Source organism: Roseateles sp. P5_E8 (assembly GCF_054177665.1).
Map to the genome: position 1 here is coordinate 1 of NZ_JBGCUM010000015.1, position 109,873 is coordinate 109,873.

Sequence of the window (109,873 nt, forward strand, 5' to 3'; positions counted from 1 at the left end):
CAGCAGCACGGCGTCTGCCGGCGCGTCGGCGCGCGCCCACCACGGCGCCAGCGCGGCCTGGGCGGCGCCCAGCTCGCGGGGGTCGCCCAGCACGCGGGCGCGGTCCAGTGCGGCGCGGGCAGCGGCCAGGGCCAGCGGCAGCTGGGCTGGGTCACGCGCCAACGCCGTGCGGCGGGCGCGCTCGGCGGCGTCCACGCGATAGGGCAGGCGCTGCACGGTCTCGGCGTCGCTCTTCGGCGTGAAGGGCTCGGCCGGGGCCGCGAGCGGCGCCGCCAGCAGCATGGCAAGCAGCGCCCATTTGCTCATGAGATCGCAGACGGCTCGTCGGTCTCGCTGGTCACCGGGTCGCCAGCGGGCAACGTCAGCGGCTCACTGGTCTCGTCGCTGAAGCTCTGACCGGCCAGGTAGCTGACCAGCGCAGGCGCCGAGACGATGGCGTTGTCTGGTACGGCCGTCGGCGCTGCGGGCAGCGGGACGGAGTGGCTGTCGTAGTCCGACCCGCCGCCGCAGGCAGCGAGGGCAAGGCTGGCGGCTGCGGCCGCCGCGACGTTGAACAGGGTGCGCATGGCGGCCTCCTTCACTTGGTGCCCGGGATGGGCGTGTTGAGGTAGGGGAAGCTACTCAGCAGCGGCACGACGGCCTGGTCGACGGCGTCGTGCAGCTTGAAGGCGGTGGCGCCCAGAGGCACGGCGGAGGGCTTGCAGGCGGCGCCGAAGCCCAGCTTGTCGGTGTCGCCGTTGGCCACGCACAGGCCGCCCATCACGGCCACCAGCGAGATGTCGACGACGTCGTCCTTGGGGCGGCGGCCGTTCGGATAGCCGGCGTTGTCGGTGCCCGCGGCGAGGATGTTGCCGACGATGCCCAGACGGTTCTGTTGAGCAAAGGCGACGGGCGCGATGGCCGTGTTCAGGCGCAGCATTTCAGACGGCGTGACGGTAGCCAGCTGGTTGACGCCCTTGATGCCGGTCAGGAAGGTCGTGACCAGGTCGTTGCGCGGGAAGTTGGTGGGCGCCGTGTTGGGCAGGGCCAGCGCAATCTCCAGCAGCGCGGGCAGCGTCGGGTTGGTCACGTAGTCGGCGAACTGGCCGTCGTCCTTGGGCTTGGACGAGTTGAACTTGTCCTTGTCCTTCAGACCGATGACGACCTCGTTGACCAGGGGCATGCCCAGGCGCGAGACCTGCACCCAGGCGCCGCCGGCCTTCTCGGCCGTCTGGTGGCCGGAGGCGGGCTTGGGATCGAGCAGGCGGCCCTGGCGCAGGCTGGCCGTCGTCCAGCCGCCGATGACGTCGCTGCCGGCGGACTTCAGGCAGTCCTTGTGCACTTCGAGCGCCAGCGTGGTGACGTTCTTGTCGCCGATGGTGTTGGGCGCGGCATTGATGAGGGACGGATCGGTGATGACCGAGACTGGCGCGTTGACCAGGTCGAAGATGGTGCCGAGGTTGACGGCAAACGGGTCCTGGCGCTGGCCGACGAAGACCTTGGCCGGCGTGGCGCAACCCGGGATGGTGACGGGGTAGATGTGCTTGGCCGCGTAGGCCGGGTAGTCGGCAATCGTCTTCTTGCCGATGTTGTCGACCGGCTTGTCAAAGGTGGTGGCGCCGCTGGTCGCGTGGGCCACGGCCTGGGCGGTGCCGCTGCGGCGGTCGCCGCGCACCACGGTCACCGTGTAGCTCTCGTTGAGTTGCAGGTTGGCGTCCTTGACGTTGGACACGGCACCGGCCTGGATCAGCGGGATGCCGACCATCTTGCCGCCGACGCTCAGGGAGACGCCCGCGCCGCTGTTGGCCAGCCGGTTCTTGAAGCGGAACTGGAAGCTGATGTCTTCCTTGGCGTCGCCGCTGTTGTCGATGTGGATCTCGTAGAGCGCGTTCGGGTCCAGCGAGAAGTAGTTGGGGCCGCCGTAGCCGTCCTGAAGGGGCAGGTAGTTGGCGATCAGCGTGACCATGCCGTCGCGGCCGGTCTCGTAGCTGCGGAACATGTAGAAGTCCGTCGCGTCGACCTTGGGCACGGTGGTCAGGAAGGGCGCTTCGCGGTGGCTGGAGGCCTGGGCGCCAGCGGCCAGGCAGACGAGCGCCGTGGCCATGGCGCTGCGGGTGAGTCGGGCATTCATGGGGGGCATCCTGTGGGGCGATACCGGCTTGGCATCTGTGGGGCTCTACGCCGCCACATCCACTCCGGATTCACCCGGTGTGACGAATCGCCGGCCCTCCCCCTAGCAACACAATGCCGGCTCTTCGAGGAGAACCCATGCCCCGTTTCCGTTTCGCCGCCATCGCGGCCGCCTTGCTGTGCCTCACCAGCGCCACGAGCGCCTGGGCAGGCACCAGCGGCTTCTACCGCCAGCCCGCCCTGCAGGGCGACAACGTCTATCTCGTCGCCGAGGGCGACCTCTGGCGAGTCAGTTCACAGGGTGGCGAGGCCCAGCGCCTGACGACACACAACGGCCAGGAAACCCAGCCCGCCGTGTCGCCCGACGGCCAGTGGCTGGCCTTCACCGGCCAGTACGACGGCGGCACCGAGATCTACCTGATGCCCGTGGCCGGCGGCCCACCCCGGCGGCTGACCTGGGAAGGCGGCGGCATGCGCGTCTGGGGCTTCAGCGCCGCCGGCGAAGTCCTCTACACCAGCCTGGACGCCCGCCCCGGCGCACAGCTGTTCGCGCTGGACGTGAAGACCGGCCAGCGCCGCCAGCTGCCCGTGGGCCAGGGCAGCGACGGCGCACTCAGCGCCGACGGCAAGACCCTCTACTTCACGCGCAGCGGCCTGCGCAGCGACAACGCGCGCCAGTACCGCGGCGGCGCCATCGCGCGGCTGTGGTCGCTGGACCTGAGCGGCGGTGCGGAAGCCAAACCGCTGATCGCCGAAGGCAGCAACGACCGCCGCCCCCTGCCCTACCGCGTCGGCAATGAGGCGCGCATCGCCTTCCTGTCGGACCGCGACGGCACGGTCAACCTGTGGTCCGTCAACGCCCAGGGCGCGGACCTGCGCCAGCACAGCACACACAAGGGCTGGGACATCCGCCACGCAAGCATCGACGGCAGCCGGGTCGTCTACGCGCTGGGCGCCGACCTCTACACGGTCGACCTGGCGCAAGGTGCCGCACCGAAGAAGCTCGACATCAGCCTGGGCGGCGACTTCGACCAGCAGCGCGAGCGCTGGATCAAGAAGCCGCAGGACTTCCTGACCGACACCTCCTTTGCGCCCAATGGCGAGCGCGTGCTGCTGGCCGCGCGCGGCCATCTCGCCACGCAGGGCGTGCAGGCACTGCGCCGCGCCGAGCTGCCGCAGCCGGCCGATGGCCGCTGCCTGAAGGGCGAATTCAGCAGTGACAGCAAGAGCGTGTTCGCCGTCTGCGACTTCAGCGGCGAGCAGGAGATCTGGCGCTTGGCGGCCAACGGTACCGGCCAGCCCGAGCGCATCACCGGCGGATCACCTAACGCCACGGTCACGCAGCGCCGTGACCTCCTGCCCTCGCCCGACGGCCGCTGGCTGGCCCACACGGACAAGGAGGCCCGCATCTGGCTGACTGACGTGAAGGCCAAGACGACCCGCGAGATCGGCCGCGGCACCTTCAACGGTTCTCCCCAGCTGCAGGCCTGGAGCCCCGACAGCCAGGCCCTGGCCTGGACCATGCCGCTGCGTCATGGCGACCGCAGCCAGCTACAGCTGCACAGCCTGGCCGACGGCCGCACCCACACGCTGACCAGCGACCGCTACGACAGCGACGCTGCCACCTTCAGCCCCGATGGCCAATGGCTGTATTTCGCGTCGGAGCGCAACTTCGCGACCACCGGCAACCCCGGCCCCTGGGGCGACCGCAACACCGGCCCCTTCCTGGCGTTTCGCAGCAAGCTCTACGCGCTGGCCCTGCAACCCGGCCTGCGCTCGCCCTTCGCGGCCAAGGACGAACTGGAATCGCCCACCGAGAAGAAGGCCGAGGAGCAACGCGCCGAGGATCGCAAGGCCACCGACAAGGAGCCGACCGAGCGCAAGCCCGATGCAAAGGACAGCAAGGACGAGAAGGACAAGAAGCCGGCCGTCGCCGAGAAGAAGGGCAAGCCGGCCATCGTCTTCGACGGCCTGGCCGGGCGCCTGCACGAACTGCCCGTGCCCGCCGGCAACTACCGCAGCCTGCGTGCGGACGGCAAGCGCCTGTGGTTCCTGGACCAGGACCTGGAGCGCAAGACCCAGCTCAAATCCATCGCCATCGACAACCAGGGCGGCCCCGCCGAGACCCTGGCCAGCGACGTGCGCAACTACGACATCAGTGCCGACGGCAAGAAGCTGATGCTGGTGCGCAACCAGGGTCAAGCCCAGGGCGCTGCGCCCGAGGTGCTCATCGTCGACGCCGCGCCCAAGCTGCCCACCGAGCTGGCCAAGCTGACCGTGCGCTGGAGCGACTGGCAGATCGCCACCCAGCCGCGCGCCGAGTGGAAGCAGATGTTTGCCGACGCCTGGCGCATGCAGCGCGACTTCTTCTACGACAAGGACATGCACGGCGTCGACTGGGCCGCCACACGCGCCAGGTACGAGCCGCTGGTGGACCGCGTGACCGACCGCTACGAACTGGCCGAGCTGATGGCGCAGATGGTGTCCGAGCTGGGCGCGCTGCACAGCCAGGTCGCCGCTGGCGACACGCGCCCGGCGCCGGACGAGCCGGGTCTTGCCGGCCTGGGCGGCCGCTTCTCGCGCGCACCGAACGGCTGGCGCATCGACGCCATCTACGGCTTTGAAGCGGAGCTGCCCGCCGAGGCACCACCGCTGGCCACGCCTGGCGTCAACCTGAAGGTCGGCGACGTCATCACGCATGTCAACGGCCGGCCCACCGCCGACGCACCGCACATCCTCGAACTGCTGCGCGGCCAGGCCGGCCGCCAGGTGCTGCTGGACGTGAAGCAGGCCGACGGCAAGGCCGTGCAGCGCATCGTCACGCCGGTGGCGCAGATGCGCGAGAACCAGCTGCGCTACAACGACTGGCGCGTCAGCCGCGCCCGCGCGGTGGAGCAGGCCGGCCAGGGCCGCATCGGCTACGTGCACCTGCGTGCGATGGGGGCGGCCGACATCGCCGACTTCGTGCGCGAGTTCTACGCTGCCAGCGACCGCGACGGCCTCGTCATCGACGTGCGCTACAACAACGGCGGCAACATCGACAGCTGGATCCTGGAGAAGCTGCTGCGCCGCGCCTGGGCCTTCTGGCAGCCGCGCTCACCGGCCGGCACGGGCGTGCGCGCGAACATGCAGAACGTCTGGCGCGGCCACACCGTCGTGCTGATGAACGAGGACACCTACAGCGATGGCGAGACCTTCGCCGAAGGCTTCAAGCGCCTCAAGATCGGTCCGGTCATCGGCAAGCGCAGCTCGGGTGCGGGCGTGTGGCTGTCCGACCAGAACCGCCTGATCGACAACGGCATCATGCGTGCGGCCGAGAACGGCCAGATGGACGCCGAAGGCCGCTTCCTCATCGAGGGGGTGGGCGTGACGCCGGACATCGAGGTCGACAACCTGCCGCGCGCGACGGCTATGGGGCAGGATGCGCAGCTGGATGCGGCGATTGCCGAGCTGAAGCGGCGCATTGCCGAACAGCCGGTGCCGGTCGTGAAGCCGGGGCCCTACCTGAGACCCGTGAAACCCTGAGAGAAAACATGGCCAAGACTTTGAAAGCTCCGCAGACCGCCGCCGAATGTGCGGCGCAGGAAGCCACCCTCGTGCTCGACCGCCTGACGGCGGCAGACGCCATGGGCATCGGCCAGTCCATCCTCGCGCTGGCACTGGAATGGTTCCCGGGCCGGCCGGTGGCCATCCACCTGGAGACCGACGACCACCCGCTGTTCGTCTACTTCATGGACGGCACCAATGCCGGCAACGCGGACTGGATCATCAAGAAGAAAAACGTTGTTCGCCGCTTCGGCTACAGCTCGTTCAGAGTGCGGCTGGAGTTCCTCGAACGCAAGGCCAACTTCCATGCCGAGACCGGGCTGGACCCGGTGCTCTTCCAGGCCGAAGGCGGCGCGGTGCCCCTGGCCGTGCGCGGCAATGGGCGGGTGGGCACCATGATCGTTTCAGGCCTGGACGGCTGGGAAGACCATGCGCTCGCGGTCGGCGGGCTGGAGCTGTGGAACAGCCACAAGGTCGCGTCTGGCCGGGCGGGCTGATCGCACCGGGAAATCAGGCGGCGTGGCCGGCGCGAACGAAGCGATGCACCGCCGTGGCCCTGGCCGTGAAGGCACCGCTGAACAGCCCGAGCACCGCACTCACGGCGGCGATGAACCAGGCCTCATGGACGACAGGCGCGCCCACGCCCGTGGCAAAGCCCAGGGCGAACTTGGCAGAGAAGATGCCGACCATCAGGAACAGCGGCAGCCAGCTCCCCGGCACCCGCACGGCGCTGCCTTCACGCGCCAGGCCACGCGGCGCAAGTACCGGGCCGCCTAGAAAGACCGCCGCCGCAAAGCCGAGCGCCCAGGCCAGCACCGGAACGACGCCGGGGCCGAATGCCGCAACGACGCCGTAGAGCGACAAGGCCAGCATCGCGAGTGCCACCCTGGCCAGCGTGCCCGGCTGGACGACACGATCACGCGATTGGCGATAGCCCAGGGCCACCAGGACCGCGAGGATGACGAAGGGCCAGACGGGGATGGAAGCATTCATGGCGGGGAATCGATTGGGTTGCGATGTCCCCACTGTGCTCACGCCTGCACCGCCCGGCGAGCGGCTTGCGACGGATCGACAGCGCAAGGCGGGAAACGCAAACGGCGGCCGCGAACGGCATGCCGTCGAGTGCCCGCCTCACCCGCTCACCAGCGGTAGCCCACCTTCGCAAAATACTGCCGGCCGTTGAAGCCGAAGGGCGAGAAGCTGCTGTAGGTCAGGATGCCGCCGACCGCGTTGGCCGCGATGACGCGGTCCGGGTAGCGGTTGTTGACGTTGTCCACGCCTGCGTCCACGCTCCAGGCCCCTTGCGCCCAGCCCACCGACACGTCGGCCAGCCAGGCGGGTGCGAAGCCCTGGTCGTTCAGCGCGCTCGCCTGCCTGACCTCGTAGTTGCCGTAACGCGTGGCGGCCACGCGCCCGCTCCACAAGCCCCAGCGGTGCTCGGCGCTGAGCAGCAGCTTGTCGTCCGGCGCGCTGACGGTGGCGCGGGCCAACGTCACGCGGTCGATCAAGGTCAGGCTGTTCGCGGTCAGCACGGCGGGATCGGCGGCCAGGCGGCGCACGGTGTTGTGCGTGTAGCCGTAGGCCAGCGTGAAGTCGCTGCGGCCGGCGGCGCCCCAGTCCTGGCGCAGCGTGCTGACGAGATCGGCACCGCGCGTGCGGGTGTCCAGCGCGTTGGTGAAGTAGCGGCCCGTGCTGACGAGCAGCCCCTGCGCGGCCAGTTGGTTGCGCAGCGCCGTGGGCAGCGCGAGGTTGGCGGACAGCAGGATGCGGTGGTCGATGTCGACCTGGTAGACGTCCAGCGTCGTCTGCCATTTGCGGGTCGGCGTCAGCTGCAAGCCCAGGCTGACGCTGCGTGACTTCTCCGCCCGCAGCGGCGTGGCGCCCAGCGCCTGCGCCGCCGCTGACGGCACCGTGAAAGTACCGGCCTCGACCAGCGTGCCGTTGATGAGGTTGGTGGAGGTGGTCGCGAAATACTGCTGCGCGAGCGACGGCGCACGGAAGCCCGTCGACAGCGTGCCGCGCAGGGCAAGCGCCTGGCTCACCACGTAGCGGCCGGACAGCTTGGCCGCCGTCGCTTTGCCGAAGTCGCTGTAGTCCTCGGCGCGCAGCGCGGCGGTGGCGCTGAAGTTCTTGGTCAGCTGGCCTTCCAGGTTAGCGTAGACCGCGACGTTGTGGCGGCTGTGGCTGCCCGCGTCGCCGGGGCGGAAGCCGGGGAAGCCCGACGACCCGCCGCCGCTGTAGGAAGCGGGCTCGCCTGCGACGACCTCGTAGCGCTCCTGGCGCAGCTCGGCGCCGGCCGTCAATGCGACGGGGTTGGCCAGGCCCCAGTCCAGATCGCGCGAGGCGTCCACGTTCAGCAGCGTCTGCCGGTTGCGCAGGCCACCGGCCTCGAAGCGCGTCGGGCTGGCCGTGCCGAGCGAGTAGTTCGCCGTGTTGGCCACGGCGATGTCGAAGCGGTTCTCGCCGTGGTTGAGGCTCACATCCCACTGCCAGCCGGCCGCCTGGCCGCGCAGGCCCAGCACGAGGCCGAGGTCGCGGGTGCGGCTGTCTTCCAGCGGCAGGAAGCCTTCCGGATAGATGGCCCCCACACCATTGCTCGCCGCCGTGGCCTGCGTGCGCCAGAACGCGGCACTGGTGGTGTCGCGCTGGTTGATGCTGGCATTGCCGTAGAGCTGCGCGCCGCCCAGTTCGACCTGGCCATTGAGCAGCAGCGACTTCTTCGTGCTGTCCGGGTCGCCCAGACGGTTGTTGACCTGGCCCTTGCGCGGCTCGGTCGCCGCGTCGCGCGTGTCGACACCGGCGCGGTTGCTGCGCTGCTGGTGCCCCGCCTCTGCCGCCAGGCGCAGCCAGCCGCCGTCGCTCAGCGCAAGGCCGAGGCTCGCGCCGACCTGGCCGCGCTGGCCGTCGCCGCGGTCGGTGCTGCCGATCTCGCCGGAGAGGACGCCGCCCTTGGCGCCCGTCTTCAGCACGATGTTGACGACGCCGGCAATCGCGTCCGAGCCGTACTGCGCCGCGGCGCCGTCACGCAGCACTTCCACGCGGGCAATGGCCGAGATGGGAATGGCGTTCAGGTCCACCGGCGCCGAGCCTCGCCCCTGCGTGCCGTTGATGTTGACCACCGCACCGGTGTGGCGGCGCTTGCCGTCGACGAGCACCAGCGTCTGGTCCGGCGACAGGCCACGCAGTTGCGCGGGGCGGACCGCGTCCGACGCGTCGGTCAGCGACGGCCGGGGGAAGTTCAGCGAGGGCAGCAGTTGCGCGAGGGCCGCAGCTAGCTCGGTCGTGCCGGTGCGCTGCAGATCGGCCGCGCTGATGACGTCGACCGGCGATTCGGACTGCGCCAGCGTGCGGTCGACGCGGCGCGTGCCGGTGACGACGACCTGCTGCAGGGCGATGGGTTCGGTGGATTGCGCAGCGGCCGGCAGGGCGGCGGCTGCAGCGGCGAGGGCCAGCAGGTGCGGCATGAAGGGGAAGGAAGCAAGCGCGATGCGGGTCATGAACAGCAAGCGAGACATGAATAGGACGTGTCAGCTTGCGTTCGGTGGCTCAGTTAGCCAAGGAATCAAATCGCCCCTGATCATCTGGATTTCAGATTTGACGATCAAGGCTGCACGAGTCGCACAAGCTGCGCTCGCCGGCTGCGGCACCTGCTTGCGGGCCTCGCTTCGGGTCAGAACTCGTCGAGGGTGTCGCGGTGGATGGGCAACGGTTCAGGCCGTTCGAACACCCACTCGTGGCCCTCGCTGCAGCCGTGCAGGACGCGAGCATGAGCGCCGCCGAATGTGCGGTCATCGCAGGCATGGAACGAGGTCCAGGCGACCGTGTAATGCACGGCAATCCCGGCGTCCGACGCGTCGACCCTTGTCACGGTGACGCCCGTGCGCTGTGCCAGTTCGTCGAACTCGACGACGCTGAGATCCAGCGCGGCCTCAAGGCCGCCGCCCGCCACCCTCTCGTCGAAATAGCGGCGCAAATCCTCGCCCGGCGGGGGCGCCAGCAATCGAATGTGATCAGGCATGCAGCGGCACCAGCGCAACGCGCGTCAGGGAGTGCACAGGAAAATCCCGGCCGGCTTGGCCACGACCTGTGGCGCGGGCTGCAGCGGCGCGGCCAAGCCTGGCCGGCTGGCGGCAATGGCCTGTCGCGTCGCGTCATTCAACTCGCGCTCCAGCGTCACGGTCGCCTGATCGCCCAGCACGAAGTTGCCGATATGGACCGCGCGGCCCGCTCGAGCCTCGAAGGCCAGGTTCCGACCGGCAAACGTCGACCCGCTGAAGCCGCTGAAGATGTAGTGGCCGGGCGGTGCGTCGAACGCGAAGTACCGCGTCGGGGCCGGGGTGGCGGGCACGACGGCTTCCAGCCGGTCGAACGAGAAGCAGTTGCCCGTGATGGCCTGCTTGCCGATGTCGTAGTGGTCCAGCGTCACACTGAAGCGCGGATAGTTCCACGCGCCTGCGACCGTCACGCCGTACACCACGACGGCTCGGTTCGACGGGGCCTCGCCGCCGTCGTAGGGCCGCACGCCATTGATCACGCAGCCGGACAAGGCGACCGTCAGCGCGAGCAGGACGAACCGCACGTTCGCCGGCTCTCAGCTCAGCACGACCCGCGCGAACTTGCGCTTGCCCACCTGCAGCACGTGCTCGCCGACGTCGAGCTTGAGGCCCTTGTCGGCGATGACCTCGCCCGCGCGGCGCACGCCGCCCTGCTCGACCATGCGCAGGCCCTCGCCCGTCGACGCGACCAGGCCGGCTGCCTTCAACACCTGGGCCAGCCCCATCGGCGCGCCGCTCAGCTGCACTTCGGGGATCTCATCCGGAATGCCGCCGCGCGCACGGTTGTTGAAGTCGGCCTCGGCCCCGTCCGCCGCGGCTGCGCTGTGGAAGCGCGCCGTGATCTCCTTGGCCAGCGCGACCTTGGCGTCCTTCGGGTTGCGCCCGCCCTCGACCTCGGCCTTCAGCGCGGCGATCTCGACTATGGACTTGAACGACAGCAGCTCGTACCACTTCCACATCTGCACGTCGCTGATCGACAGGATCTTGGCGAACATCGTGTTCGGCGCTTCCGTGATGCCGATGTAGTTGTTCTTGGACTTGGACATCTTCTCGACGCCATCCAGCCCCTCCAGCAGCGGCATGGTCAGGATGCACTGCGGTTCCTGGCCGTACTCCTGCTGCAGGTGTCGGCCCATCAGCAGGTTGAACTTCTGGTCGGTGCCGCCCAGCTCCAGGTCGCTCTTCAGCGCCACCGAGTCGTAGCCCTGCATCAGCGGGTACAGGAACTCGTGCACCGAGATCGGCGTCTGCGCCGCGAAGCGCTTGGTGAAGTCGTCGCGCTCCATCATGCGCGCCACCGTGTACTTGGCCGCGAGCTGGATGAGCCCGGCCGCGCCCAGCGGCTCGCTCCACTCGGAGTTGTAGCGAATCTCGGTGCGCGCCGGGTCCAGCACCAGCTTGGCCTGGGCGTAATAGGTTTCCGCGTTGGCCTGGATCTGTTCCTTGGTCAGCGGCGGGCGCGTCGCGTTGCGGCCCGACGGGTCGCCGATCAGCGAGGTGAAGTCGCCGATCAGGAAGATGACCTGGTGGCCCAGGTCCTGCAATTGGCGCATCTTGTTCAAGACCACCGTGTGACCGACGTGGATGTCCGGCGCCGTCGGGTCCAGGCCCAGCTTGATGCGCAGCGGCACGCCAGTGGCGGCCGAGCGGGCCAGCTTCTTCGTCCACTCCGTCTCGGGCAGCAACTCCTCCACGCCCCGGCGCGTGACAGCCAGCGCCTCCAGGACGGCATCGGTGACGGGAAATTTGGGGGCGTCGGACATGGGCAGCTCGCCAACTTGTTAGAAGCTGGGCGAAATTGTTAAGTTGTTGATCTATCGGGGTTAACCGGCATGTCAAGTAGGACGACGCCGTTAGAATTCACCCTCGAGTCGGGGGTGTTGTTTTTCAACACACCCGGAATGGATTTTAGGGCCGCCACGGGTGCGGCCCTTCGCGTGGAACCGGCCCAGCCGGGATTGCCCCAGCGACAACCCCGGGATGCCGAGAGTGACCGTAGTCCAGAGACACCTTCAGCAGTTCAAGAACGCCCTCAGCAGCGCCGAATCCTTCGCCGCTCGCCATCCTCGCACACTGACCGCCTCGGTCGTCAGCCTGTTGAGCTGCTTCGCGGTGACCGCCTTCGGCATCGCCCCCCTGGCGCCCGATGCTGCCGCCCTGCCCAAACGTACCCTGGTCGAGATGCTGGACACGCCCAGCATCGAGGCCCAGCTCGACGAACTCGCCGCCCACCGCATCGGCCTGAGCCGCGCCGAGGCCACCCGCTCCAGCGACACACCCGACAGCCTGCTCAAGCGCGCCGGCGCCTTCGATCCCGCCGCCGCCGCCTTCCTGCGCGCCGACCCGCTCGCCCGCCGCGTGCTGCAAGGCCGCGCCGGCAAGATGGTCCATCTGACGGCCGACGCTTCCGGCCAGGTGCAGAAGATCGTCGTGCGCTTCCCGGCCGAGAAGGTCGAGCAGCAAGCGAGTCACTTCACCCGCCTGACGATTGTGCGCGACGGCGCCCGCTTCACCGCCCGCACGGAGACCGCGCCGCTGCAGGCCCAGGTCGCACTGGGCAGCGGCGGCATCCGCACCTCGCTGTTCGCCGCGACGGACGACGCCAACATCCCCGACGCCATCGCCTCGCAGATGGCCGACATGTTCTCCGGCGACATCGACTTCCACCGCGAACTGCGCAAGGGCGACCGCTTCAGCATCGTCTACGAAACCCTGACCGCCGACGGCGAGCCCATCACCTGGGACGGCGGCGTCGGTCGCCTGCTGGCCGGCGAGTTCACGAACAACGGCCGCACCTACTCGGCCGTCTGGTTCAAGGACAACGCCTCGGGCAAGGGCAGCTTCTACGGCTTCGACGGCCAGAGCAAGCGCCGCGCCTTCCTGGCCAGCCCGATGGAGTTCTCGCGCATCACCAGCGGCTTCGCGATGCGCTTCCATCCCATCCTCAACACCTGGCGCCAGCACAACGGCACCGACTACGGTGCCCCCACCGGCACGGCCGTGCGCTCCGTGGGCGATGGCAGCGTCGAGATGGCCGGCTGGCAGAATGGCTTCGGCAACGTCGTGCATGTGCGCCACAGCGGCGACCGCACCACTGTCTACGCCCACCTGAGCAAGATCGACGTGAAGAAGGGCCAGCGCATCGAGCAAGGCCAGCGCCTGGGCGCAGTCGGCTCCACCGGCTGGGCGACCGGCCCGCACCTGCACTTTGAGTTCCGCGTCGGCGGCCGCCACATGGACCCGCGTGCCATCGCCCGCGCCTCCGAAGCCATCACCCTGCCCAACTACGCCAAGGCGCAGTTCCAGCAGACCGTCGCCAGCGTGAAGACCCAGCTCTCCGTGGCTGAAACGATGGATGGCGTCTCTGCCGCTGACTGAGTCCCAGCTCTACATCGGGCTGATGTCGGGCACCTCGCTCGACGGCATCGACGGGGTTCTCTTCGACGCGCAGGCCCTGACCGTCACCGGCCACGTCCACGCGCCCTTCGCCCCGGCGCTGCGCGATGAACTGCTCGCGCTGAACACGCCCGGTGACAACGAATTGCACCGTGCCGCGCTGGCGGCCAACGGCGTCGCGCGCGGCTATGCCGATGTTGTCGCCCAGTTGCTGGAAGCTACCGCCACGAAGCGCGAGCAGGTCGCCGCCATCGGCGCCCATGGCCAGACCGTGCGGCATCGCCCCGACGGCATAGCGGGCTACACGACGCAGTTGTTGAACGGCGCCTTGCTGGCCGAACAGGCCGGCATCGACGTTGTCTGCGACCTGCGCAGCCGCGATGTCGCCGCCGGCGGCCAGGGCGCGCCGCTGGTGCCGGCCTTCCACCGCGCCGTCTTCGGGGCCCATGGCCAGGACACGACGGTGCTGAACCTCGGCGGCATCAGCAACCTGAGCCTGCTGTTCGCCGACGGCCGCACCGGCGGCTTCGACTGCGGACCGGCCAACTGCCTGATGGACGGCTGGATCGCGCGCCATCAAGGCCAAGCCTATGACGCCAACGGCGCCTGGGCCGCCACCGGCCGCGTGTCACCGGCGCTGCTGGCGACGCTGCTGGCCGAGCCCTTCTTCGCGCTGCCGCCGCCCAAAAGCACCGGCCGCGACCTCTTCCACCTCGGCTGGCTGCAAGCCCGGCTCATCCCCGGCCTGGCGCCGGAAGACGTGCAGGCCACGCTGCTGGAACTCAGCGCGCGCTGCGTGGCCGATGCGCTTCGGGTGCAGATGCCTGCGGCGGGATCGCTGACCGTCTGCGGTGGCGGCGCGTTGAATGGCCGGCTGATGCAGCGCCTGTCCGACCTGCTGCCTGGCGTCGCGGTCGAGTCCAGCGCCACGCGCGGCCTGCCGGTCGATCAGGTCGAAGCGGCGGCATTCGCCTGGCTGGCCATGCGCTTCAAAACAAAACGGCCGGGCAATCTGCCGGCCGTTACGGGAGCCGCTGGGCTCCGGGTGCTCGGGGCGTTGTACCCCGCTTAGCCTCTATCAGGCTGAGAAGCTCGAGCCGCAACCGCAGGTCGACGTGGCGTTCGGGTTCTTGATGACGAACTGGGCGCCCTGCAGGTCTTCCTTGTAGTCGATCTCGGCGCCCATCAGGTACTGCAGGCTCATGGCGTCGATCAGCAGCGTCACGCCGTTCTTGCTCATCTGCGTATCGTCGTCGTTGACGGCCTCGTCGAAGGTGAAGCCGTACTGGAAGCCCGAGCAGCCGCCGCCTTGCACGAACACGCGCAGCTTCAGCTCCGGGTTGCCTTCTTCGGCCACCAGGTCGCGCACCTTGTCGGCGGCGCTGTCGGTGAACACGAGAGGCACGGGAATGTCGGTGACGGGGGTATCAAGCACGGCGCTCATGGCGAGGCTCCTGTGAATCTGTCCAGAGACGAATATGGGGATTGTCCGCGCAAATACAAAAGGCCGCATGGAGCGGCCTTTTGCTGGTGCAGCGCAGAAATTAACGCTTGCTGAACTGCTTCCTGCGACGGGCGCCGTGCAGGCCGACCTTCTTACGCTCGACTTCACGCGCGTCACGCGTGACGAAGCCGGCGCGGCTCAGTTCGGGCTTCAGGGTTGCGTCGTAGTCGATCAGCGCGCGGGTGATGCCCAGGCGAAGCGCGCCGGCTTGACCCGACTCGCCGCCGCCATGCACGTTCACCTTGATGTCGAAGGCTTCGCCATTGTTCGTCAGCAGCAGGGGCTGCTTGGCGATCATGATCGAGGTCTGACGACCAAAGTAAGTGTCGATGGCTTTGCCGTTGACGATGATCTGGCCCGTGCCCTTCTTCATGAAGACGCGAGCGACCGACGACTTGCGACGGCCCGTACCGTAATTCCAGTTTCCGATCATGGCCGTTCCTTAGATCTCGAGAGCCTTGGGCTGCTGGGCGGTATGCGGGTGCGTCGGGCCTGCGTAGACCTTCAGCTTCTTGACCATGGCGTAACCAAGCGGGCCCTTGGGCAGCATGCCCTTGACGGCCTTTTCCAGCGCGCGGCCGGGATGCTTGGCTTGCATGTCCTTGAACTTCGTGGCGTAGATGCCACCGGGGTAGCCGCTGTGACGGTAGTACACCTTGTCGGTGGCCTTGTTGCCGGTCACACGGAGCTTTTCCGCGTTGACGATGACGATGAAATCACCGGTGTCCACGTGAGGCGTGTAAATGGCCTTGTGCTTGCCGCGCAAACGGAGTGCCACTTCGCTGGCAACACGTCCGAGCACCTTGTCGGTGGCGTCAATCACAAACCACTCGTGCGTCACCTCGGCCGGCTTGGCGCTGAAGGTCTTCATGAGTTGCTTTCGCTGTGCCGGCCTCAACATAAGAGAGCCGGCAATGGATGGCTGAATTCGACCGGTCTCGGTGCTTGTGTCTGATGCACAGCCTCTCAACCGGTTCTTTCCCGCAGCCTGTTGACGGAAAAGCCCACGAGTGTAGCAGCGTCAGCCATGGTTTGAAAGTGCTGGGCACGTTAACCTCGCCAAGCCGACCGGCCACACCATGCCCCGCAAACCGCCCGCGCCCTCTGCCACCCCGTCTGAAGCACCCGTGACCGACTGGGATCAGGTGCTGTCGGCCTTCGGCCCGGACCCACATCCGGCGCCGCCACCGGCCTCGCCGACGGGCGGTCCACTGGTCAGCGCGCGGGCGGCGCTGGAGCGGCTATCGACCTGGGTGCCCATCCGCTCGCTGGCACGCCGCCACCGCCGTCGCATCATCGACCACCTGCTGGCCATGGAGCCGCGCGACCGCTACCTTCGCTTCGGCTACTCGGCGTCGGACGAGCAGATTCAGAAATACGCGCTGGGCATCGACTTCAACCGCGACGAGGTGCTGGGCATCTTCAACCGCCGCCTGCAACTGGTGGCCCTGGCCCACCTGGCCTATGGCCAGCCCGCGCCGGGCGACCCGACCCGCACGATGGCCGAGTTCGGCGTCTCGGTGCTGCCCGAGTCGCGCGGCCGGGGCCTGGGGCGGCGGCTGTTCGAGACCGCCGCGCTGCACGCCCGCAACCGCGGCATCGACACCCTGTTCATCCACGCGCTGAGCGAAAACCGCCCCATGCTGCGCATCGCGACCGCCGCCGGCGCCATCGTCGAGCGCGACGGCGGCGAGTCGGCGGCCTACCTGCGCCTGCCGCCAGACTCCTTCGGCTCCCAGGTCGAACAGGCCCTGGAGCGGCATCTCGGCGAACTGGACTTCCAGTTCAAGCGCCAGGCCCAGGTGCTGAATGACTTCGTCGACAGCGTGGCCGAGGTCAAGGCGCATTTCGATAGCTCCGGGCGCGCGGCCAAGGAATGAATCAACAAACGCCCCCCGAGTCACGCCCCCCTCAGCCCGGGGGAATCAGGAATAGCGAGTAATTACCTGTCACTTGATTGCGCTACATTGAACTCCTAATGCGCCGCAAATCCGTCGGCGACGACGCCCTAACTCCCAAGGGACATGCCGTACGCCATCTATTGGATCGCCGCGCTGGCTGTTTGCGTGCTTGGCCTGGCCATCAGCCTGGTCTGGGCGCTGCGCCGGCCTGCCTACGCCAATAGAGGCTTGCCGGCGGAGTGGTCACTCACAGCACGGCCGGTGTTCACGAGCGATGAGCGCCGCGTCTTCCGGCTGCTGCGCGAGGCCCTGCCCCACCACATCGTGCTGTCCAAGCTGCCGCTGGTGCGCTTTTGCCAGCCGACCGAAGCCAAGGAAGTGCGCTACTGGTTCGACCTCCTGGGCGCCTCGCACGTGACCTTTGCCATATGCAGCCCCAACGGCCGCGTGCTGGCCGCCATCGACCTGGAAGGCGAGCGCGGTGTCACGCCGCGCAGCTCGCAGATCAAGCATGCCGTGCTGTCCGCCTGCCGCGTGCGCTATCTGCGCTGCGCGATGGACCAGCTGCCCAGCATCGCCGAGCTGCAGCTGCTCGTGCCCCAGGGCAGCAACCCGCGCGGCCCGCTACCGGCGCCGGCAGCCACCGCCAGCCTGCCCCGGCGCCGCAGCAGCGGCATGGGCGCGAGCATGGGTGAGGACGAATTCGGCAGCGACTGGGGCCAGTTCTCGCAGCCCCTGCCGCTGTGGCAGGACGCCGGTGTCTTCGGTGGTGGCAGCGGCGGGGGCGGCGAGCGCGAGCCCTACGGCGAACGCCAGCCGCGCATGCCGGCCCAACGTCATGGCCACCCGGTTGAACGCCGTACCACCCCCCAGCGCAGCCTCGACACGGCGCGCTACAACCCGCGCAGCCTGCCCGTGCTGGACGATGCCGATGACGAGGCCATGATGGACGACATCGTCGGCGTCGTCGTCGATGCGCCGCGCTACGCCACTCAGCGCCCCCGTCGAGGCTGAGCCGATCCGGCGACACTCGCCGGATGCATCAAGCGACCCCTGATCTCAGCTTCGGCGACCTGACGCCGGAGTTCATGCTCGACGCCCTCGAAGCCGCCGGCCTGCGCGCCGACGGCCGCATGCTGCAGCTCAATTCCTTCGAGAACCGCGTGCTGATGCTGCACCTGGAGGATGGCGGCGCGGCGGTCGCCAAGTTCTACCGGCCAGCGCGCTGGAGCGATGCACAGATCCTGGAAGAGCACGCCTTCGCTGCCGAGCTGGCCGCCGCCGAGGTGCCCGTCGCCGCGCCCTGGACACTGGGCAACGGTGCAACGCTTTTCCACTACCAGGGCCAGCGTGTGGCCGTCACGCCGCGCCAGGGCGGGCGCGGGCCGGAGCTGGAAGACCCCGAGGTGCTGCGCTGGATAGGCCGGCTGCTGGCCAGGCTGCATGGTGTCGGTCGCGCCCAGCCTTTTGCCGAGCGCCTGACCTGGGCCAGCGCCGCGCCCGCCCAGGCTGCGCGCGACTGGCTCATTGGCAATGAAGCCATCCAGCCCGAGCTCGCCGCCGCCTGGGACGACGCCGCACGCCGCTGCATCGAGTCAATCCAGGCCGCCTTCAACAGCCTGCCCGACCTGCAGCTGACGCGCCTGCACGGCGACTGCCACCCCGGCAACATCCTCTGGACGCCCGACCGCGGGCCGCACTTCGTCGACCTGGACGACGCCGTCATGGGACCGGCCGTGCAGGACCTGTGGATGCTGTTGCCCGGTGAGCGGGATGCCGCCCGCCGCCAGCTCTCCGCCGTGCTCGACGGCTATGAGCAGATCGCCGAGTTCGATGACCGCGAGCTGCGCCTCATCGAGCCGCTGCGCACCCTGCGCATGATCCATCACAGCGCCTGGCTGGCCCGCCGCTGGGGCGACCCGGCCTTCCCGGCCGCCTTCCCGTGGTTCGGCACGCCCAACTACTGGATGGACCAGGTCGCCCTGCTGCGCGAGCAGTTGGAGGCGATGAAGCCCAAGGACGCGCCGCCGATGGTGGCGCGAAACGAGGACGTCGTGGACTTCGACGGCGACGGCTTTGCCTGAACGCCGCTGATCGACATCAAGGCAGCGGGCTGGTCAGCACCAGCTGATAGCCATCCGGGTCGCGCAGCCAGAACTCCCAGTTGCCGTTCTCACTCCACTGCCGGGGCCTGACGACGTCCACGCCCAAGCCTTCGGCGCGCTCGACGGCGGCATCGAAGTCGGCCAGCTCGAACCACAGCAGCACGCCGTTGCCATGAGGCAGCGCGGGGTCGCCGAGCGGACCGTGATGGTGCTCGACTTCCCAGCGATGCAGCTGCAGCACCAGTCGCCCGCTGGCGTCGTTGATCCGCTCGTACTCATCGCCACCATGACCGCTCTGGGCGCCCAGCAGGCGCTGATACCACTGGCTGCTGGCGGGCACATCGTGGACGCAGATCAACGGGGCGAGTTGCATGGCGGCTCTTTCGGGGAAGGGCGTGAAATGCTAGCGGCAAGCTGGGGTCGATAGGCAAAAATACTGGATATACATACAGTCTTGTGGTCTGATTCAAGCTCCGGTTTCTTCCCCGCTCCGCTGCTTCGGCCATGTTGTTCCCCGCTGCCAATACCCCTGCCAACCCGCCGCCCTTGGGACCACTGCCGCCGGCCAGCGCGCGTGGCCGACTGGCGCTGGAGGCGCATCTGGAAGGCCGGCTGTGGCGCGGCAGCAGCCTGAGCACGGCCACCGACCCGACGCTACCGAGCGGCTTCGCGGCGCTTGACGCCGAGCTGCCCGGCGGCGGCTGGCCACTGCGAGCCGTCACCGAGCTGCTGACGCCGCAAGCCGGCGTGCTGGAGTGGCGGCTGCTGGCGCCCGCCCTGCACGGCTGGTGGGCCGGGCAGGCGCTGCCGGCGGCCGCTCCCGGGCGCCGGGCTCGCGCTGCCACGCCGGTGCTGCGCTCGCTGCTGCTCATCAACCCGCCGCACACGCCGCATCTGCCGGGCCTGCAGGCGCTGGGCCTGCCGCATGCAGCGCTGGTCTGGGTGTCGGCCACCACACCCGCTCAAGCGCTCTGGGCGGCGGAGCAAGCCATCAAGTCGCGCGTGGCCGTGCTGGCCTGGCTGCCCGAGGCGCGGCCGGAGCAGATCCGGCGGCTGCAGGTCGGCATGCTGAGTTCGGACGCGCCGGCCTTTCTGGTGCGGCCCGAGCGCGTACAGCAACAGTCTTCGGCCGCGCCGCTACGCCTTGTCGTGCAGCCAGGCGATGGCTGGGGGTTGAACGTGCATCTACTCAAACGTCGCGGGCCGGCGCATGAGGGCTGGCTGGAACTACCGGCCGTGCCGGGCGAGGTGGAGCCACTGCTGACGGCCGCCAAGCGCAAGCCTGCGCCCGCACCGGCCCCGGTGCCTTCACCCACGCCGGCCAGCCCCCCGATGGATCGCCCCCATGCGCTGGCTCGCGCTGTGCTGCCGGCCTGATGCGCCCGCCGGCGACGTCGACGCCCTGGCCTGGCTGGCGTTGAGCTTCACGCCGCGCGTGGCGCGGCTGGAGGAGGCGGTCGTCGCCGAGGTGTCGGCCAGCCTGCGGCTGTTCGGCGGCGCGCGGGCGCTGCGCGGCAAGCTACAGGCACAGGCCGAGCTGGTTGGGTTGAGCGTGGGCGCCATGGCCTGGGCACCCACCGCACTGGCCGCGCTGGCGCTGGCGCGCAGCCCCGACACGCCGCACACCGGCCGCCTGAGCGAACGCCTTGATGCGCTGCCGCTCGCGGCCCTCAGCGCCGCCCAGGCCCACCACGCGATGCTGGCCCGCCTGGGCTGCCGGCATCTCGGCGAACTGCGCCGGCTGCCGCGCCCCGCCCTGGCCAAGCGCTTCGGCCCCGCGCTGCTGAAGGCACTGGATCAGGCCTATGGCGACCTGCCCGAGGTGCACACGTGGCTGACGCTGCCCGAGCGTTTCGCCGCGCGGCTGGAGCTGCCCTGGCGCGTCGAGCACGCCCCCGTGCTGCTGCATTTTGCCGAGGTGCTGCTGCGCCAGCTCTGTGCCTTCCTCGCCGCGCGCCATGCGGGCGTGCGCGCGCTGCGCCTGGGTTGGCAGCACGACGCGATGCGTGCCCGCGACGTGGCCGACAGCGGCGAGCTGACCGTGGCCACGGCCGAAACCACGCGCGACCTGCGCCGCCTGACGCGCCTGCTGGCCGAGCACCTGGCCCGCACGACGCTGGCCGCGCCGGCCGGGGAGATCAGCCTCGGCGCCGACACCCTGCTGCCGCTGGAGGAAGGCAGCGCCAGCCTGCTGCCCGGCCCGAGCGACCCGCAGGAGCGCACGACGACGAATGCGTTGCTGGAGCGGCTGTCGGTGCGGCTGGGCGCGGGCCATGTGCGCGAAGGCCGGCTGCACGAGGATCACCGCTTGGCTGAGATGCAGCGCTGGCAGGCCTGGCCGGCGCCGCCATCACCGCCAGTGCGCCGCCCACCGGGCCCGCAACCCACCTGGCTCGTTGAGCCGCCTCAGCCGCTGCGTTGCGATGCGCAGGAGCAGCCGCTGTACGCGGGGCCATTGGCGCGCATCAGCGGGCCGCATCGGGTGGAAGCTGGCTGGTGGGACGGCGGCATGCAGTCGCGGGACTACTTCGTCTTCCGCAGCAGCGCACGAGGCCTGCTGTGGGTGTACCGCGAGCGGCTGCCGGCAGCGGCCACTCCCGCAGGTTGGTTCCTGCATGGCGTGTTTGCATGAGCCCGCCGATCTCGGACCGCGACGAGCGCCTGATCGACATGCGCGCACAGGGCTTCACGTCAGACGCCGAGCTTCGTCGCGATGCCAACGCTCCGAAACGCCAGGCCGCCCGCCACCCGGCGCCACGGCAGGCGGGCCACGTGCCGCGATACGCCGAGCTGCATTGCCTCACGGCCTTCAGCTTCCTGCGTGGCGCGTCGGAACCTGCCGAGCTGGTGGAACGCGCCGTCACGCTCGGCTACGAGGCGCTGGCCATCACCGACGAATGCTCCCTGGCCGGCGTCGTGCGCGCACACAAGCAGCTTCGCGAGATGCGCGAGGCGGCGCACCACGTCTTGAAGGAGGCCGCGAAAGAAGCTGGCCTGGCGGATGAATACATCGAAGAGATCGAGCAACCCCAGTTGATGAAGCTGCTGATCGGCAGCGAGTTCCTCGTTCGCGATGACGCCGGCACGCCGCGCTTCAAGCTCGTGCTGTTGGCACAGAACCTCAACGGCTACGGCAACCTCAGCCAGTTCATCACCCGGCTGCGGCGCGCCAGCCCGGTCAAGGGAGAGTACACGCTGCCCTGGCGTCAGATCGCGCCTGAGTTGCTGACTGACTGCCTTGCGCTCATCGTGCTGCCGCGCGAGGCCAGCAATGCCGAGCTGCTGGCCCCGGCACAGTGGGCGCTGCAGCACTTCACCGGCCGCGCATGGATTGCCGTCGAACTGCTGCGCGAAGCCAGGGACGCGCTGTGGCTGCAGCGGCTGCAACAGCTGTCGGAAGACACCGCGCTGCCGCTGGTGGCCTCGGGCGACGTGCATTTCCACGTGCGCTCGCGCAAGGCGCTGCAGGACGTGATGACCGCGACCCGATTGAACCGCCCGGTGGCCGACTGCGGCTTCGACCTGCAGCCCAACGCGGAGCGGCATCTGCGCACGCGGCAGCGCAATGCGCAAATCTGCCCACCCGATTTGCTGGCCGAGACGTTGCGAGTGGCCGAACGCTGCACATTCACGCTCGACGAGATCCGCTACCAGTACCCCAGTGAGGTCGTGCCGCCTGGGCGCACCGCCATGCAGCACCTGCGCGAACTGACCTATGCCGGCGCCTACAAGCGTTGGCCTCAGCCCGGCGGCGTGCCCGACGCCTTCAAGCGCCGCATCGAGCATGAACTCGACCTGATCGAAGACGTGCGCTACGAGCACTACTTCCTGACCGTGGCCGAGGTGGTCGACCACGCCCGCAGCCTGGGCATCCTCTGCCAAGGACGAGGCTCAGCCGCCAACAGCGTCGTCTGCTACTGCCTGCACATCACGTCGGTGGACCCGGCCGAAAGCACGCTGCTGTTCGAACGTTTCATCAGCAAGGAACGCAACGAACCGCCCGACATCGACGTGGACTTCGAGCACGACCGCCGCGAACTCGTCATCCAGCACCTCTACGAAAAGTACGGCCGCGACCGCGCCGCGCTGACCGCCGTCGTCATCTGCTACCGCCCGCGCAGCGCCATCCGCGACGTCGGCAAGGCGCTGGGCTTCAGCGAAGAGCAGTTGGAGATCATGCGCAAGGACCACAGCGGCTGGGTGTTCGACGTCTTCCCCGACAACCACCGTGACGCTTTGCTGCAACGGCTGGGTATCCCCGACGACGACCCACGCCTGCTGCAGCTCATCACGCTGGCCCGCCAACTTAACGGCCTGCCGCGCCACCTCTCCCAGCACGTCGGCGGCTTTGTGCTGACCGATGGCCCGCTCGAACGCCTGGTGCCCATCGAGAACGCGACGATGGCGAACCGCAGCGTCATCGAATGGGACAAGGACGACATCGACGAACTGAAGATGATGAAGGTCGACGTGCTGGCACTGGGCATGCTCAGCGCGCTGCGCCGCTGCTTCGAACTGGTCAATCCGATGCGCGGCACGACCTACGACCTCGCCACCACGCCGCAGAAATGCGAAGACACCTACGACATGATCTGCGCGGCCGACACCGTCGGCGTGTTCCAGATCGAAAGCCGCGCGCAGATGTCCATGCTGCCGCGCCTGCGGCCGCGCTGCTACTACGACCTCGTCATCGAAGTCGCCATCGTTCGGCCCGGTCCCATCGAAGGCGGCATGGTGCATCCGTACCTCAAGAAGCGGGCGCTGCCGGAAGACCAGGTCGACTACCCCAGCGAAGAGCTCAAGGTCGCGCTCAAGCGCACGCGCGGTGTGCCCATCTTCCAGGAGCAGGTCATGCAGGTCGCCATGATCGCCGCCGGCTTCACGGCCGGCGAGGCCGATGAACTGCGCCGCGCGATGGCCGCCTGGAAGCGTCCGGGCGTGCTCGACAAGTATTACGACAAGGTCGTCACCGGCATGCGCAAGAACGGCTATGACGATGCCTTCGCCAAGCAGATCTTTGCCCAGATCAAGGGCTTCTCCAGTTACGGCTTCCCGGAGTCCCACGCGGCCAGCTTCGCGCTGCTCACCTACGTCAGCTGCTGGCTCAAGCACCACGAGCCGGCAGCCTTCCTGTGCGCACTGCTGAACTCGCAACCGCTGGGTTTCTACAGCCCCAGCCAGTTGGTGCAGGACGCACGGCGGCATGACGTCGAGGTGCGCGCCATCGACGTCAACCACAGCGATGCCGACAGCACCCTCGAACCCCGTGCCAACGAGCACCAGCCGGCGGTGCGATTAGGCCTGCGCCTCGTCAGCGGCTTAGGCGCGGCGGCCGCCCAGCGCATCGAAGCCGTCCGAGCGCTCAACGGCGAGTTCCTTCACCCGCAAGACCTGGCCCACCGCGCCCACCTCACGCAGGCCGACATGCAACACCTGGCAGCCGCCGACGCGCTCACCAGCCTCGCCGGCCATCGTCGCCAACAGGTCTGGCAGGCCTCGGCACTGCACGCCATGCCGCCAATGCTGCAGGGCAGCCTGCTGCCCGAAGACGACCTGGCGCTGCCCGCCGCCGCCGAAGGCGAAGAGGTGCTGTGGGACTACGCCGCCACCGGCCTGACACTGCGCTGCCACCCGCTGGCGCTGCTGCGCCCGCGACTGGCCAAGGAAGGCTGGCTCAACGCCGCGCAGTTGCAAGACCACAAGAGCGGCCGCCGCGCCCGCGCCTGCGGCATCGTCACCGGCCGCCAGAAGCCGCAGACCGCCAAGGGCACCCTCTTCATCACGCTGGAAGACGAAACCGGCAACGTCGCCGTCATCGTCTGGCCCGACCTCTACGCCGAGCACCGCGAGGTCATCCTCGGTGCTCGACTGCTGGCGGTGGAAGGCACATGGCAAAAGGGCGATGGCGGCGTGCGCCACCTGCTGGGGCGAAAGTTCACCAACCTCAACCCGCTGCTCGGCCGCCTGCCAACCGAGAGCCGGGATTTCCGTTAGGGCTTGAAGGCCGCCGCCTCCAGCGTGCAGCCCGCCGGCAACTGCGGTGCCGTCAAGGGGGCCTGGCCCGAGCAGTCCCAGACGATGCCGCGCTTCTCGTCGCGCTGCGGTGTGAACACCAGCGTGCCGACGGACGACTCCACGCTCAGCAACATGCCTTCGGCATCAAATGCCAGCCGGCTGCCGTCCGACGCCACCTCGGCCAAGCCGATGCTGGCCAGCGACTCGGGGACGTCGCCATCGGCCATGTACTTCTGAGCCAGCCCGGCGCGGGTGGCCTCGGAGGCCTGCACCGCCTGCGTCAGCTTGGCCTTGGTCGTGTAGGTCTTGTACTGAGGGATCGCCACTGCGGCCAGGATGCCGATCACGTAGACCAGCATCAGCGCGCCAAAGGCACCGCCCAGACGCCCGGCATAGGGCACGAAAAGCGCCAGCACATAGGCCAGCGGGTTGCGCCCCGGCAGGGCCTCGCCCGTCACGCGCGCCACGCGCTTGGTCAGCCAGGGGTAGCCGGAGGTCAGCTCGTGGAAGGACATCCAGAAGCCCGTGCCGAGGCGGGCCTGGCGCGCATAGGCGGCCATGTCCATCTGCTGCCAACGCTGCGGCCCAGCCGCCAAGGCCGCCAGCGCGCGTGCCGCCGCCTCGCCTGTACTGCTGCAGGCCAGGCCATGCAGGTCGCAGGTGGTCTCCTTGGCGCGGGCATAGGCGCCGCCGATGAGCGGCAGCCAAGCCACCGGCATGCGCAGCAGGCCGGCGAAGGCATGGTCGCGCTTGATATGACCCAGCTCATGGCCAACGTAGAAGCGCACGCCGTCTGGATGAGACTGCATCGCATCGACCACGCCCGACAGCAGCACGACGAAACGCTGCCCCAGGAACTGCGCGGCGAACGCATTCAGCATGCCGCCGCCCTGCAGGACATAGGCCTCGGGCGGCTTGCTCATGCCGAGCTTGTCGCAGCAGTCGGTGAACTGCGCGTGCAGAACGGGGAACTGCTCGGCACTCAGCTCCACGCCATTGCCCCGCACGTGTGCCACCAGCGCCGACTGCGCAAACACATAGAGCACGAAGCCCAGCAGCAGCACGCCCAGAACGACGCCAAAGGTGCCGACGATCAACCCCAGCCAGGCCAGCGCGCCCAATCCCAGCAGCACGGCGCCCAGAGTGCGCTCACGCGGATGTACCCAATCCTTCACCTTTGATCTCCCTGTTTGTAAAACTCTATGAAGAGGCCGCGCAGTCTGCCGGCCCAGTCACCCCGCCGACAGCGTAAAAACCCATGCGTGGCGCGCACTTGCCGTCCCGCCGGCACGTCGGGGATCTGCCGGGGCGCCAAGCGCGTAGAACGCGGGCGGTGTAAGTTGCGCCCATTCTGGGCCGACCGACAGTTCAGCCCCAAGCCCAGAGAACCCGAGAGCCTTACTCATGCTGATCCGAATCCCCGCCGCCCACGAGCCCCTGCCCAGCGAGATCACGCCGCGCTCGGTTTACCTGAACCGCCGCAGCGCCCTGGCTGGACTGGGCCTCGCTGCCGCATCGCCGCTGGCGCTGGCCCAGTCAGCCCCCGGCGGCGGCAAGCTGGCCAAGCTGCCGGGCGCGCGTTCGGCCGTCGCCGGCGGCATGGTGCTGGACAAGCCCACCGCCTATGCCGATGCGACCTCGTACAACAACTACTACGAGTTCGGCACCGACAAGTCAGAGCCCGCGCAGCGCGCCCACACGCTGAAGACGCGGCCGTGGACGGTGGCCGTCGAAGGCGAATGCGCCAAACCGGGCAACTACGACATCGACGCGCTGCTCAAGCTCAGCGCCCAGGAGGAGCGCATCTACCGCCTGCGCTGCGTGGAGGGCTGGAGCATGGTCGTGCCCTGGGTGGGCTATTCGCTGTCCGAACTGATCAAGCGAGCGGAGCCCACCGGCAAGGCCAAGTTCGTCGAGTTCACGACGCTGGCCGACCGTTCCCAGATGCCCGGCCTGCGCTCCGGTGTGCTGGACTGGCCCTACGTGGAGGCCCTGCGCCTGGACGAAGCCATGCACCCGCTGGCGCTGCTGACCTTCGGCATGTACGGCGAGGTGCTGCCCAACCAGAACGGCGCGCCGGTGCGCGTGGTGCTGCCCTGGAAATACGGCTTCAAGTCGGCCAAGAGCATCGTCAAGATCCGCTTCACCGAGAAGCAGCCGCGCAGCAGCTGGGAGCAGAGCGCGCCGCAGGAGTACGGCTTCTATTCCAACGTGAACCCCAACGTGCCCCACCCACGCTGGAGCCAGGCGGCCGAGCGGCGCATCGGCGAGGACGGCCTGTTGGCCAAGAAGCGGCCGACGCTGATGTTCAACGGCTACGAGGCTCAGGTAGGCCAGCTCTACGCGGGCATGGACCTGAAAAAGTTCTATTGAGCCAATGAAGCGTGCCCTGTCGACTGCGCTGCTGAGCCGGGCCGCCAAGCCGCTGCTGTTCATCGCCTGCCTGGCGCCGCTGGCCTGGCTGGTCTACGCGGCGGCCACCAACCATCTCGGCGCCAACCCGGCCGAGGCGCTGATCCGATCCCTGGGCGACTGGACGCTGCGCGGCCTGTGGCTGACGCTCACCATCACGCCGCTGCGCGAGCTGACGGGCCTGGCCGCGCTGGCCAGATTCCGCCGCATGCTGGGCGTGTTCACGTTCAGCTACGCCAGCCTGCATCTGCTGGCCTACGGCTGGCTGGACATGGGCCTGGCGCTGGACGACATCGCCGCCGACATCGTCAAGCGGCCCTTCATCCTGATGGGCTTCACGGCCTGGGCGCTGATGGTTCCGCTGGCAGCCACCAGCTTCAACAAGGCCATCAAGGCGCTGGGCGCCGGGCGCTGGAAGACGCTGCACAAAGTGGTCTACGCCGTTGCCGTCATCGCGCTGCTGCACTTCATCTGGATGCGCGCCGGCAAGCAGAACTTTGCCGAGCCGGCCGTCTACGGCGCGATCCTGGCGGTGTTGCTTGGCTGGCGCGTCTGGAAGCGGTTGCCCGTCAAACGGAGCTGACTGGGATAATTCGCGGCTTTGCCCCTGCCGCGCCCATGCCCAGCCCCACTTCCATCGACGTAGCCATCCTCGGCGGCGGCCCCGCCGGCTGCAGCGCCGCGTCCTGGCTGGGCCAGATGGGCATGACGTCGCTGCTCGTCGAGCGCGAACCGCGGCTGTGCGCCGCACTGGCCGGTCTCCACTTCGCCCAGGACTGGGTGCTGGGCGAGCCGGCCGCCCACCTGGCCGCCTTGGGTGAGCACTACGCCGCGCAAGCCCGGGCCACGCCGGGCCTCACGCTGCGCCTGGGCACGCGGGCCGAATCCGCCCGCCACGCGGCCGGCAACTGGACGCTGCAGCTGGCCACCGGCGAGCATGTGCAGGCCCGCGCCCTGCTCGTCGCCACCGGCCTGCGCCTGCTGCGCCCGGCGCGCTACTTCGCCGTGCCGCACGAGCGCGTGCTGGACGCGGCCCAGTTGACCACGCGCCGCGAAACCCTGCCCACAGGCCGCGTGCTGCTGCTGGGCGCCGGCGACAACGCGGCCGAGAACGCCCTCTTCCTGGCCGACCGCGGCCATGACGTGACGCTGTGGGCGCGTGGCAGCTGGCGCGCGCAGATCCACCTGGCCGAACGCGCCGCCGCCCACCCACGCATCACGCTGCGCCTGGCCACGGTGCTGCCCGAGGCGTTGCTGCACGACGCGGCCGGTGTCACGGTCGGCGCCGAGCGCTTTGACTTTGTCGCCGCGCTGCTGGGCTTCGAGCCCGAGCCGTCGGTCTTCACCTTGCTGGACGAGGCTTCGCGCCAGCGCGCCTTCGTCGCCGGTGACGCCAGCCGCCGCTGGCACCCCTGCGTGCAGACGGCGCTGGCCGATGGCGTGCAGGCGGCCAAGCAGATCGAGCTGGCGCTGCGCCCGCAGGTCGCCGCCGCGCCGCAGCGCTACAACAACCGCCAGGTCATCCACCTGCAGGGCCTGCGTTTCCGCGCCAACCTGGGCGTGCTCGACTTCGAGCGCACCGGGCCGCAGCCCATCCAGGTCGATGCCGAAGTGAACCTCGGCGCGATGCCGGTCGTCGCGCGCGACGCCGACATCGGCCATGTGCTCGACTACCGCCGCGTGCGCACCGCCATCATTGACGAGTGCACGGCCGAGCACACCGACCTCGTCGAAGCCCTGCTGGGCAAGCTCTGCAACCGCCTGATGGGCCTGCCCGGCGTCGTCGGCGTGCGCCTGAAGCTGACCAAGCTAGAAATCTTTCCCGACTGCGAAGTCGCAATCAGCACCGAACTGGGTGCATGGTGAACAACATGTCTGAAGTCCTCGATTTCGCCGATCAAGCCGCCGCCGACAAGAAGGCGGCGTACGAGATCAACAAGTTGTCCAAGCGCCTGCACCGCCAGGTGGGCCAGGCCGTCACCGACTTCAACATGATTGAAGACGGCGACAAGGTCATGGTCTGCCTGTCCGGCGGCAAGGACAGCTACGCCATGCTGGACATCCTGATCAACATGCAGCAGCGTGCGCCGATCAAGTTCAGCCTGGTGGCCGTCAACCTCGACCAGAAGCAGCCCGGCTTCCCCGAGGAGGTGTTGCCCAACTACCTGCGCTCGCGCGGCGTGGATTTCCACATCGAGACGCAGGACACCTATTCCATCGTCAAGCGCCTCATCCCCGAGGGCAAGACGACGTGCTCGCTGTGCTCGCGCCTGCGCCGCGGCATCCTCTACCGCGTGGCGGGTGAGTTAGGCGCCACCAAGATCGCGCTGGGCCACCACCGTGACGACATGGTCACGACGCTGTTCCTGAACATGTTCTTCGGCAGCCGCATGAAGGGCATGCCGGCCAAGCTGGTCAGCGACGACGGCAAGAACGTCGTCATCCGCCCACTGGCCTATGTGAAGGAGCCCGACCTCGTGCGCTGGGCCGAGCACCGCGAGTTCCCCATCATTCCGTGCAACCTCTGCGGCAGCCAGGAGAACCTGCAACGCGTGCAGGTCAAGGCCATGATCAACGAATGGGAGAAGCGCTACCCGGGCCGCATCGACAACATCTTCACGGCCATGAGCAAGGTCGTGCCGTCGCACCTGATGGACAAGAAGCTGTTCCCGTTCGAGACCATGAAGGCGACCGGCGTGGCCGAGCCGGATGGCGACATCGCCTTCGACGATGACGAGAGCTGTGCGCCGCCGGCCACGGCCAATGTCGTACGCCTGACGCGCGATTGAGCCTTCCGGGATCGCGGCGCAGCCAAAAGGCTGATTGCTGACATTTGGATGCACCCACACACACTGCGGCAAACTCGCCGCCTCAAGATCAGCGGCACAAGCCGCAAATCCAGGAGGCTCGCATGTTCACCCCCACTCGTCGGCTGGTTCTGACCAGCCTGGCCGCCGCCGCCACGCTGGCCATCACCGGCTGCACCGGCCCGTACACCGTCGGTGCCGACGTTTCCAGCTATGGCAGCTGGCCGGCCGACCGCAAGCCGGGCACCTTTGCCTTTGACCGCCTGCCCTCGCAGCAGCAGAACGAAGAAGCTACCAAGCGCCAGACGGCGCTTGAAGACGCCGCCAAGGCCGCGCTGGAGAAGGCCGGCTTCAAACCGGCGGCTGATGCAAAGAGCGCCGATATCCTCGTCACGCTGGGCGCCCGCGTTACTGCTTACGACCCCGTGCCCTGGGACGACCCGCTGTGGTGGCGCTGGCGCGGCCGCCTGCTGTCGCCGCGCTACGGCTATGTCGGCAACGGCCCCTGGGGCTGGCGCCAGGACCCCTTCTTCGACCGCCGCTACGACCGCGCCGTGGCCGTGCTGCTGCGTGACCGCGCCAGTGGCGAGGCGCTGTACGAGACGCATGCCAGCAACGAGGGCATCTCTTCGGGCGACGCCGTGCTGACGCCGCTGTTCGACGCCGCGCTGGCCGAGTTCCCCGCCGTCAACCCGAAATCGCATCGCGTCGCGGTGCAAGCCATCCGCTGAAGCACGGCCGCGCCATGCGGCCTGACCATAATCGCGACTTCGTTCAAACGTAGTCGCAAGGCAGGCATGGCGCTCAATATCGTGATCATGGCGGCGGGCAAGGGCACGCGCATGAAGTCCGCAACGCCCAAGGTGTTGCACAAGCTCGCGGGCCGATCTTTGCTGGCCCATGTGCTCAAGAGCGGCGAGCCACTGGCCGCCGAGGCACGCATCGTCATCACCGGCCATGGCGCCGAGCAGGTGGAGGCTGCGGTGGCCGAAGACATCGGAACCGCGGCGCAAGCCGCGGGGGGCATCTCCTTCGTGCGCCAGATGCCCCAGCTCGGCACCGGCCACGCCATCCAGCAGGTTGTGCCCGTGCTGGCCGGCGAAGGCACGACGCTGATCCTCAACGGCGACGTGCCCCTGATCGCCACGGCTACCGCCAAGGCCCTCATCGAGGCCTGCGCCGGCCACGCGCTGGTGCTGCTGACGGTGGACCTGGCCGACCCGACCGGCTACGGCCGCATCGTGCGCGACCAGGACGATGGCGGCGTGCTCGCCATCGTCGAGCACAAGGACGCCACGCCCGCGCAGCGCCTCATCCGCGAGGGCTACAGCGGCATGATGGCCGCGCCCACCGGCGCGCTCAAGCGCTGGGTCGGCCAGCTGACCAACAACAACGCCCAGGGCGAGTACTACCTGACCGACATCGTCGCCATGGCCGTGGCCGAGGGCCTGCCGGTGCTGGGCATCAAGGCCGGCAGCGAGACCGAGGTGCTGGGCGTCAACGACCCCGTGCAGCTCGCGCAACTGGAGCGCGCCTTCCAGGCCCAGCAGGCCGAAGGCCTGATGCGCGCCGGCGTGCGCCTGGCCGACCCGACCCGCTTCGACCTGCGCGGCACGCTGACGCATGGCCAGGATGTCGAGATCGACGTGAACTGCGTGTTCGAGGGCAAGGTCTCGCTGGGCGACGGCGTGCGCGTCGGCGCCAACTGCGTGATCCGCAACGTGACCATCGCCGCCGGCGCGCGCATCCACGAGTTCACGCACATCGACGGCGAGGCGCTGGGCGCCAGCGTCGGCGAGGGCTCGCTGATCGGCCCCTTCGCCCGCCTGCGCCCCGGCGCGCAACTGGGCTCGGACGTCCACATCGGCAACTTCGTCGAAGTGAAGAACTCGACGCTGGCCAACGGCGCCAAGGCCAACCACCTGGCCTATCTGGGCGACGCGACGGTGGGCGAGCGCGTCAACTTCGGCGCCGGCTCCATCACGGCCAACTACGACGGCGCCAACAAGCACCGCACCACCATCGGCAACGACGTGCATGTGGGCTCCAACTGCGTGCTTGTCGCGCCAGTCACGCTGGGCAATGGCGCCACGATCGGCGGTGGCTCGACCATCACCAAGGACGTCGAACCCGGCAGCCTGGCCGTGGCGCGCGGCAAACAGGTGGCGCTGAGCGGCTGGACCCGTCCCACGAAGAAGCGTTGAATAGTGAACTAGTTCCGGCGATTGCTTCACGCTGCCCGAGGTGAGGGGGCCCTCGCCGGACCGGCCCGCCGTTAGGATGGCCCTGCCTCACGAACACCGCAGCACCCATGGCCCACGAACTCGACTTTGCCGCGCTCTCGCTTGACGATGCCGTCCCGGTTGACCTGGGCGCGTTCGAAGCGGTGCAGGCCCTTGAGGAAGCGGATGCCCGCAACCGCGCGCTGGAACTGAAGGCCCAGGCCTGCGACAACGCGGCCGAAGCCTGCTGGTACCTGGCCCGCAGCCTGGGCGCTGCGCGCGACCTGCCGCAGGACGGCGAAGCCAGCCTGGAACTGCTGTTCCAGCTTATCGGCGCACTGGCCGACCTGCCCACAGATGTCGCCGCCACACCCCTGCCCGAAGTGGTGGGCGGCCGTGACGACGGCATCACCGAACTCTGCCTGCAGCTCGAAGCCGCACGCGACGTGACGGAAGAAGCGCTGATCGACGCTGAGCTGGCACCGGCGCGCAGCCAGTTCTGCCACTGACCACTCTTCTCCAATGACAAAGGCGCCTCGCAAGGCGCCTTTGTCGTTTCAGGCCGGACCGATCAGAGGCCGCTGGGTGCCTGGCTGACCACCGTTGCCGGCGGCAGCGTCAACCGGTTGTCGACCGCCTTGACGCCCGCTGCGGACGACGCGACGACCGTCGCGCGCTCCCGGGTCGGTGCGTCGGGCGCCTGGCCTTCCAGCTTCACGACACCATGGTCCGTGCTGACAGCGATGGGCACTGCAGCCAGCGTGGAGTCGGATGCCAGCGCGCTCCGCACCTGCACCGTGATGCCGGCGTCCTCGGCGGCAGGCACCGGTGCCTGGGCCAGCGGCGGCGTGCCGGGCGAGGTCGAACTTGCAGCACCAGGCGTGACCGGCACCGCCGAGGCTAGCGGCGGCGTCACCGACGTGGGGCCGGCAGCCGTGGGCGGCAGCGTCAGGGGCGCCGTGCCCGGCTGGATGACCGGCGCAGGCTCGACTGGCGCGGTGGCGACCGTCGTCGGCGCCTGCTGACTCGGCAGCGGCTCAAGCGCCGCGCTGCGCGGGTTGGCACGCAGCACCAGGTCCGGGCGCGGCGCGGGCACATTGGCCTGGGCGATGGCGCGGGTCTCGGCGGCCGGTTTCACCGTCGTCAGCGAGGGGGCCGGGCGGGCCGGGGCGGGCGCGGCAGCTTCGGGCGTCGTCGCAGGCGCGGCGGCCGGGGTGTCGTCGCGGTCGGCCGCTGGCGGCGGTTCGGGCGTGACGGCGGCGACCTGGGTCGGCGGCTCGGCGCTGCTGATGACAGCCGGCGAGATCGGCGCTTCGGACGGCCGGTTCAGCGACCACACAGCCATCGCAGCGATGACGGCGGCGCCAGCACCGGCAGCGATCATCCAGCTCAGTTGGTTCTGGCGCTGCGGCGGCAGCGCGGCGGCGCGTTGCTGCGGCCGTGCGTCGATCGAGGCCATGCGGGGCGTCACCAGCGGCGTGGTCGACAGCGACGGCGACACCTGCGGCTCATTCATGCGAATGGCGCTCGCCGGCAGCTTGGCGCCACGCATGGGCAAGCCAGCATGGGAAGCTGCGGGCTTGTGCGTGTCGGACAGGGTGCCCGGGGTGGTGTCGATGTGATCGGCCCAACCTTCGGCGTGAATTGATTTCGGGAATTTCATGTTGGCCTCCTGTCGTCGTGTTATCGACGTTTGCGGTGAAGCCAACTTTGCTCGTGCCGGGCCTTGCGACCTGCCGGTGCAAGGGCCCTCTCCTTGTAGGACAGAGGGCTGGACGCGTATGCAGTTGTGAGCGCTGTGAGGAAGAGGCCTAAAACCCGCGCACCGGCAACGCCTCGTCACGCTGCAGCCAGTTGCGCGGCGAGTAGCGGCTGCTCGCGTCGGTCACGTGCAGCGTGTAGGCATGGCGCGATTTCCCGGAGCGGTTGGCGGCCGAGTAATGCGGCAGCAAGCCATGGAAGACGACCAGCGAGCCGGCTTCGACCTCGAGCGGGATGGCCTCGCGCGAATCGGCTGCGGGCCAGGGCGTCGCGTCAACCGCCTCCATCCATGCCTGGCGGCCGTCTCGCACGAAGCGCTCGCGCAGCACGCCGCGCGTGCCCCGGTGGCCACCGGGCTCGGTCCACAGGCAGCCGTTCTGCAGCGTCGCGTCTTCCAGCGCGAACCAGAAGGTCGTCACGGTGAGCGGATCGCTCTCGAAGAAGCTGGCGTCCTGGTGCCAGCGCACCTCGCCGCCGATGCCGGGCTGCTTGAAGATGAACATGCTCTGCCAGACCTGCGGCCGGGCCAGGCCCAGCTCAGCCGCCACGCCGCGCAGCGCATCGCCCTTGGAGAAGGCGCTGAACACCGGGTCCAGGTCATGCATGGCATGGCCGATCTTGTTGATGGCCAGCGCCTTGTCGACGCGCAGCCGGCCGTCGCTGTCGAAGGCCTCCTCCTCGAAGAAGCAGCGCACCTGGTTGCCGCTGTCGAGGAAGTAGTCGTCGACATGGCGCTGCTGCTCCTCGGTGGTGAAGACGGGGCGCTGCTCGCCGGGGTCGAAGGCGTCGACGATCTCCAGCGCGCGGGCGCGCAGCGCGGCGATGTCGGCGGCGGCCTTGAAGCCCGGGATGACGAGAAAGCCTTGTTCGGCGTAGCGGGCTGCGTCAACAGTCATGAGGATGCTCGAGGAGTTGTGCGGATTGTGTGGCCGCCAAGGCGCGCCCACAGTCCTGCGCAAATCACTTCCGGAGAGCCCTGATGAAAGCGCTGAAGATCCTGCTGATCGCCGTCGTCGTGCTGCTAGCCCTGCTCATCGGCGGCGGGCTGCTGCTGTCGCCCAAGTTCAGCGTGTCGCGCACGGTCGTCGTCAACGCCCCACCCGAGAAGATCTACGCGCTCATCGCCGACCCGCGCGGCTGGAAGCAGTGGAGCGCCTGGAACCAGCGCGACCCGGCCATGGCCATCGAATACAGCGGCCCGGCCTCCGGCGCCGGCGCCGTCTGGGCCTGGAAGAGCAAGAGCCAGGGCGATGGCCGCATGACCTTCACCACCGCCGATGCGCCCAGCCGCGTGGGCTATGAGCTCTTCTTCCCCGACTTCGGCACCACGTCCACCGGCACGTTCCGACTGGACGCGAACGGTGGCGGCACCCAGGTCACCTGGACGATGGATGGCGACATGGGCGCCAACCCGGTCTACCGCTGGATGGGCCTGTTCATGGACAAGATGGTGGGGCCTGACTTCGCCGCCGGCCTGGCCAACCTGAAGGCCCTGGCCGAGAAGGGCTGATCCTCAAACGCTGGCGCGCGCCCCCCTCGGGATGGGGGGCAGTCGCGCGCTGGCGTGGATTGACCCGGCCGCGCCATCGGAGCAACGTTGCGCAGTCTCACTGCACTGACGCAAAGGAAGCGCCCATGACCTCACTGCTCCAACGCGCGCGGCTCTGGCTGGCTGCGCTGCTGCTCACGCCGTCCCTGCTGCTGGCCGCGCCCTACGAGGTGATCGGCGGCATCGGCTCGAATCAGACCGGCGGCCCCTTCATCACCGACCTCGGCAACGGCACGTCGCGCTGGGTCACCCAGCTGGACTGGACCAACACCAACGCATTCACGACCGGCACACTGTTCTTCGTCGTGACCCGGCAATGGGTCGGCAGCCCGACGGCGGCGAACGCCATGCAGTGGGACGACGCGGCCGGCGTGTTCCGCCAGGGCAACCTGGTGGGCGAGGCCGACAACGAGGACCGCTTCATCAAGCTGTCCGACACCGACATCAACCTCGCCGCGCTGAACCCCATCTTCGGCGTTGATGGCAGCGACAGCGTCGCGGCCTTCCGCATCGGTGCGCTGAATCCCGGCCAGACCGTGGGCACCGAGACCAACTTCCTGATGTCTTCGTCCGCCGGCGAGATGTATTTCAACGGCTTCTTCGTCGAGCAGAAGCTGCCTCTGCCCGGCAGCCTGCCCTTGGTGCTGGCCGCCTGCTTTGCCTGGGCGGCCGTGCCGGCGCGCAGGCTCCTAATTACCCGGCTCCCAGGCCAGCGCCAGCGCCAGCGCCGCCTCGGTGACGGCGCGGCCCAGTGGCGTGGCCGGGTCGGGGCGGCGCAGGCGCGGCACGGCGCCGCTGAGGTCCAGGCTGCCGACCACGGTGCCCTGGTGCAGCATCTCGTAGCCTACGGCGGCAGTCTGCGGCTGCGGGCTGCCGTCGAGCAGATGCGCCGACCGCAGGCCCAACGTCAGCTCGCCACGCCGATAGGCGCCTTCGCGGCTGAGTTTGCTGCGGCGCATCTGGCCCTCGCCGATCTGCAGCATGGCGGCGGGCGCGCTGCCCCACTTGCAGCTCAGCACCCAGGGCTTGCTGTCGGTGAGCCGCCCGTTGGCCGTGGTCTCGGGCGTCCAGCCCTCGCAGATGGCCGCGCTGTCGCCCGCCGGGCCGGCCCAGCTGAAGCGCAGTGGCGCACGCACGTTGGCGGGTAGGGGTTCGAACAGTGCGAGCTTGTCGGCACCGCGCTCAAAGTGCACGCGCTGGCCGCTGAGCTTGAACTCGCCCTGGCGACCCCAGGCCGGTTTGCCAAAACTCTCTTCCGCCACGCCGGCCACCGACGGCGCCTGGGCCATGCGCGCCTGCCCTCCCCGCCCCTCCGGCACCTGACGCACCGAGGCACAACCGGAGAGCAGCAGGAGAACGATGGCAAGGGCGGACAGTGAACGGGGCATGGCGAATGGCGGTGCAATGAGGACGAACTACTCTAGGGCCGCGCTCCAGCCCCAAAGAACTGTTACCCGCGTTTGCGTCCTGTCGCGAACGCGCCAACCGCCATCACGATGCCTGCCCTCCCCCATTCCGTCAGCGCCCGCGAGCTGCGCCTTGCCGGCCTGTGCTACCTCGGCATCATTGCACTGGGCCTGTTCAGCGAAGCGGTCGTGCGCGGCAGCCTCGTCGTCGCCGGCGATGCGGCGGCCACGGCGCGCAACATCGCCGCCCAGCCGCAGTTGTGGCGCCTGGGTCTCGTGGCCGACCTGCTGACGCAGGTCCTGGACCTGCCCGTCATCGTCATGATGTGGCGGCTGCTGCGGCCCGTGAACGAGCCGCTGGCGCTGACCGCCGCCGGCCTCAACCTCGTGCAGACGGCCATGCTGGTGGCCAACCGCGTGCAGTTGCTCGCCGCGCTGGACCTGCTGAGCGCGCCCGCCATGGGCGCGGCCTTCCTGCCGGGCCAGCGGGAAGCACTGGCCATGCTGGCCGTCAGCCTGCACAGCCAGGGCTTCGGCATCGGCCTCGTGTTCTTTGGCTTCTCCTGCCTCATCTGCGGAGGGCTGATCGCCGTGAGCGGCGTGCTGCCACGCGTGCTGGGCTGGGGGCTGGGCCTCGCCGGAGTGGCCTATCTCGTCAACAGCTTCGCACTGCTGCTGGCCCCGGGCTTCGCGCAACTGCTGTTCCCGGCCGTGCTGTTACCGGCCCTGGTCGGCGAGCTGGCGTTCGCGCTGTGGCTGACCGCGGGCAAACACCGACCGAACCCCGCCCTTGCCGTTCCGGCTGCCGGCACCATCTCCGCCCCGTCACCACTAGCGCCCAAGCCATGACCGAAGCCGCCGTCCCCACGCTCTACGACTGGCTCGGCGGCCTGCCCGCGCTGCAGCGGCTGACCGAGCGCTTCTACGAGCGCGTCAAGGACGACGCGCTGCTCGCGCCCGTCTTCGCCCACATGAGCGGCGAGCACCCGGCCCACGTGGCCGCCTTCCTCGCCGAGGTGCTGGGCGGCCCGGCCACCTACTCCGCCGAGCACGGCGGCCATCCGCACATGATCCGCCAGCACCTGAACCGGCACCTGGGCCAGGAACAACGTCGCGCCTGGGTCGCCCTGCTGCTGGACACCGCCGACGAGCTCGCCATGCCCGACGACCCGGAGTTCCGCTCCGCGCTGGTGGGCTACCTGGAATGGGGCTCGCGGCTGGCCGTCATCAACTCGCAGGCCGGCGCCGAGGTGAACGCCGATGCGCCCATGCCCAGGTGGGGCTGGGGCGAGGTCAAGGGGCCGTACACCGGCTGACGTCAGCTCAAGGCGACTGAGGCTCCGAAGCCGCATCCTCGACCGCTGCCGCCGCTGGCGGCAGGCCGATGCGGGCGATGGCCATGTCGCCCGCGTACTCGCTGTAGAACCAGTTGCCGTCCTGCTGCACCAGGCCGTCGGTGGGTGGCGTCAGCTGGGTGTTGGGCTGGCCTTTGAGCGCCACGGCCATGGTGGCGGCCCAGACGGGCAGGGCCAGGCCGCCGCCGGTCTCGCGCTCGCCCAGCGACTTGGGCTTGGGATAGCCGATCCACACCGCGCCGGCGCGTGAGGCCTGGAAGCCGCAGAACCAGGCGTCGATGGCGTCGTTGGTGGTGCCCGTCTTGCCGTACAGGTCCCAGCGGCCCAGGATGGAACTGGCCCGCGCGCCGGTGCCCTCACGCGTGACGGCGGCGAGCAGTTGCGAGGTCATGAACGCGTTGCGCGCGCTGATGGCCTGCTTGGGCTTGGGTGGGTCGGCCTGCCAGAGGGTGGCGCCCTGGGCGTCCTGCACGCGCTGGATCAGCCAACCCGTGGGCATCTGGCCCGCGTTGGCAAAGGTGGCATAGGCCTGCGCCATCTGCAGCGGCGTGACCTCGCCGGTGCCCAAAGCGATGGTCAGGTTCAGCGGCTGGCGTTCCTCGTCCAGGCCGAACTTGCCGGCCCAGCCGCGCACGCGCTGCGGGCCCAGTGCCTGTGCCAGGCGGATGGTGACCATGTTCTTGGAGCGGGCGAGGCCCTGGCGCAGCGTCAGCGCCTCCTCGTACTGGCCGTCGTAGTTGCGCGGCGACCAGTCGCCCACCGTGATGGGCTGGTCGCTGACCAGCGTGCCGGCCCAGCCGCCCTGCTCGATGAGGGCCGAGTAGACGAAGGGTTTGAAGGCCGAGCCCGGCTGGCGGAAGGCCTGGGTGGCGGAGTTGAACTGGTTGCGCGTGAAGTCGAAACCACCCACCAGCGCGCGGATGGCGCCGGTGGCCGGGTCCAGCGTGACGACGGCACCCTCGGCCTGCGGCGTCTGGCTGAGCAGCCATTGCTTGCCCGACTCCAGCACGCGCACGACGGCACCGCGCTTGAGGCCCTGCAGCGACCGCAGCGCCGCGCCCTTGAGGCTGATGCTCTCGCCATCGGCCAGCACCAACTTGGCGGCGTTCTTGTCCTGCTCCAGCAGCACGGCGGTGCGCAACTCGCCGAGGTCGGGGTGAGCGTCGAAGGCAGCGTCCAGCGCGTCGTCCAGGCCCTCGCCTTCGGGCAAGTCGACGGTGGCCTCCGGCCCGCGGAAGGGCTGGCGGCGCTCCAGCTCGAACAGCGCGTGGCGCAGCGCCTCCTGGGCCGCCGCCTGCTCGGCGTAGAACAGCGTCGTCGTCACCGTGAGGCCGCGCGTGTAGGCCTCTTCGCCAAAGCGGACCAGCATCTCCTGGCGCACCTGCTCGGCGGCGTGGTCGGCCACACCGGCCTGGCGGCGCGGGCGCTGGATGTTGAGCGACTGCTCGCGCGCCGCCTTGGCCTGCTCCGACGTCACCAGGCCCACCGCCGCCAGCCGCTCCAGCACGACCGCCTGGCGGCGCTTGGCGCGCTCGGGATAGACGGCGGGGTTGAGGCGGTTCGGGTCCTTCGGCAGGCCGATCAGCAGGGCGATCTCGCCGGTGTCGAGCTTGTCCAGCGTCTTGCCGAAGTAGCGCTCGGCGGCCGCCGCAAAGCCGTAGGCGCGGTTGCCGAGGTAGATCTGGTTCATGTAGATCTCGAGGATCTGCTCCTTGCCCAGCGCGTGCTCGATCTTGATGGCCAGCAGCGCCTCGACGATCTTGCGCGTCCAGCGCTGCTCCTTGGTGAGGTAGGTGTCGCGTGCCAGCTGCTGGGTGATGGTGGACGCGCCATGCCGCGGGCCGGAATGCGTGAGGTTGCGCCACGCGGCGCGTGCGATGCCGCTGTAGTCGATGCCCGAGTGGTGCCAGAAGTCGCTGTCCTCCACGGCCAGCAGCGCGTCCTGCATGGGCTTGGGGATGTCCTTGAGCGGCACGAAGCGGCGCCGCTCGGCGCCGAACTCGCCGATGAGCTGGCCATCGGCGCTCAGCACGCGCAGCGGCTGGTGGGGCTGGTAGTCGGTCAGCGTGTCGAGCGCCGGCAGCTGCACCCAGACGATGGCCGCGACGATGGCACCCAGCAGCATGATCGCCAGCGGCAAGCCGACAAGCGCACCCAGCCACGGGCGTTGGACGAAGAACTTGAGCATGGCGCGCATCGTAGGGGCGCCTCGGCCCGGTGGAAGTCGCAAGCCGTTACTTGCCGGCTGCGGCGATGGCGCGCTGCAAGTCCTCGCGCTCCTCGCAGCCGGCCGGGCAGAGCTTGTCCAGCACCGCCAGCCGCTCGCGTGCCTTGGGCAGGTCGCCCTTCATCACGTACAGCTCGCCGAGGTATTCGTTGGCACCGCGGTGTGCAGGGGCTATGCGCAACGCGTGCAGATATTCGGCCTCGGCCTCGGCCAGCTGCGGCGGCTTGTGCTTGCGCAGCGTGTAGCCCAGCAGGTTGTGCCAGTCGGCATTGCCGGCCTGTGGCTGGGCGCGCAGCGCGGTCAGCGCGCCGGGCCAGTCCTTGGCCGCGATGAGGCGGCGCGGCGTGGCCAGCGCGTCGTCGGCGGCGGTCTTGCTGTCGGCGGGCGGGCTCATGTCGGCGGCATTGGCTGTGGCAGCCACGAGCAGAGCGGTCAAGGCGGCAAGCAGGCGCATGGGGTCTCCTTCCAGGTCTGGGTCGGGAGCTTAGGCCCCGTGAGGAAAGTCAGCGCGCGTTTTTGCCGTCGCCCACCGCGCACGCTTCGTCGGACGAATCACGCGCTTCGTCCGGTAGCGGCTGACTCGGCGGCCCGCGATCTCTAACTTTGCGCCATTCCAGCCACACGGAGATCCTCATGAAAGCCTTCCTGCCCCTGCTGCTGCTCGCCACCGCACCCGCATTCGCCAACCCCGCCACGCCCGCCGCCTGCCTGGAGGTCAACGAGCATCTCGCCGAATACCTGGCCAGCGCCAAGCAGCGTGTCGGCGCCGAGGGCGAGGTGCGCGTGGAGTTCGAGGTCGGTGCCGACGGCCGCACCCAGGTCGTCGGCCTGCTGGGTTCGCGCGCCTACATGACGCCCGTGCGCATTGCCATGAGCACCTTGGAATGCCGCGCCGGCACACCGCAGCGCTACGTCCTTAACATCCGCTTCGCCGACCCCGCGCCGCGCGCCGTCGCGGCGGCGGCCTCCGCCACCCTCGCCCAGGCGAACACGCCGCGCTGAGCTGCCCTCTTCGATGCCACCCGCCCCCGCCGACCGTGTCGCTTTGCCGCGCTGGCGCACCCAGTTGGCCGCGGCCGCGTTGAGCGCCCTGCTGGCGCTGGCGCTGCTGCTGCCAGGCGCCGTGCGCTGCGGGCTGTGGCCGGAGCAGGACGGGGACGAAGGCAGCTGCCATGCCGACGTGGGCCTGGGCGGCGGCCTGGGTCTGGCCTTCCTGCTGTGGGGGCTGTGGCTGGGCGCGACGCTGACGCAGCGCTGGCTGCCCAGCGCGGGGCCGGCGCGCAGCTGGGGGCTGGCGGTGCAGATCGCCGGGTTGACGCTGCTGTTCGCGCTGTTGAACGGTGTCGTCCATGCCGTCGGGGCACCCGACGGCCGGCTCACCGCCTACACGCTGCAGGTGCTGGTGACCTTTGCCAGTTGCGTCTGCCTGGGCCTGGAGTACCGCCGCCGCGGCCACCACGGCGAGGCCGCCGCCGAGACGCTGAAGCGCGCCGAGCAGGCCCAGGCCCGCCAGCTCGACGCCGCCCGCGCCGCACTGCTGCAGGCCCAGGTGGAGCCGCATTTCCTGTTCAACACGCTGGCCCACCTGCGCCGCCTGGCCCGCACCGACGCGACCGCCGCGCAGGCGATGCTGAGCGACCTGCGCCGCTACCTCGCCGCCGCCCTGCCCGAGCTGCGCCAGGCCGAGGCGCCGCTGGCGCGCGAGCTGGAACTCGTCCACGCCTTCCTGGCCCTGCACCAGCGCCGCATCGGGCCGGAGCGACTGAGACTGCGCTTCGAGGTCGCAGCGGGGCTGGACGAAGTCATCGTGCCGTCCACCTGCTTGCTGACGCTGGCCGAAAACGCGATCAAGCACGGCATCGCCCCGCAGGTCGACGGCGGCGAGATCTGCGTGCGCGCCGGGCCCGACCCTGACGAGCCCGGCCTGCTGCGCCTGGAGGTGGCCGACACCGGCGCCGGCATGGGCAGCGGCAGCGGCAGCGGCACCGGCCTGGCCACGCTGCGCGCGCGCCTCGCAGCGGCCCATGGTGCAGCGGCGAAGTTAAGCCTGCATCTGAACCAACCACGCGGCCTCATCGCCCGCGTGCAGCTGCCGTGGCCTTGACCGTCAGGGCCGGTGACGCCGGCTGGATGCTGCTCGTCGGCGCCGCGACGCTGGTGGCCAATGGCACGCCGCTGAGCAATGCCATGACCGCCCGCGAAGTCCTGAACGCGCTGGTCTACAACATCATCCAGTTCGGGGTTCCCGCCGTGCTGCTGCTGCGCTCGGCGGACGCCCTCGTCGACGCCGGTCGGCTGCCGGCCTGGCCGGCCTACGTCGGTGTCGTCGCGCTCACCGTTGTCGGCGGCATCTGGGTCATCGCGCCGCACCTGTATCCGCTGCTCGGCAAGGCCGACTGGTGGACCTGGGAGAACGACTTCGCGCTGGCCAGCACGACGCTGATCTGGCATGGCCTGGGTGTGGCCGTCTACGTGCAGCTGCGCTTCTCGGAGCGCGCCCAGGCGCGGCTGGCGACGCTGCAGGGCGCCGCCGCGCTGCGCGAACGCCAGCTCGCGGCGACGCAGCTGCTGGCACTGCAGGCGCGCGTGGACCCGGCACTGCTGTCGGACCGCCTTGCCGCCATCGACGAAGAGCTGCTGAGCGAACCGCTGCGCGCCCAGGCGCGGCTGGCCGCGCTGATAGCACTGCTGCGCGCGCTGCAGCCCCACGTCGAGGCCGAGCTGTCCACACTGGCCCGCGAGATCGCCGCGCTGCGCGCCTACGCCCAGCTGGTCAGCGCCGACGCGCAGCACACCGAGCGCCTGCACCTCGCCGGCCTCGCCGAGCCTCCCGACTGGCCGCTGGCGCCCATGGTGCTGCTGCCGCTGCTGCGCCCGCTGCTGGACGAGGGCACGACGCTGTGGAGTCTGTCCCTGCACGCCGGCGCCGGCGTGGCCGAGCTGCGCCTGCAGGCACTGGGCCCCGACGCCGAGCGCACGCGGCGGGCGGCCGAACGAGTACCGGTCGTCGAGCTGGCCCAGCGGCTGCGCGCGGTGCATGGCGACGGCGCGCGGCTGGAATTGATTGCCGAAGATTTGCCTCTATTCAAGTTGACCTGGCCGACATGACCCGCATCCTGATTGCCGAAGACGAAGCCCTGCTCGCCGCCGAGATCCGCGAGGAGTTGCTGCGCCAGTGGCCCGAGGCCCAGGTCGTCGGCATGGCGCGCGACGGCCACGAGGCGCTGCGCCTGGTGGAGCAGTTGGCACCGGCCGTCTGCTTCCTGGACGTGCAGATGCCCGGCCTGTCGGGCCTGGAAGTCGCCCAGCTGATCGGTCGGCGCGCCCATGTCGTCTTCATCACGGCTCACGAGCGCTACGCGGTGCAGGCCTTCGACGAAGGCGCCGTCGGCTATCTGCTGAAGCCGCTGGACCCGGTGCGCATGGCCAAGACGCTGCTGCGCCTGAAGGAGCGCCTGACCCAGCCGCCCGCCGACTTGGGGCGCATGACGGCGCGCACCTCGCCCGCCGGCGTGGAGCCGCTGCGCTGGATCACCGTGCAGCGCGGGCATGAGCTGCAACTGATCACCGTCGAGGACGTGGCCTACTTCCGTGCCGACCACAAATACGTCGCCGTCGTCACGGCCGACAGCGAGGCGTTGATCTCGGTGCCGCTGAAGGAACTCGTCACGCGGCTGGACGGCGAGCACTTCTGGCAGGTGCACCGCTCAACGATAGTCAACGCGCACGCGATCAAGTCGGTGGCGCGATCACTGAGCGGCAAGCTCAGCATCGCGCTGAAGAACCGGCCGGAGACGCTGGAGGTCAGCCCGGCCTACGCGCACCGGTTCAAGCAGCTTTGAGTTTGAAAAGCTCTGAGGCGTTGCCCCAGGCAATGCGCTGCGCGACTTCGTCAGGCAGTTGGCCCAGCCAGCTGCGGTAGTCGGCGAACAGGCCTTCGTAGTGCTGCCAGCGCTGCGTGACCCAGGTGTCCGAGCCGATCAGGAAGCGGCTGGCATGGCTGGCGAACAGCGCACGCCATTCGGGCGTGATGCGGCCGTCGAAGGTCAGCCCGGGCCGGTAGGACAGCTCGCCGCGCAGCCCCGCATGTTTGGCGAACAGCTCGCGCACCCGCGCCACCGGCTCGCCGGAGATGCCGGTGTGCGCCCAGATCAGCGACGCGCCGGGCGCGTGGCCCAGCAGCTTGTCGACGGCCACGTCGTCCACATGGGCCAGCACCGTCAGGCCGCGCTCGCGGGCCAGCTTCATCAGCGCGATGGCCGTCGGCCCATCGGCATTGGCGCTGTCGTAGAGGTGGAACTCACCCAGGCCACGGAAAGGCCCGGCCGGGCTGCCCTTGGCCAGCAGCTCCAACACCATGAGGCGGATGCTGTCGTCGGCGAACCAGCCGCTGTAGTCGGCCCGGTTGCGGTACAGCCGCACAAACGGCACCCACTGCGCACCGCCTTCAGCGACCAGCCGCAGCGTGCCGTCGTTAGGCCGGCTGTTGACCAGCGCCCCGCGCACGCCGGCCCGGCCCATGCGCGCCAGCACGTCGGCCGGCGGGTGCGGCGATTGCGCGTCGTCGTTGTAGTGCAGGTGGGCGTCGAAGATGGGGCCGGCGTAATCGGCGGCTCGTGCCGTGACCGGCAGGCCGGACAGCAGCAACGCACGGCGTTTCAAACGGCCTTCTCCGCTGCGGAAATGAGGCGGCTGATGCGCGAAACCGAAAGGCCAAGCTGCCCGGCCAGGTCGGTCATCGCCACGCCGCCATCGGTGTGGGCCAGCCACAAGGCCTGCTCGCGGATGCCGCCGGCGCGCTTGAGCCACTCGGCCCAGCTCGTGCGCGCCACGCGCTTGGGTGCCACGGCCACCGCGCGCATGCGGCGGGCGAACTCGGCGTCGCCTAAAAAGATCTGCTCGCGCAGCCGCCCCGGCCACAGCTGCAGCCCGGGCTCGGAAGCGACCAGCCGGGCATAGCGGTCGCCTGCCAGGCGGTGCTGGGCCGGCGTGACGGCCGGGCGCTTGAGCAGGTGGCTGTGCAGGCCGTCGACGTCCAGCCACTCCGGCGCGGCCTCCAGGCCGGCCAGCGCGCGAAAGCTGGAGCCCGACCAACCGGCCGCGCCACGCGCCAGGCCTTCGCGCACGGGGCCGAGGTCGACCCAGCGGCAGGCGTCCAGCAAATGGCGCTCGCGGTCCACCAGCACGGCATGGAAGCGGCCCTGGAACAGCGGCCCGCTGAAGCCGTCGCGGCGCTGGCGGTGCTGGGTGTAGACGCCGTTGATGTGGCGCATCAGCGCCGACAGATTGGCGCGGCGCGTGAACAGCAGCAGGTCGTAGTGATCGGGCAACAGCGCGTAGGCCAGGGCCTGGGCGTCGAAGCGGTGCAGGGCCTGGGCCAGCAGCGCGCGCATCTCGGCGCGGTCCAGTTCGTCGGCAAAAGCAGGCCGGCCGCTCTCGAACGGGCAGTGGGCGCCGATCAGGTAGACCGCGCCGGCAATCTCGAGTCGAGCGGGCCGAGCCATGCGCGGACCTTAAGGCGGACCGACTGGAATGGCAAGATGGCGGTCTGCCGGCAATCGCCTCGCCATATGAAAACCCATCAAATCGAAATCCAGAAGTTCAAGGCCGCGTCCACCAACCAGTACGGCCAGCTCATGTTCAAGGTGGACGCGCTGGTCACGGCCAAGACGCCGGTTGACGGCATCGAGCCCAGCAGCTTCATCGTCATGACCGAACCCAACGCGCGCGTGCTGATGGCGCTGCTGAAGGCGCAGTTCGCCGACATCGACAGCAAGAAACCCAAGAGCCGCCACGGCCGCCCCGGCTGAACTCGAGACGACACCCATGCAATACCCCAACTACAACCCCGCTTCCGACAACCTCCCGCTGTCCGACGATGAGCTGAACGACCTGGACGAGCTGCTGTCCATCCTGCCCACGGAGGGTGCGCTGAACATCGAGGCGCTGGATGGCTACCTGGCCGGCCTGCTGCTGACGCCCGGCCGTCAACTGGCCGATGTGCCCGGCGAAACCTGGCTGCCGGTCGTCTGGGGCGGTGACGGCGACGTGGACCCGGCGCCCTTCGTCAGCGGCAAGCAGCGTAAGAAGGTCACCCTGCTGGTGCTGCGCCATCTGCAATCCATCGCCCATGCCTGGACGAACCACCCCAAGGCCTGGGAGCCGATCTTCAGCTTTGCCGACGGCGAGAGCGAGAGCGACGATGAGGACGAGGCACCCGAGTACGCCGACGCCGAGGACTGGGCCGCCGGCTTCCTGATCGCCGTCAACCTGGCACCCGAGCCCTGGGAGCCGCTGTTCGACGGCGCCGAGACCGGCCCGCTGCTGGCACCCCTGGCCGCCCTGGGCGCCGAGGACGGCCCGCTGGCCGAGGCAAGTGCCGAAGCGCGCGACGAAGCCAGCCGGACGATTCCTGACGCCATGCTGGCGCTGTGGGCGATGCGACAGAAAACGTAAGAGCCGGTCTTTATCCCCTCAACACGGGTGGTTGCCAGCCCGGCTTTGGTTCAAACTCGCCCCATGCTTCACACCGTGCTCGCAGCCCTCGGCCTCGCCACCTGCATCGCGCTGGCCGTGCACATGGCCCTGCCCTACCGGGCGCGCAGCCGGGTGGATGCGTCCATTGCCCGCCTGGGCGCCTGGCTGCAGGCACAGTTCGACAACGCCGTGGGCTGGCGCCGCCGCCAGCGCCAGACGCGTGCGGCCGCGCTGGAGGCCCAGCGCGTCATCCGCCGCGCGCGGGAGTCGTCACAGCACGGTGATGGGCGCCTGGACGGCGAATGGGACGGCAACGTCTACCGGCCCAAGAGCTTCGACAAGCCCAAGAAGCCTCACTAGTCAGCCGACTGCTGCAAACGCCACATCTCGGCGTAGCGCCCGCCCCGGGCCAGCAGCGTGTCGTGCCGGCCGCGCTCGATGATGCGGCCCTGCTCCAGCACCAGGATCTCATGCGCGTCCACCACCGTCGACAGCCGGTGGGCGATGACGAGCACGGTCTTGTCCTGGCCCACAGCCTCCAGCTCGGCCTGGATGGCGCGCTCGTTGGTCGAGTCCAGCGCCGACGTGGCTTCATCAAAGATGAGGATGGGCGGGTTCTTCAGCAGCGTGCGGGCGATGGCCACGCGCTGCTTCTCGCCGCCCGACAGCTTCAAGCCGCGCTCGCCGACCATGGTGTCGTAGCCCAGCGGCGTGGCGCTGATGAAGCCGTGGATGTGGGCCGCGCGCGCCGCACCCTCGACCTCTTCCTTGCCCGCACCCGGGCGGCCATAGGCGATGTTGTAGGCGACCGTGTCGTTGAAGAGCACCGTGTCCTGCGGCACGATGCCGATGGACTTGCGCAGGCTGGACTGCGTCACCGCGCGGATGTCCTGGCCGTCGATGCGGATCTGGCCACCGTCGATGTCGTAGAAACGGTAGAGCAGCCGCGCCAGCGTGCTCTTGCCCGAGCCGCTGGGGCCGACCACTGCCACCTTCTTGCCGGCCGGGATCTCGAAGCTGACGCCGTGCAGGATGGGCCGCGCCGGGTCGTAGGCAAAGCGCACGTCATCGAACACGACGCTGGCGCCGCGCACCTGCAGCTCGGCCGCATCGGGCACGTCGGCCACCTCGCGGTCGCGGTCCAGCAACCCGAACAGCTTCTCGATGTCGGTGGTCGCCTGCTTGATCTCGCGGTAGATGACGCCAAGGAAGTTCAGCGGGATGTAGAGCTGGATCATGAAGGCGTTGACCATGACCAGGTCGCCCAGGCTCATGCGCCCATCCACCACACCCTGCGTGGCCCGCCATAGCATCAGCACCAGCGCCGTGGCGATGATGAGCTGCTGGCCCGTGTTCAGCATGGAGAGCGTCCGCTGCGACTTGAGCTGGGCGCGGCGCAGCTTCTCCAGGCTCTCGTCGTAGCGCGCCGCCTCAAAGCCCTCGTTGTTGAAGTACTTGACCGTCTCGTAGTTCAGCAGCGAATCGATGGCGCGGCTGTGGGCCACCGAGTCCAGCTCGTTGAGGGTCTTGCGGAACTTGGTGCGCCACTCGGTGACGATGACGGTGAAGGCGATGTAGACCGCCAGTGCGGCGACGGTGATGCCGGCGAACCAGACGTCGAACTTGACGCCCAGCAGCGTCAGCACCAGCACCACCTCGATCAGCGTCGGCACGATGCTGTAGAGGGAATAACTGATCAATGAGTGGACGGCGCGCGTGCCGCGTTCGATGTCGCGCGTCATGCCGCCGGTCTGTCGCTCCAGGTGGAAGCGCAAGGACAGGTCGTGCAGATGCCGGAACACCTGCAGCGAGATGCTGCGCGCCGTGCCCTCGGTGGCCTTGGCGAAGATCAGCTCGCGCAGTTCGGTGAACAGCGATGTGGACAGCCGCAGCGCGCCGTAGGCCAGCAGCAGGCCCAACGGCACGACGAGCAGGGCTTCGGGCTGGCCCGGCTTGAGGTCCAGGCTGTCGATGAGGTTCTTCAGCAGCAGCGGCACGCCGACGTTGCAGAGCTTGGCGCCCACCATGAAGGCCAGCGCCAGGCCGACGCGCCATCGGTAGCGCCACAGGTAGGGCAGCAGCCGGGCGATGGTGCCCCAGTCCCCGCGCACGGCGGGCACAGGGGTCGAGGAAGGCAGGTCGATGGCGCGCGGCGTGGATCGCATGGAGTCAGTCAGGGCCGAGAATGGCCCCCTGATTGTCCAAGTGAACGCCATGACCCAGGAATCAAGTGCCATTCAACCGCTGACTGGCCAGCGCGAGCTGGTGTTGCGCGTGATGCCGATGCCCGCCGACTCGAACGCCAACGGGGACATCTTCGGCGGCTGGATCATGGCCCAGGTGGACATCGCCGGCTCCATCATGCCGGCACGCCTGTCCCGCGGCCGCGTGGCGACGGTGGCCGTCAACGAGTTCGTCTTCAAGCAGCCGGTCTCCATCGGCGACCTGCTGAGCTTCTACGCCACCGTGACCCGCGTCGGCCGCACGTCCATCACCGTGCACGTGGAGGTGATGGCCGAGCGCGACCCCGAGAACCTGCACGTCGTGAAGGTGACCGAGGCCAACCTGACCTATGTGGCCATCGACCGGGAAGGCAAGCCAAGGCAGATCGCGAGCCAGTGAACTTTCGGGCCGAGCGCCGGGCCGCTCCCAAGCCGGCCCGCCATGGCGATGTGCTTGCGGCTCAATGCCGCAAGCATCGCCGTCCCCCCGGGGGACCGGCCGGGCTCGACCGCGTTCAGCGGAGGCTAGACCGGACGAGGGGCTTCAAGGAGTGACGATCAGGTCGACCGCGTCGTAGGAGAACCCGGGGCTGAGATAGGCCGTGCCCGTGGTGCCGCTGACGACGTTGATCGTCACCGTGTTGGTACCAGCCACCAGCGCCGTCGCCGGGATGGCATAGCTGTAGAGCCGGTTGACGCCGCGGTAGGTGCCCACCGTCATGTTGCGCGAGCCCTTGGACGGTGCGGTCGGGATGGCCGAGGTCCAGCTGTTGACGGTGATCTGCGGGCGTGCGCCGTTGAAGTCTTCGGTGGTGCCGAGGCGCAGCGTCAGGTTCTGCACCTGGGCGCTGGTCAGCGAGAACTGGATGACACGCGCGTTGTTGACGTCCTTCCACTGGTAGGCAGGGAAGCCGGTGGCGGCGCTGGATGAGCCCGCCACGAAGGTCGCCGGCACCCAGCTGCTCATGCGCACGTCCGACGGATGCATGGTGGTGAGCCGGGCGCCGTTCAGGAACTCGGTCGGCAAACCGTCCCAGCTGCCGATGCGCCACAGCGCAGTCGTGCTGGACGGGTCGGCGTTGATGGTCAGTGTGTTCAACGTCGTCGTGCCGCCTGCCGTGACCGTCACGCTGCCGGTGTAGACCGCCAGTTCGTTCTTGTAGACCGTCAGCGTGTAGGTCCCGGGCCGCATGCCGGTGCTCTTGAAGAAGCCGTTGCTGGCCAGGTTGGCGCCGGTCCAGTACTGCGCCGTGGCGTTGGAGAAGCCCACGGTGTAGGCGAAGTTGGCATCGGTGCCCGACAGGCCCACGCCAGCCACGGTGCCGCGGCCGGATGCGCCGACGTAGCCGTCCAGCGCCATCAGCGAGAACCAGCTCGTGTCCGGCGCCGCCGGCGCGCCGCCGCTGGTGAACATCAGCGTGTAGCTGTTCAGCACGCCCATGCGGAAGGCCTCGGTCTGGCCCTCGCCATAGTTGACGATGTAGGTCAGCTCGTTGTTGGTGGACGTGATCTGGTTGAGCAGGCTGCGGTAGAACGGCCCGCCGGAGTTGCCCTCGTTGTTGTCGCGGTAGAACCAGAGGCCCACGCTGCCGGCGCTGTTCACGCCGCCGAAGTACTGCCAGTCCTTCAGCCGCATGTTGGAGTAGTGCTTGGAGCGGGTCTGCCCGGCGCTGGCGGTGCTGCTGGAGAAGCCGAACACGTCGCTGGCCTCGACCGTCGTGTCGGTGCCGCGCAGGTCCTGCGGCCAGCTGCCGTTGCTGGCCAGGCCGCCCGGCGTGCCCGCCGGCCCGCCCTTGGACAGCGCCGCGATGGGCACGCGCAGGATGAAGCGCACGAGGTTCAGCGTGTCGGGCTCCTCGGTGAAGTAGGTGCCCATGTAGACGCGCGGCTCACCGCTCCTGGCCATGTAGTAGTGCTTGAGCACACCGCCGTTGGCGCTGTAGACGGTCACCGTGATCTTGACGTAAGCACCACCACTGACGACGCCGCCATTGGCGGTGGAGGCCGGCGTGGCCACGCCGGTGCTGCTGACCATCTGCGCCTGCACGTCGACGGCGGAGACGTTGCTGTAGAGGTAGTCGAAGCCCGAGTTCAGTTGCGAGCCGCGGCTGGCGTCGGCGTACTGCACGCCGTTGTAGAGGATGCTGGAGAGGTCACCCTTGGACTGCGTGCTGACGCCGTTGTCGTAGGCCATGACCTTGAACACCAGGCCACCGCCCGTGTCCACCTGGTACTGCACCTTGGCCGAGCTGCCGCCGTCATACAGCGTCGTCAGGTTGAAGGCGGCCAGGGCCGGGGTGGCTGCGGCCATCAGGCCGCCCGCGAGCGCAAGTGCTCCCAGCCGGCGCAAACGCCGGCAGAGTCTGTCGATCCACATGTTTGTCTCCGTTGGATCCGACCGTCTGTACGGCTATCGCGGCCGGTATGACCGCGTGATTGCGGCGGGCGGAGTCTAGGAAGCCGCCCGTCGCCGCGGCGCTCAAGTTGTTGAGCGGTTCGCAACCTGCGGTAAGGCCGCCACGATGCGCTCGACCAGCGCCTCGGCCCACAGCGCGTAGCCGCGCGGGCCGGGGTGGAAGCCGTCTGCCGCCATCAGCGCGGCGGCGTCGCGCTGCATGGCCTCGGGCAGATGCACCACCCGCCGCCAGGCCTGCCCATGCACTTGCGCGGCCAGGGCTGCGTTGAAACGCGCCGCCTGCTGGCCGAAGAACCAGCGCAGCGGCTGCGGCAGCAGCGGGAAGGACTGCATGGGCGGCGCGGCGCAGTGCACGCTGATGCGCACGCCGGCACGCTCACGCGCGTGGGCCTCGATGGCATCGAGGGCGATCAGCGCCTCGCGCGGCAGGACCTGGTCGACGACGTCGTTGACACCCAGCGACGTGATGAGCACGTCGGCCGGCGCCAGCTCGGCGGCCTGAAGCGCGGCCAGCGCCTGCACGCTGCGATGGCCGCTGGTGGCGATGAGCTGCCAACCCACCGGTTGGCCCAGCCGCGTCGACAGCGCCTGCGCCAGGCGGCCGGCCAGGGCTTCGTCCTGATGGGCCGCGCCGACGCCAGCAGCCGAGGAATCGCCGACGATGAGCAGCCGCAGCGCGCCACCGTCCCGCGACCGTCCACCCGCGGCCTCGGGCAGGCGCAGCGCCGTCACGCGCACCCGCCGGCCCTGCCAAAGCAGCAGCGGGCCGAGCAACACCTTGGCCAGCGTCAATTGCATGCGTGGGTCATTTCATGTGTAACGGCGTCAGTCCTGTCCGACCCCAGGCCGCCGCTCCGTCCGTCATGAAGCGGACGGCCGCGGCCCTAGTCTTCACCTGTCCGCCATCCAGGCATCAACCCGTGAGGAGTCCCGCCATGCTGCGTTACGCAATCATCTTCTTCGTCATTGCCCTGATCGCCGCAGTCTTCGGCTTCACGGGTATCGCCGCCAGTGCGGCCGGCTTTGCACAGATCCTGTTCTACGGCTTCCTGATCCTGGCCGTCATCGGCCTGCTGATCGGTCTGGTCCGCAGATAGCGACTTCCTGAGCGCGTTCAGTCGAACTTGGAAAAGTCCGGCACGCGCTTCTGGAAGAAGGCCTGGAAGGCCTCCATGGCTTCCGGGCTGCGCAGGCGGGTGCCGAACACCGCCGCCTCGCGCGTGATGGCCGCCTTGACGGCCTCGCGCTGAGGTTCGCGGATCAGGCGCTTGCTGTCGCGCACCGCGCCGGGGGCGAGTTTGTTGAAGCGCTCGGCCACACGCCGGGCGTGGTTCAGCACCTCGCTGCCTGGCAACACGCCGTTGGCGATGCCGGCCTCCACCGCCTGCTCGCCCGTGAACGGGTCACCCAGCAACAGCTTCTCGGCCGCGCGCCGGTTGCCGATCAACTGCGGCAGCACGACGCTGGAGGCGAACTCGGGCACCAGGCCCAGCGCCACGAAGGGCATGGCCAGGCGGGCGTCATCCGCCACATAAACGAAATCGCAATGCAGCAGCATCGTCGTGCCGATGCCGATGGCCGCGCCGGTCACGGCGGCGACGACGGGCTTGCTGCTGTCCACCAGTGCGTGCATGAACTGGAAGGTCGGCGCCTCCTCGCCACGCGCGGGGCCGGCCATGAAGTCTTCGAGGTCGTTGCCCGACGTGAAGATGCCCGGCTGGCCGGTGATGAGCACGGCGCGCACGGCCGGGTCGGCGTCGGCGGCGCGCAGCGCGTCGGCCATGGCCTGGTACATGTCCTGGGTGATCGCGTTCTTCTTCTCGGGGCGGGCGATCTCGAGGGTCGCGACGCCGTTGACGGTGTAGCTCTTGATGGTCATGTGAGATTCCTTAGGCAACGGCCGTTTTCGCGTGGAACTGCGTCCAGTGATTGGCCAGGTGCATCAGATGGGCTCGCTCGTACTGCGGCTTGGTCAGCTCACCGTAGGCGAAATGAGGGCGCAGCGTACCGTTGAATTCGGCAAATGCGTCCATCGCGTCGAGCAGCCGCTGCACGGAGACTTTCAGCGCCTGTGCGGCATCCAGGGCCGGCGCGCCGGGGATGGGCTCGTCCAGGTTGTGGCTCATTGCCCCACGCGCGTTGAACACGGCAAACGCCGCCGAGCCTATGGATGAGCGGAACCAGGCGCCCTTCAGCGCCGGGAAACCCTGCATCGAATACTCGATGCTCTGGGCCAGGTGCTGCATGACCTGGCTGAGGTTCCAGGGGCTGCCGTCCACGACCTTGGGCGTGAAGAGCAGCTCCAGGATGGCCTCCTGGGCCCGCTTCCAGGTCTTGAAGGTCGTCAGCTGACCGGTGCATGCCGCCAACGGTGCCGCCGCGAGCAACACCGTGGTGGTCTTGAGCGCGCGGCGACGGTCCATGTTTACAGCCTTTCGAAGATGCCTGCTGCGCCTTGACCGGCGCCAACGCACATTGTCACCATGCCGTACTTGCCGCCAGTGCGGCGCAGGTTGTGGATGACCGAGGCCGCGCGGATGGCACCGGTGGCGCCCAGCGGGTGGCCGAGGGCAATCGCGCCGCCGTTGGGGTTGACCTTGGCGCGGTCCAGCACGATGCCCTTGCTGTCGAGGTCATTCAGCACGGCCAGCGATTGCGCGGCAAAGGCTTCGTTCAGCTCGATCCAGTCCAGGTCGGCGGCGGTGATGCCGGCAGCCTTCAGCGCGACGGGGATGGCGGCGATGGGGCCGATGCCCATGATCTCGGGCGGCACGCCGCGCACGGCGAAGGACACGAAGCGGGCCAGCGGCGTCAGGTTGTAGCGCTTGAGCGCAGCTTCGCTGACGATCAGCAGGCCGCCCGAGCCGTCAGAGGTCTGCGAGCTGTTGCCGGCGGTCACGCTGCCCTTGGCAGCGAACACCGGCTTGAGCTTGGCCAAGCCTTCCAGCGACGTGTCGGGGCGGGCGCCTTCATCGAGCTTGACGGTGCGGGTCTTGGTGTTGACGGTGCCGTCAGCCAGGTTGGGCGTGCGCTCGACGACGTCGAAGGGCGTCATCTCGGCGTCGAAGTGGCCGGCAGCCATGGCGGCCACGGCACGGCGGTGCGATTCCACCGAGAACTCGTCCTGCGCTTCGCGGCTGATCTTCCACTGCGCAGCGACCTTCTCGGCCGTCAGGCCCATGCCGTAGGCGATGCCGATGTTCTCGTCGCGCTCGAAGATCAGCGGGCTCAGCGACGGCTTGTTGCCGCCCATCGGGATCATGGACATCGACTCGACGCCGCCGGCAAACATCACGTCGGCCTCGCCGACGCGGATGCGGTCCGCGGCCATCTGCACGGCGGTGATGCCGGAGGCGCAGTAACGGTTGATCGTCACGCCGCCGATGGTCGGGCCCAGGCCGGCCAGCACCGAGGCGACGCGAGCGATGTTCATGCCCTGCTCGCCTTCGGGGAAGGAGCAGCCGACGATGGCGTCTTCAATGGCGGCCGGGTCCAGGCCCGGGGCTTGCGCCAGCACGGCCTGCATGACCTTGACGAGCATCTCGTCGGGGCGGGTGTTCTTGTAGAAGCCTCGACCGCTCTTGCCGATGGGCAGACGGGTGGCGCTGACGATGTAGGCGTCTTGAACTTGCTTGCTCATGGTCTTTCCTTTACTTAAGCCTGGGGCTTTTCTTTGGGCACCCAGGCCCAGACAAATTCACACTCGATCGGCTCGATGCCGGCTTCGTCGGTCACGGTCACGGCGACCCGCACTTCGCCCTTGATGTCACTGGCCATGCTGGCGCGCTGAGCGTCGGTCAGGTGCGCCTTGGCAACAAGGCCGCCAGTCGCCCGCTTGCGAAAGTTCACCTGCAGCGACTTGCACAGCGGCAGGCAGTCGTCACGCACATTCATGCCCACCACCATGCCGGTGGCGGTCTCGGCCAGCAGCGACATGGCCGCCGCATGCACGCCCTTGATGTGGTTCTGCACGGGGCGCTTGTTGGCGACGCGGATCTCGCTGCGCTCGGGGGTGAGCGCAACGAAATCGAGCGACGCCGTGCCCGTGAAGGGCACCGCGCGCCGCAGCGCGAAGTTGCGCGCAGGCCCACGCAGCGCGGACGGCAGGCCGTCCAGCTTGGCGAGCGTGCGTTGAAGCCGGTTCACTCTGGACCTTTAGTTGCGAACGGGCTTGCCGGTCTGCAGCATGCCCATGATCCGTTCCTGGGTCTTGGGGTTGTCCAGCAGCGCGCAGAAGTGCTTGCGCTCCAGCGCCATCAGGTACTCCTCGGTCACCAGGGAGCCCGCCTCGACCTCGCCACCGCAGACCACGTCGGCAATCGCCGCGGCCAGGTGGTAGTCGTGGGCGCTGACGAAACCGCCGTCGCGCATATTGGCGACCTGGCCCTTGATCGTCGCGATGCCGCTGCGGCCGGCGACGGCGAACATGGCCTTGTGCGGCGGGCGGTAGCCGGCCTCGGCCATGCCCAGCGCGGTGGCTGTGGCCACGTGCAGCAGCTCGTCCTTGTGCGGCACGATGATGTCGCTGTCGAGCAGGAAGCCGTTCTTCCTGGCTTCATGCGCCGAGGTCGCGACCTTGGCCGTGGCCGCCGTCAGGAAGCCGTCCTTCAGGAAGGCCAGGATGTCCGCGCCGGCATTGCCAGCGGCGGCCATCTCGGCGGCGCGGCGGGCGATGTAGGTCAGGCCGCCACCGCCGGGCACCAGGCCCACGCCGACTTCGACGAGGCCGACATAACTTTCGACGTGAGCGACACGGCGCGAGCAGTAGACGGCCAGCTCGGCACCACCGCCCAGCGCCAGGCCGCGCATCGCGGCGACGACCGGCACGCTGGCGTAGCGCAGGCGCAGCATCATGTCCTGGAGCTTTTTCTCTTCCGGCGCGATGCCCTTGCTGCCCATCTTCATGAAGACCGGCATCAGGCTTTCGAGGTTGGCGCCGGCCGAGAACACGTCGTCCGGCGACCAGATCACCAGCCCCTTGTAGTCGGCTTCGGCAATCTCCACAGCCTTCAGCAGGCCCTCGGTGACGGCTGGGCTGATGAGGTGCAGCTTGGCGGTGATGGAGGCGATAACGACGGTCGCGTCCAGCGTCCAGACGCGCACTTCCTCGTTCTTGAACAGCTCCGTGCCCGACTTCAGCGGGTCGGCCGCGCCGGTGCCCAGCAGGCTTTCGCGGAAGGCCTGGCGGGCGTAGACCGGCAGCTCGCTGCGCGGCTTGAACTTGCCCTCAGCGGCGCTCCACGAACCGGCCGGCGTGTGCACGCCACCGGCTTCGGCCACGGGGCCTTCGGTGACCCACGCCGGCAGCGGCGCGCTGGACAGCGTCTTGCCTTCGGCGATGTCGGCGGAGATCCACTCGGCGACCTGCTTCCAGCCGGCGGCTTGCCACAGCTCGAACGGGCCTTGGCTGGTGCCAAACCCCCAGCGCATCGCGAAGTCGATTTCGCGCGCGGTGTCGGCCACGGTGTTCAGGTGCACGGCGGCGTAGTGGAAGCTGTCGCGCAGGATGGCCCACAGGAACTGGGCTTGCGGGTTGGTGCTCTCGCGCAGCAGCTTCAGACGGTCGGCCGGCTGCTTCTTCAGCATGCGGGCAACGATCTCGTCGGCCTTCTTGCCGCCGGCGACGTACTCGCCCGTGGCGAAGTCCAGGCGCTGGATGTCCTTGCCGACCTTCTTGTAGAAACCGGCGCCGGTCTTCTGGCCCAGCGCGCCCTTCTCGATCAGGCCGGCCAGCACCTTGGGCGTGGCGTAGGTCGAGTAGAAGGGGTCGTCCTTCAGGTTGTCCTGCATCGTCTTGACGACGTGGGCCATGGTGTCCAGGCCGACGACGTCCGCCGTGCGGAAGGTGCCCGACGACGCGCGGCCGAGCTTCTTGCCGGTCAGGTCGTCGACGACGTCCACGCTCAGGCCGAACTTCTCGGCCTCGATCATCGTGGCCATCATGCCGGCGATGCCGACGCGGTTGGCGACGAAGTTGGGCGTGTCGTGGGCGCGCACGACGCTCTTGCCCAGCGACGTGGTGACGAATGCTTCGAGCTGGTCGAGAATTTCCGGCTGCGTGGTCGGCGTGTTGATCAGCTCGACCAGCGCCATGTAGCGCGGCGGGTTGAAGAAGTGGATGCCACAGAAGCGCGGCTTGATTTCCTCGGGCAGCACTTCGCTGAGCTTGGTGATCGACAGGCCCGAGGTGTTGCTCGCCACGATGGCGTGCGGGGCGATGAAGGGCGCGATCTTGGTGTACAGGTCGAGCTTCCAGTCCATGCGCTCGGCGATGGCCTCGATGATGAGGTCGCAGCCGCGCAGCACTTCCAGATGCTCTTCGTAGTTCGCCTGCTGGATCAGAGCGGCCTCGCTCGCGTCGCCGAGCGGCGCGGGCTTGAGTTTCTTCAGGCCGTCGATGGCCTTGGTGACGATGCCGTTCTTGGCGCCTTCCTTGGCAGGCAGGTCGAACAGCACGACCGGCACCTTGCAGTTGACCAGGTGGGCGGCGATCTGCGCGCCCATCACGCCGGCGCCGAGCACGGCGACCTTGCGGACTTGGAATCGACTCATTGATTTGCTCCTAAAGGTGTTCAGTTCACTCGACGCGAATCCACGTCTGCGTGCGGTAGAAGGGGCCGATGTAGCCGCGCATCTCCAGTTTCCTGCCACCGTCCACCGGCTTCAAGCGGGTGCGGTAGGTCTTGCCGTTATTGGGGTCCAGCACTTCGCCGCCACCCCAGACGCCATCACCCTCGGCCTTCACGCCGCGGATGATCTGCAGGCCGACGACGGGCTTGTCCTTGCGGTCGTCGCTGCACTTGTCGCATTTGGCATCGCCGGGGTCTTTCGGGTCCAGCAGCTTGTCGATGCTGCCAACGAGGGTGCCCCCCTGTTCACTGATGCGGACCAGCGACTTCGCGGTTTTGCCGTCGTCGTCGATGGTCTTCCACAGGCCCACGGGTGTTGTTTGCGCGAACGCAAGCACGGGCGAAAGCAGGGCAACAGCGAACAGGGACTTCATCGGGCGTTCTCGTTGTTGAAGCGGTTTCAGAACAGCGCTTCTTCCATTTCCATCAGCGGCGCCAGACCGGCACGCGCGGTGCGGATCAGGCTGGCCGTCTCGGGCAGCAGCTTGGCGAAGTAGAAGCGCGCCGTGGCCAGCTTGGCGGTGTAGAACGGGTCGCCGCTGTCCTTCTTGGCCAGGGCGATCTTCGCCGCTTGAGCAAAGAAGAATGCGAAGGTCATGTGACCGACCACGCGCAGGTAATCCACCGCAGCAGCGCCCACCTCGTCGGGGTTGCCGAAGGCCTTCATGCCGAGTTCCTGCGTCAACTTGTTGACCTTGTCGCCCAGGTCGGCAAGCGGGTTGACGAACTCCTGCATGGCTTCGTTCGTGCCCTCTTCCTCGATGAAGGCGGCGATCTTCTTGCCGAACTTCTTCAGCGTGGCGCCGTTGTTGCCCAGCACCTTGCGGCCCAGCAGGTCCAGCGACTGGATGGTGTTGGTGCCTTCATAGATCATGTTGATGCGCGCGTCGCGCACGTACTGTTCCATGCCCGACTCGTGGATGTAGCCGTGGCCGCCGAACACCTGCATGCAGTGCGACGTGGCCAGCCAGCCGTTGTCGGTGATGAAGGCCTTGATGATGGGCGTCAGCAGCGCCACTTCGGCGTCGCACTCCTTGCGCTCGTCCTCGTCGTCGCTCTTCAGCGCCTTGTCGAGCTGCAGCACCGTGTAGGCCTGCAGCATGCGGCCGCCTTCGGCGAAGGCGCGGGCGGTCAGCAGCATCTTGCGCACGTCGGGGTGCACGATGATGGGGTCGGCGGGCTTGTCCGGTGCCTTGGGGCCGGAAAGCGCGCGCATCTGCAGGCGGTCCTTGGCGTAGGCCACGGCGTTCTGGTAGGCCACTTCGGTCAGGCCGAGGGACTGGTTGCCCACGCCCAGGCGGGCCGCGTTCATCATGACGAACATGGCGGCCAGGCCCTTGTTGGGCTGGCCCACCATCGTGCCCACGGCGCCTTCCAGCACGATCTGCGCGGTCGAGTTGCCGTGGATGCCCATCTTGTGCTCCAGGCCGGCGCAGAAGATGCCGTTGCGCGAACCGAGAGAGCCGTCCGCGTTGACGTTGAACTTGGGCACGATGAAGAGCGAGATGCCCTTGGAGCCCACCGGCGCGTCCGGCAGGCGGGCCAGCACCAGGTGGATGATGTTGTCGGCCATGTCGTGCTCGCCGGCCGAGATGAAGATCTTGGCGCCGGTGAGCTTGTACGTGCCGTCGGCCTGGGGCTCGGCCTTGGTGCGCAGCATGCCGAGGTCGGTGCCGCAATGCGGCTCGGTCAGGCACATCGTGCCGGTCCACTCGCCGCTGGTCAGCTTGGGCAGGTAGGTGGCCTGCTGCTCGGGCGTGCCGTGGGCGTGCAGGGCCTCGTAGGCGCCGTGGCTCAGGCCGGGATACATCGTCCAGGCCTGGTTGGCCGAGTTCAGCATCTCGTAGAAGAACTGGTTCACCAGATAGGGCAGGCCCTGGCCGCCGAATTGCGTGTCGCAGCTCAGTGCCGCCCAACCGCCGTCGACGTATTGCTTGTAGGCGTCCTTGAAACCCTTGGGCGTGGTCACCTCGTGGCTGGCCTTGTCCAGCGTGCAGCCCTCGGAATCGCCACTGAGGTTGATGGGGGCGATGACAGCGGCGGCGAACTTGCCACCTTCCTCGAGCACCGCGTTGATCGTGTCGGCGTCGATGTCGGCATGGGCCGGCAGCATCTTCAGCTCGTCGACAACGTTCAACAGCTCGTGCATGACGAACTGCATGTCACGCATGGGCGGGGTGTACTGGGGCATCGGGTACTCCTGGAACAGTCTGGGGGTGGTGAATCGTTCAGCGTTTCGTGGCGCTGGTCTTGGGCGCCTTGCGGCTGCGCTCGATGTCGAGGCCGGCCGGCGTGGCGTAGAACTGGATGGTTCGGTCAAAGCCGACGCCGGCCCGCGCCAGCGCGCCGGGGATGCGCATGAAGCGCGCGTCGTGGTGCAGGGACAGGATCAGGCCGTGCAGTTCGAAGACGATCTGGTCGACATCGGCATCCGCCAGCAAATGGCCCTCCTGGACGGACAGCACGATGGCCTTGTGCAGCGCCGCATGCCAAGCCTTGACCATGGCCACCAGTGCGTCGCGCACCGGGCCGGGCCGGTCGTCGAACTCGACGGCGCCGCTGATGTAGATGCAGCCCGAGTCCACCTCGACCGACACGCGGCGCACCCAGCGCTCGAACATCGCCCGCAGCCGCGGCAGGCCGCGCGTCTCGCGGATGGCGGTGAAGAAGACTTCTTCCTCGAACTTGGCGTGGTACTCGGTGACGACGGCGATCTGCAGCTCCTCGCGCGAGCCGAAGTGGGCGAAGACGCCCGACTTGCTCATCTGCGTCACGTCGGCCAGCGCGCCGATGGACAAGCCCTCCAGGCCCATGTGCGAGGCCAGGCCCAGCGCGGCGTCGAGGATGGCCGCGCGGGTCTGCTGGCCTTTTTGCAGCGAACGCGCCACGCGCACCGGCTTGGCGGCGCGCAGCGGGGCGGCTTTCTTGGCGGGGACGGGGAGCGTGGACACAGGGACAGGAATAAAACGAACGGTCGTTCTATTTTGCAGGTCGCTTCCGTGACAGCGCCAGTCCGGCCCCTTGATTTCCTAGGGCGATGTGTCTAATACGCCCGACAACCTAGGGATGACCCTGACGGATTGGAGCCCCTCGCCCAGCCTTGCCCCGCTGCACGCGGGCAAGTCTGGTCGGTCTTGCAGACCGCGCTGCGGCACTGCCGCAGCCCTTCGGCAGGCACAAGACGCCCACTGGGCGTCTTGAGTCCGGCCTCAGCCCCCGTGGGGACGGCGATGCTTGACGGCGCGACCGTCAAGCATTCCCCGACGGGCCGGCTTGGGGCGGCCCGGCGCTCGGCCCCAGTGTGCGGGAAACGCCGTTGTCATGGCCCCACGCTTGAGCCCTGGCCCGGTTCTCGCTAGGCTCCGGTGCTGAAGAAGGGAAGTTCCCGAGTTGACCCGAGGCCCGTGGGAACGCCCTTCCAGGAGGTTGACGCCTGTGGATGTGCTCCAACTCGATGTCTCCGGCCGACCCCAGGCCTGGATCACCACGCGAGAAGCTGCGGTGCTCTACGCCAGCGACGGCGTCGCCTGGACGCTCGGCGAACCCTGCCAGGTGCTGCGCGGCGGCTGGCAGCGCATCACCGGCCGCCAGTCGCGCATCGAGGTGCACTCCATCATTGCCGTGCGCGGCTCGGTGCCCAGCCGGGCTTGGCGCCAGGCGCCGGCGCTGACGAACAGCAAGCTCTTCGTGCGCGACCGCTTCATCTGCGCCTACTGCGGCCACCACTGCCTGCATGAGGACCTGACGCGCGAGCACATCCACCCCACCTCGCGCGGCGGCTACGACAGCTGGATGAACTGCATCACCGCCTGCCGGCCCTGCAACGGCCGCAAGGGCAGCCGCCTGCCCGAGGAGGCGAACATGAGCCTGCTCTACCTGCCCTACGTGCCCAGCCTGCACGAGGACATGATCCTGCGCGGCCGCCGCATCCTGGCCGACCAGATGGAGTTCCTGCTCGCCAGCGTGCCGCGCAGTTCGCGCCTGCACGGTTGACCGAGCGGTTGACCGCCAAGCGGTAAAGAGTTGTAGCTGCGGGTCCCCAAGAGTCAACGGGCGGACAATTCGACACGTTGGGCAGCTGTTTTGCCCAAGGAGAAAACAACCATGTCCAAGCTCATGACTTCCCTCACCCTGGCTGCGGCCCTGGTGCTTTCCGCCTGCTCGACGACCAGCCCCGACGTCGTCCAGCGCGGCGACGCGCAGCGCATGTCCCAGGTGCAGGACGCCACGGTGCTGTCCGCCCGCCCGGTCACCATCGACGGCTCGCAGAGCGGCATCGGCGGCGTGGCCGGCGGCGTGACCGGCGCCATTGCCGGCAGCTCCGTCGGCGGCCGTCGTGAAGGCCAGGTCGTCGGCGTCATCGGCGCCGTGGTCGGGGCCGTCGTCGGCAACGCCATCGAGCGCTCGGCCACCCGTGAAGACGCGTTGGAGATTACCGTCCAGCTGCGCAACGGCGAGCGCCGTTCCATCGTGCAGGCCAAGGGCATTGAGTCCTTCAACAGCGGCGACCCGGTCATCCTGACGACGACCGGCGGCAAGACCCGCGTGATGCGCGCACCGGCCGTCGTGCCGGCCAGCAACGGCTGATCGCTGCTCGTCGCTCAAGGGCCGGCGTCCCGAACAGGGACAATCCGGCCCATGAACATGAAGAAAACCGATCTGGAACGCCTCGCCGGCCTGAAGCTGGACAGCGCAATGCGCGGCAAGGCGACGCCCGGCCGCTTCGGCGCCGCCGCCGCTGCCCTGCCCGACCGCAAAGCCCAGCGCAAGCTGGATGCCGCCGCCGGCCTCGTTCCTTTTGCCTGCAAGCTGCCGGCCGAGCTGACCGAGCAACTGCGCCAACGTGCGGACAGCCATGAAGGTGGCATCAACGCCCTCGTGGCCGAATTGCTGGCCAAGGCGCTGAAGGCATGAGCGCCGCGCCGGGCCGCCCCAAGCAAGCTCGCTCCCGCTTGGCGGGACAGGCCGAAGGCCGAAGGGGGCATCAATGACTGCGGAGTTGGACGAGCCCGTCTTCGAAGCCCGCCTGTGGCGCGACAACGGCTGGACGGCGCAAGTCATCAAGAACGAGGACGACGAGGGCTGGGCCGTCGCGATGTTCAAGACCGGCGAGAGCGAACCCGCGCTGGTCGGCCCCTGGACGATGGGCCGAGACAAGAAGAACCCCAAGCCGCTGGACGTCAACGCCTTCAACACGCTGGTGAAGACAGCCTCCGAAGTGCTGCGCCGCCACGAGCAGCAACTGCACGCCCAGCTCAACAAGGCGCTCTACGTCGCCCGCGACGGCGCCTGGCTGAAGATCACGCTGGAGATCGTGCCCGCCGAGGACGACCCCTATGCCTGGCTGGCCGCCTACGACGCGGCGGGCGAGCGCCTGGCGCAGGTCAAGGTGGCGGCGGGCTTCAAGCTCAGCCAGTCGGCGGCTGAAGCCTGGGTGGACAACGGTTTCGAGCGGCCCGCCGGCCGGGACTGAGCCGAATCCCCCAGCCAGGGGGTTCCCCCAAGGTTGGAAGCCCCGGCCCGCGCGCTCGGCGGCTAGATTGCGGCGGTCCCTCTACCGGAGACCCGCGATGAACTCGACGCCCAGCCTGACGCTGCTTGCCGCCACTGCCCTGCTGGCCACCGCGCCGGCCTGGGCCGCTTCGCTGTACACGCTGCCGGCGGCAACGCCTGCCCTGGAAACCGACACGTCGGTCACGGCCAATTTCGGCGCCTCGGCCGGTGCCGGCGTGGTCGACTTCACGGTGGCCGGCTACAGGACGCTGGATGGCGACAACCAGTGGATCGACGTGCTGCACGTGACGTTGAACGGCAGCGAGGTCTTCAGCGGTACCTGGAACCTCGGTGACGGTGGCGGCGGCACGGACCGCGTGCTGTTCAACCCGAACGGCGCGACGGTCGGCACTGTCGCCAGCCAGCAGTTGACGATCAGCATTCCGGTCACGCTGGCCGCCGGCAGCAATCAGCTTGTCTTGACCTACGCCAGCCCGACCAGCTTCGAGGGCACGAGCCGCTCGGGCTTTCAGGGCTTGATCGACGAAGGCTGGGGCCTGAACGCCCTCGCGGTGAGCGGCCCGGCGCCGGTGCCCGAGCCCGCCAGCGGCGCGCTGCTGCTGGCCGGCCTGGGCGTGTTCGGCTGGCTGGCCAAGCGCCGCCGCTAAGCCGAAATCTCGAAGCTCAGGCCCGCGCGGGCCTGCAGCCGGCGCACCAGCGTCAGGCCCATCGCGCTGCCGGGCGTCCAGACGCCGCCCGGTGTCGCCTCGCGGCCCACGTCCTGCAGCAGGCACAGCGCGGCCTCGCTGATCATCTTGCTGGTCGAGCCATAGCCCGGGTCGCGGTCGCCCTTGACGATGGCGCGCAGTGTCTGGCCGCTGGCGGACTTGCCGGTGAACCAGAGCTGGTAATGCCCGGCCTCGCGGGCGGCTGCGTTCGGGCCGTCGCCGGGCTGCGTCAGCACGAAGCGGCGCAGCAGCGCACGCGTCGGCGCCAGGCCCAGCGCCAGGTTCTGCAGCTTCGTGAAGCGGGCCAGGGCTCCCGCCTTGCGGCGGCCCTTGTCGCCCTGGCCGGGTTTGCCGGTCAGCAGTTTCTCGCTGTAGACAAAGCCCTCACCCCAGGGGTGGCCGCGCAGCGCGTTGCTGCGGTGGACGTTCTTGGTGTTGATCGTCGCCATCATGAACGGGCCGCACCAGGCGTCGGCCCAGTCGTCGAAGCCGGCGCCCTGGTCATCGGGCTGGCGCGGGCCCTTGAAGCCCGGCGTCAGCGCAAACGGGTTGGCCATGAGCTGGGACAGCGCGGGCTCGCGGCGCACGGCCGCTATGGTTTCCATCATGCTGGCCAGCGTGCCGCCCGAGGCCGCGCCCTTGAGCCGCGCGACGCGGCCGCGCACCTCGGGCAGAGGCGTGCCGAAGCGTGCCTCCGCCTCGGCCTGCAGGTAGACGACGCCAAGGTCGAAGGGGATGGAGTCGAAGCCGCAGGAGAAGACGATGCGCGCACCGCTCGCCTGGGCTAGCGGCGTGAGCTTGTCGACCATGCGTGCCATCCACAGCGGCTCGCCGCACAGGTCGACGTAGTCGGTGCCGCCCGCGGCGCAGGCGGTGGCAAGCGGCTCGCCATGCAGCTGATAGGGACCGACCGTCGTGATGACCACATGCGTGCGCCTGACCAAGGCCTTGAGCGCGGCAGCATCGCCTGCATCCGCCTTCAGCAAGGCGATCGACGGCGGCAGGTGCAGCGCGTCGCGCACCTTGGCCAGCTTGTCCAGGCTGCGCCCGGCAATGGCCCAGCGCGCGCCGGCCGCGCCGCTGAGGTGCAGGTATTCGGCCACGAGGCGGCCCGTGAATCCGGTCGCGCCGAAGACGACGATGTCGAACTCGCGGCGCTCAGGCATCGCCCCGGCCTTTCAGCGCCGCCCAGTCGCTGCGCAGCAGGCCCAGGGCGTGGCAGTCCACATACTCGCCGGCGACGAAGACGATGCCGCGCTCTATGCCTTCGTGCTTGAAGCCGCACTTCTCGGCCACGCGCCGCGAGGCATGGTTGTGCACGGACATGCCGCAGGACAGGCGGTTCACCGGCCAGTTCTCGAACAGGTAGTCGACCAGCAGCGTGGCTGCCTCGCTGGCCAGGCCCTGGCCGCGCATCGCAACGTCAGCCATCGTCCAGCCGATCTCGCGCGCCGTCGTGTAGCGGGCCGCTGCAAAGTGCACCACGTCGCAGATGACGCTGCCGTCGATGAGGTGGCAGATCAGCAGACGCTCGGCCTCTTCACTGGCAAAGCCGTTGTCCTTCCAGCGCTGGTCCACCGCGTGCGGCGTCATCATGCGCGAGCCCATGAAGGGGCCCGTCACCTGGGGATCGCTCACCGAGCGCTTGAGCCAGGGCAGGTCGTCCTGCGTCACATGGCGCAGGCCAACTCGTTGTCCTCGGAGCATGGGGTCCTCTCAAACAAGGAAACCCGACCAGGGCCGGGCTTCGGGGCATTGTGGGTCAGTGCAGAGGCTATCCCATTGGGGACGGATCGAAGCTCCGCGCCAGTTGAACCACGAACTGGACGGCTTCGTCCTGCCCCTCGTACCGCTCCAGCCACACGCGGAGCTGCGCCGGCGTGAGCGGCCCCTGCAAGGGTGCGGGGCCGGCGTCGATCGCTATCAGCGCCGCGTCGAGCGACGCTTCGGCGGCGGCGTGGTGCGCCGAGATGCGCTCGCGCAGCAAGGCCCCTGCGGCGTACAGGTTCACGACGTAGGGTTCGAGGTCCGGGACCGTCTCGAAGTCATACGTGGCGCCGGCCAGCTCCATCGCCTGCTCGAAAGTTGGCCCGAGATCCACCACGGGTGCAGAGTTGTCAGCCGCCTCTTCGAGGCCGCTGGGTATCTCCATCCCGTCCAAGGCCGACCAGTCGAATGTGTCGGGATCGGGGTTCATGACGGCCTCGGCGAAGGCCGCCCTTTCGGCGAGCTGCTCGGGCGTCGGCTCGGCCTGCGCCGCGGCTGCAAGCGCCACCGACGCCCGAATGAACCCCAGTTCCGCCAGCGCATTGGCATGCAGGTAGAGGTATTCGAAGGCCGTGCGGTCCATGCTGCGGCTCACCCCAGTACCGAACCGGCCACCGCGGTGGCGCCACCGAGCAACAGAGGCAGCGGCACGCCACGGCCCACGGTGTTGACGATGGCCAGCGTCGCCAGGGGGCGCAGCACGCTCATCATCGCCATCAGGATGCCCCGGATCACCTTCCCGGTGATGTCGGCGGCGCCCACGATGACGATGCGCGCCCAGCCGGCGGCGTGCTTCAGCCAGCCCATCAGCTCGGGGTTGGCCGCCGCCTGGCGGGTCAGGTTGTGCGCCAGCGTCGCGCTGAAGAGGTCGATGGCGGTGAGCCCCTGGACACCCACGTAGCCGGCCACCTTGAGCACGTGGCTGAAGGCCTTCATCAGGTAGCTCAGCCCCTGCGCGGCACTCTGCGTCATCCAGCCCGGGTTGTCGGAGCTGCGCAGCAGCCACTTGGCGAGCACCGCGTTGTCGCGGTCGACGGCCTGGGAGAGCAGGCGCACGGTATTCCACGAGACACCGGGGCTGCCAATGCTGCGCACGTACTCGGTCATGTCGTGGTTCGCCACGCTCAGCAGCTTGCCGGTGGGCGACACGAGCGCCATGTTGTTGTCGTCGGTGGGCAGGCCGTTGACGTGGCTGAAGGGGTAAGGGCCTACCATCGTCACGGGGTCTAGGTCATGCGCCACGCGGAAGATGTTGTGCTTGCCCAGCAACTGCTCCATCGCCGACGACGAGCCCAGCGCGCCCACGCGCGGCGAGCCGAAGGTGTAGAGCTTCACGGCCTTGCCACGGCCCGCGAAATGCGCGGCGACGAGCGTGGCCACCGCGCCACCCAGGCTGTGGCCGACGCAGTGCACGACGTCGGCATCCATCACGCGCCGGTCATCGCGGGCGAGGCCGATCTTGACGCTGTCGAAGGTGTTGCGGAAACCGTGGTGGACCGGGCCGACGCCGGCCATGGTCGTCATCGACGCACGCAGGTCGGTGAAGATGTCCGCCTTCGAATGCTCGGCGCGCGTGCCGCGCGTGGCAACCACGACGTGGCGACAGCCGTCGCGGCTGAAGCTCAGCACGTAGCCGAAACCGGTGGACACGCCGGCGGTGCTGCCCGCAAACACGCGATCAAGCTTGGCACCTGCGAGCGGCGTGGCATGCAGCGAGGTGTTCACGCCCCCGCCCTGCGCGGCCGCGCCCAGGCCATCGCCGGTCACCATCTTGCGGACGGTCTTGCGTGTTTCCATGCCGATGGTGGGCTGGCCGGAGATCCAGTCCTTCAACGTGAAATACGCGTTGTGCGCGATGTAGGTGGCCTCTTGGGGCGACAGGCAGTCCTGATCGATCATGTCGTTATGTCGCCGCGGCGTGCGCGGTCTCCCTGCGGTGATTCAAAGAAGGGGGGTCAGGTCGAGCGACCAGAAGAAGCGGCTGGCTTGGCCGGCACGGTCGTCTGCTGTCTCCAGCCACAGCCGGTTGCCCACCATCCCCCAGCGACGGACATGGCCGTCGTCCAGGCCCAGCGTCACGATCTCCAGGCCATCGGGATGGCGCGGCGAGAAGAGCAGCAGGTGCTCGAAGTGGTTCACATAGCGCTGCGCGCCGATGCGTTCTTCCTCCGAGCTGTAGCGCGCCAGTGCCACCTCCGGCCGCAGCTGCAGGCTGTCGAGATACTGGAACGGCAGGCCGCGCGACCAGTCCGGGTCCGCCTCGCCCAGCCGGCGCACGCGGTCGCTGGCCGCGTCGTAGAGGAACACCGCATCCTTGGGGCGCGGGTCGTGGTACTTGAGATGAAACAGGATGCGGCCTGCCGGCAGCGCAAGCACGGCCTCGGACGACCACATCAGCCACTTCGGCTGCGCGGCATCGAAGGTGGCAGCGCGGGCCTTGACGAAGCGCTTGCCATCGATCTCCCAGAAACCCGCGCCGTGGCGGTCGCCGTAGGTATTGACCAGCGCGACGGCCGGCCGGCCTGCAGCCCCATCGACGATGAAGGCTTCGGCAGGCGGGCGGTCACGCCGCTCGGCGGCGAGCGTGCCGCCCGGCGGCGGCGCGTCGGCACTCACGTTGCGGATGACCGGATAGGCCGGCTTGGGTTGCGGCTGAAGCGCAGGCAAGGCCGACTCGCGCTTGAGCACCCCTCCCAACTCGGGCCGCACCGTCGTGCGGTACTTGCTCTTGAAGAGACCAAAGACCATGCTGGAATTTCCGCCTTCGTCCGATACCGCCTGCTCACAGCCGCCGAGAGCGGTGGCCATCACCAGCACACCACAGCCCTGTGCCACGCGGCGCGCCATCGAACGGGCGGTGGCAAGGGCAGAAGCATGGCGTGCGGACATCGAGCGATATTTTTTGTGATCAGCGACGGCGCGCATTGTGTCGAGTCGCCATGCCGCCACGCCCCACACATGAGGGGATTTCTCACCCGAACACGCCGCTTCGTTTCAAGTGGATACGAAAAGACGGCGTGTCTACCGGCCCGACCGCAGACCTCGCGCGGCGGGCCGGTCGACGCACCGTCAGAAGTGGATGCCGCGCATCATCTGCTGCATCGCGATCGCCTCCGGCGACAGCCCCGACTTGCCCGACTTGTCGCCCTTGGCGGCCGAGCTGTCGGGGAACATGCGGAAGGTCGTGTTCATGACGATCTGCGCAATGCGCGGCGCGGCGGCGTGCAGCATCTCGCCGGAGATGCCCAGGCGCGTGGCGATGCGCACCGGCTTGTTGATGCAGGCCTGCGCAATCATGTCGCCGGCCTCCTCGGGCGCCAGCGTCGGCACGTTCTTGTAGATCGCCGTGGGCGCGATCATGGGCGTGCGCACCAGCGGCATGTTGATGGTGGTGAAGGTCACGCCGGTGTCGGCAAACTCGCTGGAGGCGCAGCGCGTCCAGGCGTCCAGCGCGGCCTTGCTGGCCACGTAGGCGCTGAAGCGCGGCGCATTGGTCAGCACGCCGATGGAGCTGATGTTGACCACATGGCCCTTCTTCTTGGCCACCATGCCGGGCAGCAAGCCCATGGTCACGCGCAGGCAGCCGAAGTAGTTCAGGTCCATCGTGCGCTGGAAATCGTGGAAGCGGTCGTAGCTGCTCTCGATGGCGCGGCGGATGGAGCGGCCGGCGTTGTTGATGAGGAAGTCGACGCCGCCGAACTCGTCGTTGCACCACGCGATCAGCCCGGCGCAGCCGGCCTCGTCGGCGATGTCGCAGGCATAACTGTGGATCTGAGCGTCCTTGCCGGCCTTGTCCTTGATCTCCTTGACCGCCTCGGCCAGCTTGGCCTCGTCGCGCGCGCAGATCAGCGTGATGGCGCCGGCCTCGGCGAACTTGATGGCCGCGGCCAGGCCGATGCCCGAGGAGCCGCCCGTCACCAGCACCACCTTGCCGCCGGTCGCGCCGCGCAAGGAACGGTCGATGAAGAGGGCCGGGTCGAGATGGCGCTCCCAGTAGTCCCACAGCCGCCAGGCGTAGTCGTTCAGGTCGGGGCAGGCGATGCCCGAACCCTTCAATGCCGCCTCGGTGTCGCGGCAGTCGAAGCGGGTCGGGTAGTTGATGAAGGTGAACATGTCCTCGGGGATGCCGAGGTCCTTCATCACGGCGTTGCGGATGCGACGCACCGGCGCCAGCGCCATCAAGCCCTTCTTGACGCTCTTGGGGATGAAGCCCATCAACGCGGCGTTGATGAACAAATTCATCTTGGGCGCGTGCGCGGCCTTGCTGAAGATGTCCAGCACGTCGCCGACGCGGTAGCCCTGCGGGTCCACGAGGTGGTAGCAGCCGTGGCCCTTGCTGACCTTGTGCGAGATGTGGTCCAGCGCATCAACGACGAAGTCCACCGGCACGATGTTGATGCGGCCGCCCTCCAGGCCGACGCTGGGCATCCACGGCGGCAGGATCTGGCGCATGCGCTGGATCAGCTTGAAGAAGTAGTAAGGCCCGTCGACCTTGTCCATCTCGCCGGACTTGGAGTCGCCCACGACCAGCGCCGGGCGGTAGACCGTCCACGGCCGCTTGCACTCCTTGCGCACGATCTTCTCGCTCTCGTGCTTGGTCATGAAATACGGGTGGTCCAGGCCCTCCGCCTCCTCGAACATGTCCTCGCGAAACACGCCTTCGTACAGGCCTGCCGCCGCGATCGATGACACATGGTGCACATGGGCGGCGTCGATGGCCTGTGCGAACTCCACCATGCTGCGGGTGCCTTCGATGTTCACGGCGACCTGCGACTCCTCGTCGGCGCCCAGGTCGTAGACCGCAGCCAGGTGATAGAGGTGGTCGATCTTGCCCTTCAGGCTCTTGATGACGTCGCTGGCCACGCCGAGCTTCTTGCTCGTCAGGTCACCGTAGACAGGGATCGCGCGGGTCTTGGCGACGCCCCAGTAGGCGAGCAGGTCGGGCAGCTTGGCGGCGCTCTCCTCGCGCATCAGGAAATGGACCGTGCTGCCGCGCCGGGCCAGCAGCTTCTTGACGAGTCGCTTGCCGATGAAGCCGGTGGCGCCAGTGACGAAATACTGCATGCGTGTCTCCTGCATTGGGGGTTTCGCTCGATTCTTCACCAGCGCCTGATGCCGCTTGCTGGGCACTTTCCCTGGGAGCGACGTAGAGCGCACTCACTAGGAATGGCCATGCTGGAGCGGGACGTGGCCGCTACAGTCCCGCTGCAATTCGCTAACTCGCAAGGACACCAAATGGTCAAGAAGCTTCAAAAGATGGCTGACAAGAAGAAGGCTGCTGCCGCCACCGGCTTCCCGGCTGGCCTGCTCGACAGCGCGATGGCACAGAACGTCAAGGACAGCGCCCAGCAGATCTGGGCCGCCGGTCTCGCCTCCTTCGCCAAGGCCCAGGGCGAAGGCTCCAAGGTCTTCGAGGCCCTCGTCTCGGAAGGACAGAAATTGCAGAAGAAGACCCAATCCGCCGCTGAAGAGAAGTTCAGCGCCGTGGCCAGCAAGGTCAGCAGCGTCGCCGGCGACGTCGGCGCCAAGGCCGGCCAGCAATGGGACAAGCTGGAAACCATCTTCGAAGCCCGCGTGGCCAAGGCCCTGCAAGGCCTGGGCGTGCCCACCAAGGCCGACATCGACAGCCTGATCAAGCGCATCGACGCGCTGGCCGTGGCAACCGGCGTGCAGCCGGCCAAGAAGGCCGCTGCCAAGCCCGCCGCGAAGAAGGCTGCTGCTCCGGCCGCCAAGAAGGCCGCCCCGGCTGCCAAGCCTGCCGCCGCACCGGCCAAGAAGGCTGCTGCCAAGCCTGCCGCCGCGCCTGCTGCCAAGAAGGCCGCCCCGGCCAAGAAGGCCCCGGCCGCCAAGAAGGCCGCCGCGCCCACCGCGCAAGCCTGATCGAAGCTAGCCCTTTCCCACCATGAGCCAACCAAGGATTGGGTTGGCCCTGGCAGGCGGAGGCCCACTGGGCGCCATCTATGAAGTTGGCGCCCTTTGTGCTTTGGAGGAGGCCGTTGCCGGCCTGGACTTCACCGCCTGCGACGGCTACATCGGCGTCAGCGCGGGCGGCTTCATTGCCGCCGGCCTGGCCAACGGCATGACGCCGCGCCAGCTCTGCGCCGCCTTCATCGAGAACACCGCCGAGGCGCCCGACCGCTTCGACCCCGCCGAGCTGCTGCAGCCCGCCTGGGCCGAGTTCGGCCAGCGCCTGCGCCTGCTGCCCCGCCTGCTGGCCGACGCGGCGCGCGAGGTGCTGCTGGAGGGCCGCTCGCGCCTGAGCGCCGTCGAGCGCCTGGGCCGCGTGCTGCCTACGGGCCTGCTGAGCAGTGAACGCTTTGGCGAGGCGCTGGCCCGCGTGTTCGCCGCACCGGGCCGCACGGACGACTTCCGCCAGCTGGACCGCCACCTCGTTCTTGTGGCCACCGACCTGGACAGCGGCGAGGCCATCCCCTTCGGCACGCCCGGCTGGGACCATGTGCCCATCTCCCAGGCCGTGCAGGCCAGTGCGGCGCTGCCGGGCCTGTTCCCGCCGGTCGAGATCGACGGCCGGCATTACGTGGACGGCGCGCTGAAGAAGACGCTGCACGCCTCCGTGCTGCTGGACCGCGGCCTGGACCTGCTGATCTGCCTGAACCCGCTGGTGCCCTACGCCAGCGACCGCCTCTCGCACCGCGAGGCCCGCTCGCGCCGCGCCAAGAAGCTGGCCAGCAAGCTGGGCCGCCCCGCCGTGCGCGCGCTGCAGCCGCGCATCCACCGCCTGGTGGACGGCGGCCTGCCGCTGGTGCTGTCGCAGACCTTCCGCTCGCTGATCCACTCGCGGCTGGAGCTCGGGCTCAAGGGCTATGAGCTGACGCATCCGCAGACCGACATCCTGCTGTTCGAGCCCGACCCGCGCGACGCCGAACTCTTCCTCGCCAACACCTTCAGCTACAGCCAGCGCCGGCGGCTGGCCGAGCACGCCTACCAGGCCACGCGCGAGCTGCTGCGCGAGCGCGTGGCCGTGCTGAAGCCGCAATTCGCCCGCGCCGGCCTGACGCTGCGCGAGGACGTGCTCGCCAGCCGCGAGGCGCGCCTGCTGCCGGTGCCGGGCGAGACGCGCATGGAACAGGCGCTGCGTTCGCTGCGTGGCAGCCTGACGGTGCTGGAGGCGCGGGCGCGCTGACGCGGGCTCGGCCAGCCTCTCAGGCTGCGATCCGCCCAGGCGCGGCCAGGCCGAGGACCTTCTCCACGACTTCGTCCATCTGCCCCAGTGCCATGCCGGGCATGCAGCTGCGCCCGATCTCCACGATCCGCTCCCAGGGCGGCAAGGGCAGGCGGCGCAACTCGGTCGCATTCACCTGGGTGCTGCCCGCCAGCGCGCGGAAGTAGTGGTCCACGCAACGGCTCGCCAGAAAGGCCGACAGGCCGGCCGCCTCGACCGGCGTCAAGGCTCCCAGCGGATGGCCGGCGTCTCGCTGGATGAAGTTGAGATGGTTTTCCAAACCCAGCCATTCACCAGGCAGGCAGCCGTCATAGGCCGCACAGGTGACCCGGCGCTCGGCTTCCTTGGGAGAGAACCTCCGCATCACGACCATGGGTGCGTTGCGCACCAGCAGCGGCTCACTGGCCTTCCCGGCCACGATGTGCTCGTGCTTCTTGTTCAGCGGCCAACGGATCGCCTGCTGCCGGACATGCTGAAGCCAGAGAAAGGGCACCGTGTCGCGCTGCGCCGACTCACGCGAGAACTCCCTGGCTCGAAACGCCACCACCGGACCGGTGCGGGCACTCAGGCCATAGGTCTGCAAACGGGCAGTCCACGCCGTGGGGAGCACCGACCCATGCTGCGGCAGCGCCAGCATGAGCTGCTCGTCCTGGCCCACGACGTCCGCCAGCGCATGGGTCTGATGCTGCGCGCGGTCGATGTCGTCGGCCCCCTCGCTGCGTGTCAGCGTCAGCGCGGCGCCCGGCTCGACGTCGGCACGCCCCTTGGCCCAGGCAATGATGGTCTCCTGCAGCACGGCGTCTGCCTCGAAACCCTCGGTGCGGCTCTCGAAGGCATGCAGGGCATCCAGGCTCAGGTTGCGCAGCAGCGTCCGGCGGACGGCCCGGAAATAGGCACCCGCCATCCATGAGCGCGGCGTGATGAAGCACCAACGCCCGCTGGGCGACATGAGCCGGGCACAGGCGGCCATGAACAGGCCGTAGATGTTGGGCTGACCATGCACGGCGTAGGCATGGGCCAGTGCGCGCGGATCGTTGGTCTTGTTCAGCTTGAAGAAGGGCGGATTGGCGATCACCAGCAGCCCTTCGACCGTCCGCCCGCCGCGAGCGAGTTCGGACAACAGGAAGTCCTCCTGGCGCAGCTGCCAGTCCACGGCCATGCCTGCGGCCCGGCAGGCAGCCTGCACGCGAACGCGCAGCAGCTCCAGACGGCCGGCCAGCAGGGGATCCAGCTCGAAAACCAGCACTTCGAGCCGAGTCACCCCGCGAGGGTTGCGCAAGACTTCCTCGACCACGGCGGCAACCAGGATGCCGGCGCCGGCGGCGGGCTCCAGCAATCGGAGCGTCCGCGCCGGCCCGTCTGCCAGCAGCCGCTTCGCCATGAAGCGGGCGATGCTGGGCGGCGTCATGAACTGCCCCGCCGCCCTCTTCTGCTCGCGGCTGCGCGAATCACTGAAGCGGCGGCCCTCGCTGTGGGCGAACTCCACCAGGCCCAGGTCTGCTGATTGTGAAAAGTCTGTCGTCATGGCTGCGCGTCGGGAGCGCGGAGTTTAGTTAGTCCGCGTCGGCGGGCACGTCCTCGAGCGTCTGCAGTTCCACCAGGCGGCGGTAAGGCCCGCCTTCCGTCGCCATCAGCGCCTCGTGCCTGCCGCGCTCCTGCAGGTGGCCATGGTTGAGCACGAGGATCTGGTCGGCAGCGCGGATGGTGGACAGCCGGTGGGCAATGGCGATGACCGTCACGCGGCCATGCAGGGCCGTCAGCGCCGCACCGACGCGGGCCTCGGTCTCGCTGTCGACGTTGCTGGTGGCCTCGTCCAGGAACAGGATGCGCGGCGAGCCGGCCAGCGCGCGGGCCATGGCCAGCAGCTGCTTCTGGCCCGTGGACACGCGGGCGCCGCCTTCGCCGAGCCGCGTGTCATAACCCTTTGGCAGAGCGGTGATGAAGTCATGCGCTCGCGCATCGCGGGCTGCGGCCTGCACGGCTTCGTCGCTGATGCCCGGCCGACCCATGGCGATGTTCTCGCGCGCGCTGGCCGCCAGCAGGAAGGGCTCCTGCGGCACCAGGCCCACGGCGTCGCGGAAGGCAGCGTCGGGTACGGCGTCGAGCGGCTGGCCGTCCACCGTGATGCGGCCTTGCTGGGCCGTGTAGAAGCGCAGCAGCAGCGACAGCAGCGTGCTCTTGCCGCTGCCGGTGTGGCCGACGATGCCGACAAAGCTGCCGGCCGGAATGTCGATGTCCACGCCATGCAGCACCGGCCGCGCGGGGTCGTAGCCGAAGGTCAGCTGCTCGATGCGAATAGCGCCGCGAGAGACCGCCTCGCCGTCCTGCGGCGGCCCACGGAACTCGTCTTCCTCCAGCAGCGCCCGCACGCGCGACGCGGCGACCATGGACTGCTGCAACTGGCCGAACTGCATGGTGATCTGGATCAGCGGCTCGACGACGCGGGCGATGTAGGCCAGGAAGGCGTAGAGCAGGCCGACCTCCAGCCCCGACAGCTCGCGCCGGCCGAAGCCGTAGATGACGGTGACGAGCAGCAGCACGTTGAGCAGATCCAGCGCCGGGCGCAGCAGCCAGGCGTTGGCGCGCAGTTCGGCGATGCGCGAGAGCCGGTGCTCGGCGTTCACCGCCTCGAAGCGTGCGCCGAAGCGCTCCGCCGCGCCCGCCGCCTGCAGCACCGCCATGCCGGCCATGCTCTCGGCCATCTGCGCATTGATGTCGCTGCGCAATTGCCGCGTGCGCGCCACCGCCGGCGCGGACAAGCGCTGGTAGCCCTTGATGATGAGCACCATGGCCGGCACCAGCGTCGCGACGATGAGCATCAGCCGCCAGTCGAGAAAGGCCATCGCGATCAGCGAGCCGAAGACGACGATGGTCGAGTCAAGCATCACGTAGAGCACCTGGCGGTATAGCTGGTTCACCGCCTCGGTGTCGTTGGTGACGCGGCTGACGAGCTGGCCGGTGATGGCCTTGTCGAAGAAGGCCATGGGTAGGGCAAGCACATGGGCGTAGACCTTCTCGCGCAACCGCAGCACCGAGCGACGCGCCACGCCGGCCATGCGGGATAGCTGGGCGTAGCGGATCCAGCTCGACGCCCAGCCGGTGAGCAGCACGGTGGCGAGCAGCAGCGCCATGGCGCCCAGGTCGTAGTGGCCGGGCAGCAGGTGATGGTCGATGTAGCGTTTGCCGAGGATGGGGCCGAGGACTTCCAGGCCGGCAGCGAGGAGCAGCCAGATGCCGCCGCGAATGAGTTGCGGGCGTTCGGGTCGGGCTGAGTCCATCAGCAGCCCGACGCTCTTCCACGGTTTCTCAAGCGGCTTCAAGACTTGCCTCGATTTGTTGATAGCGCCACTGCGCCGCATACCAGCCGCCCAGTTCCAGCAGCTGTTGATGCGTGCCGCGCTCGATGACATGGCCCTGCTTCAGCACGATGACCTCATCGGCATCCATGACCGCCGACAGCCGGTGCGCGATGACGATGACGCTGCGGTCAGGCCGCGCGGTGCGCAGCTCGCGCAGGTGGCTGAGGATGTCGGTCTCGGTACCGGTGTCAACGGCGGACAGCGCGTCGTCCAGCACGAGCAAGGGCGCGTCCGACAGCAACGCCCGCGCGATGGCCACGCGCTGGCGCTGGCCGCCGGACAGCGTCACGCCGCGCTCGCCGACCTCGGTGGCGTAGCCGCTCGGCAGGCGCGCAATGTCGTCGTGCACGGCGGCCAGGCGGGCGGCGGCTTCGATGTCGGCCGGCGTGGCCGAGGCCCGTGCGAGCGCGATGTTGTCGGCCACCGAAGCCGAGAACAGAAAGGGCTCCTGCGGCACCCAGGCGATGTGGGCGCGCAGCGTCGCCAACGGCAGCTGTGGGAGGGGCACTCCGCCCAGCGTCAGGCGCCCGGCATCGGGTTCGGACTGGCGCAACAACAGGCGCACGAGGGTGGATTTGCCCGCACCAGTCGCGCCGACGATGCCCAGCGTCCTGCCCGGCGCGAGCGTGAGGTCCAGACCCTCCAGGGCCGGCCGCCTGGCGCCGGGGAAGCCGAAGCTCAGCCCCTCGGCGCGCAGCGTCGCGTCGGCCGGCAGTGCCGCCCTGCCCTCGTCGGCCAGCGTCAGCGGCGCGTCCAGCACTGGCGCGAGCCGCGTCCACGCCGCACGGCCGCGCTCCAGCAGGGCCAGCACCCAGCCGGCCGCGAACATGGGCCAGATCAGCTGGCCGAGGTACATCGTGAAGGCGGTCAGCTGGCCGATGCTGATCTGGCGCTGCGCCACCAGCCAGCCGCCCATGGCCAGCGCGATGGCAAACGCGGCGCCCAGCGTCATGCCGACGGCGGGCTCGTAGGCCGCCTCCCAGCGCTGCGAGCGATAGGCCGCCTCGGCGGCCTGGCCGGCCAACTCACCGAAGCGTGCCTCGCTGCGCGCCACCAGGCCTAACGCCCTCAGCGTGCGCACGCCGGCCAGGCTTTCCTGCACCTGCTGGTTGAGGTCGCCAAAGCGGTTCAGCGAATCCTGCGCGGCCTGGTGCAGGTGCCTGGAGATCCACCAGAAGGCCAGCGCCATCAGCGGAAAGGGCACCAGCGCCGCCAGGCCCAGGCGCCAGTCGATGCTGAGGGTCATCATGGCCAGCACCAGCAGCAGCGTCTGGCTGCCGTCAAAGCCCGCCAGCATGGCCTCGCCGGCGGCCTGCTCGACGGCGTCGATGTCGTTGGTCGCCAGCGCCATCAGGTCGCCGGTGCGCTGGCTCTGAAAGTAGGTGGGGCCCTGCAAGGCCAGCCGCGCGAACAGCCGCGTGCGCAGCCGCGCACCGAGGCGGTACGCCGCCTTGAACAGCGTCAGCCGCCAGCCCACGCGCAGCAGGTAGATGACGAGGCCGGCGGCCACCAGCAACGCGAGCTGCTCGATGAGGGCGGCGCCGTGCAGGCCACCGGCCACCAGCGCGTCAACGACATGGCCGACCTGGCGCGGGATCCAGACCGTCAGCGCGGCGATGCAGCTGAGCATGGCACCGGCCGAGGCGTAGGCGCGCCAGTGCTCGCGCACGAATGCGGCGAGCATGCGGGCGAGGCTGGCGGAAACGGGATCGACAGGCAGCATGCGAGCGCGCAGTGTCGCCGGCCGGCCATGCCGCCGCTGCGCGCGATCAGTCGGGTCGTGGATACCTGCCAGAGACGCTCACGATCAGCAGCGCGACACCGGCCAGGCCCGACAAGAGGATGAAGGGCGGCGGGATGTCCTCCAGTCCCGACGCACCCATCTCGGTCAAACGCCAGGCCGCGCCAAAGCAGGCGGCACTGAGCACGAAGCTGATGAGTCGTACGGAGGCCGCAGCATGTGCCAATTTCATGGGTCGCTCCTCATGGGCGTCTGGAGCGGATCAGATTACATGCGGTCTGTGAGGTGAATGAGAAGTGGCCGTGGCAGACGGAATCAAGACATGGGGAGCAGTGCGCGAGGGCCGCGGTCGATCAGCGTCTCCGGACTTCGTTGACGAACATCCCGAACCACGAAGTACGCCCGACAAGCAGCACCTGGTCACCAACTGTCGGGATGGGAGCCGCCATTCGACCTTCGACACAAAGGTTGACGACCGCATCCTTGATCAAGAATTTGCCCGTTTGTTTGCAGTCTTTGGCCCTCTTGGAGAGACTGCCTATCGACACGGTTTTTGCGGGCTTCTCGGCGATGGAGCCGCCTGCGATCCAACCCATCAATGCGGCCCACCCCGGCGTTGCCATGACGACCAGTCCTGCCATTAAACCCGTGGTCAACGGGACCATGAGCAGCCAGCGACTCGCCCACGACGGATATCGCACACGAAGCCGTTGACGAACTTCGGCTCGAAGAAAGATCCCCATCCACTGCCCGAGCGCTGCGAGAAAAATCCACGGTGCTGCGAGCCAGTACTCGGCGGCGAATGCAAAGACGAATCGGGGTCCCAGCGTCAGCTCAAAAAGCAGGCCGGCCAATGGATAGATAACCATGGCAAACAAGACGAAGCGCCATCCGCGCGATGGCGGCTGAATCGGCGTCGCGCCTTGCTTTCCAATCGTTGCGATGCGCCCGGCGAGTCTCTGATCGTCTTCGTCAATCGCCTTCTGGATGCGCGCCTCCAATGCCGCCAGTTGGGCTTGACTGACCTTGCCTCGACGGTCGAGTGCAACGGTTTCCGCCAGGAGTCGCTCGTGCTCGGACGCTGAGTCAGCAGTGGTCGGCGCGTTCTTCATCTCAATTGCCCATTCCGCATTCGCGGCACCCGCGACGCATGAAGCCCGAGGCGGTGTGCGGCAACAGAACACAGCCACAGAGGCACAGAGACACCGACGGGCATCTTGTTGTTCATGCGGAAACCTTATCAGCAACACCCGGCACGCCGGCCACCAGCCTCAGCCCAGCCCAGGTCAGCAGCCCGTTGAGCAGCAGCAGCTCCAGCCCGATCTGGTAGCCGCCCCAGGGCTGGCCGAAGTCCAGTGCCGCACACAGCAGCGGCGCTGCCACACAGACCGCCACCAGCGCTCGGCCCGACACCGCCCTTGGCGTGAACAGCGCAAAAGCGAACAGCCCCAGCAGCGGCCCATAGGTGTAGCCCGCGAGCTTGAGGATCAGAAAGATCATGCTGGCGCTGTCCAGTGCCTTGAAGCCCAGCACCAGGGCGAGGAAGAGCAGCGCAAAGCCGAGATGCACGCGCCGCCGGGTGCGCGTGTCCTCGCGCGCAATGCGCAGCAAATCCAGGCAGGTGCTGGCCGTCAGCGCGGTCAGTGCGCCGTCGGCACTGGGCAGCAGGGCCGACACCAGGGCGAGCACGAAGACGACCTGCACCCAGGCGGGCAGGTGCTGCATGACGACGGTTGGGAACAGCGCATCGCCGCGCACGTTCAGCCCGTGCTCACGCGCGAACAGCGTCAGCAGCCCGCCCAGCAGCAGGAAGGCCGCCACGACAACCAGCATCAGCACGGCCAGCACCAGCAGGTTCTTCTGCGCGTCGCGCAGTCTGGCCACCGACAGGCTCTTCTGCATCATTTCCTGGTCCAGCCCCGTCATCGCGATGGCGATGAACATGCCGGCCAGCAGCGCCTTGGCGGAGAAGTCGCGGCTCAGCGGGTCGCCCACCCACACACGCGACAGGCCCGCTGCGTCCAGCTGCGCGAGCGCGTCCGGCCGCCACAGCATCACAGTGCAGACCACCAGCCCGGTCAGCATGCCGGCGGTCTGCAGCGTGTCCGTCCACACCAGCGCCTTCACGCCGCCCTCCACGGTGTAGAGCAGGATCATCGCCAGCACGACGGCCGCTCCAAGCGCGAACGGCACACCCAGCGGCTGCAGGATGAGCACGTGCAGCACCGCCACGACGAGGTAGAGCCGCGCCGTGGCGCCCAGCGTGCGGCTCAACACGAAGTAGGCCGAGCCCAGCCGCTGCGCCGCGGGCCCGAGGCGCTCGCCCAGCAGACCGTAGATGGACGCCAGCTTGAGCCGGTGATAGGCCGGCAGCAGCAGCAGGGCGATGACCGCGTAGCCGGCGACCTGGCCGAGCGCGATCTGCAGGTAAGTGAAGCCGCTGGCCGCCACGGCGCCCGGCACGCTGATGAAAGTGACGCCGGACAGCGACGTGCCGACCATTCCGAAGGCGACGACCGGCCAGGGACTTTCCCTGCCCCCCACATAGAAACCCTCGGCGCCAGAACCGTGCGCGACGCACCGTGCCAGCACCAATAGCAGGGCAAAGTAAGTGAGAACCCCGACCAAAAGTAGTGCAGGCGACATGGCGCTGAAGTGTCTCCGAGGGCACCCCCCTCAAACGTGGTGGATCAATTCGTCACGAAGCATCAATAGGATGCGCCCCGTTCCGGCAATTTTTACTAAATAGTCATGCAACTCAAACCCCTGGCTTCTCTTCTTGCTGCAGCCTTCGCTGCGCCTGTAGCCCTCGCCTCGCCGTCCGGCGTGGTGATCAGCCAGCTGTTTGGCGGCAACGGCGGCGCGTTCGCCAGCGACTATGTCGAGTTGCACAACACCGGCTCCGCGCCGGTGAGCCTGGCCGGCTGGTCCGTCCAGTACGGCAGCGCGACGGGCACCGGCACCTTCTCCGGCAACGGCGTCGTGGCGCTGTCCGGCACGCTGCAGCCGGGGCAGTTCTACCTCGTGCGCCTGGCCACGACGACCGGCACCGCCCTGCCCACGCCGGACGCGACGGGCAACATCAACATGTCGGGCACGGCCGGCAAGGTCGTCCTGGCCAACGTGGCCACCGGTCTAGCCTGCAACGGCGGCGCCTTGTCGTCCTCGCCCTGCTCCGCCACACAGCTCGCGCAGATCGAAGACGCCGTCGGCTTCGGCACCACCGGGAATTACTACGAAGGCGCCGGCCGCGCGCCCGCCCCGTCCTCGACGCTGGCGCTGTTCCGCGCCGCCAGCGGCTGCACCGACACCGACAACAACGCCACCGACTTCGCCACCGGCACGCCCGCCCCGCGCAACACGGCCTCGCCCGTGGTCAGCTGCGGCGGCGCTCCGGTCAACCTGCCCATCGTGCCGAACTGCCCGGACCAGGGCGCCACGTCGGGCACGGCCAGCACATTCACGGTCGGCGCGACCGATACGGACAGCAAGGTCGACAAGGTCACGGTCGTCGGCAGCCTGCCCGCAGGCGTCACGCTCGGCGACTTCACCGCCGCCGGCGCAAACGGCGCGGCCGCGTCTCAGGCCTTCTCGGTCGCCTCCAGCATCGCGGTGGGCGCATACAACATCGGCCTGAAGTGGGAGAACAACGCCGTCCAGAGCGCCAGCTGCACGTTCAAGCTGACGGTCGGCGGCACGGTCACCATCCCGGCCATCCAGGGTTCGGGCGCCAAGAGCCCGATGGACGGCAACACCGTCACCACCTCCGGCATCGTCACCAAACTGCTGAACAACGGCTTCTACCTGCAGGACCCGGACGGCGACAACGACACCACCACCTCCGACGGCGTCTTCGTCTTCACGAGCACCGTGCCGACGGCGGCCGTGGGCGACAAGGTCAGCGTGACGGGCAAGGTGCAGGAGTACTCGGTGTCCACCAGCGCGGCCAGCCAGGCCAACCCGCTGACCGAACTGAGCAGCGTCACCAACGTCACCATCGTCAGCACCAACAACCAGCTGCCGCAGCCGGTCGAGGTGAGCCTCGCCGCGCTGACTGCCCAAGCCGACATGGAGCGCTACGAGGGCATGCTGGTCCGCATCATCGACACGCTGACCGTCAACCAGACCAACTTCGTCGGCAGCTACGGCCAGCTGACGGTGTCCGCCGGCGGCCGCACGTTGACACCCACCAACGTCGAGCGCCCCGGCGCCGCCGCCAATGCCATGCAGGCCGCCAACCTGTCCCGCAGCGTCTTGCTGGACGACGGCAGCTCCCTCAAGTTCCCCAACCCGACGCCCTACCTCTGGCAGGACAGCACGGTGCGTGGCGGTGACACGCTGGAAGGCGTGACCGGCGTCGTGGACTTCGGGCCGTCGACCGATTCCGCAACCGGCCCGCTGTCGTACAAGATTCACCCGACCGCAGCCCCCGTGTTCGCGCGTCCGATCGCCCGCCCCACCGCACCGGCGGCTGTGGGCGGCAACATCCGCGTGGCCAGCTCCAACGTGCTGAACTTCTTCACGACGTTCACCGACGGCACTGCGGTGCCCGGTGGCGGCGCCTGCCCGAGCGCCGGCTGCCGTGGCGCGGACAACCTGGCCGAGTTCAACCGCCAGCGCACCAAGATCGTCGCCTCGCTGGTCGGCCTCAACGCCGACGTTGTCGGCCTGATGGAGATCCAGAACAGCGGCAACTTCGCGGTGCAGAACCTGGTGGACGGCCTGAACGCCGTCCTGGGCGCCAACACCTACGCCGCAGTGCCCACGCCGGCGAGCGGCACCGGCACGGACGCCATCCGCGTCGCGCTGATCTACAAGCCCGCCAAGCTGGCGCTGATGGGTGCGTCGATGTCCGACCCCGACGGCATCAACGACCGCCCGACCTTCGCCCAGGGCTTCCTGGCCCCCAACGGCGAGAAGTTCGCCGTCGTGGTGAACCACCTGAAGTCCAAAGGCAGCTGCGGCAGCGGCGTCAACGGCGACACCGGTGACCTGCAAGGCTGCTGGAACGCCAAGCGCGTGCAGCAGGCCCAGCGCCTGCTGGCCTGGCTGCCCACGGTCAAGTCCACGGCCGGCACCGATGACATCATCATGCTCGGCGACTTCAACTCCTACGCCAAGGAAGACCCGATCGAGACGCTGACAGCCGGCGGCATCGTCGACCTCGTCGCCAAGTTCGATCCGGCCGACTACAGCTACGTCTTCGACGCTGGCGCCGGCCGCCTGGACCACGGCCTGGGCACGCCAACCCTGGCGGCCAAGGTGACGGGCGCCACGAGTTGGCACATCAATGCCGATGAACCCGAGTGGATCGACTACAACACCAACGACAAGCAGGCCGGCAACGACTGGTACCAGCCCAACGCCTTCCGCGCGTCGGACCATGACCCGATGCTCATCGGCCTGAACCTGGTCAAGAGCGTTACCGGCACTGCGGGCCGCGACACCATCGTCGGCACGGCGGGCGACGACGTCATCGAAGGCGGCGCGGGTGCCGACACGCTGACCGGCGGTGGTGGCAACAACCAGTTCGTCTACAGCAGCATGCTGGACGCGGGCGACGTCATCACCGACTTCGTCCCGGGCAAGGACACGCTGGTGCTGACCAAGCTGCTCGTCGTTGCAGGCATCACCAGTGCCGACCCGCTGGCCAGCGGTCACGTCACCTGCACGGCCAACGCCGCCGGCGCCATCATCAATATCGACACTGATGGCAGCGCTGGTGCGACCAAGGCCAAGGCGCTGCTGCAACTCAAGGGCGTGGCCTGCGCGGCCATCACCGCCTCCAGCTTCAAGTTCTGAGGAAGAAAAACATGATCCGCAATTTCGCTCTCGCCCTGACTGCCCTGGCCCTCGCCGCCGCTGCCCATGCCGGCACGTACGCAGTGACCGGTAGCTTCGACAACGATCCCGGCGTCGAAGTGCTCACCGGCAGCTTCTCCTTTGATGATGCCCAAGTAGCCGCCGGCGGCTTCGATGGCTCCTTCGATCTGACGTCGCTGAACTTCACGTTCCTCGGCCAGACTTACGCGCTGACGGACGCCACCACCGCCTACGTTCAATTCGATTTCGGCTCCTTGAGCGGTCCCGTCGCGACGTTTTCAACGTCCGGCGGCACGCTGGACCTGCAGTCCTTCTTCGGCACCAACTACTTCACCTATGTGACCCGCGCCGGTGAAGCGTATGGAACGTTGAGCCTCGACGTCGCCGCCAGCGTCCCTGAACCCGCCAGCTACGCGCTGGTGCTGGCCGCGCTTGGCGGTGGCCTCTTCGCCCGCCGCCGCAAGGCCTGAGCGATCTCGCCTCTTTGAACGGCCCGCCTCGGCGGGCCGTTTTTCTTAGTACGTGCGCCCGGCTTTGAACTGCGCGTGCTGGCGCCGCTCCAGCGTCGTGCTGCGGCTCATGGCCGCGAAGCTGACGCTGGCGTGGGCGTGCATGATGGCCAGGCCCAGCGCGTCGGCGGCGTCCTTGCCGGGCACGCCGGGCAGGGCCAGCAGGCGCTGCACCATGGCCTGGATCTGCTCCTTCTTGGCGTGGCCGTGGCCGACGATGGCCTTCTTCATCTGCAGGGCCGTGTACTCGCTGACGGGCAGGTCGGCCGACACCAGCGCCGTGATCGCCGCGCCGCGCGCCTGGCCCAGCAGCAGCGTGGACTGCGGGTTCACGTTGACGAAGACGATCTCGACCGCCGCGCACTGCGGCTGGTAGCGCGCGGTGACCTCGCGGATGCCGTCGAACAGGATCTTCAGGCGCGCCGGCAGGTCGCCCACGGCGACAGCGCTGGTCTTGATGGTGCCGCTGGCGACGTAGGCCAGGCGCGGACCGTCTGCGTCGATGACACCGAAGCCGGTGGTCTGCAAGCCGGGGTCGATGCCGAGAATCCTCACATCACCGCCCGAAATACCAGCGGGCGGAGTGGAAAAACACCGGCGCCGCAAAGCACAGCACCGCGATGCGGTCCAGCAGCCCGACGGCGCCGGTGATGGAGCTGCGATTGCCCCAGTAGCGCACGCCGGCATCCTTCTTCAGCGCCTTCATCACCAGGCCACCAAAGCCCGCTGCGGCGGCCGTGAGGAAAGCCATGGCAAGCGCCTGGCCGATCTTGAAAGGCGTGATCCAGAACAAGAGGCCGCCCGCGAGCGAGCCGGTCAGCGTGCCTATCCACCAGGCCCGCATCGAGAAGCTACGGCTGATGTGCCGCGCCACCGGCCGTCGGCGCAGCGTGCGGGTGGCGATTTCCTGCGCGATCTGCGAGGACGCGACCACCATGACGAGGAAGAACAGCAGGAAGGCGCCGCGGCCGGTGAAGCCGGGGAAGTCCAGCAGCAGCAACGCCGGTGCGTGCGACAGGCCGTAGACGCAGACCATCACGCCCCACTGGATCTTGGCGTTGCGCTCAAGGAATCGGTTGGGGTCGTCGGCCAGCGCGCTGACGATGGGCAGCACCAGGAAGCCGTAGACCGGCAAGAAGACCGTGAACAGGTCGAAGAAGCGCGTGCCGCAGACCATGTACTGCACCGGCAGCAGCACGAAGAAGGCGACGATGAGCGGGCGGTGGTCGCTGCGCCGGGTGTGCACGAGGGTGATGAACTCGCGCAGCGCCAGGAAGGAGAACAGCGCGAACAGCAGCGTCGCGCCCAGCGGCCCGGAGATCCACGCCACCCAGAAGATGCAGCCGCCTATCCAGGCCGCGCGCAGGTCGCGGCGCACGCGCTCCCAGGTCAGCTCCGAGGCGCGGCGGGCTTCCTCGTCCTCGCGCTCGCGCAGCGAGTTCAGGAACAGGCCGATGGTCAGCAGCATCAGGAAGCCGAACAGCACGACAAAGAGCAGGGCCACCTGCTCGCTGGCGGTCAAAGCCTTAAGCCACTTCATCGCTCGCCTCTGCGGGCCGGCCAACCAAGCTCAGGTCGGGGCGCTGCTCCATGACGGCCTCGCGGGCGCGGCAGAGGAAGTCGGCCTTGCTCTCCCCTTCCTGCAACTGGATGGGTTCGCCGAAGGTGACCGTGCACAAGATGGGCACCGGCACCACCTCGCCCTTGGGCATGACGCGCTGCACGTTGTCTATCCAGGTCGGGATCAGCGGCACATGCGGGAATTGCTGGGCCAGATGAAAGATGCCGCTCTTGAACGGCATCGGGTTGCCCTTGTTGGAGCGCGTGCCTTCCGGAAAGATGACCAGCGAGTCGCCGTTGGCCAGCGCCTCGACGAGCGGCTCCAGGGGGTCTTCGTCGGGCGTGGCGCGCGAGCGGCTGACGTAGATGGCGTTGAAGACCTCGGTCGTCAGCCAGCGCTTGAAGGCGCTTTTGGTCCAGTAGTCGCGCGCGGCGATGGCGCGGGTCTGGGCGCGCAGCTCATGAGGGAAGGCGGCCCAGATCAGGACGAGATCGAAGTGACTCTGGTGGTTGGCGATGTAGATGCGCTGCTCGGCTTTTGGCGGGCAGCCCTTCCAGTGGCCTTGCGCGCCCGTGATGACGCGGGCGATGAAGGCAAGCAACTGGCCGGTAAAGGCGGCTGGCGTCATGGGCGGGATTATCGGGGCCAGGCCCCGCCCGCTCAGGCTGCGCTAGCCGGGGGTTTACCAGTCGCCGCCGCCGCCGTCGCTGCCCCCGCTGGAGTCGCCACCACCGGCATCACCACCGCCCCAGCCGTCACCGCTGCCGAAGTCGATGTCGCGGCGAGTCAGCTCATCTGCGGCGCCAGCGTCACCGCCGAAGCTGCCGGGAATAAGGCCACCGGCGTGGCTGCCGGCGTCGGCATTGCCCTGCAGGTTGCCGTTGTCATGGCCACCGTGCAGCAGGCGCTCGGCCAGCATGCCGGCCGCAACACCGCCCGCCACACCCAGACCCACGCCCAGCATGCCCGGACCGCCAGATGCTGGCTGTTGAGGCATGCCGTAGCCGCCCTGGCCATAGCCAGCAGCGGGGCCACCGCCGTAACCACCACCGCCAAACGCCGGCTGGCTCTGCGCGGCGGCGCGGCGACGCATCCAGCTCGCGGCAATGGCGATGAAGGCAATGGCGCCGACCACCAGCAGCCAGACGGGCACGCCGCCGCCGCTCGCCTCGGCCGGCTCATACCGCTGCACGGGGGCGGCTCGCGGCGCGGGTGCCGGGTCCAGTGCGGTCGGCGCCGTGGACTTGGCGGACGCAGCCTGCTCGCGTTGCAGCGCCTGCTCAAAGGCGCTGAACTTGGCCGCGTCGGTGAACTTGATGGCCGGGTCCAGCGCGCGGGCACGGCGGGTGTGCTCGGCGGCTTCGTTGAACTGGCGCTGGTGGGCCAGCAACTCGGCCAGCACATAGTGCGCGCGAGGGCTGTCGGGCTTGGCCGCGACAACCTCTCGCATCATCTTCTCGGCACCGGCGTAGTCGCCACTCTTGGCGGCGGCCTGCACCTGGTCGACCGTCGGCAAGGCCTGGGCCGCGCCCATCCACAGCGTGGACAGCAGGGCCAAGCAGACCAGCAGCATGCGTGGAAACGTCAGGGGGAACTTCATCGCAACTCTCCTAAGCCATTGCCCGGCCGCAGCGCAACCAGGTGCATGACAGTTTGCGCCCCTGATCTGACGCCGGGGCGTCCGCTTTCAAGGGCTTACCTGTAGGACTAGAACCAGTAATCGCCAACACAGCGACCGTCGCGCGGCAAGTCGTCGAAGCTGTCCAGGCCGTCGAAGTGATCAATGGGAATGGAGGCCACGGCGTCGGGTTCCGCCAGACGCAGGTTGACGGCGATGCGTCGCCGGCCGTCATCCTCCAGCCGCAGTCCGCGCCAGTGCGTCACGCAGCCACAGGTCGGGCAGAAGTGGAACTCCAGCGCCTTGCCGCGCGCATAAGCCTGGGTCGGCCCGGTCACGTGGATGCCTTCGTCCACATAGTCGTAGGCCCAGAGCACACCATAGCGACGGCAGGCTGTGCAGTTGCAGGCGGTTGCGCCATCGGGCTGGCCGTCGAAACGCCAGCGGACGCCACCGCACAGGCAGGAACCTTCGATCATGGGGACTCCTTGACAGTGGCGGCGTAGATCGGGTCGACGTAGAGCCTGCCGCCAAACAAGAACTCCTTGTCGCCGACCTGCGCGAAATTGAAGCGCTTGTAGAACTCGACGGCACGCACATTGCGGTCGTAGACGCCAAGCCACAACGTGTGCGCACCGTGGCCGCGCGCCTGGGCATGCACCTCGGCCATCACGCGCGCACCCAGGCCCTGGCCGATGAAGCCCTGACCGAGGTAGAGGCGCCACAGCTCCAGCGGCGCAGGCCCCGTCACACAGCTCGGCGGCGGCGCTTTACGCAGGATGGCGTAATCCGCCAACTGCTCACCCACCCAGGCCAGCAGCGTCGTGCAGGCGGGGTCCTGGATGACGCGGGTGACCACCTCGGGCTGAAAGTGCTCTGCAACGTAGTCGGCAATCTCCTGCGGGTCGTCCAGGCCCCGGTAGGTGTCGGTGAAGCCCTGGGCCGCGAAGGCCGCCGGCGCGGCGGCGTCTTCAGGCTGCGCGTGGCGAATCAGCGGCGGGGTCGACATGCGCGCATGTTCGCACCGGTCAGCCGTCTTGCAGCCCCGGGCCGGTGACGAGGTCGTAGTGCAGCACCGTCGGGAAGGGGTCGTAGAAGTGATGCAGCAGCTGGCGCCACTGCTGGTACTCCGCGGACTTGCGGAAGCCGACCTCGTGGTCTTCGACGGACCGCCAGCGCACCAGCAGCATGTAGTGCCCGGGCCGCTCCAGGCAGCGCTGCAGCTCGTGGCCGAGGTAGCCGGCCATGGACGAGATGATGCGCTGGGCCTCGGCGAAGGCCGTTTCGAATGCAGCTTCCTGCCCGGACCGCACCTGCAGTTGGGCGATTTCGAGAATCATGGTCAGGCGAGTTGAACAGGCTTGGCGCCCAGCCGCTGAATGAGCCCGCTCGTCAGCCGCGCGGCCAGTCCGTAGACAGTGAGCTGCGGGTTGGCGCCCAGGCTGGTGGGGAAGAGCGAACCGTCGTGCACCGACAGGTTGGCAAGCTGCCAGTGCTGGCCATCGGGCCGCACGACGCCCCGGCCCGCGTCGGCGGCCAGCGTGCAGCCGCCCATCACATGGGCGCTGCCGATGGTGGCCAGGAAGGGCTTCATCGCCAGGCCCGCGATGCCGGCCTTGGCTTCAGCCAGGCTGGCGTAGTTGGTGGCCTGTTCGTGCACGGGGCGCACGGCCTTGGCACCGGCGGCGAACTGGATCTCGGCCATCGTCAGGTAGCTGCGCCGCGCGCCGTCGAGCAGGTAGTCGGTCAACGTGTAGTCAAGCTGCGCAGAGCCATCGCCGCGCAGCTTGACGGCGCCGCCGGCCGCGTCGGCATGGAAGCCGTCGCGCAGCAGCGCGATCATCAGCTGGGTACGCGGCATATCGCGGGCACGCTGGGCCAGCTCGGCGCCAATGCCACCGCCATTGGTCAACGCGAAGGCCGGGTGCACGGGCGCGACTTCGAGCTTGTAGCCCACCGGGCCGTCGACGGGGCCCTGGTGCAGGAAGTGATCGCAGAACACCGACAGCGGCGCGCCGGCCCAGCCGGCCACGTCATGGTCGAACAAGGCCACGCCGCCGGCCGTGGGGTGCAGGAAGGTGCGCTTGCCGAGCAGGTTGTGCGGGTCGGGCGCGTTGGAGCGCAGCAGCAGCGCGGGCGAGTTGATGGCGCCACCGGCGACGACGTAATGTTTGGCGGTGATGCGCAGCGGCGAGCCCGTGACGGCGCCGTCCAGCGCCACCGGTTCGGCGATGAGTGCGGCCACGCGCTCGCCCTGCAACTCGAAGCGTGTCGCGCGCGTCTGCACCAGCATCGTGGCGCCCAGGTCCAGCGCGGCGGGCAGCGTGCTGACCAGCATGCTCTGCTTGGCGTTCGTCGGGCAGCCCATGCCGCAGGAGCCGAGGTTCCAGCAGCCCTTGACGTTGCGCCGCACGACCTTGGTGGGAATGCCCAGCTTCTCGGCGCCGCGCTTGAGCACGCCGTTGTTCTCGTTGGGCTCGGCCTGCCAGTCGCTGATGTTCAGACGCCGCTCGACCTGCTCGAACCAAGGCGCCATGGCGGCTTCGTTGAAGTCGGTCAGGCCAAACTTGTCGCCCCACCAGGCCAGCGCGTCGGGCGGTGTTCGGAAGGAGCCGGTCCAGTTCACCGTCGTCGAGCCGCCGACGCAGCGGCCTTGCAGGATGTTCATCGCCTGGTCGACCGTCTTGCGGCCGGCGGACTCCTGGTAGAGCTCGCGGTAGGCATCGAGCTCGCGCTGCTTGAACTGGCTGCTGGAGCGCAGCGGGCCTTCTTCGACGATGACGACTTTCAGCCCGGCGCGGGCCAGCATCTCTGCCGTGATGCCGGCGCCGGCGCCGCTGCCGATGATGGCGACGTCGCAGTCCAGCATTGCGGGTAGCGCCGCATGCGGGCCGCCGTGCACCTTCCAGCCGCGCTGAAGGCCGTCGAGGATGGGGTCAGGTATCGAACTCATGCAATCTCGATGGGGCCGGGGTAGCCCGCGGTCTGCCAGTTGGCAGCTGCTGTGAAGAAGGCGATCGCATTCAGGTCGCGCAGCGCGTGATAGACCTGCTGCTTGGTGTTGGACGAGGACTTGCTCATCGCGTCCAGCGCCTGCTGCACGTCGAGCGCGCTGGCCTCGGTCCAGGGCTTGGACAGGCCCACAAGGGCGTACCGGCCGGCCGCGGTGGACAGCAGGCCCAGCGCGTCGGACAGCTCCTTGCGCGTCGGCACGGGCATGCCAGCGATGAAGGCGTCGAGGCGAGCCAGCTGGGCGTTCAGCGCCGCATCACGCGCAGCGCCAGGTGGTGGCAGCAGGTCGGACAGCACGGCCAGCGCGGCGGCGCGCATCACGTCGCGCGCGCCGGGGCTGAGTTTGCTACCGACCAGACCCGGCTTGATCAACGCGATGCCCGCGCCGGCCACGCCGAGCACGACGGCGGCGCCCAGGCCTAACTTCAGAAGTCGACGGCGTTGCATCAGATCACTTTCTTCAACACCGAGAGCAGACGCTCGAAGGTCTTGCCATAGGGCGGCTGGAACAGCTTGGTGCCGGCAAAGCGCGACTGGATGAACAGCGGCTTCTCCTTGCTGAAGGTGCGAAAGCCCCATTCGCCGTGGTACGAGCCCATGCCGCTGGCGCCGACGCCGCCGAAGGGCTGGTCCTCCTGGCCCAGGTGCCACAGGCAGTCGTTGATGGTCACGCCGCCGGCATGGGTCTGGGCCATGACGTGGTCGCGCGCGGCGCTGTCCGAGCCGAACCAGTACAGCGCCAGCGGGCGCTCGCCCTGGTTGATGTGGGCCAGCGCTTCGTCGACCTGGTCGTAGCCGACGATGGGCAGCAGCGGGCCGAAGATTTCCTCCTGCATGACGGTGGCCTCGGGCGGCACGTCCAGCAGCAGCGCCGGCACCAGGCGACGGTCGTCGGGTTGCTCGTCATGGCTGCGCAGCACACGCGCACCGCGCTGGGCCGCGTCGGCGATGAGGCCTTGCAGCCGCGCGTGGTGGCGCGGCGTGGCGATGCTGCTGTAGTCGGCATTGCCGGCGATGCGCGGGTACATGCGGCGCATCTCGGCGAGCAGCTTCTGGCTCAGCGGTTCGACCATCTCGCGCGGCACCAGCAGGTAGTCCGGCGCCACGCATGTCTGGCCGGCATTGAAGAGCTTGCCGAAGGCCAGGCGCGAGGCGGTCAGGTCGAGGTTGCAGCTGCGGTCGACGATGGCCGGCGACTTGCCGCCCAGCTCCAGCGTCACCGGCGTCAGGTTCTTGGCTGCGGCCTGCGCGACATGGCGGCCCACGGCGGTGGAGCCGGTGAAGAAGAGGTGGTCGAAGGGCAACCCCGTGAAGGCCTTGCCGACCTCTGCGTCGCCGGTGATGACGAGCATTTCCTCGGGCTTGAAATGCTCGGCCACGATGCGTGCCATCAGTTCGGACGTGGCCGGTGTCAGCTCCGACGGCTTGATCAGCACGCGGTTGCCGGCCGCCAGCGCGGCTATTGCCGGCTCCATCGCCAGGTAGTAGGGGTAGTTCCAGGGCGCGACGATGCCGACGACGCCCAGCGGCTGGCGCATCAGCACGTTTCGACCGGGCATGAAGTGCAGCGGCGTCGCCACGCGGCGTGCCTTCATCCAGCCACGCAGATGCTTCAACGCATGGCGGGCGCCGGATTCGACGGTGAAGATATCGGCCAGCAACGACTCCTGGCGGGCGCGGTGGCCGAAGTCCTGGGCCATGGCGGCGGCCAGCGCTTCGCCGTGCTGGCGCGTCATCTTGAGCAAGCGCTCAAGGCGGTCGCGGCGCACGTCGTAGCCGGGCATGCGCTCGGCCTCATAGGCGCGGCGCTGGCTCAGCAAGGCCAGATGCAGACGCTCTTGCAGCGCGGTGTCCATCGGCTTGTCTCCGGTTCTGGATCGAATCCAGGGAGGCTAACCGCAAGAAGAGGCGCCGGCATGGGGGCCGGCCCTGGACTAGAGGACTACGTCTAGTGCCGGAAGTGGCGCACGCCCGTCAGCACCATCGCAATGCCACGCTCGTTCGCCGCAGCAACGACCTCATCGTCACGCATCGACCCGCCCGGCTGGATGACGCAGGTCGCGCCCGCGTCGGCCAGCACGTCCAGGCCGTCGCGGAAGGGGAAGAAGGCGTCGCTGGCGACGGCCGAGCCGGTCAGCGTCAGGCCGGCATGCTGCGCCTTGATGGACGCGATGCGGGCCGAGTCCAGGCGGCTCATCTGGCCAGCGCCGACGCCCAGCGTCATGCCGCCACCGCAGAAGACGATGGCATTGCTCTTCACGTACTGGGCGACCGTCCACGCGAACATCAGGTCGTCGAGCTGCTGGGCCGTGGGCTGCAGCGTCGTGACGATCTTGAGGTCTTCGCGCTTCAGGAAGTGGGTGTCCGAGGTCTGCAGCAGCAGGCCCGAGCCGACGCGCTTGCTGTCACCGGCATTGCGGCCTTGCAGCCACGGCGTGGCGCCACCGGCCGGCAACGCGATCTGCAGCAGGCGCACATTGACCTTGCCCTTGAAGGCTTCCAGCGCCTCGGCGCTGAAGCTGGGCGCCATCAACACCTCGACGAACTGCTTGGCGACCAGTTGCGCTGCGGCGCCGTCCACCTCGCGGTTGAAGGCAATGATGCCGCCGAAGGCGCTGGTGGGGTCGGTCTTGAAGGCCTTGCTGTAGGCCTCGGCCGGGCCGGCACCGACGGCCACGCCGCAGGGGTTGGCGTGCTTGACGATGACGCAGGCCGGCACGTCGAAGCTCTTCACGCATTCCCAAGCGGCGTCGGCATCGGCGATGTTGTTGTACGAGAGCTCCTTGCCCTGCAACTGCTTGCCGGTGACCAGCGAGCCGGGCGCCGGGAACAGGTCGCGGTAGAGCGCGGCGCTCTGGTGCGAGTTCTCGCCGTAGCGCAGGTCCTGCACCTTCACGAAGGTGGAGTTCATCTGCGCCGGGTACTCGGCCTTGCTGCCGTCTTCCTGCAGCGCCGACAGGTAGTTGCTGATGGCCGCGTCGTACTGGGCGATGCGGTTGAAGGCGGCGACCGAGGCGGCGAAGCGGGTCTTGTCGCTGGTCTTGCCGTTGGCCTTCAGCTCTGCCAGCACGGCGGCGTATTGGGCCGCGTCGGTCAGCACCGTCACGTCCTTCCAGTTCTTGGCCGCGCTGCGCACCATGGCCGGGCCGCCGATGTCGATGTTCTCGATGGCGTCCTCCAGCGTGCAGCCGGGCTTGGCAACGGTCGCCTCGAACGGGTAGAGATTGACGGCCAGGATGTCAATGCGCGTGATGCCATGCTGCTGCATCGCAGCCACATGCTCAGGCGTATCGGAGCGCGCCAGCAGGCCGCCATGGATCTTGGGGTGCAGCGTCTTCACGCGGCCGTCCATCATCTCGGGGAAGCCGGTGTGCTCGGCCACCTCGGTGACCGGCAGACCGGCGTCGGCCAGCAGCTTGGCAGTGCCGCCGGTGGACAGCAGCCGGGTACCCAGGGCGTGCAGCTCCTTGGCGAATTCGAGGATGCCGGTCTTGTCGGAGACCGAGAGAAGTGCGGTGAGTGCCATGGGATTCTTAATCAGTTGAGGTCGGAGCTTCTCGCTTCGCTCGAAGGTCCAACCCGCAAGGTTTTATAGATTGTGGTCGCTTAGCTTGCGGCGCAACGTATTGCGATTGATGCCCAGCCATTGCGCAGCCTTGCTCTGGTTGCCGCCGGCTTCGCGCATGACGATCTCGAACAGCGGTTTTTCGACGAGCTTGACCAGCATCTCATGCATCGAATGCGGCTCTTGGCCATCGAGGTCACGGAAGAAGGCTTCGAGGTTGTCGCGCACGCAGGCGTCGATGGGGTTGGGCGGTGTGTTCTTCTGGGCGCTCATGGCAGGGTCAGGCAGGTTCAGGCAGCGCAGGCTTCGTCGGCTTGCGCGTCTTCGTCGATGGCCACCTCGGTTGGAGGCAGGCGGTGGTGGGTCTGGCCGAGGTCGTCGAACCAGTCGCGGAGCGCCTGCAACTGCTCTTCGCAGCGCTCCAGGGTGTTCATGTGTTGGCGGAAGTCTTCTCCGCCCGGCAGGCCGCGCACGGCCCAGCCGATGTGCTTGCGCGCGCTGCGCACGCCGCTGCGCTCGCCGTACAGGCCGTAGTGGTCGTGCAGATGCTCGGTGAGCACGTCGCGCGCCTCGGTGACGGTGGGCGCGGCTAGGTGTTCGCCTGTCGCCAGGAAATGCGTCACCTCTCGAAATATCCAGGGGCGGCCCTGTGCGGCGCGGCCAATCATCAAAGCGTCGGCGCCGGTGTAGGCCAGCACGTCGCGCGCCTTCTCGGGCGTGGTGATGTCGCCGTTGGCGACGACGGGAATAGTCAGCGCTGTCTTCACGGCCGCAATCGTGTCGTACTCGGCCAGGCCCTTGTAGCCCTGCTCGCGCGTGCGGCCGTGGATGGTCAGCATGGCGATGCCAGCGGCTTCGAAGATGCGGGCCAGGCGCAGCGCGTTGCGCTCGTCGGCGCTCCAGCCGGTGCGCATCTTCAACGTGACCGGCACGCCGCGCGGCGCGCAAACCGCCACGACCGCCTCGACGATCTCCAGCGCCAGCGCCTCGTTGCGCATCAGCGCCGAGCCCGCCCACTTGTTGCAGACCTTCTTGGCCGGGCAGCCCATGTTGATGTCGATGATCTGCGCACCGCGGTCAACGTTGTAGACGGCCGCCTCGGCCATCATGGCCGCGTCGGTGCCGGCGATCTGCACGGCGATGGGCCCGAGCTCGCCGGCATGGTCGGCGCGGCGCGAGGTCTTGAGGCTGCCCCACAGCTCCTTGCGCGACGTGACCATCTCGCTGACCGCATAGCCTGCGCCCAGGCGCCGGCATAACTGGCGGAACGGTCGGTCCGTCACCCCTGCCATCGGCGCGACGAACAGCGCGTTGGGAAGGAGGTGGGGGCCGATTTGCACGAGGGGGTCTGCTTAAAAATGAGGCGCGATTGTAACGATCCGGGCGAACCGACAATGCGCCGATGGAACTCTGGCTCTCCGAGCACATTGCGCAACTGCTCGCCGCGCTGGCCCTGCCCCAGATCGGGCTGGTTGCGGTCTTCGTCATCGCATTCATCTCCGCGACGCTGCTGCCACTCGGTTCGGAGCCCGCCGTCTTCCTGGTCGTCAAGGCCGACCCCGGCATGTTCTGGATCGTCATCATCGTCGCCACGATCGGCAACACGCTAGGCGGCGTGGTCTCGTGGTGGATGGGCTACGGCGTCGAGAAGGCGGTGGAGGCCGTCCAGCATCACGAGCCCTCGCACTCCCGCGCCGCGCAGTGGTTGCAGCGCTTCGGCCCCAAGGCATGCCTGCTGAGCTGGCTGCCCATCGTCGGCGACCCGCTGTGTGCCGTCGCCGGCTGGCTCAAGATGCCCTTCTGGCCCTGCGTGGGCTATATGGCTGTCGGCAAGTTCCTGCGCTTCCTCTTCTACACCGCCGCGTTGTTGTGGCTCGTCCCCGAAAGTTGGCTGTCATGACCTCCGCCTACCAAGACTTGAGCGCGCGCCAGCAGCGCCTGTACCGCCTGGCTCACCTGCAATCCATCGCGCAATGGGACCAGGCCGCCAACATGCCCGCCAAGGGCAACGAGGCGCGCAGCCTGGCCTTGGCCGAGATGGACGGCCTGCTGCACCAGCTCGCCACCGATCCCGCGCTGGCCGGCCTGCTGGACACCGCCGCCACCGAGCCGCTGGACGACACGCAGCGCGCCAATCTGCGCGAGATCCGCCGCGCCTGGCGCGCTGCCAATGCGCTGCCGCAGGCGCTGGTGGAGGCCAAGAGCCTGGCCAACAACCGCTGCGAGCACGCTTGGCGCAGCCAGCGCCCGGCCAACGACTGGGTGGGCTTTGCGCCCAACCTGCGCGAGGTGCTGGCGATTGCGCGGCAAGAGGCCGAACTGCTGTCGCAAAGCGCGGGGCTGAGCAAGTACGACGCGCTGCTGGACCAGTACGAGCCGGGCATGCGCTCGGCAGACATCGAACGCGCCTTCGCACCGCTGCGCCAATGGCTGCCGGGGCTGATCCGCGACGTCACCGTCAGGCAGTCGCGCGAGACCGTCATCGAACCCGTTGGCCCTTTCCCCACCGCCGCGCAGAAGGCCCTCGGCCTGGACGCGATGAAGCTGATGGGCTTCGACTTTGCCGCCGGCCGGCTGGACGAGAGCACCCACCCCTTCTGCGGCGGCGTGCCCGAGGACGTGCGCATGACGACGCGCTACCGCGAGGACAATTTTTTGCCCAGCCTGATGGGCACCATCCACGAGACCGGCCACGGCCGCTACGAGCAAGGCCTGCCGCGCGAGCTGCTGGGCCAGCCCATCGCGCGGGCCCGCTCCATGGGCATCCACGAGAGTCAGAGCCTCTCCTTCGAGATGCAGCTGGGAAGCCACCCTGCCTTTGCCGGCCTGCTGTCGCCGCTGCTGATCAAGCACTTCGGCGACCAGCCGGCGTTTGAGGCCGGCAACCTGCACAAGCTGCTGACGCGCGTGCAACCCGGCTATATCCGCGTCGATGCGGATGAGGTGACCTACCCCGCCCACATCCTGCTGCGCTTCGACATCGAGCGCGCGCTGATCGAAGGTGATGCCGAGGTCGAAGACATCCCCGCGCTGTGGGACGCCAAGATGGCCGAGCTGCTCGGCCTGGACACGCGCGGCAACTTCAAAGACGGTCCCATGCAGGACGTGCACTGGCCGGCCGGCCTGTTCGGCTACTTCCCCTGCTACACGCTGGGGGCGATGTATTCCGCGCAGTGGTTCGCGGCGATGCGGCGCCAGCAGCCGCAGTTGGACGCGCAGATCGCGCAGGGCGAATTGGGCGGCGTGTTCGACTGGCTTTCCACGCATGTCTGGCAGGAAGCCAGCCGCTGGGAGACGCCCGAACTCGTGCGGCGCGCCAGCGGCGAGGCGCTCAATCCGGCGCACTTCGAAGCGCACCTGCGCGGGCGCTATCTGGGCTGAATGAGACAGCTCGCCGACAGCTTGGCTGTGGCGCGAAGATCAAAAAAATAGGGCCGCTCCAGCGGGGAGCGGCCCAAGTTCAGTCGAACGATCTCTCTTCCAAGTCCACAGCGCTTCCCCGGCCCCCCGGCCTTCTCCGCGTGTGGCGCCCGGTGTCTTCTTGTCTGCCGGGCTCGGCCGCCGCAACTCGTTCAGCGACCGTGAATGCATTCTGAAGACGTCAGGCCGCGCTGGCATCCCCGCAAGCCCAGGGGTGAGCGCGTCGCCTCGTGAACGGCGTCACAGCATCAGCGCCAACCGTTCCAGGATCAGCACAGCGAAAAAAGCCAGGCCGGCCACCGCCGTCCATTTCAGGATGACCAGGCCCAGACGCCGCCAGCGCGGCTGGCCGGTGGCGATGGAAAAGGCGAAGCAGAGGACGGCCGAGAACAGCAGCAGGCCGATGAGGAGGCGGGCGATGACCATCAGCAGCGGCTCACCACGCCGGCGCCAGCTCGGCAAACCCCTTGGGCGCCTCTTGCACGTCGTTGAAATAGACGATCTCGTAGGCGTCCTCGTCGGCCAGCAGCGCGCGCAGCAGCTTGTTGTTCAGCGCGTGGCCGCCCTTGAAAGACGTGTAGGCGGCCAGCAGCGGCATGCCGGCGACCTGCATGTCGCCGATGGCATCCAGGATCTTGTGCTTCACGAACTCATCGTCGTAGCGCAGGCCGTCGGCGTTCAGCACCTTGTAGTCGTCCACGACGATGGCGTTGTCCATGGAGCCGCCCAGCGTCAGGCCGCGCGAGCGCATCAGGTCGATGTCGGCCGTCATGCCGAAGGTGCGAGCGCGGGCGATTTCCTTCTTGTAGGTGCCCGAGCCCATGTCGAACACGAACTGGCTGCCGGTGGCGGCCACGGCGGGGTTGTCGAACTCGATCTCGAAGCTCAGCGTATAGCCGTGGTGCGGCTCCAGCTTGGCCCACATCAGCTTCTTGCCCTCGCCGTGGCGCACCTCGACGGTCTTCTTCACTTTCAGGAAGCGCTTGGGCGCGTCCTGCATGGCGATGCCGGCGGATTGCAGCAGGAAGACGAAGCTGGCGGCAGAGCCATCCAGCACGGGCACCTCGTCGGCATTGATGTCGACGTAGAGGTTGTCCAGGCCCAGACCGGCGCAGGCGGACAGCAGGTGCTCGATGGTCTGCACCTTGGGCGCACCGGGGTCGCCGCCGGGGCTGATGGTGGTCGCCATGCGCGTGTCGCTGACCGACGTGACGCTGACCGGGATGTCCACCGGCGGGCAGAGGTCGACGCGGCGGAAAACGATGCCGGTGTCGGCGGGCGCCGGGCGCAGCGTCAGCTCGACCTTCTGGCCGCTGTGGATGCCCACGCCGACGGCGCGCGTGATCGACTTCAGGGTGCGTTGCTTGACCATGACCGGGATTGTCCCAGCATCAAGCTTGAGCTTTGCGTTCCACGGGCAATCGCAGCGATAGCCGCGTCCCATTGCCCGGCGACGATTCGACGCGCAGCTTGCCGCCCAGGCGCTGGGCGCGCTTGATCTGGCTTTTCAGGCCGCGGCCGTGCTGGATGTTCTGCAGGTCGAAGCCGGCGCCGTCGTCCTCGACGCGGATCTCGACATAGCTGCCGTGGTGGCGCGTGACCATGCGCACGCGGCTGGCGCCGGCGTGCTTGAGCACGTTGTTCAGCGCTTCCTGCATCAGGCGCAGCACATGCAGCGCGTCGGGCGGCTCCAGCCAGGCCAGCGGCGGCAGGTCCTGCACGTCCCATTCGAGCTTGAGGCCGCCGATCTGCAGGCGCTTGCCGAGGCGGTAGCGCATGGTCGCCAGCAGCGAGACGAGGTCATGGCCGATGGGCTCAAGCGAGTCGATGACCAGACGCAGGTCGTCCACGCATTCGCGCAGCACCTCCACGCACTGCTCGTGCGACATGCTGCCCTGCTCCATCGCCACCAGCGCCGACAGCAGCGACGAGCCTAGGCCGTCGTGCATGTCGGCCATGATGCGCTGCCGCTCCAGCAGCAAGGCCTGCTGGCGCTCCACCTCGCGCAACTGCGCGTTCTGCGCCTGCAGCACCGAGACCTGCTCGTCCAGGTCTTCCTGCAACTGGCTGTTCTCGGCCTGCACCTGCTCGACGGTGCCGACGTAGCGGCGCTGCACGGCGTGCAGGAAGCTGAGCATGACGGCCAGCGTGGCGAAGGGCATCCAGAAGAAATGCTCCGGCCAGGCCCAGCCAGCCAGCACGGCCAGATCATGCCCGCCGATGAGGACGCCGATGACAAGCGCCAACGCCATCAGGCGCAACTCGGGGTGGCGCTCGCGCCAGGCCAGCCAGCACAGCCAGGCCGTGCCGACGGCAGCAACACCGGCCGTCACCGCGTACTGCAGCACCACCATGTCGAGCTGACGCAGCCACAGCGGCATGCTGACGACGCTGACGCCGATGACGGCCACGACCAGCGCCTTCTCAAGCCGGCGCGCGCGCCGCGTGGCAAAGCGCAGCGCGAACAGCAGCGCCGTCACCATGACCCAGGCCATGGACGCGTGGGTGGCCCACCAGAACCAGTCCTGCCCCAGCGTCGAGACCGGCAGGCTGACGTAGTAATGCAGATTGCGCACTACCCACGCGGCCGAGGCGAGCGCAAAGAGGCCGTAGATGGCCTCGTCGGGCCGGCGCAGCCACAGCGTCAGCGCGAACAGGCCGAGCACGGCCAGCGTCAGGCTGACGGCCTGCGGCAGGCCGTTCTGCATGCGCACCCGCCACTGCCAGCGCTTCTCCAGCACGTCGCGCGGGCCGACCCAGATGCGCGAGACCGCGTGGTAGCTGCCAGCGGGCACGGGCAAGGCGACCACCAGGTCCAGCCCCTGCGCACCGGTGCCCGGCAGCGGCAGCCAGATCGGCTGCACCCACTGCTCGCGCTCGGCATGCTGGTTGTCCAGCAGCAGCCGCCAGCCGCCCTCGGTGCGCGCCAGCACGGCGGCCGACAGCGTCACCAGCCGGGGCAGATAGAGGGCCTGGGCCTCGTCGACGCCGGCCGGCACATGCAGCCGGTACCAGCGCATCTCGTAGCCGCGCGAGTCGCTGACCATGGTGGCGCCGGGGCGGGCGCGCACGTCAGGCATGGCCAGCGGCTGCCACGCCGTGGGTGTGTCGGGCGGCAGCAGTTCGGGGGGCAGGTCAAGGCGGTCGTCGGCCGACACGGCCTGGCGGCGCAGCGCGGCCCACCAGGCTTCAAGCTGATCGCGGCTCCACGCCGTGGTGGCGACCTCGGTGGGCGCAGCCACGTCGGCGGCATGGCGCGGGCTGGGCTGGGGCAGGCGCTGGGCCAGGGCCGGCAGGCACACGCCCAGGCCCAGCCACAACAGCCAGCCCTGAAGCAAGCCCCGCAGGCCGCGCAGCTCAGGCATTCCCTTGATTTCTAGGCGTTGACATGGGCCGCGAGCATACGGCCTGGGGGCCTGCCTCAGGCGCCGCTGGTCCCCTCAGCCGCCACCGGCTGGCAGGCTCTTGCGCGCGGCCTCGCGCAGCTCGCGCGACAAGCCCTTGTCGCCCACTGCGCGCGACAACAGCAACGAGCCGACCATCGTGGACAGCATGGCCAAAGCCTGCTCGCGCTTCTCGCCCTCGTCGGCTGCCGGCATCTGGCCCTGCAGCGTCGCGACCAGGCTTTCGACGCCTTCGGCAAACACGCCCTTCACCGCCGGCCCGCCGCGCGCCGCGTCGCCGGCCAGCGCCACCAGGGCGCAGCCGGCACCGGGCAGGTCGCGGTGGGCGTCGGACAGATAGGCCTTGACCCAGGCTTTCAGGCTGCGGTCGGTCTGCGCCTTCCATTGCTCGCGGTTGACCTGCATCGCGCGCTGCGTGGCCTGCGCGGCAAGGTCGTCCTTGGACTCGAAGTGGCCGTAGAAGCCGCCGCGCGTCAGGCCCGCGGCCTGCATCAGGTCGTTCAGGCCGATGCCGTCGAAGCCACGCTCGCGGAACAGCTGGGCGGCGTTGTCGAGGATGCGTTCGCGGTTTTCTTCGGCTTGGGCGCGGGTGACTTTCATCGCGAACTCCTGGGGTCTTTCGAAAGACGGGCTTGACGCATTTTATATGTTGACCGACATTTATATCAATCATGTCGACCGACATGAATAAGTTGATCGAGAAGGAATCGCCATGCAGCTCAAGAACGCCATCGTCTTCATCACCGGCGCCAACCGCGGCCTGGGCCGCGCGTTTGCCGAAGCCGCGCTGGCCGCCGGTGCCGCCAAGGTCTATGCCGCCGCGCGCGACCCGGCCAGCATCGACCTGGCCGGCGTCGTGCCGGTCAAGCTGGACGTGACCGACCCCGCCCAGGTCGCCGCCGCCGTCGCGCAGTGCGGCGACGTGACGCTGCTGATCAACAACGCCGGCGTGTCGAAGGGCGCTGGCGTGCTGGCCGCCGATGCCATCGCTGTTACGCGCCAGCATTTCGACACCAACTTCTTCGGCGTCTGGGCGCTCTCCCAGGCGTTCGCGCCGGTGTTGAAGGCCAATGGCGGCGGCGCGGTGCTGAATGTGCTGTCGGTTTTGAGTTGGCTGACGCTGCCCGGCCTCACGCCCTACAGCGCCAGCAAGGCTGCGACCTGGGCGCTGAGCAACGGCCTGCGCAGCGAGCTGAAGGCCCAGGGCACGCAGGTCACCAGCCTGCACGTCGGCTACATGGACACCGACATGACACGCGGGCTGGACGCGCCCAAGTCGGCACCGGCCGACGTCGCTTGCCTGGCGCTTGAAGGCGTCGCGGCCGGCGCTTTCGAGGTGCTGGCCGACGACATCAGCCGCCAGGTCAAGCAGAGCCTGTCCACCCCCGCACCGGCCTACGCCGGTTGAACCTTGCGGAGATCACCATGGTCGAGTCCCCTGCCCTGACTGCCAAAGCTGCGCAACCCTTTGCAGCCCACAGCGACGGCCATCTGGCCGCCGCCCGGCATGCGTTCTCGGCGCCGGAGCGCATCGCGCTGAGCGCCGCCGAGAAGGCCGCCCTGGCCGGCGCGGCCGAGCCGCCGCTGCGACACGAAGGCGTCAAGCTCGCGCGTTGGACGCTCGGGAACAAGCGAGGCCCGCGCGTCGTGCTCGTGCATGGCTGGAACAGCCGCGGTTCGCATCTGCTCGGGTTTGCGCAGCCGCTGGTCGACGCCGGCTTCTCCGTGACGCTGTTCGACCTGCCCGGCCATGGCGACTCCGGCGGCCACGCGTCCAGCGTCGTGCACGCTGGCCGCGCGCTGCGTTCCGTGCTTACCGACCTCGGCGACGTCCACGCCGTCATCGGCCATTCCATGGGTTCGGCGGCGGCACTTCTGGCCTTTGCGCATGGGCTGCAGGTCAAGCGCAGCGTGCATCTGGCCGGGCCGTCGTCGCTGACGCCCATGGTCAAGGGCATCGCCAGGGCTCAAGGCCTGGGACCGGCGGATGCGGCTGCGTTCGCGGGCTGGGTGGAAGGATTCATTGGCACGCGCATCGCCTGCGTCGACCTGGAGCGGCTGCAGCACGGCCTGCGTCACCCAGGGCTGATCGTCCACGACCCCGAAGACCGCACGGTGCCGTTTGCAGCGTCGCAGGCGCTGCACGCGGCCTGGGCCGGTTCGCGCTTCGAGCCCGTCACCGGCCTCGGTCATCGCCGCCTGCTGGCCGATGCCGACGTCATCGCCCGCAGCGTGGCCTTCATTGCCGAAGGGCTTTCGTCGTGAGCGCCGTGCCTCGCCCCTGGCTGCTGACGCTGGCCGCGTTGTCGGCGCTGGGCACGCTGTCCACCAACATCCTGCTGCCGTCCCTGCCCGTCATGGCGCAGTCGCTGGGCGTCGACGAGGCCCGGCTGGCGGCAGCGGTGCTGGGCCTCTTCCTCGCCGTGTTCGCGCTGGCCCAGCTCGTCGTCGGGCCGCTGTCGGACCGCATCGGCCGCCGGCCCCTCGTGCTCGGCGGCCTGGCCGTGTTCGTGGCCGGCAGCCTCGTCGGAGCGTTCGCCACCACGCTGCCGCTGTTGCTGGCCAGCCGTGTGCTGCAGGCCGTCGGCGTCGCTGCGGCTTCGGTGCTGGCAAGGGCCGCCGCGCGCGACCGCTTCGAAGGCCCGCAACTCGCCGCGCTGCTCGGCCGCATCATGGTCGTCATGGCCGCGGCGCCGGGCTTCTCGCCGCTGCTGGGCGGGCTCGTGCAGGCAGCCTGGGGCTGGCGGGCCTTGTTCGGCGTGTTGATGCTGTCCGGCCTCGCGCTGGCGCTTGCCTATGCACACATCGTCGGCGAGACCCTGCCCGCCGAGCGCCGCCGCCATCAGCCCGCGAGCGCGCTGGCGCGGGGCTATCTGACGCTGCTGGCGGACGCGCGTTTCATGCGCCCGGCGCTGGCAACGGCGGCCATCCTCGGCGCGCTGTTCGCCTTCTTTGGCACCACGCCGCTGGTGCTGACGCGCAGCTTCGGTTTCTCGGCGCTGCAGGTGGGCCTGTTCTTCGCCGCGACGGTCTTCGTTGTCTTTGCGGCCGGGCAGTCTGCACCGCGCCTGACGGCACGCTGGGGGGCGCCCTCGGTGCTGCGCCTGGGCGCGGCATTGGCGATTGCGGGCGGGCTGGCGATGCTGCTGACGCACGCAGCCGGCCTGGTCGGCTTCGTTGCGGCGGGCTGCATCTTCCTGTTCGGCATGGGCCTGGTGTCACCCACCGGCACGGCACTCGCGCTGACGCCGTTTGCGTCACAGGCGGGTCAGGCTTCAGCGCTGCTGGGCTTCCTGCAGATGGCCGCAGCCGCGCTGCTGACGACGACCGCCGCCACGCTGCCGGGTGCGCGCGTGGATGCGTTGGCGCTGGTACTGGCGGGTGGTGGCTTGCTGGCTTTGCTTTCAGGCGCGGCCAAGCCTGCTGCGACGGTCGCTCGCGTGTCCTGACAGAGCAAAAACTCTTTGCGCGTTGCTGAAGCGGCAGCTTGGGCGCAGGAGGGCGAGCGGGCCGGCTGCTGCGTGTCCCCCGGCCGCTTCGCGACCTCCTCCTTTACCTTCGCAGCCGACCCACTCGCCCTCCTGCTTGACGTTGTGTCGGGACTGCTCGACGAAAAGCTCACGGTGGAGAAGCCGGGAGGTGGGGGCGCGCAATTGCGCAGGTAAAGGAGGAGGGCCGCTTGCGGCACGGGGGACACGGAGCATTTGCGTGCCCCCGCCTACCGGCGAAGACCGCGCTTCGCAGATGGAGTCAGGGCCTTGTTGGGAGATCGCGAATAGGCGCGCAACTAGCGCAAAGCAAAAAGGCGAGTCTCACGACTCGCCCTTTTCATCAAGCAGAGACCAATCAGTCAGCTTGCTTGCGCAAGAAGGCCGGGATCTCGATCTCGTCCATGCCGTTGGACGACAGCGCCTCGACCTTGGCCGCTGCACTGCCCGAACGGCCGTGGCGCCAGACGCTGGGCACGTTCGCGTTCGCGAAATCACCCAGGCCCAGGCCGACATTGGCCTGCTGGGCCGTCGGCGTGCTCATGGCAACGGCCTGCGTCAGCACGGGCATGGCGACACCGTCGGTGCCGTTGCGCACGACCTGGTGGGTCTGCACCACTTGCAGCGGTGCCTGCTGGCGGGCGCGGCCAGCCGTCAGGCCGGTGGCAATGACGGTCACGCGCAGCGAGTCGCCCAGGCTTTCGTCATAGGCCGTGCCGTAGATGATGTGCGCTTCTTCCGAGGCGTAACGCTTGATGGCGTTCATCGCGTTGCGCGACTCGCTCAGCTTGAAGTTGGCGCGGCTCGCAGCAATCAGCACCAGCACGCCACGCGCACCGGAGAGGTCAATGCCCTCCAGCAGCGGGCAGGCCACTGCTGCTTCGGCTGCCTTGGTGGCGCGGTCCGGGCCGCCGGCTTGCGCCGTGCCCATCATGGCCTTGCCGGGCTCGCTCATCACGGTCTTGACGTCTTCGAAGTCGACGTTGACCAGGCCGGGGATGTGAATGATGTCGGAAATGCCGCCAACGGCGTTCTTCAGCACGTCATTGGCGTGCGCGAAGGCCTGATCCTGTGTGACGTCGTCGCCCAGCACGTCGAGCAGCTTGTCGTTCAAGACAACGATCAGCGAGTCGACATTGGCTTCGAGTTCGGCCAGGCCCGCGTCGGCCGCCTTGGCGCGCCGGCCGCCTTCGAATTCGAAGGGTTTGGTGACAACGCCGACCGTCAGGATGCCCATTTCCTTGGCAACGCGCGCAATCACCGGTGCGGCGCCCGTGCCGGTACCGCCGCCCATGCCGGCGGTAATGAACAGCATATTGGCGCCGGTGATGGCTTCGCGAATGCGGGATTCGGCTTCCTCGGCGGCGGAGCGGCCCATTTCGGGTTTCGCACCAGCGCCCAGGCCGGAGGTGCCGAGTTGCAGCAATTGATCCGCCTTGGAGCGGTTCAACGCCTGTGCGTCGGTATTGGCGCAGATGAATTCAACGCCTTGAACACCCTGGGCGATCATGTGGTCCACGGCGTTGCCGCCGCCACCACCGACCCCGATCACCTTGATTTGGGTGCCTTGGTCAAACTCTTCGATCATCTCGATGGGCATATCAATCTCCTAACTGCGGCAATTGTGCCGTGGCACAAAAAAAATAACCAGTTGCTGAAACATTTTTTTCACGCTAAGTCGTGGTTTTGGGGGGTCAAAAATTCCCCATGAACCAATCCTTGATGCGGCCGAGCAGGGTTTGCACCGAGCCAGCCTGCTGTGCGGCCTTGAAACCCCGGCTGCGCGACAGCCGGGCTTCTTCGAGCAAGCCCATGACCGTCGCGGACCGCGGGTTGGCGACCATGTCGTAAAGGGCCCCCGAATAAGTGGGCAGGCCGCGCCGGACGGGTTTCAGGAAAATATCCTCGGCGAGTTCCACCATGCCCGGCATGACGGCCGAGCCGCCGGTCAGCACGATCCCGGAGGACAGCAATTCCTCATACCCGCTCTCGCGAATGACCTGGTGCACCAGCGAAAAGATTTCCTCGACGCGCGGCTCGATGACGCCGGCCAGCGCCTGCTTGGACAGCATGCGGGGGCTGCGGTCGCCCAGGCCGGGCACCTCCACCTGGTCCGATGGGTCGGCCAGCAACTGCTTGGCGACGCCATATTCGACCTTGATTTCCTCGGCATCCTTGGTCGGCGTGCGCAGCGCCATGGCGATATCGCTGGTGATCAGGTCGCCCGCGATGGGAATGACAGCCGTATGGCGGATGGAGCCGCCGGTGAATATCGCGACATCCGTGGTGCCGGCGCCGATATCCACCAGCGCAACCCCGAGGTCGCGCTCGTCGGCGGTCAGGGCGGCGTGGCTGGACGCGCTGGGGTTCAAAACCAGCTGATCGACCTCCAGACCGCACCGGCGAACGCATTTGACGATGTTTTCGGCGGCACTTTGAGCGCCGGTGACGATATGGACCTTGACCTCCAGCCGGCCGCCACTCATGCCGATGGGTTCTTTCACCTCATGGCCGTCGATGACGAATTCCTGCGGCTCGACCAGCAAAAGGCGCTGATCGTTGGGAATATTGATGGCCTTGGCGGTTTCGACGACGCGGGTCACATCAACCGGCGTGACCTCCTTGTCGCGCACGATGACCATGCCGGTGGAGTTTTGCCCGCGGATATGGCTGCCGGTGATCCCCGTGTAAACCCGGGAGATTTTGCAGTCGGCCATCATTTCGGCCTCTTTCAAGGCCTGCTGGATGGACTGGACCGTGGCGTCGATATTGACGACGACGCCGCGCTTCAAGCCATGCGAGGGCGCCACGCCCAAGCCGGCGATGCGCAATTCCCCGTTCGGCAAAACCTCGGCGACAACCGCCATGATCTTGGCGGTACCAATATCCAAACCGACGACCAGATCCTTGTATTCCTTGGGCATGTCCGTCCTCAGCGCTTTCTAATTACGGGTTTACCCGGTGTTTGTGTCGTCACACCACGCAGCTTGACCGCGTAGCCGTCGGCGTGGCGCAGGTCGGCCGACAGCAGAGGGCTGTGATAGGTCGCCGTGACCTGCGTGATGGAGCGGGCGAACTGGCCGAAACGGGCGGCGACTTCCGGCTCGCTGCCGCGGCCCAGTTCGACGACGGCGCCGCTGCCAAAGGTGGCGCGCCAGGAGCCGCGGCCGGACAGATCCAGGCGGTCGATGCTTTCGCCAAGCTTCTCGGCGGCCGGTGACAGCGCCCGCCACATCTGCAACATGGGGCCGGCTGCGTGAGCGGGGCCGGCGAGGACGGGCAGGGTTTCGTCCTCGACATCGCCGAGGTTGGCCTGGAAGACTTCGCCGAAGCTGTTGACCAGCGCGCGCTCGGCCGTGGCCTCGGTGGCGGAGTCGGCGCCGTCGGTGCGCGCCTCCCAGTAGGCGGCGGCGCGGTGCTCTTCGAGGTGGACCTTGAGCCGCATCGGCCAGACGCGCTGCAGTTGCGCGTGGCGCACCCAGGGCACGGCCTCGAAAGCGGCGCGGCCGTCTTTCAGGTTCATGCCGAGGAAGGAGCCGTGCAGGCGCGGCAGCGCATTGGCGCGCAGCGAGGCGACGCTGTTGCGGCTGACGTCGCCCTCGACCTGGATGGCGCGGAAGTTGAACACCGGCAGCCGCACCACCCAGCGGATGGCCGCCCACGCCGCCGTTACCAGCAAGGCCGCGACGAGCAGCGCCGACACCGCATTCATCAGGCGGATGTCGGGCGGCAGCGCAGCGGTGGCGGCGGCGGAGTTCATGAATTCAAGCGCGATCAAGGCGAGCCTGCGACAGCAGCCACAGGCACAGATGCGGGTAGTCGACACCCACGGCCTGCGCGGCCTTGGGCACCAGCGAGTGCGAGGTCATGCCCGGGCTGGTGTTCATCTCCAGCAGGAAGGGGGTCATGTCGGACTTGCGCAGCATCAGGTCGGCGCGGCCCCAGCCGCGGCAGCCCAGCAGGCGGTAGGCGTGCAGCACGAGCTGCCGGATGTCGGCTTCGAGCGCAGCCGGCAGCGAGCCGAACAGGTATTGCGTCGTGTCGGTCTCGTACTTGTTGGCGAAGTCGTAGTTGCCGGCCTCGGCACGGATCTCGATGACCGGCAGCGCGACGGCGCCCTCGCCTTCGCCCAGCACGGCGCAGGTCAGCTCGGGGCCTTCGATGCACTGCTCGAACAGCAACTCGTCGTCAAAGCCCAGCGCCAGCTCGACGGCGCCCTGCATGTCCGAATAGCCGGCCGCCTTGGTGATGCCGATGCTGCTGCCTTCGTGCGGTGGTTTGACGACGACCGGCAGGCCCAGCGTGTCGGGGATCTGGCGGATGCGCTCGCGCGTCAGCTCAGCGCGGGACAGGGCCAGGTATTGCGGCGTGGCCAGGCCCTCGTTGTCCCAGATCCGCTTGGTCATGGTCTTGTCCATCGCCACACCGGAGGCGGTCACGCCGGAGCCGGTGTAGGGGGTGCCCAGCCATTCGAGGGCGCCCTGGATGGTGCCGTCTTCGCCGCCCCGGCCGTGCAGCGCGATGAAGGCGCGCTCAAACCCTTCGTCCTTGAGGGCTTGCAACGGGCGCTCGGCGGGGTCGAAGGCGTGGGCGTCGACGCCGATGGACTTGAGCGCGGCGAGCACGCCATTGCCGCTCATCAGCGACACCGGCCGCTCGGCGCTGTGGCCGCCAAGCAGCACGGCCACCTTGCCGAGCGACTTTGCGTCGATGTTCAGATCGATGGGAGAGGTCATGCTGCGCCTCCTTGGAAATGCTGGGCGACACGACCGGGCAGGCTGCTCATCGAGCCCGCGCCCATGCCGATGACGACGTCGCCGTCGCGCGTCAATGCCGCAAGCGCGGCGGGCATGTCGGCGACCGTCGCCACGAAGTTGGGCGTGCCGGCGGCTTCGGCGAGCGCCGTGCCTGTGGCGCCTTCGATGGGCGCTTCGCCCGCCGAATACACCTCGGTCAGCAACACGACATCGGCGCCGCCCATCACGCGTACGAACTCTGCAAAGCAGTCCCGCGTGCGTGTGTAGCGATGCGGCTGGAAGGCCAGCACGAGGCGGCGGCCCGGATAGGCGCCGCGCGCCGCGGCCAGCA

The 109,873-nt window shown here is 68.6% G+C and carries 107 protein-coding genes and 2 pseudogenes (1 of these 109 cut by a window edge); 45 read left to right on the forward strand and 64 right to left on the reverse strand.

The genetic code is table 11. From position 1 onward, the window contains the following. The 3 genes and pseudogenes from ACXRVZ_RS11095 to ACXRVZ_RS11105 all read right to left on the reverse strand — a co-directional run. Positions 1-306: pseudogene (locus tag ACXRVZ_RS11095) on the reverse strand (hypothetical protein); the annotation flags it as partial. Next, positions 303-566, reverse strand: coding sequence for a hypothetical protein (locus ACXRVZ_RS11100; protein ID WP_457426825.1), 264 nt, complete (start codon positions 564-566; stop codon positions 303-305). The gene ACXRVZ_RS11100 and the pseudogene ACXRVZ_RS11095, both read right to left, overlap by 4 nt. Before the next feature lie 11 nt (positions 567-577). Next, complete coding sequence (locus ACXRVZ_RS11105) at positions 578-2,110, reverse strand: DUF4331 domain-containing protein (protein WP_457426827.1); 1,533 nt, start codon at positions 2,108-2,110, stop codon at positions 578-580. 137 nt (positions 2,111-2,247) lie between these two features. On the opposite strand from ACXRVZ_RS11105, the gene ACXRVZ_RS11110 reads away from it, so the two are divergent. Continuing rightward, complete coding sequence (locus ACXRVZ_RS11110) at positions 2,248-5,634, forward strand: S41 family peptidase (RefSeq protein WP_457426829.1); 3,387 nt, start codon at positions 2,248-2,250, stop codon at positions 5,632-5,634. A gap of 8 nt (positions 5,635-5,642) precedes the next feature. Further along, positions 5,643-6,152 (forward strand): heme-binding protein, encoded by a 510-nt coding sequence (locus ACXRVZ_RS11115; protein WP_457426831.1) that lies wholly within the window; start codon positions 5,643-5,645, stop codon positions 6,150-6,152. A 13-nt stretch (positions 6,153-6,165) separates the two neighbouring features. On the opposite strand, the gene ACXRVZ_RS11120 is transcribed toward ACXRVZ_RS11115, so the two are convergent. The 5 genes from ACXRVZ_RS11120 to tyrS form a co-directional block, all read right to left on the reverse strand. Beyond that, entirely contained in the window at positions 6,166-6,690 is a 525-nt protein-coding gene (locus tag ACXRVZ_RS11120; protein WP_457426833.1) for a DUF6622 family protein, read from the reverse strand. A 104-nt stretch (positions 6,691-6,794) separates the two neighbouring features. Next, a complete protein-coding gene (locus ACXRVZ_RS11125; protein ID WP_457426835.1) occupies positions 6,795-9,170 on the reverse strand; it encodes a TonB-dependent receptor plug domain-containing protein in 2,376 nt (791 codons plus the stop codon). Positions 9,171-9,325: 155 nt separating this feature from the next. Next, complete coding sequence (locus ACXRVZ_RS11130) at positions 9,326-9,673, reverse strand: hypothetical protein (protein ID WP_457426837.1); 348 nt, start codon at positions 9,671-9,673, stop codon at positions 9,326-9,328. 24 nt (positions 9,674-9,697) lie between these two features. Then, entirely contained in the window at positions 9,698-10,234 is a 537-nt protein-coding gene (locus ACXRVZ_RS11135; protein WP_457426838.1) for a hypothetical protein, read from the reverse strand. Between the two features lie 12 nt (positions 10,235-10,246). Then, the gene (gene tyrS, locus ACXRVZ_RS11140; RefSeq protein ID WP_457426840.1) at positions 10,247-11,473 is read right to left on the reverse strand and encodes a tyrosine--tRNA ligase; all 1,227 of its coding nucleotides are present in this window, start codon (positions 11,471-11,473) and stop codon (positions 10,247-10,249) included. Positions 11,474-11,699: 226 nt separating this feature from the next. Here tyrS and ACXRVZ_RS11145 point away from each other — a divergent pair, with 226 nt between their 5' ends. Further along, positions 11,700-13,088, forward strand: a complete 1,389-nt coding sequence (locus ACXRVZ_RS11145) for a peptidoglycan DD-metalloendopeptidase family protein (RefSeq protein ID WP_458232422.1) — start codon at positions 11,700-11,702, stop codon at positions 13,086-13,088. Then, positions 13,066-14,178 carry an anhydro-N-acetylmuramic acid kinase gene (locus ACXRVZ_RS11150; RefSeq protein WP_457426844.1) on the forward strand — a complete coding sequence of 371 codons (1,113 nt, stop codon included), beginning with the start codon at positions 13,066-13,068 and terminating at the stop codon, positions 14,176-14,178. The genes ACXRVZ_RS11145 and ACXRVZ_RS11150 overlap by 23 nt, the downstream gene beginning before the upstream one ends. A 6-nt stretch (positions 14,179-14,184) precedes the next feature. Here the strand turns inward: ACXRVZ_RS11150 and erpA are convergent, their stop codons facing one another. The 3 genes from erpA to rplM all read right to left on the reverse strand — a co-directional run bounded on the left by erpA (position 14,185) and on the right by rplM (position 15,481). Beyond that, positions 14,185-14,550, reverse strand: a complete 366-nt coding sequence (gene erpA / locus ACXRVZ_RS11155) for an iron-sulfur cluster insertion protein ErpA (RefSeq protein WP_457426846.1) — start codon at positions 14,548-14,550, stop codon at positions 14,185-14,187. A gap of 100 nt (positions 14,551-14,650) precedes the next feature. After that, a complete protein-coding gene (gene rpsI, locus ACXRVZ_RS11160) occupies positions 14,651-15,043 on the reverse strand; it encodes a 30S ribosomal protein S9 (protein ID WP_056262649.1) in 393 nt (130 codons plus the stop codon). 9 nt (positions 15,044-15,052) lie between these two features. Beyond that, positions 15,053-15,481 (reverse strand): 50S ribosomal protein L13, encoded by a 429-nt coding sequence (gene rplM / locus ACXRVZ_RS11165; protein WP_348013967.1) that lies wholly within the window; start codon positions 15,479-15,481, stop codon positions 15,053-15,055. 256 nt (positions 15,482-15,737) lie between these two features. Here rplM and ACXRVZ_RS11170 point away from each other — a divergent pair, with 256 nt between their 5' ends. The 3 genes from ACXRVZ_RS11170 (at position 15,738) to ACXRVZ_RS11180 (ending at position 18,595) form a co-directional block, all read left to right on the forward strand. After that, positions 15,738-16,490: an N-acetyltransferase family protein gene (locus tag ACXRVZ_RS11170; RefSeq protein WP_457426849.1), complete on the forward strand. Its 753-nt coding sequence runs from the start codon at positions 15,738-15,740 to the stop codon at positions 16,488-16,490. Positions 16,491-16,634: 144 nt separating this feature from the next. Beyond that, positions 16,635-17,525, forward strand: coding sequence for a DUF2726 domain-containing protein (locus tag ACXRVZ_RS11175; protein ID WP_457426851.1), 891 nt, complete (start codon positions 16,635-16,637; stop codon positions 17,523-17,525). Positions 17,526-17,548: 23 nt separating this feature from the next. Further along, positions 17,549-18,595: a serine/threonine protein kinase gene (locus tag ACXRVZ_RS11180; RefSeq protein WP_457426853.1), complete on the forward strand. Its 1,047-nt coding sequence runs from the start codon at positions 17,549-17,551 to the stop codon at positions 18,593-18,595. A gap of 16 nt (positions 18,596-18,611) precedes the next feature. Here the strand turns inward: ACXRVZ_RS11180 and ACXRVZ_RS11185 are convergent, their stop codons facing one another. Continuing rightward, the gene (locus ACXRVZ_RS11185) at positions 18,612-18,989 is read right to left on the reverse strand and encodes a VOC family protein (protein ID WP_457426855.1); all 378 of its coding nucleotides are present in this window, start codon (positions 18,987-18,989) and stop codon (positions 18,612-18,614) included. Between the two features lie 131 nt (positions 18,990-19,120). Between ACXRVZ_RS11185 and imuA the strand changes: the two genes are divergently transcribed. The 3 genes from imuA to ACXRVZ_RS11200 are packed head-to-tail and all read left to right on the forward strand — an operon-like array spanning position 19,121 to position 24,610. Then, on the forward strand, positions 19,121-19,993 hold the full coding sequence (gene imuA, locus ACXRVZ_RS11190) for a translesion DNA synthesis-associated protein ImuA (protein WP_457426857.1): 873 nt from the start codon (positions 19,121-19,123) through the stop codon (positions 19,991-19,993). Then, a complete protein-coding gene (locus tag ACXRVZ_RS11195; protein ID WP_457426859.1) occupies positions 19,962-21,248 on the forward strand; it encodes a DNA polymerase Y family protein in 1,287 nt (428 codons plus the stop codon). The genes imuA and ACXRVZ_RS11195 overlap by 32 nt, the downstream gene beginning before the upstream one ends. Then, positions 21,245-24,610, forward strand: coding sequence for an error-prone DNA polymerase (locus ACXRVZ_RS11200; RefSeq protein ID WP_457426861.1), 3,366 nt, complete (start codon positions 21,245-21,247; stop codon positions 24,608-24,610). Before ACXRVZ_RS11195 ends, ACXRVZ_RS11200 begins: the two co-directional genes overlap by 4 nt. Here the strand turns inward: ACXRVZ_RS11200 and ACXRVZ_RS11205 are convergent. After that, positions 24,607-25,806 carry a M48 family metalloprotease gene (locus ACXRVZ_RS11205; RefSeq protein WP_457426863.1) on the reverse strand — a complete coding sequence of 400 codons (1,200 nt, stop codon included), beginning with the start codon at positions 25,804-25,806 and terminating at the stop codon, positions 24,607-24,609. The two genes, ACXRVZ_RS11200 and ACXRVZ_RS11205, sit on opposite strands and share 4 nt — an antisense overlap. A gap of 229 nt (positions 25,807-26,035) precedes the next feature. Between ACXRVZ_RS11205 and msrP the strand changes: the two genes are divergently transcribed. The 8 genes and pseudogenes from msrP to ACXRVZ_RS11245 all read left to right on the forward strand — a co-directional run bounded on the left by msrP (position 26,036) and on the right by ACXRVZ_RS11245 (position 32,581). Further along, positions 26,036-27,004, forward strand: a complete 969-nt coding sequence (gene msrP / locus ACXRVZ_RS11210; protein ID WP_457426865.1) for a protein-methionine-sulfoxide reductase catalytic subunit MsrP — start codon at positions 26,036-26,038, stop codon at positions 27,002-27,004. Positions 27,005-27,008: 4 nt separating this feature from the next. Further along, positions 27,009-27,626 carry a sulfite oxidase heme-binding subunit YedZ gene (locus tag ACXRVZ_RS11215; protein WP_457426867.1) on the forward strand — a complete coding sequence of 206 codons (618 nt, stop codon included), beginning with the start codon at positions 27,009-27,011 and terminating at the stop codon, positions 27,624-27,626. Positions 27,627-27,661: 35 nt separating this feature from the next. After that, positions 27,662-28,201: pseudogene (locus ACXRVZ_RS11220) on the forward strand (FAD-dependent oxidoreductase); the annotation flags it as partial. A 312-nt stretch (positions 28,202-28,513) separates the two neighbouring features. Continuing rightward, positions 28,514-28,909 (forward strand): dihydroneopterin aldolase, encoded by a 396-nt coding sequence (locus ACXRVZ_RS11225; RefSeq protein WP_457426879.1) that lies wholly within the window; start codon positions 28,514-28,516, stop codon positions 28,907-28,909. Positions 28,910-28,914: 5 nt separating this feature from the next. After that, complete coding sequence (ttcA, locus tag ACXRVZ_RS11230) at positions 28,915-29,832, forward strand: tRNA 2-thiocytidine(32) synthetase TtcA (protein ID WP_457426869.1); 918 nt, start codon at positions 28,915-28,917, stop codon at positions 29,830-29,832. Between the two features lie 122 nt (positions 29,833-29,954). Continuing rightward, positions 29,955-30,581, forward strand: a complete 627-nt coding sequence (locus tag ACXRVZ_RS11235) for a DUF4136 domain-containing protein (RefSeq protein WP_457426871.1) — start codon at positions 29,955-29,957, stop codon at positions 30,579-30,581. Positions 30,582-30,647: 66 nt separating this feature from the next. Beyond that, positions 30,648-32,054: a bifunctional UDP-N-acetylglucosamine diphosphorylase/glucosamine-1-phosphate N-acetyltransferase GlmU gene (gene glmU / locus ACXRVZ_RS11240; RefSeq protein WP_457426873.1), complete on the forward strand. Its 1,407-nt coding sequence runs from the start codon at positions 30,648-30,650 to the stop codon at positions 32,052-32,054. Between the two features lie 107 nt (positions 32,055-32,161). Beyond that, complete coding sequence (locus ACXRVZ_RS11245; RefSeq protein WP_457426875.1) at positions 32,162-32,581, forward strand: hypothetical protein; 420 nt, start codon at positions 32,162-32,164, stop codon at positions 32,579-32,581. Positions 32,582-32,643: 62 nt separating this feature from the next. On the opposite strand, the gene ACXRVZ_RS11250 is transcribed toward ACXRVZ_RS11245, so the two are convergent. Both ACXRVZ_RS11250 and ACXRVZ_RS11255 read right to left on the reverse strand, forming a co-directional pair. Next, entirely contained in the window at positions 32,644-33,735 is a 1,092-nt protein-coding gene (locus ACXRVZ_RS11250) for a BON domain-containing protein (RefSeq protein ID WP_458232423.1), read from the reverse strand. Positions 33,736-33,883: 148 nt separating this feature from the next. Next, positions 33,884-34,729, reverse strand: a complete 846-nt coding sequence (locus ACXRVZ_RS11255; RefSeq protein ID WP_457428143.1) for a phytanoyl-CoA dioxygenase family protein — start codon at positions 34,727-34,729, stop codon at positions 33,884-33,886. A gap of 83 nt (positions 34,730-34,812) precedes the next feature. Here ACXRVZ_RS11255 and ACXRVZ_RS11260 point away from each other — a divergent pair, with 83 nt between their 5' ends. The 4 genes from ACXRVZ_RS11260 to ACXRVZ_RS11275 all read left to right on the forward strand — a co-directional run bounded on the left by ACXRVZ_RS11260 (position 34,813) and on the right by ACXRVZ_RS11275 (position 38,104). Then, the gene (locus ACXRVZ_RS11260) at positions 34,813-35,343 is read left to right on the forward strand and encodes an SRPBCC family protein (RefSeq protein WP_457428145.1); all 531 of its coding nucleotides are present in this window, start codon (positions 34,813-34,815) and stop codon (positions 35,341-35,343) included. A 125-nt stretch (positions 35,344-35,468) separates the two neighbouring features. After that, the gene (locus ACXRVZ_RS11265; RefSeq protein WP_458232424.1) at positions 35,469-36,530 is read left to right on the forward strand and encodes a hypothetical protein; all 1,062 of its coding nucleotides are present in this window, start codon (positions 35,469-35,471) and stop codon (positions 36,528-36,530) included. Between the two features lie 348 nt (positions 36,531-36,878). Continuing rightward, a complete protein-coding gene (locus ACXRVZ_RS11270) occupies positions 36,879-37,637 on the forward strand; it encodes a DUF4386 domain-containing protein (RefSeq protein WP_457422892.1) in 759 nt (252 codons plus the stop codon). Then, entirely contained in the window at positions 37,634-38,104 is a 471-nt protein-coding gene (locus ACXRVZ_RS11275; RefSeq protein ID WP_457422890.1) for a group II truncated hemoglobin, read from the forward strand. Before ACXRVZ_RS11270 ends, ACXRVZ_RS11275 begins: the two co-directional genes overlap by 4 nt. Before the next feature lie 7 nt (positions 38,105-38,111). Here ACXRVZ_RS11275 and ACXRVZ_RS11280 read toward each other — a convergent pair whose 3' ends face one another. Together ACXRVZ_RS11280 and ACXRVZ_RS11285 are read right to left on the reverse strand one after the other, a co-directional pair. After that, positions 38,112-40,340 (reverse strand): penicillin-binding protein 1A, encoded by a 2,229-nt coding sequence (locus ACXRVZ_RS11280; protein ID WP_457422888.1) that lies wholly within the window; start codon positions 40,338-40,340, stop codon positions 38,112-38,114. A 37-nt stretch (positions 40,341-40,377) separates the two neighbouring features. Continuing rightward, a complete protein-coding gene (locus ACXRVZ_RS11285; protein WP_457422886.1) occupies positions 40,378-40,824 on the reverse strand; it encodes a tetratricopeptide repeat protein in 447 nt (148 codons plus the stop codon). 179 nt (positions 40,825-41,003) lie between these two features. Between ACXRVZ_RS11285 and ACXRVZ_RS11290 the strand changes: the two genes are divergently transcribed. Genes ACXRVZ_RS11290 through ACXRVZ_RS11305 form a run of 4 tightly spaced genes read left to right on the forward strand, consistent with a single transcriptional unit; the run spans position 41,004 to position 44,212 of the window. After that, positions 41,004-41,372 (forward strand): hypothetical protein, encoded by a 369-nt coding sequence (locus tag ACXRVZ_RS11290; protein ID WP_457422884.1) that lies wholly within the window; start codon positions 41,004-41,006, stop codon positions 41,370-41,372. Positions 41,373-41,385: 13 nt separating this feature from the next. After that, complete coding sequence (locus ACXRVZ_RS11295) at positions 41,386-42,474, forward strand: sensor histidine kinase (RefSeq protein WP_458232425.1); 1,089 nt, start codon at positions 41,386-41,388, stop codon at positions 42,472-42,474. Then, positions 42,465-43,478, forward strand: coding sequence for a hypothetical protein (locus tag ACXRVZ_RS11300; protein WP_457422880.1), 1,014 nt, complete (start codon positions 42,465-42,467; stop codon positions 43,476-43,478). Before ACXRVZ_RS11295 ends, ACXRVZ_RS11300 begins: the two co-directional genes overlap by 10 nt. After that, positions 43,475-44,212, forward strand: a complete 738-nt coding sequence (locus ACXRVZ_RS11305; protein WP_457422878.1) for a LytR/AlgR family response regulator transcription factor — start codon at positions 43,475-43,477, stop codon at positions 44,210-44,212. Before ACXRVZ_RS11300 ends, ACXRVZ_RS11305 begins: the two co-directional genes overlap by 4 nt. On the opposite strand, the gene ACXRVZ_RS11310 is transcribed toward ACXRVZ_RS11305, so the two are convergent. Continuing rightward, positions 44,199-45,032 (reverse strand): amidohydrolase family protein, encoded by an 834-nt coding sequence (locus ACXRVZ_RS11310; RefSeq protein ID WP_457422876.1) that lies wholly within the window; start codon positions 45,030-45,032, stop codon positions 44,199-44,201. The two genes, ACXRVZ_RS11305 and ACXRVZ_RS11310, sit on opposite strands and share 14 nt — an antisense overlap. Continuing rightward, on the reverse strand, positions 45,029-45,874 hold the full coding sequence (locus ACXRVZ_RS11315) for a transposase (RefSeq protein ID WP_457422874.1): 846 nt from the start codon (positions 45,872-45,874) through the stop codon (positions 45,029-45,031). The genes ACXRVZ_RS11310 and ACXRVZ_RS11315 overlap by 4 nt, the downstream gene beginning before the upstream one ends. Before the next feature lie 66 nt (positions 45,875-45,940). On the opposite strand from ACXRVZ_RS11315, the gene ACXRVZ_RS11320 reads away from it, so the two are divergent. From ACXRVZ_RS11320 to ACXRVZ_RS11330, 3 genes are all read left to right on the forward strand, one after another. Continuing rightward, positions 45,941-46,180, forward strand: coding sequence for a hypothetical protein (locus ACXRVZ_RS11320; RefSeq protein ID WP_457422872.1), 240 nt, complete (start codon positions 45,941-45,943; stop codon positions 46,178-46,180). Positions 46,181-46,196: 16 nt separating this feature from the next. Further along, entirely contained in the window at positions 46,197-46,826 is a 630-nt protein-coding gene (locus ACXRVZ_RS11325; RefSeq protein WP_457422870.1) for a UPF0149 family protein, read from the forward strand. Positions 46,827-46,889: 63 nt separating this feature from the next. After that, a complete protein-coding gene (locus ACXRVZ_RS11330; RefSeq protein ID WP_457422868.1) occupies positions 46,890-47,207 on the forward strand; it encodes a hypothetical protein in 318 nt (105 codons plus the stop codon). On the opposite strand, the gene ACXRVZ_RS11335 is transcribed toward ACXRVZ_RS11330, so the two are convergent. Continuing rightward, on the reverse strand, positions 47,204-49,012 hold the full coding sequence (locus ACXRVZ_RS11335) for an ABCB family ABC transporter ATP-binding protein/permease (protein ID WP_457422866.1): 1,809 nt from the start codon (positions 49,010-49,012) through the stop codon (positions 47,204-47,206). The genes ACXRVZ_RS11330 and ACXRVZ_RS11335 overlap by 4 nt on opposite strands. 49 nt (positions 49,013-49,061) lie before the next feature. Between ACXRVZ_RS11335 and ACXRVZ_RS11340 the strand changes: the two genes are divergently transcribed. Further along, positions 49,062-49,469 (forward strand): acyl-CoA thioesterase, encoded by a 408-nt coding sequence (locus ACXRVZ_RS11340; RefSeq protein WP_457422864.1) that lies wholly within the window; start codon positions 49,062-49,064, stop codon positions 49,467-49,469. Positions 49,470-49,613: 144 nt separating this feature from the next. Here ACXRVZ_RS11340 and ACXRVZ_RS11345 read toward each other — a convergent pair whose 3' ends face one another. Then, positions 49,614-51,380 (reverse strand): rhamnogalacturonan lyase B N-terminal domain-containing protein, encoded by a 1,767-nt coding sequence (locus ACXRVZ_RS11345; protein ID WP_457422862.1) that lies wholly within the window; start codon positions 51,378-51,380, stop codon positions 49,614-49,616. A 168-nt stretch (positions 51,381-51,548) separates the two neighbouring features. Then, positions 51,549-52,283 carry an SGNH/GDSL hydrolase family protein gene (locus tag ACXRVZ_RS11350; protein ID WP_457422860.1) on the reverse strand — a complete coding sequence of 245 codons (735 nt, stop codon included), beginning with the start codon at positions 52,281-52,283 and terminating at the stop codon, positions 51,549-51,551. Between the two features lie 137 nt (positions 52,284-52,420). On the opposite strand from ACXRVZ_RS11350, the gene ACXRVZ_RS11355 reads away from it, so the two are divergent. Next, positions 52,421-52,582, forward strand: coding sequence for a DUF1328 domain-containing protein (locus ACXRVZ_RS11355; RefSeq protein ID WP_293800107.1), 162 nt, complete (start codon positions 52,421-52,423; stop codon positions 52,580-52,582). A gap of 17 nt (positions 52,583-52,599) precedes the next feature. On the opposite strand, the gene ACXRVZ_RS11360 is transcribed toward ACXRVZ_RS11355, so the two are convergent. From ACXRVZ_RS11360 to ACXRVZ_RS11395, 8 genes are read right to left on the reverse strand one after another with little or no spacing between them, the layout of a single operon-like run. Beyond that, positions 52,600-53,364, reverse strand: coding sequence for an enoyl-CoA hydratase (locus ACXRVZ_RS11360; RefSeq protein WP_457422857.1), 765 nt, complete (start codon positions 53,362-53,364; stop codon positions 52,600-52,602). Between the two features lie 10 nt (positions 53,365-53,374). Next, complete coding sequence (locus tag ACXRVZ_RS11365) at positions 53,375-53,908, reverse strand: DUF1569 domain-containing protein (RefSeq protein WP_457422855.1); 534 nt, start codon at positions 53,906-53,908, stop codon at positions 53,375-53,377. Positions 53,909-53,910: 2 nt separating this feature from the next. Beyond that, positions 53,911-55,125 carry an acetyl-CoA C-acyltransferase gene (locus tag ACXRVZ_RS11370; RefSeq protein WP_457422853.1) on the reverse strand — a complete coding sequence of 405 codons (1,215 nt, stop codon included), beginning with the start codon at positions 55,123-55,125 and terminating at the stop codon, positions 53,911-53,913. Between the two features lie 14 nt (positions 55,126-55,139). Then, complete coding sequence (locus ACXRVZ_RS11375; protein WP_457422851.1) at positions 55,140-55,631, reverse strand: DUF4442 domain-containing protein; 492 nt, start codon at positions 55,629-55,631, stop codon at positions 55,140-55,142. A 9-nt stretch (positions 55,632-55,640) separates the two neighbouring features. After that, positions 55,641-58,037 carry a 3-hydroxyacyl-CoA dehydrogenase/enoyl-CoA hydratase family protein gene (locus tag ACXRVZ_RS11380; protein ID WP_458232426.1) on the reverse strand — a complete coding sequence of 799 codons (2,397 nt, stop codon included), beginning with the start codon at positions 58,035-58,037 and terminating at the stop codon, positions 55,641-55,643. A 25-nt stretch (positions 58,038-58,062) separates the two neighbouring features. Continuing rightward, positions 58,063-58,488, reverse strand: coding sequence for a DUF2147 domain-containing protein (locus ACXRVZ_RS11385; RefSeq protein WP_457422847.1), 426 nt, complete (start codon positions 58,486-58,488; stop codon positions 58,063-58,065). Between the two features lie 26 nt (positions 58,489-58,514). Then, complete coding sequence (locus ACXRVZ_RS11390; RefSeq protein WP_457422845.1) at positions 58,515-60,305, reverse strand: acyl-CoA dehydrogenase C-terminal domain-containing protein; 1,791 nt, start codon at positions 60,303-60,305, stop codon at positions 58,515-58,517. 37 nt (positions 60,306-60,342) lie between these two features. Then, a complete protein-coding gene (locus ACXRVZ_RS11395) occupies positions 60,343-61,065 on the reverse strand; it encodes a TetR/AcrR family transcriptional regulator (RefSeq protein WP_457422843.1) in 723 nt (240 codons plus the stop codon). 484 nt (positions 61,066-61,549) lie between these two features. On the opposite strand from ACXRVZ_RS11395, the gene ACXRVZ_RS11400 reads away from it, so the two are divergent. The 5 genes from ACXRVZ_RS11400 to ACXRVZ_RS11420 all read left to right on the forward strand — a co-directional run bounded on the left by ACXRVZ_RS11400 (position 61,550) and on the right by ACXRVZ_RS11420 (position 64,275). Further along, complete coding sequence (locus tag ACXRVZ_RS11400; RefSeq protein WP_457422841.1) at positions 61,550-62,107, forward strand: HNH endonuclease; 558 nt, start codon at positions 61,550-61,552, stop codon at positions 62,105-62,107. Between the two features lie 123 nt (positions 62,108-62,230). Then, positions 62,231-62,701: a glycine zipper domain-containing protein gene (locus tag ACXRVZ_RS11405; RefSeq protein WP_457422839.1), complete on the forward strand. Its 471-nt coding sequence runs from the start codon at positions 62,231-62,233 to the stop codon at positions 62,699-62,701. A gap of 51 nt (positions 62,702-62,752) precedes the next feature. Then, the gene (locus ACXRVZ_RS11410; protein ID WP_457422837.1) at positions 62,753-63,028 is read left to right on the forward strand and encodes a hypothetical protein; all 276 of its coding nucleotides are present in this window, start codon (positions 62,753-62,755) and stop codon (positions 63,026-63,028) included. Between the two features lie 73 nt (positions 63,029-63,101). Next, on the forward strand, positions 63,102-63,587 hold the full coding sequence (locus tag ACXRVZ_RS11415; RefSeq protein ID WP_457422835.1) for a hypothetical protein: 486 nt from the start codon (positions 63,102-63,104) through the stop codon (positions 63,585-63,587). Positions 63,588-63,684: 97 nt separating this feature from the next. Beyond that, entirely contained in the window at positions 63,685-64,275 is a 591-nt protein-coding gene (locus ACXRVZ_RS11420) for a PEP-CTERM sorting domain-containing protein (RefSeq protein WP_457422833.1), read from the forward strand. On the opposite strand, the gene ACXRVZ_RS11425 is transcribed toward ACXRVZ_RS11420, so the two are convergent. The 6 genes from ACXRVZ_RS11425 to ACXRVZ_RS11450 all read right to left on the reverse strand — a co-directional run bounded on the left by ACXRVZ_RS11425 (position 64,272) and on the right by ACXRVZ_RS11450 (position 71,166). Beyond that, entirely contained in the window at positions 64,272-65,501 is a 1,230-nt protein-coding gene (locus tag ACXRVZ_RS11425; protein ID WP_457422831.1) for a saccharopine dehydrogenase family protein, read from the reverse strand. The two genes, ACXRVZ_RS11420 and ACXRVZ_RS11425, sit on opposite strands and share 4 nt — an antisense overlap. Continuing rightward, complete coding sequence (locus ACXRVZ_RS11430; protein WP_457422829.1) at positions 65,494-66,042, reverse strand: GNAT family N-acetyltransferase; 549 nt, start codon at positions 66,040-66,042, stop codon at positions 65,494-65,496. The genes ACXRVZ_RS11425 and ACXRVZ_RS11430 overlap by 8 nt, the downstream gene beginning before the upstream one ends. 67 nt (positions 66,043-66,109) lie before the next feature. Continuing rightward, on the reverse strand, positions 66,110-66,685 hold the full coding sequence (locus tag ACXRVZ_RS11435; RefSeq protein WP_457422827.1) for a hypothetical protein: 576 nt from the start codon (positions 66,683-66,685) through the stop codon (positions 66,110-66,112). 8 nt (positions 66,686-66,693) lie between these two features. Next, entirely contained in the window at positions 66,694-68,001 is a 1,308-nt protein-coding gene (locus ACXRVZ_RS11440; RefSeq protein ID WP_457422825.1) for a lipase family protein, read from the reverse strand. A gap of 42 nt (positions 68,002-68,043) precedes the next feature. Then, positions 68,044-69,027, reverse strand: a complete 984-nt coding sequence (locus tag ACXRVZ_RS11445; RefSeq protein WP_457422823.1) for a hypothetical protein — start codon at positions 69,025-69,027, stop codon at positions 68,044-68,046. 144 nt (positions 69,028-69,171) lie between these two features. Beyond that, a complete protein-coding gene (locus tag ACXRVZ_RS11450) occupies positions 69,172-71,166 on the reverse strand; it encodes an SDR family oxidoreductase (protein WP_457422821.1) in 1,995 nt (664 codons plus the stop codon). 171 nt (positions 71,167-71,337) lie between these two features. Here ACXRVZ_RS11450 and ACXRVZ_RS11455 point away from each other — a divergent pair, with 171 nt between their 5' ends. Together ACXRVZ_RS11455 and ACXRVZ_RS11460 are read left to right on the forward strand one after the other, a co-directional pair. Continuing rightward, positions 71,338-71,982, forward strand: coding sequence for a phasin family protein (locus ACXRVZ_RS11455; protein WP_457422819.1), 645 nt, complete (start codon positions 71,338-71,340; stop codon positions 71,980-71,982). Positions 71,983-72,004: 22 nt separating this feature from the next. Continuing rightward, positions 72,005-73,246 carry a patatin-like phospholipase family protein gene (locus tag ACXRVZ_RS11460; RefSeq protein WP_458232427.1) on the forward strand — a complete coding sequence of 414 codons (1,242 nt, stop codon included), beginning with the start codon at positions 72,005-72,007 and terminating at the stop codon, positions 73,244-73,246. Positions 73,247-73,265: 19 nt separating this feature from the next. Here ACXRVZ_RS11460 and ACXRVZ_RS11465 read toward each other — a convergent pair whose 3' ends face one another. The 6 genes from ACXRVZ_RS11465 to ACXRVZ_RS11490 form a co-directional block, all read right to left on the reverse strand. Beyond that, positions 73,266-74,810 carry an Eco57I restriction-modification methylase domain-containing protein gene (locus ACXRVZ_RS11465; RefSeq protein ID WP_457422815.1) on the reverse strand — a complete coding sequence of 515 codons (1,545 nt, stop codon included), beginning with the start codon at positions 74,808-74,810 and terminating at the stop codon, positions 73,266-73,268. A gap of 28 nt (positions 74,811-74,838) precedes the next feature. After that, on the reverse strand, positions 74,839-76,563 hold the full coding sequence (locus ACXRVZ_RS11470; RefSeq protein ID WP_457422813.1) for an ABC transporter ATP-binding protein: 1,725 nt from the start codon (positions 76,561-76,563) through the stop codon (positions 74,839-74,841). 28 nt (positions 76,564-76,591) lie between these two features. After that, a complete protein-coding gene (locus tag ACXRVZ_RS11475) occupies positions 76,592-78,328 on the reverse strand; it encodes an ABC transporter ATP-binding protein (protein WP_457422811.1) in 1,737 nt (578 codons plus the stop codon). A gap of 85 nt (positions 78,329-78,413) precedes the next feature. Next, positions 78,414-78,617, reverse strand: coding sequence for a hypothetical protein (locus ACXRVZ_RS11480; RefSeq protein WP_457422809.1), 204 nt, complete (start codon positions 78,615-78,617; stop codon positions 78,414-78,416). Positions 78,618-78,738: 121 nt separating this feature from the next. Next, complete coding sequence (locus ACXRVZ_RS11485) at positions 78,739-79,497, reverse strand: hypothetical protein (RefSeq protein ID WP_457422807.1); 759 nt, start codon at positions 79,495-79,497, stop codon at positions 78,739-78,741. 112 nt (positions 79,498-79,609) lie between these two features. Then, a complete protein-coding gene (locus ACXRVZ_RS11490) occupies positions 79,610-81,031 on the reverse strand; it encodes a sodium:solute symporter (RefSeq protein WP_457422805.1) in 1,422 nt (473 codons plus the stop codon). A gap of 105 nt (positions 81,032-81,136) precedes the next feature. Between ACXRVZ_RS11490 and ACXRVZ_RS11495 the strand changes: the two genes are divergently transcribed. Further along, complete coding sequence (locus ACXRVZ_RS11495) at positions 81,137-84,187, forward strand: ExeM/NucH family extracellular endonuclease (protein WP_457422803.1); 3,051 nt, start codon at positions 81,137-81,139, stop codon at positions 84,185-84,187. An 11-nt stretch (positions 84,188-84,198) separates the two neighbouring features. Next, entirely contained in the window at positions 84,199-84,678 is a 480-nt protein-coding gene (locus ACXRVZ_RS11500) for a PEP-CTERM sorting domain-containing protein (protein ID WP_457422801.1), read from the forward strand. Positions 84,679-84,723: 45 nt separating this feature from the next. On the opposite strand, the gene ruvC is transcribed toward ACXRVZ_RS11500, so the two are convergent. The 13 genes from ruvC to dusB all read right to left on the reverse strand — a co-directional run bounded on the left by ruvC (position 84,724) and on the right by dusB (position 95,813). Next, entirely contained in the window at positions 84,724-85,272 is a 549-nt protein-coding gene (gene ruvC / locus ACXRVZ_RS11505; RefSeq protein ID WP_457422799.1) for a crossover junction endodeoxyribonuclease RuvC, read from the reverse strand. Between the two features lies 1 nt (position 85,273). After that, positions 85,274-86,257: a phosphatidate cytidylyltransferase gene (locus tag ACXRVZ_RS11510; protein WP_457422797.1), complete on the reverse strand. Its 984-nt coding sequence runs from the start codon at positions 86,255-86,257 to the stop codon at positions 85,274-85,276. Further along, the gene (locus ACXRVZ_RS11515; RefSeq protein WP_457422795.1) at positions 86,244-86,906 is read right to left on the reverse strand and encodes a lysophospholipid acyltransferase family protein; all 663 of its coding nucleotides are present in this window, start codon (positions 86,904-86,906) and stop codon (positions 86,244-86,246) included. Before ACXRVZ_RS11515 ends, ACXRVZ_RS11510 begins: the two co-directional genes overlap by 14 nt. 54 nt (positions 86,907-86,960) lie before the next feature. After that, positions 86,961-87,878 (reverse strand): tetratricopeptide repeat protein, encoded by a 918-nt coding sequence (locus tag ACXRVZ_RS11520; RefSeq protein ID WP_457422793.1) that lies wholly within the window; start codon positions 87,876-87,878, stop codon positions 86,961-86,963. 107 nt (positions 87,879-87,985) lie between these two features. Further along, positions 87,986-88,375 (reverse strand): GFA family protein, encoded by a 390-nt coding sequence (locus ACXRVZ_RS11525; RefSeq protein WP_457422791.1) that lies wholly within the window; start codon positions 88,373-88,375, stop codon positions 87,986-87,988. Continuing rightward, the gene (locus ACXRVZ_RS11530) at positions 88,372-88,905 is read right to left on the reverse strand and encodes a GNAT family N-acetyltransferase (RefSeq protein WP_457422789.1); all 534 of its coding nucleotides are present in this window, start codon (positions 88,903-88,905) and stop codon (positions 88,372-88,374) included. Before ACXRVZ_RS11530 ends, ACXRVZ_RS11525 begins: the two co-directional genes overlap by 4 nt. A 19-nt stretch (positions 88,906-88,924) precedes the next feature. Next, entirely contained in the window at positions 88,925-89,236 is a 312-nt protein-coding gene (locus ACXRVZ_RS11535; RefSeq protein ID WP_457422787.1) for an antibiotic biosynthesis monooxygenase family protein, read from the reverse strand. Positions 89,237-89,238: 2 nt separating this feature from the next. Beyond that, a complete protein-coding gene (locus ACXRVZ_RS11540; protein WP_457422785.1) occupies positions 89,239-90,849 on the reverse strand; it encodes a GMC family oxidoreductase N-terminal domain-containing protein in 1,611 nt (536 codons plus the stop codon). Next, a complete protein-coding gene (locus ACXRVZ_RS11545; protein ID WP_457422783.1) occupies positions 90,846-91,355 on the reverse strand; it encodes a hypothetical protein in 510 nt (169 codons plus the stop codon). The genes ACXRVZ_RS11540 and ACXRVZ_RS11545 overlap by 4 nt, the downstream gene beginning before the upstream one ends. Then, on the reverse strand, positions 91,355-92,764 hold the full coding sequence (locus tag ACXRVZ_RS11550; RefSeq protein ID WP_457422781.1) for a coniferyl aldehyde dehydrogenase: 1,410 nt from the start codon (positions 92,762-92,764) through the stop codon (positions 91,355-91,357). Before ACXRVZ_RS11550 ends, ACXRVZ_RS11545 begins: the two co-directional genes overlap by 1 nt. Before the next feature lie 92 nt (positions 92,765-92,856). Beyond that, positions 92,857-94,434: a bifunctional phosphoribosylaminoimidazolecarboxamide formyltransferase/IMP cyclohydrolase gene (gene purH, locus ACXRVZ_RS11555; protein WP_458232428.1), complete on the reverse strand. Its 1,578-nt coding sequence runs from the start codon at positions 94,432-94,434 to the stop codon at positions 92,857-92,859. Positions 94,435-94,497: 63 nt separating this feature from the next. Beyond that, on the reverse strand, positions 94,498-94,746 hold the full coding sequence (locus ACXRVZ_RS11560; RefSeq protein WP_457422777.1) for a helix-turn-helix domain-containing protein: 249 nt from the start codon (positions 94,744-94,746) through the stop codon (positions 94,498-94,500). A gap of 17 nt (positions 94,747-94,763) precedes the next feature. Next, positions 94,764-95,813, reverse strand: a complete 1,050-nt coding sequence (gene dusB, locus ACXRVZ_RS11565) for a tRNA dihydrouridine synthase DusB (protein WP_457422775.1) — start codon at positions 95,811-95,813, stop codon at positions 94,764-94,766. A gap of 62 nt (positions 95,814-95,875) precedes the next feature. On the opposite strand from dusB, the gene ACXRVZ_RS11570 reads away from it, so the two are divergent. Together ACXRVZ_RS11570 and ACXRVZ_RS11575 are read left to right on the forward strand one after the other, a co-directional pair. Then, on the forward strand, positions 95,876-96,373 hold the full coding sequence (locus tag ACXRVZ_RS11570) for a YqaA family protein (RefSeq protein WP_457422773.1): 498 nt from the start codon (positions 95,876-95,878) through the stop codon (positions 96,371-96,373). Next, positions 96,370-97,854 (forward strand): carboxypeptidase M32, encoded by a 1,485-nt coding sequence (locus ACXRVZ_RS11575; RefSeq protein ID WP_457422771.1) that lies wholly within the window; start codon positions 96,370-96,372, stop codon positions 97,852-97,854. The genes ACXRVZ_RS11570 and ACXRVZ_RS11575 overlap by 4 nt, the downstream gene beginning before the upstream one ends. Before the next feature lie 279 nt (positions 97,855-98,133). On the opposite strand, the gene ACXRVZ_RS11580 is transcribed toward ACXRVZ_RS11575, so the two are convergent. The 4 genes from ACXRVZ_RS11580 to ACXRVZ_RS11595 form a co-directional block, all read right to left on the reverse strand. Continuing rightward, positions 98,134-98,319 (reverse strand): hypothetical protein, encoded by a 186-nt coding sequence (locus ACXRVZ_RS11580; protein WP_457422769.1) that lies wholly within the window; start codon positions 98,317-98,319, stop codon positions 98,134-98,136. Positions 98,320-98,329: 10 nt separating this feature from the next. Continuing rightward, positions 98,330-99,265 (reverse strand): UDP-3-O-acyl-N-acetylglucosamine deacetylase, encoded by a 936-nt coding sequence (gene lpxC / locus ACXRVZ_RS11585; RefSeq protein ID WP_458232429.1) that lies wholly within the window; start codon positions 99,263-99,265, stop codon positions 98,330-98,332. Between the two features lie 19 nt (positions 99,266-99,284). Then, on the reverse strand, positions 99,285-101,258 hold the full coding sequence (locus tag ACXRVZ_RS11590; protein WP_457422765.1) for an ATP-binding protein: 1,974 nt from the start codon (positions 101,256-101,258) through the stop codon (positions 99,285-99,287). Between the two features lie 75 nt (positions 101,259-101,333). Beyond that, positions 101,334-101,897 (reverse strand): TetR/AcrR family transcriptional regulator, encoded by a 564-nt coding sequence (locus ACXRVZ_RS11595; protein WP_457422763.1) that lies wholly within the window; start codon positions 101,895-101,897, stop codon positions 101,334-101,336. Positions 101,898-102,009: 112 nt separating this feature from the next. On the opposite strand from ACXRVZ_RS11595, the gene ACXRVZ_RS11600 reads away from it, so the two are divergent. The 3 genes from ACXRVZ_RS11600 to ACXRVZ_RS11610 are packed head-to-tail and all read left to right on the forward strand — an operon-like array spanning position 102,010 to position 104,746. Beyond that, positions 102,010-102,705 carry an SDR family oxidoreductase gene (locus ACXRVZ_RS11600; RefSeq protein WP_457422761.1) on the forward strand — a complete coding sequence of 232 codons (696 nt, stop codon included), beginning with the start codon at positions 102,010-102,012 and terminating at the stop codon, positions 102,703-102,705. A 17-nt stretch (positions 102,706-102,722) separates the two neighbouring features. Continuing rightward, a complete protein-coding gene (locus ACXRVZ_RS11605; RefSeq protein ID WP_457422759.1) occupies positions 102,723-103,562 on the forward strand; it encodes an alpha/beta hydrolase in 840 nt (279 codons plus the stop codon). Continuing rightward, positions 103,559-104,746: a Bcr/CflA family efflux MFS transporter gene (locus tag ACXRVZ_RS11610; RefSeq protein ID WP_457422757.1), complete on the forward strand. Its 1,188-nt coding sequence runs from the start codon at positions 103,559-103,561 to the stop codon at positions 104,744-104,746. The genes ACXRVZ_RS11605 and ACXRVZ_RS11610 overlap by 4 nt, the downstream gene beginning before the upstream one ends. A gap of 397 nt (positions 104,747-105,143) precedes the next feature. On the opposite strand, the gene ftsZ is transcribed toward ACXRVZ_RS11610, so the two are convergent. From ftsZ to murC, 5 genes are all read right to left on the reverse strand, one after another. Further along, positions 105,144-106,385, reverse strand: a complete 1,242-nt coding sequence (gene ftsZ, locus ACXRVZ_RS11615; protein ID WP_457422755.1) for a cell division protein FtsZ — start codon at positions 106,383-106,385, stop codon at positions 105,144-105,146. Positions 106,386-106,479: 94 nt separating this feature from the next. Continuing rightward, on the reverse strand, positions 106,480-107,709 hold the full coding sequence (gene ftsA / locus ACXRVZ_RS11620) for a cell division protein FtsA (RefSeq protein WP_457422753.1): 1,230 nt from the start codon (positions 107,707-107,709) through the stop codon (positions 106,480-106,482). 8 nt (positions 107,710-107,717) lie between these two features. Then, the gene (locus ACXRVZ_RS11625) at positions 107,718-108,545 is read right to left on the reverse strand and encodes a cell division protein FtsQ/DivIB (RefSeq protein ID WP_457422751.1); all 828 of its coding nucleotides are present in this window, start codon (positions 108,543-108,545) and stop codon (positions 107,718-107,720) included. Between the two features lie 4 nt (positions 108,546-108,549). Next, positions 108,550-109,521 (reverse strand): D-alanine--D-alanine ligase, encoded by a 972-nt coding sequence (locus tag ACXRVZ_RS11630; protein WP_457422749.1) that lies wholly within the window; start codon positions 109,519-109,521, stop codon positions 108,550-108,552. Continuing rightward, positions 109,518-109,873, reverse strand: partial view of a UDP-N-acetylmuramate--L-alanine ligase gene (gene murC / locus ACXRVZ_RS11635; protein ID WP_457422747.1) — the end only. 1,033 nt of this gene lie beyond the right edge of the window; the window shows 356 of its 1,389 coding nt (coding positions 1,034-1,389); its start codon lies beyond the right edge, outside the window; its stop codon occupies positions 109,518-109,520. The genes ACXRVZ_RS11630 and murC overlap by 4 nt, the downstream gene beginning before the upstream one ends.

What these genes read in the sequence shown, in the direction of transcription:
- ACXRVZ_RS11100 (WP_457426825.1), bottom strand. Translation starts at nt 566, where the DNA reads ATGCGCACCCTGTTCAACGTCGCGGCGGCCGCAGCCGCCAGCCTTGCC.
- ACXRVZ_RS11105 (WP_457426827.1), bottom strand. Translation starts at nt 2,110, where the DNA reads ATGAATGCCCGACTCACCCGCAGCGCCATGGCCACGGCGCTCGTCTGC.
- ACXRVZ_RS11110 (WP_457426829.1), top strand. Translation starts at nt 2,248, where the DNA reads ATGCCCCGTTTCCGTTTCGCCGCCATCGCGGCCGCCTTGCTGTGCCTC.
- ACXRVZ_RS11115 (WP_457426831.1), top strand. Translation starts at nt 5,643, where the DNA reads ATGGCCAAGACTTTGAAAGCTCCGCAGACCGCCGCCGAATGTGCGGCG.
- ACXRVZ_RS11125 (WP_457426835.1), bottom strand. Translation starts at nt 9,170, where the DNA reads ATGTCTCGCTTGCTGTTCATGACCCGCATCGCGCTTGCTTCCTTCCCC.
- ACXRVZ_RS11130 (WP_457426837.1), bottom strand. Translation starts at nt 9,673, where the DNA reads ATGCCTGATCACATTCGATTGCTGGCGCCCCCGCCGGGCGAGGATTTG.
- tyrS (WP_457426840.1), bottom strand. Translation starts at nt 11,473, where the DNA reads ATGTCCGACGCCCCCAAATTTCCCGTCACCGATGCCGTCCTGGAGGCG.
- ACXRVZ_RS11150 (WP_457426844.1), top strand. Translation starts at nt 13,066, where the DNA reads ATGGCGTCTCTGCCGCTGACTGAGTCCCAGCTCTACATCGGGCTGATG.
- erpA (WP_457426846.1), bottom strand. Translation starts at nt 14,550, where the DNA reads ATGAGCGCCGTGCTTGATACCCCCGTCACCGACATTCCCGTGCCTCTC.
- rpsI (WP_056262649.1), bottom strand. Translation starts at nt 15,043, where the DNA reads ATGATCGGAAACTGGAATTACGGTACGGGCCGTCGCAAGTCGTCGGTC.
- rplM (WP_348013967.1), bottom strand. Translation starts at nt 15,481, where the DNA reads ATGAAGACCTTCAGCGCCAAGCCGGCCGAGGTGACGCACGAGTGGTTT.
- ACXRVZ_RS11175 (WP_457426851.1), top strand. Translation starts at nt 16,635, where the DNA reads ATGCCGTACGCCATCTATTGGATCGCCGCGCTGGCTGTTTGCGTGCTT.
- ACXRVZ_RS11180 (WP_457426853.1), top strand. Translation starts at nt 17,549, where the DNA reads ATGCATCAAGCGACCCCTGATCTCAGCTTCGGCGACCTGACGCCGGAG.
- ACXRVZ_RS11185 (WP_457426855.1), bottom strand. Translation starts at nt 18,989, where the DNA reads ATGCAACTCGCCCCGTTGATCTGCGTCCACGATGTGCCCGCCAGCAGC.
- imuA (WP_457426857.1), top strand. Translation starts at nt 19,121, where the DNA reads ATGTTGTTCCCCGCTGCCAATACCCCTGCCAACCCGCCGCCCTTGGGA.
- ACXRVZ_RS11195 (WP_457426859.1), top strand. Translation starts at nt 19,962, where the DNA reads ATGCGCTGGCTCGCGCTGTGCTGCCGGCCTGATGCGCCCGCCGGCGAC.
- ACXRVZ_RS11200 (WP_457426861.1), top strand. Translation starts at nt 21,245, where the DNA reads ATGAGCCCGCCGATCTCGGACCGCGACGAGCGCCTGATCGACATGCGC.
- msrP (WP_457426865.1), top strand. Translation starts at nt 26,036, where the DNA reads ATGCTGATCCGAATCCCCGCCGCCCACGAGCCCCTGCCCAGCGAGATC.
- ACXRVZ_RS11215 (WP_457426867.1), top strand. Translation starts at nt 27,009, where the DNA reads ATGAAGCGTGCCCTGTCGACTGCGCTGCTGAGCCGGGCCGCCAAGCCG.
- ttcA (WP_457426869.1), top strand. Translation starts at nt 28,915, where the DNA reads ATGTCTGAAGTCCTCGATTTCGCCGATCAAGCCGCCGCCGACAAGAAG.
- ACXRVZ_RS11235 (WP_457426871.1), top strand. Translation starts at nt 29,955, where the DNA reads ATGTTCACCCCCACTCGTCGGCTGGTTCTGACCAGCCTGGCCGCCGCC.
- glmU (WP_457426873.1), top strand. Translation starts at nt 30,648, where the DNA reads ATGGCGCTCAATATCGTGATCATGGCGGCGGGCAAGGGCACGCGCATG.
- ACXRVZ_RS11245 (WP_457426875.1), top strand. Translation starts at nt 32,162, where the DNA reads ATGGCCCACGAACTCGACTTTGCCGCGCTCTCGCTTGACGATGCCGTC.
- ACXRVZ_RS11250 (WP_458232423.1), bottom strand. Translation starts at nt 33,735, where the DNA reads ATGAAATTCCCGAAATCAATTCACGCCGAAGGTTGGGCCGATCACATC.
- ACXRVZ_RS11255 (WP_457428143.1), bottom strand. Translation starts at nt 34,729, where the DNA reads ATGACTGTTGACGCAGCCCGCTACGCCGAACAAGGCTTTCTCGTCATC.
- ACXRVZ_RS11260 (WP_457428145.1), top strand. Translation starts at nt 34,813, where the DNA reads ATGAAAGCGCTGAAGATCCTGCTGATCGCCGTCGTCGTGCTGCTAGCC.
- ACXRVZ_RS11265 (WP_458232424.1), top strand. Translation starts at nt 35,469, where the DNA reads ATGACCTCACTGCTCCAACGCGCGCGGCTCTGGCTGGCTGCGCTGCTG.
- ACXRVZ_RS11270 (WP_457422892.1), top strand. Translation starts at nt 36,879, where the DNA reads ATGCCTGCCCTCCCCCATTCCGTCAGCGCCCGCGAGCTGCGCCTTGCC.
- ACXRVZ_RS11275 (WP_457422890.1), top strand. Translation starts at nt 37,634, where the DNA reads ATGACCGAAGCCGCCGTCCCCACGCTCTACGACTGGCTCGGCGGCCTG.
- ACXRVZ_RS11280 (WP_457422888.1), bottom strand. Translation starts at nt 40,340, where the DNA reads ATGCGCGCCATGCTCAAGTTCTTCGTCCAACGCCCGTGGCTGGGTGCG.
- ACXRVZ_RS11285 (WP_457422886.1), bottom strand. Translation starts at nt 40,824, where the DNA reads ATGCGCCTGCTTGCCGCCTTGACCGCTCTGCTCGTGGCTGCCACAGCC.
- ACXRVZ_RS11290 (WP_457422884.1), top strand. Translation starts at nt 41,004, where the DNA reads ATGAAAGCCTTCCTGCCCCTGCTGCTGCTCGCCACCGCACCCGCATTC.
- ACXRVZ_RS11295 (WP_458232425.1), top strand. Translation starts at nt 41,386, where the DNA reads ATGCCACCCGCCCCCGCCGACCGTGTCGCTTTGCCGCGCTGGCGCACC.
- ACXRVZ_RS11305 (WP_457422878.1), top strand. Translation starts at nt 43,475, where the DNA reads ATGACCCGCATCCTGATTGCCGAAGACGAAGCCCTGCTCGCCGCCGAG.
- ACXRVZ_RS11315 (WP_457422874.1), bottom strand. Translation starts at nt 45,874, where the DNA reads ATGGCTCGGCCCGCTCGACTCGAGATTGCCGGCGCGGTCTACCTGATC.
- ACXRVZ_RS11320 (WP_457422872.1), top strand. Translation starts at nt 45,941, where the DNA reads ATGAAAACCCATCAAATCGAAATCCAGAAGTTCAAGGCCGCGTCCACC.
- ACXRVZ_RS11325 (WP_457422870.1), top strand. Translation starts at nt 46,197, where the DNA reads ATGCAATACCCCAACTACAACCCCGCTTCCGACAACCTCCCGCTGTCC.
- ACXRVZ_RS11330 (WP_457422868.1), top strand. Translation starts at nt 46,890, where the DNA reads ATGCTTCACACCGTGCTCGCAGCCCTCGGCCTCGCCACCTGCATCGCG.
- ACXRVZ_RS11335 (WP_457422866.1), bottom strand. Translation starts at nt 49,012, where the DNA reads ATGCGATCCACGCCGCGCGCCATCGACCTGCCTTCCTCGACCCCTGTG.
- ACXRVZ_RS11340 (WP_457422864.1), top strand. Translation starts at nt 49,062, where the DNA reads ATGACCCAGGAATCAAGTGCCATTCAACCGCTGACTGGCCAGCGCGAG.
- ACXRVZ_RS11345 (WP_457422862.1), bottom strand. Translation starts at nt 51,380, where the DNA reads ATGGCCGCAGCCACCCCGGCCCTGGCCGCCTTCAACCTGACGACGCTG.
- ACXRVZ_RS11350 (WP_457422860.1), bottom strand. Translation starts at nt 52,283, where the DNA reads ATGCAATTGACGCTGGCCAAGGTGTTGCTCGGCCCGCTGCTGCTTTGG.
- ACXRVZ_RS11355 (WP_293800107.1), top strand. Translation starts at nt 52,421, where the DNA reads ATGCTGCGTTACGCAATCATCTTCTTCGTCATTGCCCTGATCGCCGCA.
- ACXRVZ_RS11360 (WP_457422857.1), bottom strand. Translation starts at nt 53,364, where the DNA reads ATGACCATCAAGAGCTACACCGTCAACGGCGTCGCGACCCTCGAGATC.
- ACXRVZ_RS11365 (WP_457422855.1), bottom strand. Translation starts at nt 53,908, where the DNA reads ATGGACCGTCGCCGCGCGCTCAAGACCACCACGGTGTTGCTCGCGGCG.
- ACXRVZ_RS11370 (WP_457422853.1), bottom strand. Translation starts at nt 55,125, where the DNA reads ATGAGCAAGCAAGTTCAAGACGCCTACATCGTCAGCGCCACCCGTCTG.
- ACXRVZ_RS11380 (WP_458232426.1), bottom strand. Translation starts at nt 58,037, where the DNA reads ATGAGTCGATTCCAAGTCCGCAAGGTCGCCGTGCTCGGCGCCGGCGTG.
- ACXRVZ_RS11385 (WP_457422847.1), bottom strand. Translation starts at nt 58,488, where the DNA reads ATGAAGTCCCTGTTCGCTGTTGCCCTGCTTTCGCCCGTGCTTGCGTTC.
- ACXRVZ_RS11390 (WP_457422845.1), bottom strand. Translation starts at nt 60,305, where the DNA reads ATGCCCCAGTACACCCCGCCCATGCGTGACATGCAGTTCGTCATGCAC.
- ACXRVZ_RS11405 (WP_457422839.1), top strand. Translation starts at nt 62,231, where the DNA reads ATGACTTCCCTCACCCTGGCTGCGGCCCTGGTGCTTTCCGCCTGCTCG.
- ACXRVZ_RS11410 (WP_457422837.1), top strand. Translation starts at nt 62,753, where the DNA reads ATGAACATGAAGAAAACCGATCTGGAACGCCTCGCCGGCCTGAAGCTG.
- ACXRVZ_RS11415 (WP_457422835.1), top strand. Translation starts at nt 63,102, where the DNA reads ATGACTGCGGAGTTGGACGAGCCCGTCTTCGAAGCCCGCCTGTGGCGC.
- ACXRVZ_RS11420 (WP_457422833.1), top strand. Translation starts at nt 63,685, where the DNA reads ATGAACTCGACGCCCAGCCTGACGCTGCTTGCCGCCACTGCCCTGCTG.
- ACXRVZ_RS11425 (WP_457422831.1), bottom strand. Translation starts at nt 65,501, where the DNA reads ATGCCTGAGCGCCGCGAGTTCGACATCGTCGTCTTCGGCGCGACCGGA.
- ACXRVZ_RS11430 (WP_457422829.1), bottom strand. Translation starts at nt 66,042, where the DNA reads ATGCTCCGAGGACAACGAGTTGGCCTGCGCCATGTGACGCAGGACGAC.
- ACXRVZ_RS11435 (WP_457422827.1), bottom strand. Translation starts at nt 66,685, where the DNA reads ATGGACCGCACGGCCTTCGAATACCTCTACCTGCATGCCAATGCGCTG.
- ACXRVZ_RS11440 (WP_457422825.1), bottom strand. Translation starts at nt 68,001, where the DNA reads ATGATCGATCAGGACTGCCTGTCGCCCCAAGAGGCCACCTACATCGCG.
- ACXRVZ_RS11445 (WP_457422823.1), bottom strand. Translation starts at nt 69,027, where the DNA reads ATGCGCGCCGTCGCTGATCACAAAAAATATCGCTCGATGTCCGCACGC.
- ACXRVZ_RS11450 (WP_457422821.1), bottom strand. Translation starts at nt 71,166, where the DNA reads ATGCAGTATTTCGTCACTGGCGCCACCGGCTTCATCGGCAAGCGACTC.
- ACXRVZ_RS11455 (WP_457422819.1), top strand. Translation starts at nt 71,338, where the DNA reads ATGGTCAAGAAGCTTCAAAAGATGGCTGACAAGAAGAAGGCTGCTGCC.
- ACXRVZ_RS11460 (WP_458232427.1), top strand. Translation starts at nt 72,005, where the DNA reads ATGAGCCAACCAAGGATTGGGTTGGCCCTGGCAGGCGGAGGCCCACTG.
- ACXRVZ_RS11465 (WP_457422815.1), bottom strand. Translation starts at nt 74,810, where the DNA reads ATGACGACAGACTTTTCACAATCAGCAGACCTGGGCCTGGTGGAGTTC.
- ACXRVZ_RS11470 (WP_457422813.1), bottom strand. Translation starts at nt 76,563, where the DNA reads ATGGACTCAGCCCGACCCGAACGCCCGCAACTCATTCGCGGCGGCATC.
- ACXRVZ_RS11475 (WP_457422811.1), bottom strand. Translation starts at nt 78,328, where the DNA reads ATGCTCGCCGCATTCGTGCGCGAGCACTGGCGCGCCTACGCCTCGGCC.
- ACXRVZ_RS11480 (WP_457422809.1), bottom strand. Translation starts at nt 78,617, where the DNA reads ATGAAATTGGCACATGCTGCGGCCTCCGTACGACTCATCAGCTTCGTG.
- ACXRVZ_RS11485 (WP_457422807.1), bottom strand. Translation starts at nt 79,497, where the DNA reads ATGAAGAACGCGCCGACCACTGCTGACTCAGCGTCCGAGCACGAGCGA.
- ACXRVZ_RS11490 (WP_457422805.1), bottom strand. Translation starts at nt 81,031, where the DNA reads ATGTCGCCTGCACTACTTTTGGTCGGGGTTCTCACTTACTTTGCCCTG.
- ACXRVZ_RS11495 (WP_457422803.1), top strand. Translation starts at nt 81,137, where the DNA reads ATGCAACTCAAACCCCTGGCTTCTCTTCTTGCTGCAGCCTTCGCTGCG.
- ACXRVZ_RS11500 (WP_457422801.1), top strand. Translation starts at nt 84,199, where the DNA reads ATGATCCGCAATTTCGCTCTCGCCCTGACTGCCCTGGCCCTCGCCGCC.
- ACXRVZ_RS11510 (WP_457422797.1), bottom strand. Translation starts at nt 86,257, where the DNA reads ATGAAGTGGCTTAAGGCTTTGACCGCCAGCGAGCAGGTGGCCCTGCTC.
- ACXRVZ_RS11515 (WP_457422795.1), bottom strand. Translation starts at nt 86,906, where the DNA reads ATGACGCCAGCCGCCTTTACCGGCCAGTTGCTTGCCTTCATCGCCCGC.
- ACXRVZ_RS11520 (WP_457422793.1), bottom strand. Translation starts at nt 87,878, where the DNA reads ATGAAGTTCCCCCTGACGTTTCCACGCATGCTGCTGGTCTGCTTGGCC.
- ACXRVZ_RS11525 (WP_457422791.1), bottom strand. Translation starts at nt 88,375, where the DNA reads ATGATCGAAGGTTCCTGCCTGTGCGGTGGCGTCCGCTGGCGTTTCGAC.
- ACXRVZ_RS11530 (WP_457422789.1), bottom strand. Translation starts at nt 88,905, where the DNA reads ATGTCGACCCCGCCGCTGATTCGCCACGCGCAGCCTGAAGACGCCGCC.
- ACXRVZ_RS11535 (WP_457422787.1), bottom strand. Translation starts at nt 89,236, where the DNA reads ATGATTCTCGAAATCGCCCAACTGCAGGTGCGGTCCGGGCAGGAAGCT.
- ACXRVZ_RS11540 (WP_457422785.1), bottom strand. Translation starts at nt 90,849, where the DNA reads ATGAGTTCGATACCTGACCCCATCCTCGACGGCCTTCAGCGCGGCTGG.
- ACXRVZ_RS11545 (WP_457422783.1), bottom strand. Translation starts at nt 91,355, where the DNA reads ATGCAACGCCGTCGACTTCTGAAGTTAGGCCTGGGCGCCGCCGTCGTG.
- ACXRVZ_RS11550 (WP_457422781.1), bottom strand. Translation starts at nt 92,764, where the DNA reads ATGGACACCGCGCTGCAAGAGCGTCTGCATCTGGCCTTGCTGAGCCAG.
- purH (WP_458232428.1), bottom strand. Translation starts at nt 94,434, where the DNA reads ATGGCACTCACCGCACTTCTCTCGGTCTCCGACAAGACCGGCATCCTC.
- ACXRVZ_RS11560 (WP_457422777.1), bottom strand. Translation starts at nt 94,746, where the DNA reads ATGAGCGCCCAGAAGAACACACCGCCCAACCCCATCGACGCCTGCGTG.
- ACXRVZ_RS11570 (WP_457422773.1), top strand. Translation starts at nt 95,876, where the DNA reads ATGGAACTCTGGCTCTCCGAGCACATTGCGCAACTGCTCGCCGCGCTG.
- ACXRVZ_RS11575 (WP_457422771.1), top strand. Translation starts at nt 96,370, where the DNA reads ATGACCTCCGCCTACCAAGACTTGAGCGCGCGCCAGCAGCGCCTGTAC.
- ACXRVZ_RS11580 (WP_457422769.1), bottom strand. Translation starts at nt 98,319, where the DNA reads ATGGTCATCGCCCGCCTCCTCATCGGCCTGCTGCTGTTCTCGGCCGTC.
- lpxC (WP_458232429.1), bottom strand. Translation starts at nt 99,265, where the DNA reads ATGGTCAAGCAACGCACCCTGAAGTCGATCACGCGCGCCGTCGGCGTG.
- ACXRVZ_RS11590 (WP_457422765.1), bottom strand. Translation starts at nt 101,258, where the DNA reads ATGCCTGAGCTGCGCGGCCTGCGGGGCTTGCTTCAGGGCTGGCTGTTG.
- ACXRVZ_RS11595 (WP_457422763.1), bottom strand. Translation starts at nt 101,897, where the DNA reads ATGAAAGTCACCCGCGCCCAAGCCGAAGAAAACCGCGAACGCATCCTC.
- ACXRVZ_RS11600 (WP_457422761.1), top strand. Translation starts at nt 102,010, where the DNA reads ATGCAGCTCAAGAACGCCATCGTCTTCATCACCGGCGCCAACCGCGGC.
- ACXRVZ_RS11605 (WP_457422759.1), top strand. Translation starts at nt 102,723, where the DNA reads ATGGTCGAGTCCCCTGCCCTGACTGCCAAAGCTGCGCAACCCTTTGCA.
- ftsZ (WP_457422755.1), bottom strand. Translation starts at nt 106,385, where the DNA reads ATGCCCATCGAGATGATCGAAGAGTTTGACCAAGGCACCCAAATCAAG.
- ftsA (WP_457422753.1), bottom strand. Translation starts at nt 107,709, where the DNA reads ATGCCCAAGGAATACAAGGATCTGGTCGTCGGTTTGGATATTGGTACC.
- ACXRVZ_RS11625 (WP_457422751.1), bottom strand. Translation starts at nt 108,545, where the DNA reads ATGAACTCCGCCGCCGCCACCGCTGCGCTGCCGCCCGACATCCGCCTG.
- ACXRVZ_RS11630 (WP_457422749.1), bottom strand. Translation starts at nt 109,521, where the DNA reads ATGACCTCTCCCATCGATCTGAACATCGACGCAAAGTCGCTCGGCAAG.